Origin of the sequence: Nostoc sp. (assembly GCF_036917465.1) — a bacterium.
Lineage (GTDB): Bacteria > Cyanobacteriota > Cyanobacteriia > Cyanobacteriales > Nostocaceae > Nostoc.
Map to the genome: position 1 here is coordinate 1 of NZ_JBALDL010000067.1, position 115,343 is coordinate 115,343.

Below are 115,343 nucleotides of genomic sequence, written 5' to 3' on the forward strand. Positions count from 1 at the left end.
CTAAAGATTATTCATCATTTCGCTAAGTCTCTGATTAACTCAGCAGTGCTGGGTCGTTTTGCATAGCCTAGTCTAAACTCCAGTTGAATAGCTTGACGGCAAAACTCAGGAGGATCGTCTTTAGCTTTTACCTCTTGCTTCATTTCCTTGGTGACACGAAAATTCAATTGTTCGGTTAATTCCTTGCTTGGTTGGTTTCCAAAATTTTCAGGTTTACCCTTAGCTTTAGCCATTTATATAGAAACGTAAATATAGCTTTAAGTCGATGTTAACAACGGAATAGAGTTTTGTATTGGTGGCGATCGTGTCTTGTAAATTAGTTCACCACCGATTCCCACTTTTACAAGAGGTAACTCTATTTTATGTTTACACGCACAGAATTAGAAGTTAAAAGCTTGAGAGCATTACGCGATTACACCATTAGAGATACTGGGAATGCTTTAAATGATGAATTAACCACCGGACAAAACCCATACAAAAAATAATAGAGTACAAACCGTGAAAGGTTCATACTCCATTGCAGGGGAAAGAGCAGTACATAAGCCGGGTTCTGTTCTCTTGCGAGGGCAGTTATCTATCTGGGATGCTTGTTACCAAACGCCTCTAGCGGCTCTCATTGAGCGGAACTGGGAAAAGACCAACCGTAGTTCCTATCGCCTTGCTCCCAACCGGGGTTTACCGAGCCAGCACCTCTCGATACTGCTGGTGCGCTCTTACCGCACCTTTGCACCCTTACCAAGTTGGGTATTGGGGATTAGGGATTGGGGATTAGGAAAATTTTTCCCAGTCCCCAGTCCCTAATCCCCAGTCCCTAGTCTTGGCGGTATCTTTCTGTGGCACTATCCTCACGATCGCTCGCACTGGACGTTATCCAGCAAGTTTGGTCTTTCGGGAGCCCGGACTTTCCTCAAACCAGTGACTATGACTGATCTGCAACCGCCTGCGTCTACTCTCTCCTTAGATCCAGTGTAATCTTGGATGGCATAGTCTGTCTGGTTGCTATTGCTTTTTTTTATTCCACGGTAAGGCGTAAGTCCAAGGTAGTTTCCTGACCGTGAAAGGACAATTGATAATACTAATGGAGGGAAAATCACGACCTGGGGCTAAACCTAAACGCACTTCAGATATCCTTAGCACCAGTTGTAGGGAAAAGTCTAACTCCTTTTTTCTGTTAATAAAGTCGTTGTACAATTTTTTTTGCCCTTTTTGCAGTCCGTTGATATCAATTAGTGGTTTTTTCGCTAAATAGGTTCCAGCTACTTGATCCCGCTCGAATACATCTTCTGCTGTCACCGTTTCCGAAAGTGTTTTCTTGGGAGCAATCAGGCTAGGACTTTGGGGTACTGCTAAGTCGCGGGTTAAGTCTGGTGATTTCCGAATCACGCGGCGCGATTGTTTGCTATGTTCAACTACTAAAGAACTGTTGTCCCAGTCAACGTATACAGCAACATTATCAGATTTATTTTCAACGCTAATTCCTAAATCTTTCAAATCGTCAATTGGGTATGAGGATTTGAGTTTAAAGGAAATCCCAATTTTATCGTCGAGATTTTGTTCTTTGAGTTGCTCGTCAACGATTCCTTTTTTAAACTCGAACTTAACTTGATCGTCAATTGATTCAACCATGCGGTTAAAAACATAAGAAACACCGATAATATAAACAGTCAAAACTATTAAATTCTGGTCACTACTCCTCATAAATTAGAATATTAACTCCGATATTAATGAATGTATATTTGATTCGTCATCCATCTGCAATTATTAATTACGCTTAATTGTTACAGAATTTTGCAGCCAACCCCGTTGCCAAAAGAAGAATAGCAAACTAGCTGCGATCGCAGCCATCACTGCCAAGCAAATTGGATAGCCCCAATAAAAATTCAATTCCGGCATATTATATGGTGATTTTTCAGTATTGAAATTCATACCATATATTCCCGCCACAAAAGTCAGTGGAATAAAAATTGTTGAAACTATCGTTAGTACCTTCATGATTTCATTCATTTTATTACTCACTGCCGAAAGGTACACATCCATTAATCCAGATGCTAGTTCTCGATAAGTTTCTACCATGTCCATCACTTGCACTGTATGGTCATAACAATCTCGCAAGTAGATTCGCACTTCTTCACCAATCAATTCACTGCCATCTCGAATCAAAGAATTAATTGCATCTCGCTGGGGCCAGATAGCCCGACGTAGTTGCAGTAATTCTCGCCTAATTTGATAAATATTTTGTAGTGTTTGCGGGGTAGGTCTGACTATTACCTCCTCTTCCAACTCTTCGATTCGCTCTCCATAAAGCTCTAAAACTGGGAAAAAACCATCAATAATTGCATCTAACACGGCATAAGCTAAATAATCGGCTCCTTGTTTGCGAATGATCCCTTTGCTTTTTTCAATTCGCGATCGCACTCCTTCAAAACAATCATGTTCTGGTTCTTCTTGGACTGTCAGCAAATAATTTTTCCCTAATATCAAACTCACTTGTTCGCTGTAAAAACCACATGTTCTTTCTTTTGCTACTACCATGCGGGCAATGAATAGCAATTGGTCTTCATAATCCTCTGTTTTAGGACGCTCCGGCACATTGACTATATCTTCTAAAACTAGAGGATGTAACTCAAAAACTTTACCCAATCGTTGTAATATATCTTGACTACCTAAACCTTGTACATCTACCCAAGAAATGGATTCGCTATCAATATATGGAACACACTCCTCTGGAGTTGCTATTTGTTCGCGGATGAAATTGGTTTGGTTATAGTCAATCAAGAAAATTATCGGTAGTGGAGCATCTGCATCAATAAAAATGGTTCCAGGTATAGTCCCTGGTTGGTGATGAAACTCATCTTCGTATGGCTTATTTAGTATTTTGGAAAGACGACGCAGTTTTCGTGCCATGCAATATTACCTATTAGTCATTAGTCATTAGTCATTAGTCATTAGTCATTAGGAAAAATAATTGAATAGTGACTAATAACCATTTCCACGTAATTTTACAAACTTTAATACAAAATAAGTGGATAATTTGGTTATCGTCCAGATTTAATCTGAAGAATCTCAATTACGAATTACGAATTACGAATTGGTATAACATATCGGCTCTGAATCAGCAATGCTATAAAAAAACAGTTTGCCTTGGCAAGACAAACTGCTGAAAACATATTTATCTGGGTGAGCAGAAGTTAGAACATGCCCATGCCGCCCATACCGCCCATGCCACCCATGCCGCCCATGCCACCCATGCCGCCCATATCAGGGGCAGCAGCAGCAGATTTTTTCTCTGGTTTTTCAACAACGATCGCTTCGGTGGTTAAGACCAAACCAGCAATGGAACCAGCATTTTGCAAAGCTGAACGCACGACTTTGGCAGGGTCGATAATACCAGCCGCGATCAAGTCTTCAAATTCGCCAGTAGCAGCGTTGTAGCCAATGTTGAATTCGCTCTCTCGGACTTTAGAGACGATCACAGAACCTTCAGCACCTGCATTATCTGCTATCTGACGCAAGGGGGCTTCTAGCGCTCGTCCAACAATATCAGCCCCAATTCTTTCTTCGTCATTTTCTAAGGTCTTTTTAATCGCTTCTACCGCCTTGGCTAAGTGAATTAAAGTCGTTCCACCACCAGGAACAATACCTTCTTCCACCGCAGCTTTAGTGGCGTTCAGTGCGTCTTCAATCCGCAGTTTGCGGTCTTTTAGTTCGGTTTCGGTTGCCGCACCGACTTTAATCACTGCCACGCCACCAGCAAGCTTGGCGATGCGTTCTTGCAGTTTTTCTTGATCGTATTCAGAATCGGTTTCTTCCAACTGCCTGCGAATTTGACCAATCCGCTTTTGTACCTCTGGCTTGGTGACACTACCAGCTACAATGGTGGTGCTTTCTTTGTCAATGGTGATTTTGCGGGCAGTTCCCAATGCTTCTAGAGCAGCAGTATCCAAACTTAAGCCGATTTCTTCAGAAATTAATTGCCCATCTGTGAGAATAGCAATATCTTCTAACAGAGCTTTGCGGCGATCGCCAAACCCAGGCGCTTTAATGGCAGCCACTGCCAATACACCCCGCGCTTTGTTCACTACCAAAGTTGCCAAAGCATCACCTTCGACATCTTCAGCAATAATTAACAAGGGCTGACCAGAACGGGCGACTTTTTCCAAGATTGGCACTAAATCTTGAATGCTGCTGATTTTTTTATCTGTCACCAAGATCCGCGCGTTTTCAAATTCTACGATTTGCCGCTCGTTGTTGGTGACGAAGTAGGGTGAAATATAACCCCTGTCAATCTGCATCCCCTCAACTACTTCTAGTTCAGTGGTGAGAGATTTAGATTCTTCAACGGTAATGACACCATCTTTGGTGACTTTTTCCATTGCTTGGGCTAACATTTGGCCAACTTCTTCATCGTTACCAGCAGAGACAGTGGCAACTTGGGCGATCGCACTTCCTTCTACTGGCTTGGCTATCTTGGCAATTTCTTTTACTAGTGCCTCAATAGTTTTGTCGATCCCGCGTCTCAAGCTAACTGGGTTACTACCCGCCGCGACGTTCTTCAAACCTTCCCGAATCAAGGCTTGTGCCAAAACGGTAGCGGTGGTTGTACCATCTCCAGCGACATCTTTAGTTTTTGAGGCTACTTCCTGGATGAGTCTTGCACCAGTATTTTCTAAAGGATCTTCTAATTCAATTTCCTTGGCAACAGTGATACCATCGTTGACAATTTGAGGTGCGCCAAATTTTTTCTCTAAAAGCACATTACGACCTTTAGGCCCCAAGGTGATTTTTACGGCATCAGCAAGGGCGTTAACACCCCTTTCTAGAGCTCGCCGAGATTCCTCATTAAATGCAATAATTTTCGCCATGTTTTATTTCTCCAGCGCTTCCATTAGACAATTTAGCACTCACAGAGCAAGAGTGCTAATCTCTCAAGCGGCTCAAGTTACAAATGGAAATAAAAAAAATTGATTAATATACAGGTGATGCTCATATTAGATACTGGCAGTAATGCTTGAATTGGGAGATGAATCTAGACAACTCCCTTAAATTGCTTGGTATTGCCGATCCTAGCGGCACCGGCTGGTTGGCAGTAGTATTTACGTTTCTCTTCGCTTGGCTTGTAACGTGGCGTTTAATTCCCACAGTCCGCAAATTTGCCTTGCGAGTAGGTTGGGCTGACCAACCCAACGCCCGCCGACTGAATCGAGAACCTTTACCAAATGCAGGGGGGCTGGCTATCTACGCGGGTGTAATTGCTGCGTTGGTATTAGCTAGCCTTTTACGACCGATCGAACTCCAAAACGTATTGGCTCAGGTGCTCACTATTCTGTTGGGGGGTTCGATATTAGTCCTTGTGGGCTTTATCGACGATCAGTTCGGCTTACCGCCCTCTGTGCGATTGTGGGCGCAAATTGTCACAGCACTGTTGCTGGTTGCTAATGGTATCAGTGTCAAAGTTATGTTTGGCACTCCCATCGACTCACTTCTGTCTATGTCGCTGACAGTGTTGTGGGTAGTAGGGATTACCAACGCCATCAACTTGATGGATGGTATGGATGGTTTGGCAGGAGGAATCAGCTTTATTACCGCCATGAGTTTGTTGGGCGTTGCAGCCCAATTTAACAATCGTGCGGCGGCAATTTTGGTACTCGCAGCCTTGGGAGGTGCTGCATTAGGCTTTTTGCGCCATAACTTCCATCCATCACGAATTATTATGGGTGATGCCGGAGCGTACTTTCTTGGCTATGTGCTGGCAGCAACTAGTATTTTAGGCAAACTGCAACAAAACACAGTTTATGCGCTAATTCCTACGGTTTTATTTCTGTTGTTACCAGTGCTGGACACCACGCAAGTATTTGTGCGGCGGCTACTAGCAGGAAATAACCCTCTTAGTACTCCTGGCAAAGACCATCTGCACCACCGCTTACTTGCTTGGGGACTCTCCCAGCGCCATGCTGCGTTCACGCTTTGGTCAATTACCTTATTTTTCAACTTGTTGGCAATGAGAATACAAGGCATGAGTTTTGCTGTGATGATGACTACCGCCATTAGCATTATCCTTCTTTTGGGTTTTACTGTCTGGCAAAGGATACGCCAACAGCCTTAGTTGCTTGTGGGGCGGGCATTGCAATGCTAGCCCTACTATGGTTTTTTCTGTGTGTGGTGCATATATACTTCGACTGAATTTTAGATTTTAGATTTTAAATTTTGGATTTTGGTGAAGCAGCACTCCAAAAATAAATTATCCAAAATTATTTGTATATAAATAGGGGCGCACAACTAGCTGTGCGCCCCTATTTATGTAAAATCTCAAATTATTTATTGACTGCTTAAACTATTTACGCCATTACCATGCCGCCATCGACATTAAAAACTTGTCCGGTGATGTAGTTGGCGGCGGCATCGGCGGCGAGGAAGCGCACCATACCAGCGACTTCTTCGGGTTGACCGAAGCGACCGAGAGGGATATATTTCAGAATATCTTCGGGGTTCTTAAGATCGCTAGTCATATCGGTGGCGATAAATCCAGGGGCGACGGCGTTAACGGTGATGCCGCGAGTAGCCAGTTCTTTGGCAACGCTTTTGGTGAAGCCGATGACTCCTGCTTTGGCGGCGCTGTAGTTGGATTGCCCTGGGTTGCCCATTTGCCCAGCAACCGAGGTAATGTTAATAATTCGTCCCGATCGCTGTTTGAGCATAATTTTACTGGCGGCGCGTGTACATAAGAAAACACCCGTTAGATTAAGGTCTATCACAGCTTGCCAATCTTCTGGCTTCAAACGCAAAAGTAGTGTGTCGCGGGTAATTCCTGCATTATTAACTAAAATATCCACACGCTTAAACTTTTCCATGACGGTGTTAACTAGTATGTCTACTTGATCGCTTTTAGAAACATCTGCTTGAATAGCGATCGCTTCCCCTCCTGCTGCTGTAATTTCCGTAACAACTGCCTCGGCTGCTGCACTCGAATTGGCATAATTAACAACTGCGATCGCTCCCTGTGTGGCTAATTCAATTGCGATCGCTCTCCCAATTCCCCGTGAAGCACCTGTGACAATTGCAACTTTATCTTTTAATAGTGTCATTTAATCTCCCTCGATCTTAGAAATACCGCGCTAATTATCTTATGGCGATTTAGGGAACATTTAACAATTCAAAATTCAAAATTCAAAATTCAAAATTCAAAATTAAAGACATTTTCAGACGTTCGCGTAGCGTCTCCCCTTCTCCCAAAGGGAGAGGCTAGCGCCAAGGGAGAAGAGGAGCAACTCCGGGAGATTTCAACCCCGACTGAAACTGGGACTACCTTTATGGTTGGGGTCTTAAACCCTTTTATTTTCTCTAAATAAAATAATATGTGTATTTTATTAGAATTATTTAATATTCTTGATCTATATTAACTAATGTAATCTTTTACCAAGAAAAACCCATGTTCCTATAGCGATTTTATTTTATAAGAATTACCATTGAAAGAAATAATTAAAAATCGGTGTGTGTCACATGGCAACTAAAAAACAATTTAACAGCTTTGAAGAGATGTTGTCTGATTCTGATGTACCTGTATTAGTGGATTTTTATGCTGAATGGTGTGGCCCATGTCAGATGATGGTGCCAATTTTAGAGCAAGTAAATGCCCAACTTAAGGATCGCCTGCGGATTGTCAAAATTGACACAGACAAATACACAGAATTGGCTGGTAAGTATCAAATTTCTGCTCTCCCAACTCTAGTACTTTTTAAGCAGGGTCAGCCTGTGGAGCGAATAGAGGGTGTAAGACAAGCAGCAGATTTGGTACAACATCTAACAACAATTATTTAAGTACCACAAGATTTACGTAACTGGCACAATGCGATCGCCATTTCATAGTACATAAATATTGTTGACTAACATTTCAAAAGCTTTGTATTTGCAATAGAAATCGCATTAGCGAAGCAGTATTGTAATAAGGAGAAAATAAGTAGAGGCTATATTCACGTTAATTGCTAGTTAGTGTCCATGCTGTGCCATCGCTTGTGCCAATTACGTAAATCCTGACCACTACCTGCTGCTTAGTTAACTTTATTTGGGAAGAATATCTTTTATAAAGTAAATATTCATTTTTATCAACTTCAATCAATTCTGAAAAATTTATCCACAAAAAAGGTGACGTTAATTTATCTTTGAGGACTAGTCCTTTCAAGGTGGGTAAAATTTTTGGGCAATAATTCTTCTTTTCTCTGTGTTCTCTGCGTCTGGAGTGGTTTAATAAAATACTTTTAAACCGCAGAAGCAAAAGAGACGCAGAGGAGAAAGCAGAGGTTTTAAGAGTCACCTTGAAAGGGCTAGTCCTATAGACTGAAGACTACCTTGAAATGCTTATGAATAGTATATAGATGCGTTTGCCCTACCATAGACTCTTTACAGCCTTAAAGTTATGTGGTTAACATATATTTTGATACAGGTCTTGCCGCATTATTTACTAATAAGGTATTGATCTTCTAAAAAGAAATCGACAAAAAGTTAATAATTAGTTAACCTAATTTTATTTGTGAATTAAGGTTATTAGCTGACTTGACAAAAGAGGAACTTGTAGATTTTCTTAATGCGACTCTCCCAATATTAGCCTTAGCTCGACTTCATCCGAGTTTTTTTGTGGATTATCGTTCTCCACTCGAAATTCGCATTGCACCACATTTCTACAACACCTTAGATGAAGTTGAGGCGGTAATGCTAGAAATGCGATTTTTCAAAGAAAACTTAACATAAAAGCTTAAGCAAACATTAAATATATTTACTTGTATGTCTAGAGAAAGTAGTTTAGAAATTGAGATAGGTATATTGTATAGATATAAAAAAAATATCTTGACAAAGAAAACAATATATGAGTCTTAAACGGGAAATACCTGAAAAAGCCTATATTTGGATGAATATTGATTTTGATAAGGTTAAACATAGAATCAATGCGGTGACTTGCCAGATGGAGCTGGTGATACAAAAGCACCAACCATCAAATCAAACTGGTAACTCAGACAAAAGAAACAATTAGCAGCGCTTGCGTCAATTCTAATATCAAGCCCCAACTATAGCAATCCGATTTGATTTCTGAATCACTCGTAGAGGTAAGGGACTGGGGACTGGGGACTGGAAAGAAGGAATAAAGGTGTACTGAGTTTTGTTCAAAAATCAAATATGAGTCCTATAGATATTTTCTAGGTAGGGCTTTTGTTATTATGCCTGGAGTCAAGATGTAAACGTCTGTCAAGCGCGATCGCAGTGGGAAATTTACCCGATTGTTAAAGCTGGTTCTTCACAGAAGTTAAACAGGGTTGACTCTGTTTCTGATTCATCTTCAAATACAGCAGAGATGTACCATTCACAGGGCGAATCATTCGTAGCTACAAATCGCTCTTAGTAGAGTTCATATTTCATTAACTGACAAGGTATAGTTCCGTTGTACACTGCAATCCGTTTGGATGATTTCAGCCCAATCGATTGAGACAGTTCCTTATTCCCACTCAGCACAAATGCAGTCCAGCCTTTGAAGCGTTGTTTCAAGACATCACCCAAAAGTTTGTAAAATTCCCCCAAATCACTATCTCGTCCCAGCCGTTCGCCATAAGGTGGATTGCACAATAAAATTCCACTATCTGCGGGGGCGACAACATCAGCAAGTTCCATTTGAGAAAACCAGATATGATTATCAACGCCGCAATTTTGAGCATTGTTAATCGCTTGCTCAATTACATTTTCATCGCGATCGCTTCCCCAAATAGGTGCGGGAAGGGTATCAAGTTGACTATCCTTAGCTTCTTGGAGCAGCTTTTCTAAAAGGGGCAGGTCAAAATCGAGCCAATTTTCAAATCCAAAGCAATCACGAAATAGCCCCGGTGCGATATTAAGTGCTTTTAAGCTAGCTTCCAAAGGTAAAGTCCCAGATCCACACAGAGGATCGTAGAACATCTGGTTTGGCTGCCAACCGGAAAGTTGAATGAGGGCAGAAGCCAGAGATTCCTTGAGAGGGGCTATTCCAACCGCAGGGCGATAGCCTCGGCGGTGCAGACTATTTCCAGAACTGTCGAGTTTGACGGTACAAAAGTCGCGTTCAATATGAACATTCACCCGCACATCTGGTTCATGAAGCTCTACATTTGAACGCTCACCCAGCTTTTCCTGCTGCTGATCAACGATCGCATTTTTGACCTGGAGAGATGTGAAGTGGCTGTGGTTGAGGTGTTTGTTTTTGCCCGTGACATTCACAGCCAGCGTCATATCTGGCGTTAAATAGTTTTGCCAATCAATGGTTTGGATGCCGCGATAGAGATCCTCCGCATCTTGGCAAGGAAACTCACGGATATTTACCAAGATTCGGAACGGCAGCCTAGCCCAGAGATTGACGCGATAAAGTAGAGTGCGATCGCCCTCAAAAGCTACACCACAAAATCCTGGCTCTACAGAATCGGCACCCAGTTGCTCTAACTCCTGAGCCGCCAGGGTTTCTAATCCGCGAGCAACTGTTGCAAAATAATTCATAATTCGTAATTCGTAATTCGTAATTAAAGGCTACTGAGACGCTCAGATCCCCGACTTCTTCAAGAAGTCGGGGATCTTTTTGTTTTTTAACTAAGATTAATCTAGAAATTTCTAAAATCAATCATTGTCTGACGATAAGCATCTGGCAAACCTGTATCAAAACAGTTACCTTTAACAATATATCCTGTCATTCCCTCTTCTTGACGCAATTTTTCTAGACAGGATGTTAACTGAAATTCACCTCCTTCTCGGAAATTTTGGTTGATGTGTTCTCCTAGAAAGTCAAAAATTTTCGGCGTAAGTAAATACAAACCAAATATACCTAAAAACTCATTTTCTGTCATTCCCTCTACACGCAAATGCTGTTTTGCATACTCAATGGTCGGTTTTTCATAGAGTTGTGTAACTGACAAAATCGAGTTTATGTCTTGCCAAACTCCTGTTACACAACCAGCTTTATGAATAATTTCTTCTGGCATTGTAGTTAAACCCACAACACTTTTATTATCTTGTTTATAAATATCTAAAACTTGACCCACACAAGATTTTGCAATATCAGATGCATAAATATGATCGCCCAACATTAGCAAAAAAGGCTCATCTTGTACCCAATCCTTGGCACAAAATACCGCATGACCATAACCTAATTGTTCCTCTTGCAATAAGATAGTAACTTTGCTGCCTAAATCTTCGAGATATCGGCTATATTCTTTATTCTGTGGTGAAAGTTTATCAAAAAGCTCTTTTTTAGGTGGATTTTTCAATAAATCTGCAAATACTTCTCGATCGTCCGGTTGTACCACAATCCCAACTTCTGCAATTCCAGCATTAATTGCCTCTTCAAGAATTGCGAGAATGACAGGTTTTGCCCTACCATCTCGATCAATAATCGGGAAAAGTTCTTTTTTCAATACCTTAGTAGCTGGAAACAACCGAGTTCCAAAACCAGCTACCGGAATCACAGCCTTTCTAACTTTATCTTTTTCCATAAATCCCCTCTCCCCTCCTTCCTCTGTGCCGCGCCAGTTGCTACAACGGGGGAAACCCCCGCAACGCACTGGCAACTCTATTGCCTCTGCGGTTCGTCACCCCAACTTCTCAAACAACTCCGCCAACACCACATTAGAAAACAAAAACCCTTGGGGATCAATCAAACGCAACCTTCCCCCTGCAACTTCCGCCCAACCTTTATCAAAATACCTTTGCAAACACCTGCAAATCTCTTCCACCTTTTCTTCGCCAAACGTCTCCACCAACACCGCCAAACTCAAACCCTCCGCCAAACGCAACCCCAACATCAACGTTTCTAACAATACTTCCTTTGGAGGAGTTACATCGCAATCAATCACACCGCCAGCTTCCACCCATTGGTAATACTCCCTAGTCTTGCGCGGACGAGTGAAGCGTTTCCCGTCAAGATAACTCGCTGCACCCATCCCAAAGCCATAGTAAGGGCGGTTTTCCCAATACACTCGATTATGCTTACATTGATGACCAGGTTGAGCATAATTGGAAATCTCATAATGCTCATAACCTGCACCAGTCAAAACCTGTTGCCCCATTTGGTACATTTTGACTGTGGCTTCATCCGTAGGCATTGGAGTATCACCAGGTTTGTAGTAACGACCAAAGGCTGTACCTGGCTCGATGGTAAGATCGTAGATAGAAATATGAGTGGGTAAAAGTGCCATTGCTTTTGTTAGAGAATCTTGCCATTGATCCAAAGACTGATGCGGCAACCCAGAAATTAAGTCTAAGCTAAATTCGGGAATGTCAACTTGGTGGATTAATTCCACAGCTGCAAAAATATCTTCAGCTGAGTGCGATCGCCCCGCCCTCTGCAATAATTCCTCTTGAAAGGCTTGTACGCCCAAACTTACCCTGTTCACGCCTGCACTGCGATAACCTGCTATATGCGCTAAATCAAAGGTAGCTGGATCAATCTCCATAGAAATCTCTGCACCAGTTGCAATACCAAAATGCTTCTCCAATTCTCCCACTATCCGTTGTAGCTGTTCCGTTGATAGCAGCGAAGGAGTACCACCACCGAAGAAAATTGTCTTTAGGGGTTGGACAAAGGCTGGTGTAATGGCAATTTCTTGACATAGCACCTCAACATATTGGGAGATAGTACCAGATGTTTCGCCTCGCAAGCGATCGCCCACAACAGACACCGGGAAATCACAATAAAAGCACCGCCGCCTGCAAAAGGGAATATGCACGTAAGCAGAACTCGCAATTCCAGAAACACTAAATTTTTGACTCATTTTGAGAAAAGTTTGAAGTTAAGCCAACTGCGAATTAGAGACAATGAAAATGAGTAGTTTATTTACAAACTTTTGTCGTTTTACAAAGAAACAATGAAAAATATTAAGATAAAAGCCTTTAGTTATAATAATTGCAGATATTGTCAGCCTAAACCCTTAGTGTAAGTCAATATTGATGAGTTTATCTTACCGATGAAATAAAAAATACTTAACTTTATCGGTGAACACAGTTGCAGGAGAACAAAATAACCATGCTTGACGCAATTATCATTTTCTCATTTATCCTCGCAGCTTCGGGAATCGGATTCTACAGCATTGAACTGCTACCTAATGGCACGTTAGATCAGGTAACAAATCTTGAAGCTTTGCGCTTAGTTGTTGCCGTCTTTGCCGCTATTATTGGTGGTGCGATCGGGCTGAGTTTCCAGACAACATATCGTCGCCTAGAATCGCAAGTCAAAGAAATGCCTCTGGAAGTGATTTTAACTCGTGCCATTGGCTTAGTAATTGGGTTATTGCTAGCTAACCTCATGCTAGCCCCATTATTCTTACTACCTATCCCGGCGGATTTTGGATTTATCAAGCCACTGGTGGCAGTTGTCGGTAGTATTATCCTCTCCGTCACTGGTATGAACTTGGCAGATACCCACGGGCGGGGCTTATTACGGTTCATTAATCCCAACACTGTGGAATCGATGGTTGTGGAAGGAACGCTAAAACCAGCTAATACCAAAGTTTTAGACACCAGTTGCATTATCGATGGTCGCATTGAAGCGCTACTAGAAACAGGGTTTTTAGAGGGACAAATTCTCGTACCGCAGTTTGTCTTGCAAGAACTCCAACAAGTAGCCGATGCTAGTAAAGACCAAAAGCGGGTGCGGGGAAGGCGAGGACTAGAAATTCTCAACCGCATTAAGGAAGATTATCCCGATCGCATTTTGATTAATGCAGTTGACTACGAAGATATTCCCACAGTGGATGCCAAGTTAGTGCGTTTTGCCCAAGAAATTAGCGGTACATTGCTAACCAACGACTACAACTTATCTAAAGTCGCTAGCGTTCAGAAAGTACCTGTTTTGAATGTAAATGATTTAGTGAACGCCGTCCGTCCTAGTTATTTACCTGGCGACAACCTTGATTTAAAAATTCTTAAGGAAGGCAAAGAACCTAGTCAAGGTATTGGCTACTTAGATGATGGCACAATGGTAGTTGTTGAAGAAGGCAGCAGTTATGTAGGTGGTGAAATACGAGTAGTAGTCACCAGTGCTTTGCAAACCACCGCAGGAAGAATGATTTTTGCCAAGCCCCAAGCATCAGCATTGGCGTGAGGGAAACGTCCGGTGCAATGAAATATAAATTGTGCAATCGGTGCAGTCAACCTGCACCGATTATTTATTTGGAATCATCAGACTCAGTTACCTTCAAATACTGTAACTGGTCAATAGATAACCCTGTCAATGTTGCTATCTGTTCTAATGGCATACCAGTCTTAAAAAGGTTGATTGCCACTTCAAGTAAAGCTTCAGCTTTGCCTTCTTCTAAAATATCTTGATAAATTACTGACTCGCGCATAATATCTGACCTCAAGACTCGTCTAATAACCTCTTTGTCCAATACTAAACCAGCTAAAATCGCTGTGGAAGCAGCAATATTACTTTGATTTCTTGATTCTGTCATATTATTAATCTGGCGTGCAACTTGGTTAAGCACGACTTCTCGATCAATTGTACTACTCAAAACCGCAAAGGGTAACAGTCAAGGTGTTCTCATAAATACTTCGGTTGGTTGTTCCCAAAGTCTGACAACTCCAAATTCATGGCGTGTCCCGGCAATTGTAAATGTATTTTGTTGTACCAAATCTGAATTTGTCTGCTTGAGATAAATTACAACTTGATGCATTGTTTTGTCTGGAAAACGGCGATACACTCGCAATCGATAGTCAATCATCCGAAAAGGAATTTCCGCATCGGGTTGGGTTTGAAATTCCAGATGTAAGATGTTTTGCTCCGACTGTAGCAGAATTAGAGCATCAGCACGAATTGATTCGAGAGATAATTCTTTTGAGCTTAGTTCGGTTAAAGTGATGGGTTCGCCTAATAACCAAGTAGCGAAGTCACTGGAGAAATTTTCAGCTAAAAATTTGCAGATATTGTCAAAATTCATAAGTATTTTTCCATAACATAGTTTTTCAACCAAACTCCCTGCCGTTCCACTTGCTGTTCCCTAACTACGCTAAACCCCTTGGTTTCAAAAAATGTCTTTGCAGTAATACTTACTTCTGCATAAAGTCGTTTAATTCCTTGCAATTTTGCAGTATTTTCTATATAACTTAAGAGTTTTGAGCCAATACCTTGTCTTTGGTATTTGCTATGGCAATAAAAACAATCAATGTGACCATCTGCTTCTAATTCTCCAAACCCAACTATTTCACCATTCTTTTCAGCGATGTAGGGAAGCTTGGCTTGTAATCTTTTGTGCCAAACTTCATAATCAATATTTTTTGGTACCCAAGCATCGACTTGTTCTTGAGTATAATCACAAATATTTATTTCATGAATTGTATCGTAAAATAATTTCATGATTTCTTTGGTATCAGATAGTTTATATCCTCTGATAATCATATTGAACCTTAATTTTCATAAATTTCTAATGGTAAATTATCTGGATCTTTAAAAAAAGTAAATTTCTTACCTGTGATTTCGTCAATTCTGATATTTTCTGTTTCAACACCTTGCGAGTTTAAGTAAAAAACAGTTTCCTCAATATCATCGACTTTAAAAGCAAGATGTCTTAAACCACAAGCTTCTGGAGTACTAAATCGTTGTGGAGGAGTAGGAAAAGAGAATAACTCTATTTGAGCATCTTCTCCCACTAGTAAATCTAATTTATAAGAATTTCTCTCGGCGCGAAAAGTCTCTTCAATAATCGAAAAACCTAAAGTTTCGACATAAAACCTTTTGGAGCGCTCGTAGTCAGAAAAAATAATAGCTATATGATGAATACCAGTGGTTTTCATTTGTACTTCTCAAGCTACTGATAATTTACCTCCAACAGTTTTACCAAAGTTTTGCTAGTTTTTGCAAGACAAGGGGTTTAGCAAAATGCTAATCTTAAAAATACAAACCTTGATGCCACCAGCCTTAAAGACGCTGACTTACCATTACAAGAAGCACAGCAGAGTTTTGAACGACAAATTGCGATCTCTCAAGCCTTCAATGACCAATTTTAACTTGCGATTAGGCACTGATAATTGACCAAAATTCAGCAAATTTATTGCGATTACGTGCCATCTTATTCTCCCAATTTGAATTTAGATAATTTCAGAGATGCAACGCCATATAATCCAATAGATAAATGCTTCTATTTTTATTCCTGCAAAGCTCCTAATTTACGGATTCCCGGCCAAATCATGGCCGTAGCAATCACCACTACAATTGTGCCAATTCCGCCACCCACAACAGAAATCACTGGGCCAAATAAAGCTGCCGTCAAGCCTGATTCAAAGCCCCCTAATTCATTTGAGGCACTAATAAACACGCTATTAATAGCAGCAACCCGACCGCGTAAATGATCCGGTGTTCTGATTTGAACTAATGTATGGCGAATCACAACGCTAATACTATCTAGTGCGCCACCAAGGGTCAACATTAACATAGATAGCCAAAAGGAACGAGAAAGTCCAAAGATAATTGTGACAACGCCAAAGCCAACCACTGACCACAATAAGGCCGGGCCTGCTTTGCGTAAGGGTGGTAAATACGCCAGGGTAATGGCCATAGTCAAAGCCCCGATGGAATGGGCTGCTTGGAGATATCCCAATTCCACTGGCCCCACGTGTAAAATATCTTTGGCAAAAATGGGGAGAAGCGCGATGCCTACGGCGGGCTACGCCTACGCACCACCCAACAATACAGCAAACATATCTAATGTAATCGCTGCTAAAATCAACTGATTTGGCCAAACAAATTTAGCACCAGCAGCAAGCGCATTGAGTGAGATTGACTCAGTTGTACGGATAGCTTTTTGCTCTTTAATTGCCAGCGTTAAAAGAAAACACAGCAACGCGGCGATCGCAGCTAATATATAAACCCCTGTAGCATTTCCTAGTAGCGCAATGCCAAATCCCCCGAAGGCTGGGCCGATGACTGCGGCTAACTGAAAACTACTACTATTCCACGTGGCTGCATTGGTAAAAGCACTAACAGGTATCAATTGCCACATCAAGGCATCACTGGCTGGTTTGAGGAATGCCCTAGCGACACCTGTTAATACTAAGCAGGCGTAAATTAGAAAAACTGCACCTTTAGTATAAGAAAGTACTCCTAAAGCTAGCGAACAGAGAGCTAGCAAGCTCACTGACATTAAGATCGTGATTTTGCGCTCGCGGCGATCGGCCACATGTCCTGTAATCAAGGTGAGAAGAATCATCGGCAAGACTTGCGCTAGCCCAACACCGCCTAAAGCGATCGCTGAGTTAGTCCGCTCATAGAGTTCCCAGCCGATAGCTACAGTTTGCATTTGCGATCCTACGAACAGCGCCAACCGTCCAATGGTAAATAGCCGATAGTCTCGAAACTTAAAGGCTGCAAAGGGATCGTGCTGTGCAACCTCAGAGTTAGGGGGATTTGAGTTCCGTTTGGTCGAAGACATTTTTTAGTAGAGTTAAGCCTTCTTCAATGTTAGAAATTTGTTCTTCTGAAAGACCTTTTAACAGGTCGGTAATATGAGCGCGAGTTTGATCTTGGGATTGCTTGAGATGGTGTTTTCCATCTTCAGTTAAATTGAGCAGCACCCGCCGCCGCTCTTGAGGATGAGCGCAGCGTTTCACAAAATCGCGTTGTACCAAGCGTTCTACGGTTGCTGATGCCGTGGCAGAGGTGACACCTAAATGCTCTGCTAGGTCAGATAATGAAGCGCCAGGATTGCGATTGATAAATGCTAGCGATCGCAACTGAGGTATAGATAAAAAAGCGGCACTATGGGCACGCATATCCGCTCGGATAAACCGCATCACTAATGGAACTGTATCCATTACTCTAGCGGCACATTCTTCGGAAGTTGCACCTTGATTAGGTTTATCCAAGGTCATGGGCTTGTTGTTCTCCTGATTACATGGCCACCCGTGGATAAACTTTTCCACCAAGGATGGCCAAAATGATTAATGTGAATAAGAGAATTGTACAATCCAGACCAAAGCCATAGATGCTAGTACCATTCAGCAGCATGGTGCTGCGTAAGCCGTCAACCAGATAAGTCAACGGATTTAAATGGGAAATGAACTTTAACCAACTGGGCATCAATGAAATCGGATAGATGGCATTGCTGGCAAAAAATAACGGCATGGTTAACAATTGTCCAATACCCGTCATCCTTTCTCGGCTTTTCACCAAACAGCCAATAATTAATGAAAAAATACAAAATGTTCCCGCTCCCAGTATGACTAGCAGCAGTACTTGGAGAATAGCTAGGGGATGAAGATTTAGCTTGACACCTAATAAAAATGCCAATCCGTAAATGAATACTACCTGAGATAAGCATCGCACCCCACACGCCAGGGCTTTGCCCAGCACCATCGCCACGCGAGGCGTAGGACTAGCTAAAAATTTATGGACAATGCCTAAATCTCGCTCCCAGATTAGCGTCATTCCACCACTAAAAATTGCCACAAACAAAATACTCTGAGCCAAAATACCAGCAGAAATAAAGTCCAAATAGGGTAAGTTCCCTGTAGGAATCGCGCGAGTTCGGGAGAAAACTTGCCCAAAAATTAGCAGCCATAAAGCTGGTTGCACAGCCCGAACTACTAAATCAGTGGGATCGTGGCGGAGTTTACGGATTTCTAATTCAGCGATCGCCAGAGTTTTTGTAACTAGCTCTTTGATTGCAGAGATCAAATTGACTCGGACAGTGGATGGTGCTTTAACCCAACCGTTGAGCAGTACGTCTGGTTCTTGCTGTGTCACGATAGTTCACTCCTGATGTTAACTGGTCGCCTGTATAGTGAATAAAGACATCATCCAAAGTTGCGTTTGGTTGATCTAAAGAAGCTTTTAAGTCGTTTGGTGTGCCTGTAATTACGACTTCACCTTGCTGCATAATCGCCACTCGGTTACATAAGCTATCTGCTTCTTCTAAAAAGTGGGTTGTTAAAAATATCGTTGTGCCGTAATCAGTACAGAGTTGTAGTACAAGTTGCCATACTTGAGTTCGAGCGATGGGATCTAGTCCGACAGTCGGCTCATCAAGAAACAGAATTTGGGGTTGATGCAGAACTGATATTCCAATTTCCAGCTTGCGGATCATCCCACCAGAGTAGTTTCGTACCAGGCGCTTCGCCGCATCTTGCAAACCCATATATTCTAAAATCTCATAAATGCGGCGATCGCGTCCTTTGGCTGGTATTCCATACAGCTTGGCGAAAATTAAGAGATTTTCGTACCCCGTGAGACTACCATCCGCAGACAGCGCCTGTGGTACATAACCGATAGCCCGTCTCACAGGATTAGGTTGACGAGCCACATCATAGCCAGCTAAGGTTGCTTTCCCTGCACTGATAGGTAGCAAGGTTGTCAACATTTTAATAACTGTACTTTTCCCTGCTCCATTGGGGCCAAGTAGGCCAAAGACTTCACCCTCTTCCACAGATATGCTCAGGTTATTAACAGCCGTTAACTTCCCAAAACGGCGCGTGAGTCCCTGAGTTTCCAAAATCAAGGGTTTTGGCTGGCTAGGAGGTTCTGACCGATTTATTTTTCCTGTCAGTATTGTCACAATTTTGATGTAAGTTTATTAATTAGTTAAACTAACTATTAGTGTCTCAATATACTTCTCTGAAGTCAATAGACTTGTTACAAAAATCTGAATCAGAGTCAAGTTAGGGACTTCCAAATAAAAAAATACTCAACTATTTATTGCGGGGTGGGCATCTTGCCCACCCCACAAGATTGGATAATTTATTTGTTGGAAGTCCCTTAACATGAGTTCGACGAACCTCTCCCTACCTTGAACTAAATTTCAAGTCTGTCCCTCTCCGACGGGCGAGAGGGACGGTTTTGCGTAGTCAAACCAGGGAGAGGTTTCAATATTTCCGCCAATTAGGTGATTACTAAATAACCCGTCGAACTCAGGTCAAGTTATATAAAAAATATTAAAATATTTAGATTAGTTTGTAGTGAGGGCTACTTTCCAAAAACACTTCGTGAACAGCCCTCATTACAATTAGTCATTTAATTCCATCAATTCTTTTGTTTTTAAATCAGCCGCTATAGGTAAAGAACATCCTTGAATTTGAGGAGAGATAGAGCAAATCGCATCTGTGGTTGTTTCAAAACAATTTGATAACCCAATTGTTTTTAACAATCCTGTTCGTTCTAATAGTTGTTGGACTTCGGGTTGTAAACCTGTGAGAATTAAGCGGCAATTGTGCCGTTCCAAATCGTGGTAAATATCCTCTAAAGCTACTAACCCAGTTGTGTCCATATTTGGTACAAAGCGTAACCGGAGAATTAAATACTTCACTTCCGGTTCATCGCGGAGAAAAGTAGCAAAGCGTTCAGCAGCACCAAAAAATACGGGGCCATCTACGCGATAAACGGCAATTTCTTTACCTAATTCTAGAGGAGTACCAGGGGGGAATACTTCGGTTTCAGGTACTTTTACTAGACTTAAATCGCTCATTCGTTTGATGAACAATGCTCCAGCTGCAATCAATCCCACTTCTACAGCGAGAACTAAATCAAATAAGATTGTCACTAGCCAGGTGAGAATCATCACTGCAAAGTCGGAATAGGTAGCACGCATCAATAAACCAATGGCTTCCCACTCAATCATCCGCACACTAACCACCATCAGAATGCCAGCAAGTGCTGCTAAAGGAATCTGTGCTGCTAAAGGTGCTAAGGTTAAAACGATAATGGCTAAAGCAACGCCATGAATTACCCCAGATAGCCGAGTTTTCCCGCCAGAACGGACATTGACAGCAGTCCGAGCGATCGCACCTGTTGCCGGGATACCACCAAAAAATGGGACAATAATATTTGCTAATCCTTGACCAATTAATTCGCGATCGCTATTGTGTTTTTCGCTCACTGTCATCCCATCAGCCACAACTGCCGACAGTAACGATTCAATACTTCCCAGTGCAGCCATTGCCAAAGCCGGATTAATCAGTTCTCGAATTACACTAAAATCATTCCAGTGGGGAATACCTTGGGGCATCGGTAAAGATTGCGGAATGCTGCCAATTGTCGGTACATCCAGATGAAAATAAGTTGCTATCCCCGTTGCCAATACCAACCCCACCAAAGAACCCGGTATTGTCGTATTAATCTTGGGCCATAAAATATTGGCTGCCATCACCACCATTGCCAACCCAACAGCATCCCAATTTAGAGCTTCTACATGAGTTAAACTTTGCCAAAGCCCCGGTAAAAAGTGTTCGCTACGTGGTAGTTGTAAACCAAAGAAATTATTTAATTGACCACAAAATATAATCACGGCAATACCATTGGTAAAGCCTGCCGTCACGGGATAGGGGATAAACTTCACTAGCTGTCCAAGTTTGGCAACCCCCAAGGCAATTTGGATAATCCCAGCCATCACCCCAGCAATCCAAACTTTCTCAAGGCCGTACTTGGCGACAATTCCCACCAAAACTACAGCCATTGCTCCTGTTGGCCCTGTAATCTGTACTGGGGAACCACCAAAAATTGCCGCGACAATTCCCGCCACAATAGCGGTATATAGTCCCGCTTTTGGTTCTACACCACTTGCTACCGCGAAGGCTAAAGCTAAGGGCAATGCCACCACTGCTGCTGTTAGCCCTCCCGTCAAATCGCCACGCAGTCCACTAAACCAGCGATTCAGGCGCATAAGCTGTGGTTCTTCGACGATATTAGAGATTGGCATATTCAGTTTCAACTCTTATACAAAATTTCTTGATGCACACTATGATATGCGGGCAATTAAGCATATACCAGTTGCTTCAAAGAAGGTGCGGGCAAAAGCTCCTTCATTATAGACATCTCCGAAAAAAGTCAAATTATGTGGATATAGCGGTTCCAATTCAGATGTGATACAAGATTATATTGCGAGGTGTAGGGGCACGGCAGTGCCGTGCCCTTACGGGTTGCCCTTACGGGTTGCCCTTACGGGTGTACCTCAAACGAGAACCGCTATGATGATACAGAAGCGGTAATTCAGCTGCGATCGCTCATCGTATTTCCACCATCCGCAATGCTGATTGCATTTATGTCATGGAACATGGGAAATTAGTAGAATCGGCAACCCATAAATAATTAGCTAGAGAAATCCGGGATTTATGTTCCTCTCTGGCGTGTACAATCAGGTTTAAGAGAATTTTAGCGTCTTCTTTCTGTCTCAATTACGAATTACGCTAGCGTAGCGTTAGCGAGTCCTAGAGCGTCATTACAAATTATTTATGTTTTTTGGCAATAATCAACCAGAATCGGGTGATAACAAGTGGCGTAGCCAGTTGGATAAATTTGTAAAAGCAAATCAGCAGGAATTGGCGGCGCTGTTTTGGGGATTGTGGTTAGCAAATGGTGAAAGTCAGGGTACTGTTGGTATTGATTTGCAACCAACGCCGCATTTCGTTTATTGTCCGAAAGAGCAGATAGAAAATTTAAATATTAAAGTTGAAAATCGACTTCAGGAAATTTTGGGAATTGTTGAAAATCATCAGCCGGAAGTGGAAGTTGTGATGATTGGCATTGGTAAGGGTGAAATTAAGTTAATTCAGTTTGTACCGGAACCAGCGCCACCTATTTGTTTTGAGCAAGTTTGTAAGGATGTAGATGGATTATTAGAACTTTTAGAACAGCGCATGAACGAAAGTTTTAATTGATGACAAAATCAAATAAATAATGAGCCATTTTTAATTTAGAACAAGGTGCAATTTCTACCTTATTTCCTTGACTATCTAAAAATATCGCTTGATTATTATCACTCCCAAAACCACTATTAGGTTGGTCTATAGGATTGGCAACAATTGCATCTAGTTTTTTATTCTGTAGTTTTTCTAATGCTGGCTTGACAATATCACCACTTTGTGCAGCAAAACCAATTAATATCTGATGCGGCTGTTTAAGTTTTGCTAATTGGGCGACTATATCCGGTACTGGTTCTAGGGGTAAAGCTTGGGGTAGCGATCGCTTGGGCAATTTCTCTGTACTATAATCTTTTGGCTTCACATCTGCCACGGCTGCTGACATGACAATTACATCAGCATTGGGTAAACATTCCATCATGGCGTGCTGCATTTGCTCGGCACTAATTACGGGAATTGCTTGCACTCCTAATGGTACATCCCAACTAGCTGGGCCATGTACTAAAGTGACATTTGCCCCTCGGTGAAGTGCGGCTTGCGCTAAAGCCAATCCCATTTTACCTGTAGAAGGATTACCAATAAACCTCACTGGGTCAAGAAACTCTCGCGTTCCCCCAGCACTAATTAAGACTCGTTTACCAGCTAAATCTCGTTTGCCTTGAGTGTGTAACAGCGATTGGATATGAGCCAAAATTTCTGGAGGTTCTGCTAATCTACCAGCACCGATGCGATCGCACGCTAATAAACCCGATCCTGTATTCATCCCATGATATCGGCTATCTATTAATAGCTGTTGCCAATTTCGCTGCACCGATAGCTGTTCCCACATATCCGTATTCATTGCCGGTGCTAGCAGCACGGGACAAGTAGAAGCCAGCACGGTATTTGTGAGTAAATTATCAGCCATTCCGTAGGCTAACTTGGCTAATGTATTAGCCGTCAAGGGAGCAATTACCATGACATCTGCCCATTCACCCAAATCAATATGCAACGGACGAGAGTGAGTTGGTTGCCAAAAATCATCATCTGTGTAGGCAGGATGACGAGATAGGGTTGCTATTGTCAGAGGTGTAATAAATTGTTGTGCCGAACGGGTGAGTATAACTCGAACTTCCACCCCAGTTTTAAACAGCGTCGAAACCAATTCACAAACTTTGTAGGCGGCGATACCGCCACCGACACCTATTAGAACCCTGTTCAACTTTGGATTAGTCATAGTAAAAAGTTAGGAGTAAGTAGTAATTTCAGAGTAAGTAATTACAAACATTAATTTCCAACTCTTGCACAGACGCGATTAATCGCGTCTCTACTCCTAACTCTTGTACAGACGCGATTAATCGCGTCTTTTAACTCTCAATTACGCTTCATCGTAAGGTTCCAAGTCTAAGAGATAGATATAGGGTTCAACTAACTCTGGACGCTGAAATGCGATCGCTCGCAATAGATGCCAATCATTTAAACCATCAAAAGCATTATTGTAATTATCCAGATCCAGACGTGCAGCCAGTTCTTCTACTTCTGCCGCAGTAATGGCAGCAATTTCTTTTCTGGAAATGCTTAGAGTTGTCATAATGCTAGCCCCTCCCTTATGCAGCACTCGCTTTCAGCCTGGGTTAAGTTGCGCTGAACGCAGCCACCCTATATATATTACTCATTAGAAGGCATAGATTTCGTGAAAATTTTCAGCATTTATACCAGAATTTATAAAAAATTCGTAATTCTGACTAGCCAATTACATTTACAACGAAATTCCGTAGCACGTCTAACGTTTCTGGATTTATTTCATGCCCCATGTCAAATTCGTGGTATTCCACAGCCACTTTTAGAGATTTTAAAGCTTCTCGTGCCTTCAAAGCAGCTTGCAGTGGGACAACTTCATCATATCTCCCGTGACTGATTACAGTCGGCGGAATCCCTTTTTGATCTGCCGTTACTGCATCAGGATGTAAATACCCACTCATAACAGCTAAACCTGCTAGGGGTAATTTTGAGCCGACATCTAAAGTCATTGCTCCGCCTTGAGAAAATCCACTTAAGATAGTGCGTGACAAAGGTACGCCAGTGCTACTTTCTAAAGATTGCAAAAAATCTATTAGTAGTTGGCGACTTTCTGGTAATCCTTCGTACATATTTTCTACCCGCAGGTCATACCATGCCCTCCCTATCGGAGAATAAGGATAAGGATAAGGTGCATTGGGTAATATAAACTGGTAATCAGGTAAGTTGAGCAAGGGTAACAAAGATGCTACATCCTCAGCATTAGCACCCCAACCATGCAAAGTGACGATTAAGCCTGCGGGTGGTTGAGAAGTTTCAGGGGGAACGGTAATCGCTTGTAAAGACAGAGGTTTGCTCCTAAATTTTTTCTTCTTATAAATCCTATCTCTTCAATCAGACTTAGTATTGAGTGGCATTTGCTGTTTGCCCAAAGAATGCCTATATCGTTATGCTGGAAGCCAAAAGCCAGAGCGATCGCTTATTTGTTATCTGCTTCATCTTCTAGCAGAATGGTGTTCAGAAGATTCAATTCGCTGGATGCCATAAAGTAGCGATCGCTAAAAACTGTTTCTAGTTGTGTAAAAATCCGTCTACCTGCCACAGCTACCCAAGGAAATGTTCGATAGTGAGGTACTACAGGGATAATTAAGCCTTGAGGAGTTAGAGAACGTCCTAGCGCACTTCTCCAAGCTTGGGGATCTTCTAATACTTGTTGGCGGGTATCATCTTCTGATTGTTCATTCCAGAAATGGGGATAGTCGAGGGGTAAACCTACAACTATATTTTTAGTTTTCAACGCTTGACGTGTGGAAGATTCAATCACAAATCCCTCTTGTTCCCGACTCAAGAACTTATACAGTTCGTTGGCAGGACGTTTGAGTTTTGAGGGAAATTTAAACTTCTTACTTTCATAAATTTCTTTTAGCGATCCTAAAAGACGACTGCTATTTTGTTTAATATCAGCTTTCCATGCTTCAAAGCTAAATATTTCTTCAGTTTGGCGATCGCTCCAATCTTCTATCCAGAAAGGGCCTATACAAGTTAGACTATCTGGTATCTGTAGCTCGTCATTATGTAAAGATGGCAATAATCGGCTCGAAATCCTAGAAACAGTTTTGACCAAAGCTTGTAAGGTTTGATAATTTGCATAGGACTTGGCATTTCTATCTAATGATTGACCTCTCAAGTCAAAATGCTTAAAAATGTTTGCAGTTAACTGCTCGGCTTTTTTCACAATTGCTTTTGCTTCTTGAGGGTGACTATCGCTGATAAAGATTTTGGCTTCACGCAAGAAATCTAATAAATCATCAGACATCAAACGCAACAATTCTTCATCCCCAACAGAGCCAACTGGGACAAATGCAATTCGGTTTTTATTAAGTCCGGCATCACCTTTGATGCGGGTGTGAATTGTAGAGCGCAACATTACCAGCAAAGTCAATAAATCACTGGACTGACGCAACCATAGTCTTTTGGGGTCAATATCCTCTCTTTCAATGATGAAATCATTGATTAGCATAACTAACCGTCTATCTTTGTTATCTCCAGAAACTTCCATTCCGGTTTCTGGATCTGTATACATTCCTCTACCACGGTAAATTAATTGTGCTACTTCCATTAAAGCGGCTTCAATATTAAACCGGGGGATTGCAGCTATAATGCAATCTGTTTTGGGGAAAGAAACACCTCTTGCGCCTGAAGAAGTCATGAGGAAAACTCGGACTTCATCGCGTCGTGGCGGTTTGACTAATTTCAATCGCTGATCGGGTGATACACTTTGATCCAAAACCTCCACCTGTTCTCTGTTTACCAGAGCTTCTTTACCAGTGGTTAATTTTTCCTGCAACTGACGTAGAAAAGCTTTATCCTGAGCAAAGAAAATTAACTGCTCTGCTCCCTGTTGTAATCCACCCTTGATTTCTAAGTAGGCGTTTGTTAGCGATTCCTCTTCTGATTTTTCTCGAATTGCTTGTCTAATTGTCTGCTCTGTGCCGTCACTGTTTTGGCCTGGTTTAATGGGCGACAGCCTAATACTGTAGTCAATACTGAGTTTACTGGCGGGGTAGCTATTTGTCATGACGTGTAGCGTTGGGTATCTTCTAGGGCCAATTTTTGTATGAGTCCCTGTCACCCGAAATGGTGCTTCACCTCGACTTGTACTTATTAGAACTTTATCAGGAGCGCGATCGCCTGAGTTCAAAAATCTATCCAACACAACTTCATTGCTGAGTGAGGCATCAGCCAGAATCAGCACAATTTTAAACGGAGATGGATTTGTATCAAAAGGTTTAATAAATTGCTGTTCTAACCATTCTGCTACCTTACGGACAAAGGGCGCTCCTGCACCATCACCAGCCAGTTCATCTACCATGACAACTATAGTAGGAATCCGCGCTGCAAATGCTGAACGTTCCTTTTTTCCGGGCTTAGTATCAGCTTTTTTTGCAAACAAATTATTGAAGGCATTAACTGTGGTTGATTGATCGTTGAGCGTCCGATAACCTTGGATAGCAGCAGTCATTACCAGTTGATTAACCTTGGGATTGGCTTCGAGTAATTTTCGGGCTGACTTTGCTATGGTACTTAATACACCAGGACTGTAAAGCGATTCTACGCTGTAATCCCTTTCGTTGAGACGGCGTTTAAACCGAGTCGAGCCGACGATATTGCAATCAATATCATGTTCTTGTTCTGGATTGAGAAAGAAGATATTGCTATCAGGAAGTGTGAGTTTTTCAACACCATCGACAACAACGGCACTGTCGATACAGCGAGATGGAAAATTGTTTTCCTCAACCTGTTTTTTATACCATTCGGGAGCTGCAACAATCAAATTTTTATTGCTGGTGATGGTTAATATCCCTGTGGGTTGCTCGTTTTCTCTAGCAAGTTTGTCGGTAACATCTCGATTAATTACAACTCGCGGACTGAGATACAAAAATAAGAAACCTTGAGACTGCTGTTTGAGAAATTTCATCACAGCAGTGGTTTTACCAATACCTGGATTTCCTTCCAAAGCTAGGACGTTAATTTTACCGACTTGAGCAGAAGTTATACCAGCAAATACTGCTGCCTGGTGTACTTGTCGCAGAGGAATTGTTGCCTTATCGGGATTGATTTCATTGACACAATCGGCAATTTGTGTAACAGAGTCGCCTCCAAAGAACTCAAGTAATGCATCGTTGTCTTCAATAGATGCGATCGCAAGAGCCTTGCTAATTTCACTCATTGGGTTGTAAAATTCTGTCACATTCTCCTGAAACAGAAAGTGGGAGTATTGACCTAGAGTTGGTTTTTCAACTAGAAACTTTGCTTGTTCTTTAAAAGCAGAAGGTAGCCCTTTCAAGAGCCTCTTGAACACCAAACGAATTTCTGCATCTAGATCGAGTGGCACATCATCATCTGAATGTTTAGCCTTGCAATATGCTTGCCCCAACGATTTCATTAACTTGGCTCTAGTATCTGGTTCAGGTTCCACACCCCAAAATTGAGCAGCAAGACTTTCAATACCATTGGATGTGACAGCGATCGCTCTGGCGTTACAACTTCCTTCTAATCGCTTACGTGCGCGTAACACTTTAATCAGCTGATCGGTATAAGATGATGCCTGACAGAGCTTGAATAATGGTTTATCTTGACGGCTAAATGCTGAAAGAAAATTTTCCAACCTTTTAGAGAGTGAAAATTCTTCACCTTCAACCTCTGCACAAACTCTAGAGAAGACCCCTCGTGATTCAATGTAACGGGCATAGCGACTCATTTCTTCTCTATGAGGTGCTTCTTTTTGAAAATCTGCAAATTTGATGGGTGCGTTATACGAAAATTCCAGACAGATAATTAAGTTTTCAATTTTTTTGTGTTTTGGATCTTTTGATTGGAAGAGGTCAGTTTTGCCATCTTTGAGTGGACTAAATTCGTTGGACAGCCATAAAATAAAATCGGCTCTGGCTGGTTGTCCACGCTTGACTAAGTTCTCATCTGGTTTTCCTGATAGTTTGAAAGCTTCTTGAAATGCTTTTGCTGTCTCTTCTTTTTCTTCATCCCGTTGCATTTGCTGTCCTGGGAGTGTCAACGGACACCAAATTGCTTCTAGTTTAGGTTGTCTAATTTGACTGTGGTTGAGACACTCACGCATTGCTGTCCAACCTAAACCATAGCCGAGTACCAGCAGATGACGCAGCATTGTTTCCACCCATTCTTTGGTATTGGGATCTGTTATTTTGAATGCTTTCACCAGTTGGTGGGACACATCTGCATTTTTGTGAGATTGCCAAGGCTGGAGAACAGGATGATCGTTCAACAGTAAGTTTTTGTGAATCAACTGTTGTAAAACACCGCGTTTAACAGCAATTTCAAATACCTGCCCCCAAATAGAGGCTTGTTGTAGAAGGGATGATTCCATTACTTCCTGTGCAGAACTTGAGAAACGTGGGTAAGTACAGCGCGATAATTAAGTAATACCTGTCCTTTGCGGCGGGTGTGGAGAACTTTGACTTCACCAGCCTCTTCAACTGTATTAGGCGATATCCAACTAAATGGATCTAGTACTGGGATCAGTTGACCTTTTTGCACACCTCGTTCAGCTTCAATAAAATGCAAGCCGCGCAGTACAGTTAGTAAGCAAGGATGAATGCGAGAGTCTGAATCAGGATTAATCAAATGCTGACGAGCGCGTTCAGTCCAGTTAATATCGCTAACTTTTCCATCCGATACTAAGAAATAAATGCAGAAACCAGATTGTAGGCGCTCTTCTGCTTGGATAGCATAAAGTGTGGCGAAAGTATAAACCGGAATTAAATTACGAAAGTAGTCTGCCCTAACAGAGCGCTGAAAATCTGAATGATCTCCAGCTTGCAAAATTTCAAATGCCGCTTCACTGTAACCGCGATCGCGCAAGCGTGTAGCCGGAAATACATCCCGCATCATTGGGTAAATGTTGATATCAGGAAACGTTTGAAAGACTTCTTCTAAAAATTCTGTAGGTATTAAAGAAGAATTGTAATCTGCGGCTCGATTAATGCGGCGATCGCCATAGGCATGAGCTAATAAAATAATGTGCTGACATCCTTGGGCTTTAAGATAACGAATTTCTTCTTGAACTAGGCGTTGCGTTTTCAGATGTTCTGGAGAATCAAGCACATCAGACTGCATCCGTTCTCTCTTGAGTTCATAACCTATAAAAGGTTCACTAACGGCTGTAGCAATATAACTTTGAGTGAGAAAAAGATAAGCCTTTTCACTAACATTAGGAAAATTTCCCTCGTTACAAGGACGGCTGGCGTAGGAAATTAAACCAATCTTGGGGGCTGAATGAGAATCTGGGCTACTAATGCAAAGTGGAAACGCACTTAAAAACGCCTTAAAAGTACCAGATTTAATAAAATCTTGCGTTTTTTTGGGTTGTTTCACCAAATTATCTAGAATAAGTCCCTGCATTCGTATCGGGGTATCTTCACCTAGTATGGCTTCTAAGGTTTGAGCGGCTGCGTAAACGTAAGCATCGCCGCTCTTGTCTTTATCATCATCTAATTGTTTTCCTGTTTCTTGCAGTCGCAGCATTAAAGTTGTAAAGTCAACCGATTTTTCCTTCTGTCCACGTTTTTGTAATCGTGTAATAATCCGCCACAAACAGCAGTAAACTAGCACAGCAAAGGCGGTAACTGCGGCTGCATGATACTGCTTATTTTCCTCAGATTCACTTGTATTTGCTCGTCGCTTCAGAGTTTCAACATCGTATTCCACTATGATTGCGGCTGATAATGCCCACCCAGCAAATTGAGAAGCATTTGTAGATAGCTCATAAGTCCATTGACGCTCTTCTCCCTTGTGCCAAGAACGAGGAACCCAACAAATTTGGAGGAGTTTCTGCGGTAATAAACGCTTTGCCCGTAATTTACTAAGTGTATCTTTAGTTTTTAAGTCATACTCCGAAAGCTCGGCAGTAACTTTAACCGAAAATAGAGATTTTGCTGGTTGCTCACAAATTTCAATATGTTTGAACCATTCAACCTTTTCGCTAGTATTTTCTTGTGCCTCTACAAGTAACTTTCTCACACCTAATGTTGCCCCTTCTAGGCGATCCCAATTAATGATGCTGTTTTTAACACAGATGAATTGTTGTGAGGAGCGATCCCGAACTTGAGATATGACTTTTTGATTCCTGTCGCGCAGTACTTTCATCAGAGCCTTGGCAATAGACTTCATTGAATCAGAGCGTTCCTGTAATTCTTTTAAAGTCTGGCCAATAGCTTCTGTACCCTGCGATTTAAAATTTGCTAGGAGTTGATTCACCATATCTGTTAGTGATTCTTTAGTTAGCGGTTCCTCGTCCTTTTTGGGAACGACGACTGCCAAAAAGATCAGTTGAGCTAAACGACGACAAATTTCCCAAGGTTTTTGTAAGGAAGATTCATCATCACTCAGTAAATATTCTCTAATTTGATCGAGTCGTACTTCAAAAGCAGGTTTGCCTAATTCTGGATTTTGCCCATTGACTCGAAAACGATAACTTACTTCACGCTCGACTTGATTTTTAGTCTTTTGCTCGAAAATTTGAGTTTTCCACTCAGGCCAAACAGCTAGACAATAATAAAAGGTCGCTTTGCTAAGTTCATCTGCCAAATCGAACTCAGCTGCACTACCGAAATGAGTCGTTAAATCAACCGTATAGCCTTCTTCCTTAGCAGATTCAACTAGAATAAGTATTCGATTGACATACTCTACTAAAAGTTGGTAATCTGGGTCATTACTTGAGCGGGCATTTTCTGCGATCGCTTCCATAATCCGAAAGCTAATTGTCAATCGGACTCGTGACAATGCTTCGTCGTCTATGAAATTTAAAAAACGTTGAATTTGGCTATCATATCGATTTTTTTCTTCTTTCAAAGTTGCGATCGATGAATTAACATCATCTTCATCGTTGTCAAGTTCGTTTTCTAAATATTCTGTGGCAGCACTGCACATTTGCTCAAAATAATCAGTATTTTCAACTCGTTCGCGTGCAGAAATAACCGTCGCCACAGACTTCTTATCCTTAGTATCTCCAGCTTGAAATGCTAGGTGTACGAGATTGGCAGTATTAGCTATATTCTGAAAAGACGTACCTGCTTTTTTAGCAAGATGTTTGAGTTGCTGTTCAGCATCATCTAACAGCAATATTGATAATAAGCTGTCGGAAGGCACAGCAGTATTGAGTGCTTGGTCAATAGCAGCCATTAATCTGTCTATCGCACCAGGTAACTTTGTAGCATTCCCATCACTCAAACAGCCGCCAACGCGCGACTTATTACCTTTTGCTGGCATCGATAAGTTTTGAATAAATCCACTGCCTGGAGCAGGTTTCAAAGCTTCTTTAAATTTAGGTTGTGCAAATAGCCGATACATAACGGCTGAAGTACTTATTCTCAGGCGTTTATTTTGCTTCTCATCAAACTCAAACAACTGCATCCCTTTAGGACTTAGCTGGTTAGTATCTGCCTGATTACTGCTAGGATCAATAGCTTGAGCAAGTAACTCTATGACTGTAGCGAGGTCAATAGACGGCTTAAGTGAACGCGGGTCAACGTTAGCGCCAGTACCTTGTGAAGGCATAATTATTTCCTTTGTAATTTTCAGTCTTACGACTGCTTCACCTGCTTTAACTTCACAGTCTCAGCAAATGGACTCTATATTTTTAGTATCTTAAATGTGTATAATCTGTCAATATTTTTTTTACGTTTATTATATTTTTTTTAAGAACTATTACACAAGCAATTCAGTCTTATGTTTATGTATTTTCTTGAATAAGAAAATTAATCAATTAGGGTAATCCAGCGCGTTGAAAGATTGCGTGAGGGGTAATTTCCAATTCTGGTAGTAAATCATCAGTAATTACTTGATGAGATCGATAAGTAATCGGTAAGGAAGATGGCGCAAATACAGTTACAGTTCTAGCTTTTGTATCAACCACCCAAACACGATAAACGCCAGCTTTCAGATAATCAGTCGCTTTCTCGGCAATTTCACCAAAAGTTTGACCAGGTGAAATAATTTCGATGACTAATTCAGGTGCGACAGGACAAGCTTCGTCTAATAGCCAATCAGCAGGAAGACGGTTATGAGAAATATAGGTCAGATCGGCCACAGGCATCCAATCTTGTTGATTTCGTGTTAGTTTAATTGCCCATTCAATCACAACTCGACCTTTTGCTTGTGCCCATGCAGACAATAGTATAAATAAAGCACCAGTAGTCGAGCCATGAAAAAATTTTGGTGACATTTCATTATCTTTATATTTGGGTACAGCTTCACCGTTAATAAACTCGTATGTAATATCTCCTTCGGGAAGTGCGAGAAATTCTTCTAGGGTTAGGCGTTGATTAGAAGACTGAACCATAGGTGTTATGTGGGTAAAAGATGCTTACTTTTAGTTTAGGCGATCGCAAATATTAGAGACTAAGTTTACTTATTCCTTATTTCCAGCATTTTCGACAGTACTGATACTGGGGGATGTAAGCATATAAATTACACGAGTCAATATTATTCCTCATGGTCTTGAAGTGAACCAAGGCTTATGCAAAACTTGAGATCCTTCGCTTCTAGCCTACTTTTAAGGAATTGATCAATGGCGCGTCTAGCCCTGCTGAGTGTATCTAACAAAACTGGTTTAATTGACCTAGCCCGTAGTTTGGTTGAAGAATTCGACTTTGATTTAATTAGCAGTGGGGGAACAGCCCAAGCACTCAAAGATGCGGGACTCCCAGTTACCAAAGTTGCAGATTACACAGGTTCACCAGAAATTTTAGGTGGCCGAGTCAAAACGCTACATCCCCGGATTCACGGCGGAATTTTGGCGCGGCGAGATGTTCCCCAAGATATTACAGATTTAGAAAATAACCAAATTCGCCCGATTGATTTAGTGGTGGTGAATTTATATCCCTTTGAGGAAACGATCGCTAAACCAGGGGTAACATTATTAGAAGCGGTTGAACAGATTGATATTGGTGGCCCTGCTATGCTACGAGCATCATCAAAAAACTTCGCCCATCTCGCTGTATTATGCGATCCAGCACAGTATGACGAGTATTTGCAGGAATTGCGGCAAAATAACGGCGTAGCTTCCTTAGAGTTTCGGCAAAAGGCGGCTTTAAAAGGATTTTCGCACACTGCTAGTTACGATCGCGCGATCGCATCTTACCTCGCAGAAGCACAACACTATACCCTTAGCGGCACACAATTACAATCTCTGCGTTACGGCGAAAATCCCCATCAACCCGCCACCTGGTATCAAACTGGGACTACCCCAACGGGATGGGCAGCTGCAACGAAACTCCAAGGCAAAGAACTTAGTTACAATAACTTAGTTGATTTAGAAGCCGCACGCCGAATTATTGCTGAATTCACTGATACCCCAGCAGCAACGATTATCAAACATACAAACCCCTGTGGTACGGCACTGGGAAGCACGATTTCAGAAGCTTATCAAAAAGCTTTCAATGCTGATTCTACTTCTGCCTTTGGTGGGATTGTCGCACTCAACCGCCCGATTGATGCGGCTACAGCCAGCGAGTTAATCAAAACATTTTTAGAATGTGTGGTTGCACCAAGTTGTGATGCCGAAGCTCAAGAAATCCTTGGTAAAAAATCCAATGTGCGAGTTTTGACTCTAGCTGATTTGAGCAGTGGGAATAAGGATACCGTAAAAGCGATCGCAGGTGGTTTCCTTGTCCAAGCTAGCGATGACATCATTGCTGATACTAGTCAATGGCAAATTGTCACCGAACGTCAACCCACACCCGACGAATTAGCCGAATTGTTGTTTGCTTGGAAAGTTTGCAAACACGTTAAATCGAATGCCATTGTTATCACAAGCGATCGCACTACACTAGGAATAGGTGCTGGTCAAATGAACCGTGTCGGCTCAGTTAAAATTGCTCTAGAACAAGCTGGAGATAAAGCCAAAAGTGCAATTCTCGCCAGCGATGGATTCTTCCCGTTTGATGATTCAGTCAAAACAGCCGCAGCCGCAGGTATTACAGCCCTCGTTCAACCAGGGGAAAGTTTGCGCGATAAAGATTCAATCAAAGCTGCTAACGAATTGGGTTTAGTTATGGTCTTAACTGGTGTACGTCACTTTTTACACTGAATGACTGCTGATGTAGTGTGCAGTTGAGAAAGTGTCACACTATATACTTTCTTTATGATTTAACTAGTGATATCTTTTAGTCGTGTGTGAGGAGCAAGTTGAAAATAAAAAGCGTATGGGGTGGAAACACGGCAACACTCCCAAGCGCTTTTTAATTTTTCAGAAATGTGATTGCTTATGAAGTTTTGAAAATGTCACTCAATGTACTTGCCATTTGATAGAAGTAGTGATATGGTCTAATTGTGTGTGAGGAGCAAGTTGAGAATAAAAAATGCCTGGGGTGGAAACACGGCAACACTCCCAGGCATTTTTTAATTTGCGTACAAGAATTAGATTAATGGTGCAGTTTTGAAACTGTCACTGACTATAACCGCCTTTTGATTGAAGCAGTGATAGTATTTAGCAGTGTGAGGAGCAAGTTAAAAATAAAGAACGTCTGGGGTGGAAACACGGCAACACTCCCAGGCGTTTTTTAATTGGTATGTAAAAACGAGTACTTGCAGATACGCTGGAATTATTGAGATAATCACCTACAGTCTAAAATCCAGTAAACCTCACCCCCAATCAAAAATTCAGGTGCAAATCAATCGGCTGACTCAACAAATTCAATTCATTATCGAAATTGATCGATTGAAACAGGTGATGCGCCAAACCCTACTCATGGATGGGTCACGCCGGGAAAATAGTGCAGAACACTCTTGGCATTTAGCTATAATGGCGATCGCATTAGTAGAATATGCCCCAGAGGGTGTTGATATATTCCATGCCATCAAAATGCTGCTAATTCACGATTTGGTAGAAATTGATGCAGGTGACACCTTTTGTTACGATGTACAGGGTAATGACAGCAAAGCAGAACGAGAAGCACAAGCAGCATTGCGTTTATTTGGACTTTTACCAGCAGATAGAGGTAGCGAGTTGCGTTTACTCTGGGATGAGTTTGAAGCAGGAGAAACACCCACAGCTAAGTTTGCCGCAGCCTTAGACCGTATACAACCCTTGCTGCACAATCAACAAACTCAGGGTGGAACTTGGCGCATTCATGGCATTAGACGCGACCAAGTGATGAAACGGGTAGCACCAGTAGAAACAGGTGCGCCAGAACTGTGGCCTTTTGTTTTGCAATTGATTGATGATTGTGTTGCAGCAGGGTATTTAAAAGAGTCTCCTACCCTGAAGATTTAGGGTTGATACACCAAAATTTCTTCCCATTCAGAGGGTGAGAGGGGTTCTAACTCTATCTGCACATCAAAGCAATCGCTAGCTGCGGTAACTAAATCTGCAATAATATTTTCTATACTCAGATTTTGAGGTAGTTGTACAGTCGTAAAAGATTCTGCACCAAATACTTGAGCAAACAGTTCAGCATTCGGTTGCAAACGCATAGAACCATGTTGCAAAATTGTCCCACTACGTCGCAGTTGAGCGCTACCAATGAGTTTGGTACTATCTGGCAAAATTAAATCTGCACTGGTTGCTGTACCAAAACAGTTAGGGTTGTGGATGTAACCTCGCCCTTCTGTACCATAATCTAATTCTACACCGAGCGAGCGCCAGCCTTGAATTAAAAACTCACAAATTTTTTCGTACACCTGGAGGCGATTACCCGTAATTCCAGATGTGATTACAGCGTAAGTTAAATCACCTTGGTGTAACACCGCCCGTCCCCCAGTAGGACGGCGCACTAAATCCAGTTTCTGCCCTTGCCAAGTCAAATTTTGCCAATATTCAGGGTATTGGCGTTGATGATAACCAAGAGAAATGGCAGATGGCGACCAAGTATAAAAGCGCAGAGTTGACGGATGCTTTCCAGACTGGTGCTGTTCTAGTAACCATCGGTCAATCGCCATCTGCACATTCCCAGTCGCCTCTAACAAAGGAATTAGTCGCCACACTTTAGAATTCAATAGTTAGGAGTTGGGAGTTAGGAGTTAAAAAGTTTGTCACCTGACAACTCAGCCCTCATAACCAATAACTGAAGCGAAGCGATTAGTCAAGTTGCACCAAATTCAGATTGTAAGACTTCATCGTTGTTATCTGCGATCGTTGCCACAATGGTAATCAGCCGAGACACTTCGCCAGGAGATAATTCTGCTAAGGTGCGTGTTGAGATCACAACCACTCGGTTTTCAATAATACCAAAACGCGCTTCAAAAGTGCTAGAGCAGTTTAACTCCAACAGATACCGCATCAACTTAGGTTCATCTTTAGCAGGTAAATCTAGCACCGCAGACCAAACCGTTATGGTGTCTTCATCAGTTGTCCCGTTTAGTTGGACAAATACTTCCACACTTCCGTACTTAAACTTCCAGAGATAACTACCCTCTGGAGTATGGCTAACCATCGCACTATCATCTTGTTCTAAAGAGTCAATGACATTTTCAATTACCTCAAGATGGTTAATGCTTGTCGTCTCGGCGATTAGCTCATTAACAGATTCGTTACTAGTTATAGTTTCTTGGTAGCTTGTCATACAGGTTTTTTCCTCAACATACTTGCTGGTTTATCTACACATACTTTATAACTTGTGGACGCAGTTAGTTTGAGCTTGATTTTGCGGATTCTATATCTGGCAGTAGTATTGACGTAAAACCTTGTTTAGAAGATGATGTGGTTTCTAAACACTCTTTTAACCCAAAAAAGCCTGCATAAGCAGGCTTTTTTTAGGTTGCTCTAGACTTTAGTTTGTGGGCAGTTTCATCTTTTTACAGAAGATGAAATAACTAATTTTAATCAACGTCTCTAACTGTTCTCTTCACTGCGTTACCTGCATCTTCAGCTGTGCGCTGAACATTTTTACCAGCATCTTCAGCCCCACGCTGAACGTTTTTTGTCACATCTTCGGCAGTATTCTGGGTATTTCCTTTGAGATTTTCAATTCCTCGCTGAGTACCCTTAGCTATGCCTTCTCCTAATTCATTAGCGGAAGTGCCGATATCTTCACCCAGATTTTTCACTCTTTCACCAAGGGGTGTCCCTTGCTGAAAATTCCGGCCATACTGCTCTCGACTATCAATTCCTTTTTGATCGATATTCTTTTGAGCATTTTTTACTAGCGCCTTAGCTCTGTCATTAGCTGCCTTTTCATCTATCGCTCTGGGATCTACATCACTAAAGTTATTCATCCCACCAGCAGGAGAATTCAGAGGATAATCTTTAGTAGAATCAGATCGCTCGATATTAGGTGCTTGAGCGCCAGGTTGTGGTGGCTGTGTTGCTATTCCAGGATCGCCACAAGCTTGTGTCAGAAATATAAACATTCCTGCCAGAAAAACAGTTAAAACTTTCAAGGGACGAATGCTTTTGAGCCAATTCATTGCTTTTTTCATAGTGCGAAACTCCTTGCTTTTTTGTGACTAAGTTAAACTTCAACCAAGATAGCATTTGGAATTAATTTTGCATTACAAGCATATCAGGCAAAATAAGGTTTTTATCTACCTACTGCTGGATTTTTTTGTAATTCAGGTCTGGAAGCCCCTTCATCTGCCTTATTTTTGAAAAAGCTGGAAGCTTTTTCAAAAGTCTCTTTTACAGTCTCTAGACGATCTTTAACCCGATCTCCTACATTTGGTTCATTCTGAATCAAACCACCGGGTTCAGGCTCACGGAAGTCTTTGTCTGTGATTAATGGTAGTTCTGCTTCTTTCTCGATTCGACCTGCTGGTGTCTCGCCACCAGGATAAAGTATCTCGGATTCCCTATTTGTAGCAATCAACAAATGCGAACTTGGTTGTAAGCTAGCTTGGTCGCGTCCCTGACTGGCTTTTGGATTTGCTATTTTCGGCTCGGGAGACATTCTGTAGTTGCTATACTTGTCTCCACCATTTTTATAAGGATTGTTTGCTCCACCAGCTTGCACAGCAGGATTTTGTGGATTTGCACCTTGAGCATTTGCCCCACTACAAGCAGTGCTAACTATCAACAATAGTCCAGCTAGAAAGATAGTTAATATCTGACGCAATCTTACTTTTTTCAAGAATAGTCTCACAGCGTTCACGTAATCCTCCTTACCAAAATATTAATAAGTTAAGCTTTTGCTGAATCATTGAATTAGTCAGCAAATTATTGTGCTTGTTTTGGTTTGGCTTAGTTTCGATAACCTTTATTAAGGATATGAATAACAAAATACACTTTACCTCTAGCGCAGGCTACATTTTAATTAGTAGATAAACAATCTTTTTATCTAACTCTAGAGAGATATAAAATAAAGTAATATAATCTTAGCAAAAAGAACGACATCAGCCCATTTGTTACTTCAAAAGCTTTGAATAGGTAGCTGATGTACTGTAATATTTGAGGTATTCAGCCTTGTTGCTCTATCTTTAAATTCCTAAATTCATGAAGCGATTTTTACGCTGGATAATTTTGGGCGGAACGCTGTTTTTTTTAGCGAAAGCCTTGAAGGATAATTGGAGTGGAGTGACTGCTATCCGCATTGATGGGGTAGGATGGGCAATTATAGCGATCGCTACAGGGGTAACTTTACTAGCACATACTTGGGCAGGCTGGGTCTGGACTTGGATTCTCCAAGAGTTAAATCAACCTATATCATCTCCCCAATTTATCCAAGTTTACCTAAAAACGAACATCGCTAAATATTTACCAGGTAATATCTGGCATTACTACGGGCGAATTCTCGCCGCTAAAAATGCCAATGTCTCGGCTGGTGCAGCTACTTTAAGCGTTTTGCTAGAACCCCTACTCATGCTAGCGGCTGCTTTAATGATCATTGTCTTATGCAGTAGCCAATTTACGGTGGCTAATACTACTGTTCTTATCCAAATACTGCAATTGCTGAGTTTAGCTGTAGTTCTTTGTGCGATTCATCCCTGGTTTTTAAACCCAGTTATTCGTTTTTTATCCAGATTGAAAGCAAAAAAGTCTGCTACTAGTGAGCAAACTGTTCCCTTGAGTCTTAAAAGCTACCCTCTACGCCCTTTGTTAGGAGAATTGGGCTTTATGGGACTACGCGCCACTGGGTTTATATTAACTATGTTTGCCCTGGGTTCATTGAGTGCGAATCAAATTCCTTTGTTGTTGGGGGCTTTTAGTTGCGCTTGGCTGTTAGGGCTTGTGATTCCGGGTGCGCCTGGTGGGTTGGGTGTGTTTGAAGCGACTGCATATCAACTTTTGCAACATCACTTTCCAGCAGCTTTAGTATTTAGTGCGATCGCTCTCTATCGCCTCATTAGTATTCTAGCTGAAACTGCGGGTGCTGCCCTCGCTTGGTTAGACGAACGCCTTGCTAAATCCTGAATTAGGGGACACTTATTTGTGTCTATATACCTTCATCTGTGAAAACACACGATAACCATCCAGATTCAATTGCGGATTACTGCTTTGTTTTTCTTCATCCATCTTAATCAAGTTATACTCTACGTTTTCTGCATAAATTGCAAACGTGATATTAAAAATCTCCATAAAATTGATTATACCTTTACATTCATCTTCAGGATAGTTTTCGTAAAAACGAATCAGATGAGCAATCCGAGTTTCTAAATGACGACGAGAATTTTTAGAAATTAGAACAATTTTTAAAAGTATAATTACCAATGTTAAAGCATGACCTTGAGTAATTAATAAGATAAATAATGATGAAGGTTCTTGACTATTTTCTATTGTCAAGGAATTAATCACTCGATTACAGGTTCTCAGGAACAAGTCTTTAGTGACAGTTTCCTGATTATAATCCTTCTTCCATACTGATAAAGTATCTATAAATTGCTGCTTCCAAGTCTCGACTGATTCTTGTTTACCTCCAGAAAGAAATAGATATTTTTCGAGATTAATTTTAAATTCCTCCAGAGTCTGATTTTGAGTTTGTTTAATAAATATATGGGCAATATTCTCATGACTAAAAACACCTCTTTTTAAGACAATTGCTTTTATTAAACGCAGAGCCTGATCTCCTAAAATGCTAGGATTTTTATAGCGTGCTGCACTTGAAACCGCAGATTGAGAACGAGCAATATACATTGCCAGATCAAACTTAAATTTCTCTTTTATCTGTTTAGAAAGCTTTCTAGCAGCTTCTTGTTGCTCTCTGGGATTATTCTTATTAACAGATTGGTCGATTAATAAATAAGAACTATAGCGATTAGCCCAATGACCTTTAGATGATTCATCATATTTAGCAGCAAATAATTTCAACTCTTGGTAGTCTTTGCTGTTGACAAAATTCTCTAACCAAGTTTTACAAGTTTTTACTAATGGGGCATCATTTTCCTTTATCTTAAGATTATCGTTAATAAATAAATTAACTAATTCTTGGATATATTTATCTTTTCTGTGAGTTTTCCAATTATTAACTATGATGTAGCAACACCGCTTTAGTGTATTAGATAACTCCTGTTCATTATTATCTAAAAAAACACTATATATTCCGGGAATATAATCGGATTTTTCTGAATCTAGCCCGTCTATAAATAAACCTTTTAATTCTCGTAAAACATCATCTGGCGACAAATTCTTGACAATTTCCATGAAGAAGCTGTAAACCTCTTCTTGTGTAATTTGCACATTTATCTGCCTAGACTTAGACGTAACAGTATGGGGATTTTCCTGACTAATTAATAAACTATTAACGTTCATTCCAGTTATCGGGACAAAAAGGCTTCCTGTTCATATTATTACCAGCTTAACCTTGGTGAACAATAGCATCATCTATTCTTCTGAAATTCAGTAATCTTTTTACACAAATTTGATAAAATCCGACCATAAATAAAGTATTAAACCCAAATTGTTTAATACTTCATCAAATAGTGCAGTGAAATTACTTAGTCTCAAGAATTAATATCATGTCTGCTTAATTGCTTATTAAGCCCGAAGCACCCCACCCCGCCAAAGCTGTGCTTTGTTTCCCCTGATTCTTGGCTACGGTGTAGACACAAGTCATCGAATTACCCAAAACAAAAGAAAAACCTCACCCTGTCAATAAAGGACATCCCTCTCCTGAGTAAGGCTACGGTGTAGACACAAGTCTTTGAGAGTGGCCTCATAGGCTTTTGATCCCCCCAACCCCCCGATAAATTGGGGGGCAAAAGTCTCTTAAAGTCCCCCAATTTATCGGGGGATGTCCAACGATTTTGGGTTTGTACAAAGATGTGTGTACAACCGTAGCCTGAGTAAGGAGAGGGACAGGTTTTACATAGTAAAATCAGGGTGAGGTTTCTTAGGGACTATAAGACTTAACCGCAAATCGCCTCACCAAAGACTTATGTGTACATCGTAGCCAAAGCATCGGGGAGAGGTTCTTTTATTATGGGTAATTTGGCTGACATGACATTAAGTGCAATGTAAAACTAAATGGGCGAGTTGATTTACAATTAAATACAACTCGCCCATAACTTATATAGAAGCCTTTTGGCATTTTCGATTTTTAGTGGGGGTGGAGGGACTTGAACCCACACGACCTATTACGGTCAACGGATTTTCATCCTCCCGCAGTTTTCACTGCTACCTGATGGCAATAGCCAAATCAGGTTTTGAGAATTGGACTCTCCCTTTACCCTCGACTTTACGTTAGGGTAGCTCCCGTCGGGTCTCTGCACCTTCCGAATAGTTAGGAGTTAGAAGTTAGGAGTTAGGAGTTTTAATTTACTCACTACTCAACACTCAGCACTCATGAATTTTTTCGGCTTGGCTCAGGATTGCCATGTCTGTCATCAGATTTAGGTTTCCCTGAGTTTGAGAGCTTCCACTTGAGGGATTTCTCCTTCAAGGCTCAGTTATCTAAGTCCGTAGCGTCTACCATTCCGCCACACCCCCGCAGGTGTTTGGTAAATAACTAGTATAACTAGCTATTTTTTGGAGGCAGCAAATACCGCCTTATCTATTCCACCATCAATTGTGTCTTTTGTCCAACTAGATTGAAAATATTTTTTCTAGATTGTGCGATCGCTTCCCAAATCGGAAGTTTTTTCGTAATTAACCTAGATGAGTTTTCCATCTGGTGTGACTAAAGCATTTTTTTGCTAGTAGATTTACGATAGTAGCATAAAATTACCTTTTATCAATCAATCTGGAGAAAAAAAGGAATTTTGGCGTAGTAATCTTGAAAGCATCATGATTATACTTCCCTGAGTTTGGCTGTTCAGCCTATTATGGAAAACAGATGCTTAGACCGAAAAAGTTATGATTGTCGCCCTGCTATATCTGATTTTGGCTGGAGCTTACCTTCTGGTAATCCCCATTGCTGTATTGTTCTACCTGAAGCAGCGTTGGTATGTAGCTAGCTCCATCGAGCGTTTGTTGATGTACTTTTTGGTGTTTTTCTTCTTTCCGGGTTTGTTGGTTCTCTCGCCGTTTGTAAATTTCCGACCCCAACGGCGACAAGTTCAAGTTTAACGAAATTGGTAGGTCATAACTCTCATGCGACGGATTGACGCTATTGGAATTGGCTTAGGTGTTTTTATTGCCGGCGGCTTGGCTTATATAGGATTGCAGCTAGTCGGTTTGGATAATCAGAAAGCTGGTATATGGAGCCAAGTCTTACTAGTCAGTGGATTAATTGGCTGGTTAGCGACCTATTTTTTCCGTGCAGTGGGACAAAAAATGACCTACCACCAACAACGGGAACAATATGAGCAAGACTTTCTGCAAAAGCGGCTAGATGAGCTTACTCCTGAAGAACTAGCACGAATTCAAGCTGAAATAGAACAAGAAGAGCAATCTCAGGTGTAAAGTTATCATTAGTCATTGGTCATTGGTCATTTGTCCTTTACCAATGACCAATGCTCCTCATCAGTGTTGTTAGCGGTAGCAGGGCGTTTAGCCCGTGCTGAGTAACGGATGAGAAAGTGAGGGAGGAAGGAAAAAATAATCATGCCTAATGATGCCAGTCGCTCATGGGGAAACCACGGCAGATGCTTCAAGTCGGCGGAGCCGCCCAACGCAGTGCCTCCCCTTGGCGCTAGGCCTCTCCCTTTGGGAGAAGACCGCGCTAGCTCCCCGAATGCCCAATGCCCAATGACCAATGACCAATGACCAATGACCAATGACTAATAACTAATGACCGCGATTTCTGATTGCTTTGAAACCCTTGGGCGGAATCATGAGTGCGCTCTGATTCCGTTTATTACTGCTGGCGATCCAGATTTAGAAACAACTGCAAAAGCGTTGCAGGTTCTAGATCAAAGTGGAGCCAATATTATTGAACTGGGTATACCCTATTCCGATCCTCTGGCTGATGGGCCAGTGATTCAAGCTGCTGCTACCCGCGCCCTGCAAAGGGGGACAAAATTGGAGCAGGTGCTGGAAATGTTGCAAGAAATTACTCCCAAACTGCGATCGCCAATTATCCTATTTACCTATTACAACCCAATTCTGCATCGGGGAATAGACAAATTTCTTCAGCAAATCGCCGCGGCTGGGGTAGCGGGATTGGTAGTACCAGATTTGCCCTTGGAAGAAGCAGCAGGCTTGCTCGAACCAGCTAAGGAGATGGGAATTGATGTAATATTGTTAGTCGCTCCCACCAGTGATGCGGAACGGATAAAAGCGATCGCTCATTCTTCTCAAGGATTTATTTATTTAGTCAGCGTCACAGGGGTTACAGGGGTGCGATCGCAACTGGAAAACCGCGTGTCCGATTTACTTAAACAAATTCGTGGTGTTACTGAGAAACCCATCGGTGTAGGTTTTGGGATTTCTGAAGCCGCACACGCCCGTCAAGTAAAGGAATGGGGCGCAGATGCTGCGATCGTGGGTAGCGCTTTTGTGAAACGTTTGGCAGAAGGAACTCCAGAACAAGGACTAAATGCGATCGCCCAATTTTGCCAAAGTCTCAAAGCAGCCATCAAGACTACTAACATCAGTACAAATACTCCTCTTGATTAGACTGGTCAAGTAGATTAAAAAGTATAACAGCGCCGTTTTTCTACCCTTGTTTGATAGACAATTTGACCATTATGGTTTTGAATATTAACATCAGATATCATGATGTAAAAAAACTAGCTGATCCGGTCGCTTATAGTTTGAGTCTTATGTGAAGTCAAGTAGGCATAATTTATGAGTGTGAGAGTGAGTCAGTCACAAATGATTATAGTTACGTCGCAATTGAGGAGCATAGGCGATGAGTGAGAGTATGGCGTTTATCGGCGGGGTCGCCGTAGCTGGGCTGGCGGCTCTCGTATTGCTCAAAGGAACAAATACGCCCCTACAACCTAACTTTGCTGTTGCTCCGCAAATGCCAGGGGTAGTAGCGCCAGGAATGCAGTCACCAATGTATCCTTACGGCCCTTATGGGCAGCCAATGTATCCCAATCCTAATCAGCCACCGACTACTGCTAGTGCAGATCAGCGTCTAGAGATGGAGAAGCTGAACACGCAGATGCAGTTGGAGCGTTTAAAAAACGATAATGAACAGCTAAAGTTGCAAAATCAACAACTCCAAGGCCAAGTTCAAAATTTCAATACTCAGCAGCAGTGGCAACAAGCCCAGCAATATAACCAACAAAAAGTAGCAGCATTCCAGCCGCAAAATCCTTCTTGGTGGTCTTCACCCATGCTTTGGGCTGTGGGAGGCGCAACTTTAACTATTGGTGGTGGTGTTGTCGTCGCGGGTGTATTGGCTTTGTTCTCACCACGGCAGCGTCCAGCCCGTACTGTACAAGTCATTCACCCTTACCAAGGAAATACACCATCCTTGGTTCCAGTCCGCCGCGCTGAGTTTTTGCCTGCTTCGCGGATGGAAGCAAGACGAGTTGAAGTCCCAGAATACGACGAAATGCATTAATAGGGAAAATCAAACTATAGATAAATACTGATTAAAAATGTCGTTTCCAGGTAGAATCTGGAAACGTTTTTTATTTGGCTGCTGCTGCGAACGAGGTAAACAAAATCTCCAGTAGGGTGTTGTTACGGCTTTAGCGAAATGCACCCTATTATATAGGGGTGCGTTAGGCACGAGAGTAATATTTATCGTGACAAATTATATCGCAAATATGCGCCTAACACACCCTACAATGTTAAAAGCCACTTTTAGGAGTTTTTATAGTACTAGGACTCTCTGTGGTTGCAGGTTGGTTAGTATCGGGAAGTTTTTGTGGGGTATTTTTCTGATTACCTTGATTTTGTAGCTCAGTTAGTGCCTGTTTTGCCAGATTTTCGGCTGCTTGTTTAAATAATGGTTCTATTTTGTTTCGCCAGTATTTAGTATTAGGCAATTTTTCTGGATGATTTCTATAATCTAAAACTTTATCCCACTTCCCATCATCTATTGCTTTGTTGATTTCATTAGATAATGCCTCTGCTTTCGCCCAATCGTCCTGCCACTGAGCAATCATTTTACCCGTCTCTTGGATACCAGAAGCAGCATTTGCCGGAATCGATCTTAAAAGTGCGATCGCTCCAACTATATCTCCTGAATCATACTTCTTTTTTGCTTGTTCTATAGTATCTGCACTGTTCTCATTAGGCTGCGATTTTCCAACGTCGGAATTTGACTCCTTCGGCAATTCTAGTAATGGAGTTACAACATCGGTAGATTGTGCTTTTGGCTTGGGAGTCGGTCGAGTCGCAATCAGGGTGCTATCATCTACAATCTTAGTTGCAATGCCTTTTTCGCGTAGGCAAGAAGCCCATTCTCCATTATTAGTTATCACATCCGAGTGTGCCCAAGCCAAACGACCATTAAGTTTAACTTCTATCCAACCTCGTCTTGTTCGCTTGCCAGTGACCTCGAAACTGGTGTTATCAGCAACTGTTTGCAAGACATTATCAGAATTTATCGAACTAGGTTCAGAACGGATATTAGAATTTCCCACGACAACAGCCGAACATTTATTTGCCAAGGTGGTATCCTTACCTGTGAGATTTAAAGCTAAATTTTTCACATTTGGATATACATTTGCTACCAAGGCAGCCGCACCACCCGCCAATAATATGCCAATTAATATTGGCCATGGGTCAGATTTACTAGAGTCTTGACGGGCAGGTTTGACAGGATTTGCTGGTGCAACTGCAACCGTTTGCAGCCGAGATACTTGAGGTCGGGATTTGGTGTATTCTTGAGGTTGGGAAAGTGTAGGTACTGGATTAATCGCGTCTTTACATGCTTGCAGTGCTTCTGTGGCGTTTTGGTAGCGGTCTTTGAAGTGATAACGCACCATCTTCGTCAACACTGCCGCAAATTGAGAGTTTACAACTGATTGCTGCCAAATGATTTCGCCCGTTTCCGGGTCTTCTTGCAATTCCGTTGCTTGTAATCCTGTTAATGCTTGAATGGCAATGATGCCGAGCGAATAGATATCACTGTTGGGGCGGGGTTTACCTTGCCCTTGTTCTGTCGGCATATAGCCAGGAGTGCCAATAACTACTGTAGCAGAGGGTTGTCCGCCCACTGTTACCAGTTGTGTACGCAGTTGTTTCACTGCCCCAAAATCTACTAAAACTAACTTTTTATCTGAGGCGCGACGGATGATATTATCCGGTTTGATGTCGCGGTGAATCACGCCTTGGCGGTGGACAAATTCTAGAATCTCCAGAACTTCCTGCAATAGTTGAATTACTTGGCTTTCACTCCAGGGCTTACCAGATATAAGTTCTTCAGCTAGGGTATGTCCTTCAATATATTCTTGTACTAAATAAAATTCTTGGTTTTCGTCAAAGTAAGCTAGCAGCCTGGGTATTTGGTCATGGTTGCCCAGTTTTTCTAAGGTTTCGGCTTCGCTGTTGAACAGGCGTTTAGCAGTATCAAAAACTCTGGGGTCAGTTCCGGGTTTGAGGTGCTTGACAACGCAAATGGGATTGCCGGGCCGCCTTGTATCTTGGGCAATGTAGGTTTGACTAAATCCTCCCATTGCGAGGACTCGAATTACTTGGTAACGATGGTCTAGTAGCTTGCCTATCATATTCACTCCCCAGAGTTATTACCTAATTTTCCAGCTGGTAATAAATATCTCCAAATTTTCTTCAATGAAATCCGCTATCTTGAGAAAAGATTTAGATTAAAAACGCAGCTTTTTAATAAACGCAGACTGTTTATTTTTCTTTTAGTGTCCCTGTTTATTACCAATGCCACCTAAAATAACAAACTCCGTTGCATGGCAGCAGGCTGAAATCCTCATGCAACCTGCTTTCATTCGCGTTATCGATAATATCCGCAAGTCCCTTGATGAATCTTCTTGGACGGGAACTTACCACGATGTCTTGATTTGGCCCGCTAGTACCACTGATGAAATCAAAGCATTGGTGACTGAGTTGTTGGAAGGAATGGAAACTGCAACACCCCAAGAAGCAGATGAAATCAGAGAAACTCTGGCTCGTCTGCCGATGCCCCATCCAGGATATCATCTACGTTTGCAGCGTCAACAGCAAGAAGCGAGTATCGATTTATGGGAATTGTGTTATGAGGTGTGTTTTATTGAATACAGTCCACAGAAGGAAGGCGCTGATATTGATACTAGTTTAATCGATGAACTGGGTGAAGTGGATTGGCTGCGTTTGGATGCTAAGGCAAAGGAGTTAGTTGAGCAGGCGTTTGCTAAATTGCCAGAAAGCTGCGGTACTCCTGAGTGATGAGGTTGATATGGCGATCGCCTCCAGTTAGTGTTCACACGATCGCGCTATCAGCTTTATTCTGTCAGAGCATCGAGTTTAGCCAGTACTCTTAATCCTTCTTCTGGGTTGCCAGTTGCAGCCATTGCTTTAAATCTTGTATGAGCATCAAATTCTGCTAGAGCTATAGTTGAAAGTTCTTCAATTAACTTATTAACACTGATGCCTTTGGCTTGAGCAAGTTGTTTCAATCTATTATGCTTCTCGTCTGGTAAACGAATAGTTAGAGTTGCCACTTTTGTTTAACTCCTAATAATGTTTTCAGGTTTTAATATTGATAAGTTAGGAAATAGTAATTCAGCATTTTGGAAATCTCTGACATTGTGAGTGGCAATAATCTGAGCATTTCCTGCAACTGCTAATTCAATTAAGTGATTGTCAGCTTCGTCTTTTAAATTTGGTCGCCATAAATAGTAGATATAAACCCATTGGCTGACACTCATTAATGATGCTAGTAAAGCTGAAATTTCTTCAGTAGTTAAAGAGCATTTGGTGATAATTTCTGAGCGTTGAATGACTGACTCATACTCAGAAAATAAAGCATTTCCCATCAAAGGCAGATATTCTCCTTTCAAGCAGCGTCGAATGAGTTCTCGACTAGAACCTTTAGAGCTAATCAGCGCACTAATAAAAACGCTGGTATCAACTACAATTTTAATCACCATGTATACATGGTAGCATATACGCTGTCATGAAAGTTCTAGCCAAAAGATTTAAAAGCGATCGCCAGAGATAAATATCTTCTTTGTCAAATAAGCGATCGCACTTTTGATGATGGGGTTGATGTGGGCGATCGCTCTTGTTTGTTTACGAAAGGCTTACTTTCTTTTGATTTGATTCTACGCTACAAGAAAACCGGAGGTGCATTGAAGCCACAAACCCTTATTTGCTAAGATTTCCAGTGCGACAACATTGAAACAGGGCAAATTCTCATCACCATGCCAACATCTACAATTGACGATAAAGACGCAGCAGCTATCCAAGCCGCCAAATTTGGGGTTGCAATATGCGATCGCACCGCCTGGGGACGCATCAAAGTGGCTGGCGACGATCGCCTCAACTTTTTACACAACCAAAGTACTAACAATTTTCAAATACTCAAGCCAGGACAAGGTTGTGATACGGTTTTCGTCACTTCCACAGCTAGAACAATTGATTTAGCAACCGCCTACCTTAGAGAAGATGCAGTAATCCTGCTGGTTTCACCCAACCGCCGCCAATATCTCATGGAATGGCTAGATAAATATATTTTCCCTGCCGACAAGGTGCAATTATCTGATATCACAAAATACACCAACACCTTCAGCCTCATTGGCCCTGGAAGCGACGCTGTTTTAGAAAAGTTGGGTATTGGCGAACTCATCGGTCAACCTTATGCTAGTCACAAAGTATACACTATTGCTCCCTCCGAGGGGGTGCGGATTGCTGTGGGTAGTGGATTAGCTGCACCTGGATACACCTTCACTTTCCCATATACTGACAAAGCAACAGTGTGGAATAAATTGTTAGAAGCTGGGGCGGTAGAGATGAGCGATCGCGCTTGGGATACCTTACGAATCTTACAAGGCCGTCCCGCGCCAGATTCCGAACTCACAGATGATTACAATCCTCTGGAAGTTGGTTTATGGCAAACAATTTCTTTTACTAAAGGTTGCTATATTGGGCAAGAAACCATTGCTCGATTAAATACATATAAAGGTGTAAAACAACACCTTTTGGGTATCCGCCTCAGTGCGCCTGTAGAAGTTGGAAGTGCGATCGCAGTTGGAGATGAAAAGGTCGGCAAACTTACCAGTTACACAGAAACGGCTGATGGTTATTTTGGACTAGGTTACATTCGCACTAAAGCTGGTGGCGTAGGCTTAAAAGTTAAAGTGGGAGAAACTGAAGGTGAAGTCATAGAAATACCCTTTGTTTCTCATGAGTATCCCTGAGTAATTCAAGTCAAAATATCTTCTTCTTTATTCCTAGTGCCATAACAAAATTCATCTACCCAACAAGCTAAACTACGGGCATTAGTGCTTGGTATCACTTTGCTTTTAACATCTTGTGATTGAATATTCGGTTTTTTGCTGTTGCTTTTAACCTCAGTAGTAATTGCTAGCGATCGCACTGGTTTACCATCAGTGTTAATCTCAGTGGTAATTGCCAGCAATGCGCCTACAGGCATTCGGACAGATGGCGCGTTGCTTTTAACCTCCATAGCTAACACCACAGATGGCATAGTTTTGATCTTGCTGTTGATTTCACTGCTCATTGTCAGTGCAGAGTGCGATCCTATTGGTTGATATTCCCTTATAAAACTGGATGCGGGCGTTTTTACCGGAGTATCTGGGGCAATTTTAGTAGCAAATGCAACTACCAACTCAGGTTTGCGGGTGCGAACTACCTCAGTTGTAGCTGTAAATGATGGCGCAAGTTGATCGGCGCGTGACAAGTTAGAGTCTAGAGTCTTGGCAAGAGAATGGAGGGCAATTTTACTGGCAGTTACAGCCGATGATAGATGTTTATCCTCAAAATGCTTCTCATCTGGCGATTCGCTTTCAACTTGGCTGATAACAATAGAATCCTCTGATTTTATTAAATGTAACTCTTGATCGGGATTGAAATTAAGACCTAAAGCAGCAACTATTTTATCTGGATCGTTATTCAGATCCAGCATAAAAGCAAGTATTTCATCAAACTGGGGTTCTAAAACAGACAGTGTTGCCAAAATAAAACCGGACAAAGGACGGCGCAGACCATCATAAGTCCCCCAAATCCGCATTTTGACGAGCCAGGTAATATTTTGCTTGTAATAAATAAGCCACTTTTGTTTTAAGGATTGACGCAACTGTTGAATATTCATTGGATGCCTCACTTCAGTCAAAAAAATTGCAGACCTTGATATTTTTAATTAGCTTTATTTCTGGGGATGAAACCGATAATAGAGCATCTGTTTAACTCTTTCACCACCCAGCAAATGATTTTCTATCAGTAGAGATACTTCATCCGGTTGAACGCCGCTATACCAGACCATATCGGGTAACACTAGCACCATCGGCCCATTGCCACATTGTCCCAAACAGCTGCTAGCCGTTACTGTTACATCAGGGATTGGTAAAGCTACAAAAGCTGCTAAAACCTTGACTGCACCTTGCTTTTTGCAGGTGCGATTTTGACAAACTCGTACACATTTAGAAAAAGAAGGTTGGTCTATTATGGGGAAGTTTGATGGTTGAGTTATGTTTGACATTTTTTAACGTTCGCGGAGCGTGCCGGAGGCATTACCGCAGAGACACAGAGGACACAGAGGGGAGAGGAGCAGGAGGAGCGGGGGAAGCAGAGGGACAAGGGGACAAGGGGACAAAAGTTTAGAACTTACAACAAGTCTTTCCCCTTGTCCCCAATTCTCCTTGTCCCCAATTCTCCTTGTCCCCAATTCTCCTTGTCCCCAATTCTCCTTGTCCCCAAGTCCTCTTTCCCATTCCCAATTCCCATTCCCAATTCCCAATAACTAATCTACTGAAAATCCTTTTGAAGCTAGCCATTCAGGGTTGAATATCCGTGACTGATACCGGGAACCACTATCACATAAGATGGTGACAATGGTATGTCCTGGCCCTAACTGCTTCGCTAGGGCGACAGCTGCGCCAACATTAATACCCGTTGAACCGCCCATTAACAGCCCATCTTTCCTCAGTAATTGGTAAACTACCCGCAAAGCTTCTTGGTCATCGATTTGAATGGCATCATCAGCAGGTGCGCCTTCCATATTGGCTGTGACACGACCATTACCGATGCCTTCGGTGATCGAATTTCCTTCTATATTGATTTCACCGGTTTTGACATAGCTATAAAGTCCACTACCCAAAGGATCGGCAACAACGCATTTAATCGCTGGATTTTGTTCTTTTAAGTACAATGCTACACCAGCATAAGTACCACCAGTACCAGTTGCAGTTGTCCATGCATCTATTTTACCATCTGTCTGTTTCCAAATTTCCGACCCTGTGGTTTCGTAGTGGGCGTGGCGGTTGGCTAAGTTATCAAACTGATTCGCCCAAATAGCATTTTCTAACTCAGCAGCGACTCTGCCAGATAGTTTGACGTAGTTGTTTGGGTTTTTGTAGGGTACAGCAGGAACGCGACGGACTTCTGCGCCTAATGCTATCAGTGCGTCTATTTTTTCTTGTGACTGAGTATCGGGAATAATAATTAGGCATTTGTAGCCTTTGGCATTGCAAATATGCGCCAGTCCAATGCCAGTATTACCAGCAGTTCCTTCTACAACAGTACCACCGGGTTTGAGTAAACCTTTCTTTTCGGCATCTTCGATGATGTAAAGTGCGGCGCGGTCTTTGACGGAACCGCCAGGATTGAGAAATTCAGCTTTAGCAAGGATTTCACATCCTGTTTCTTCACTGAAGCTGTTTAAGCGAATTAGGGGTGTGTTACCAACAGCGCCAACGAAGCCATTTTTAATATCCATTTTGACTATACCTGTGTGAGTATCTATAAAAATTTTGGCTTATAGCGATCGCATAATTTACAACTGATTTGCCTAAAATCCTAATCACCCTACTTAAGATTTACTACTCCTTATTATTTTCCAGACTGGTCAACAGCTCTTTTAGCTCAGACAAAGAGTAGATGTAAAAGGTTGCGTTATCCGCACGCGGCACTCCCGCCCGGAGGGTTTCTACTGTTCTCATGCCTAGACGATTTCCTGCTAGGATTTCTGAATCTGAATTGTCTCCGAGGACGAGAACTTGCATCGGTTTCAATTGATAAGTATCCAACATACACTCAAAAATTCCCTGCTTGCCACCCAATCCAGCGAATGCCGCCAACAATCAGCAAACGCTTCGTTCAGCGACTCCTCAGAGACAGCGCCGTGATTTGCTTTTCTGATTGCATCGAACGCAGGTGCAAGAAGTTGCTCGTTAACCTCGTTGGCCGCAGCTAATTGTTCAAGTCGAATATTAAAGCTTGTATCACTGTTTTTTTGCTATGTAGAGAGAGGGAGCAAAGAACAGAAAAGAAGTGATAGATGTGTACTTAGTTTTTTCAAAAATCAAGTAAGAGTTTTATATGTTAGAACACAAGTCCATTTGTCCATAACACAAGTCTATTCGTCCATAACACAAGTCTATTCGTCCATAACACAAGTCTATTCGTCCATAACACAAGTCCATTCGTCCATAACACAAGTCCATTCGTCCACAACATAAGTCTATTCGTCGACAACATAAGTCTATTCGTCCACAACATAAGTCTATTCGTCCACAACACAAGTCTATTCTCAGCCATTTGTTATCTAGCCTCGTGTAATTACTGAGCCAGTAATCCAATCTTATTCAACAAAACACCTTTTTTTGCAAGCTTTACTGAACCGCTTCATTGTCCTATTGAGACACTCTAGAAAGATAAAGTTTAGTAAAAAGCGTACATTGATGCCACGCAAAAAAAGAAGCTCTCCCGTGCTAGAAAAAACCGAACAGAGAGTAATCGGATTTAAATCGATTAATTCCAGCCTCGACTTTGGTGGTTCCATCAGTTTAAACCACTTAACCCAGTTAACCGGACAACTCCGCAACCAGATCGACCAGTATAATATGATGCTAACGGCTCTTGACTCGGCAAAGGCAGAAATAGAAACCCTTGAAAAGACTATTCGGGAAACTTCAGAACGCTTGGTTAGTGGTGTGGTGTTGAAGTATGGCAAAGACAGCCGGGAATACGAGATGACAGGCGGAGTACGCACAAGCGATCGTATTCGTAAAGCCACTATCACCCGGTTAAAATCCACCGCAGACTCAAAAGCGGCTTCTACACAGACGGCGTAACTAGTAACAAGTAGGCATCATTCACGGTGTAATGATGCCGATTGCTTTGCATAGGCGTAGCCCGCCGCAGGCATCGCATGATTGCATCTAGCAGGCAATGAAAATTTCAATAGTAATTTTACTGGGGTTTTTAAGTATTTACGTGAGTTACGATACAGCATGATTGATAAGTGAATGCTGACATCTTTTGATGATCTTAGACGGGATGGATACCGATGACATCTGAAAGCGATCGCAAAAAAGAACTTGAACACCGAGAACGTATATTGCGACAACGAGAAGTTGAATTGCGACTCCGGGAAATGGAAACTGACATCTATGCTACCGATGCGGCTTTTCATCAAACTGTGAAGCATCAGCCAGAAAATTTTCAGAAACCTTGGATGAAAAAACTGATTCTGGGTGGAAAGCTGTTTGCTCTTGGTGTGGTAGCGCTGGTTGCAGTGAGAATAGCCTCAGTGCTGGCTGGGTTTATTATTGTTGGTGCGCTGGGGTGGATGTCTTACAAACTATTTTTTGAATCTAAAAAAACCAATCTTTAATAAAGGTGTAACTGTTATGACTGAGCAGGTAGTAACTGACAGATTTATCCAAGATTTAGAGCGGGTTGCTCAAGTGCGCTCGCAGATATCTGTATGTTTAAGTAAATTAGCTGAAACAATTAATCAAGCTGAGTTGGCTGGAGATTCTTCATCAGGAAAACTAAGTTTAGAACGAGATATTGAAGATATTACAGCAGCTAGTAAAAACCTCCAGCAAGGTGTATTTAGCCTTTTGGTATTGGGCGATATGAAACGCGGTAAAAGTACGTTTCTCAATGCCTTAATTGGGGAGAACTTATTACCAAGCGATGTTAATCCTTGTACCGCAGTGTTAACAGTTTTACGCTATGGGCCAGAAAAGAAAGTTACCATTCATTTTAATGGTGGAAAAAGCCCGCAACAGCTAGATTTTCAGAACTTTAAATATAAATATACCATCGATCCGGCTGAAGCTAAAAAACTAGAGCAGGAGAAAAAACAAGCCTTTCCCAATGTTGATTATGCAGTAGTTGAGTATCCCTTAACGCTACTAGAAAAGGGAATTGAAATTGTCGATAGTCCAGGATTGAATGATACAGAAGCGCGAAACGAATTATCTTTGGGTTATGTAAATAACTGCCATGCAATTTTGTTTGTGATGAGAGCTTCTCAACCTTGTACTTTGGGTGAGCGTCGCTACCTAGAAAATTATATCAAAGGTCGAGGATTGACGATTTTCTTCTTAGTTAATGCTTGGGATCAGGTGCGGGAATCATTGATTGATCCTGATGATGTCGAAGAATTACAAGGATCTGAGGATAGATTACGACAAGTATTTAGGGCGAATTTAGCAGAATATTGTACTGTAGAAGGTCAGAATATTTATGACGAACGGGTGTTTGAGCTTTCGTCAATTCAAGCCCTCAGACGACGCTTGAAGAACCCCCAAGCTGATTTAGAGGGGACTGGCTTCCCCAAGTTTATGGATTCCCTTAATACATTTCTTACCAGAGAACGTGCGATCGCAGAACTCCGTCAAGTCAGAACTTTAGCAAGACTTGCCTGTAATCATACCCGTGAAGCAGTTGCAAGACGTATACCATTACTTGACCAAGATGTAAATGAATTGAAAAAACGGATTGATTCAGTAGAACCAGAGTTTAACAAACTCACAGGTATTCGAGATGAATTCCAAAAAGAAATTATCAATACCAGAGATACTCAAGCAAGAACGATTTCCGAATCTTTCCGCAGCTACGTTTTAAACTTAGGTAATACCTTTGAAAACGACTTCTTACGCTATCAGCCAGAATTAAATTTGTTTGATTTTCTCAATAGTGGGAAACGAGAAGCATTTAACGCCGCACTGCAAAAAGCGTTTGAGCAATACATCACTGACAAATCTGCTGCTTGGACATTAACTGCTGAAAAAGATATCAATGCAGCTTTTAAAGAACTTTCTCGTAGTGCATCACAATATGGCGCATCTTACAATCAAATCACAGACCAAATTACAGAAAAGCTCACCGGACAAGACGTAAAAGTACATACCACTACTACTGCTGAAGAAGATAATTCCCCCGGCTGGGCAAAATGGGCAATGGGATTGTTATCGTTGTCTAAAGGAAATCTTGCTGGTTTTGCACTAGCCGGGGCTGGATTTGATTGGAAAAATATCTTGTTAAACTACTTCACTGTAATTGGAATTGGCGGGATAATTACAGCAGCAACAGGTGTTTTGCTTGGGCCAATCGGGTTTGCACTGCTAGGTTTAGGGGTAGGATTTTTACAAGCAGATCAAGCGCGTAGAGAGTTAGTTAAAACAGCGAAAAAAGAGTTAGTAAAACATCTACCACAAGTTGCCTACGAGCAATCTCAGGTTGTAGACAAGGCTGTGAAAGAGTGTTTTGATTCTTACGAAAGAGAAGTGAGTAAGCGGATTAACGATGATATTGTCTCTCGTAAATCTGAATTAGATAATTTAGTTAAGCAGAAACAAACCCGCGAAATAAATCGTGACGGTGAGTTCAATCGGTTAAAAAACTTACAGGAAGATGTAATAGCTCAGTTGCAAAAAATTGAGGCGGCATATAGCAATTTATTAGCTTATTATAGCTAAAACTTGTAAATACTTATAAGGAGGCTTTGCCTCCAATAAATATAAGTAGCTCAATGCCAATAAATTAAAGTTTGTAGTAAGGAATTTAGTCCTAATAAACTTTGCTATGAGCGATAAATTGCTCACTACAAACTAGGATTTTGTTGTATGTTGAATTATACGCATATAAACATAATAGTGTGAGGCAGTAGCCCCAACGATCTGCATTACCAGCTAGAAGCTGAGAACGAGAAACTATGCAACAACAGTATGAAGGTTATAAGAATTTAGCAGATTCTCTTAAATCTGCATCTGCATTACTGAATTTAGAACGCAAATCACAATTGCATCAAGATATAATTACCATTTGCAATCATCTAGTTAATCCTAGTTTTCGCATTGCGGTATTTGGCCCCTTTAATCATGGCAAGTCTACCTTACTGAATGCCATGTTAGCGAATCGCACCTTACCAATTGATTTAATTCCCACCACGGGCGCATCCATTACTGTCAAGTATGGCTCTGATCTGCGGACTCGCATCATATTGGTAGATGGTACAGAAATCTATCGCAGTGGCACAGAAATTTTACAGCAATTTGCAATTCTTGATGGTAATAGACAGATGCGAAAAGATGTAGCATCTGTAGAAGTTTTTTGTCCGCATCCCTTCCTAGAGACAGGCGTAGAATTTCTCGATTTACCGGGAACTAATGATAGAGATGAACAAGATAATTTAGTCAGAGAACAACTTTTAAGTGCAGATTTAGTTATTCAATTACTAGATGCACGGAAGTTAATGACTTTAAGTGAGCGGGAAAACTTACGAGATTGGCTATTAGATCGCGGTATTAAAACAGTTATATTTGTTGCCAATTTTCTTAACTTACTCGAACCCGACGAGCAAAAACAAGTCCAAAATCGCCTGCTGTTTGTTGCAGAAAGCTTTCGAGCCGAATTACCTCCAGGTTTTAGTAATTTATATCGCGTGGATGCTTTACCTGCTTTAAGAGCCAGATTAAAAGGAGATGTTGCTGCTGCTAATAGTAGCGGTTTAGCAGCTTTTGAAACAGCGTTGCAAAATATTGTAGAGATTTTGCAACCAAATTGTGGTAGTGTGCGTTTGCCAAGAGTGCAAGCGATCGCTTCTCAAATCCTACTCTCATTAAAAGCTAAAATTGACCCAATTGCTCTTGAAATAAAATCTTTTGACGATAAACAAAATAGTAAAATTGAAATTAAACAAAAAGCAGCTAATTTAATTTATAAAGGTTTCACTACTAGTATAGAAGAACTACGCGATTGGTTAGCGCTACCCAAGCTACTCACAAAATATCAAGCTGATGCGGCAGTTGCATTGGCAGAAAATAAATTTAAAGATTGGCAAATAAATATTCTTAAAAAAGACCTAAATAAATTAGAATTAGCTGCGGTAAAATGGCTTTATCAAGCTTACGAGTTTTTCCAAGAAGAACGACCGCAAGATTTATTAATTCCCTTTCCTAGCGAACCACAACTAATATTACCCCCAAAGCCAAACAATAGTGATGATTTGAGTGAACCTGGTTCTATTGCTGTTGGTGGTGGTATTGGTTGGTTATTAGGCGGCCCGGTAGGTGCTGCTGTCGTCGGGAGTATTTCTTATTTGTTAAATAAGAATATCCAAAAACAAGACGAACAATTAGCCAAGGAATCTTATCATCAGGAAGTTGCTAAACTTTGTATAACTGCAAGTGAAGATTATTTATCTAGTTTTAGCAATCAAGGTCTATCAATTTTAGCTGAATATGAACGGCGATCTGAAAAAGTAATTTGCTTTGTTGAATTCAATCAAGAGCCACTAGAAATTAATAAAAAACGCGAAAGTTTACACCAATTACAAAATGGTTTCAATCTCTTGCTACAAGAATTAGAAAACGTCAAAATACTCTCAAATCATCAACCTTATAAAGAAATACCTAAATACACGAATACTAATAGAAAATATTCGCCACAGCCAGAGAGAGTTAAAATTTCCCCTGAAAAAGATCCAGTTGTTAAGCAACAACAGGAAAATACTGCTAAGAATACTCAGACAAGGGTAGAATCTGTTTCTCCACCGCCAAAAGCTTCTCCGTCTCCGCGCAAAGAAGAGGTGGAGGCGAAATTTCGTGATTGGGAACTCAATGAGGAAATAGCGCGGATGAAAGCAGAAATGCGTAGCCCTAAGGCTTGTCGTCAGACATCGCCTGGTTCCCAAACTGGCAAACAGCAAAATTCAACTCAAAGTAACAAAGCACCCAGTCAACCCAAAAGCCAGACAGAAAAAGATAAGATTACTCGCGCCTACGGCATTTTAGGATTGCAAGCTTATGCTTCTCAGGCTGAAGTAAAACAGGCTTATCGAACTTTAGTTAAAAAATGGCATCCAGATTTGTTTGTAAATCAACCGCAGCTGCTAAAACAAGCACAAGACAAAATGCGCTTAGTTAATGATGCTTACACAATTTTGAGTGATAAATAAATAAATAGCCAGATCCCCGACTTCTCAAAGAAGTCGGGGATCTTTTAGGACTCATCCTAATTTAATTATAATTAGGGAATTGTTAGGTGAGATTTATGCAACCGCTATCTTTGAAGAATGGCTTTTTGGCATTAACCTTTAGTGCGATCGCCTCATCTGGTGGGTTAATGACAGGCTGTGCTAGTACTGCTTCCCAGAACCAAAGCCAAGCGCCAAAGGCAACCACCACCACTAATGCTAACGACAAGCAGATGATGAACCACGGTGATGGCATGATGAATCACGCTATGGGAATGGATTTAGGCCCAGCCGATGCTAATTTTGATTTACGATTTATTGACGCTATGATACCGCACCATCAAGGTGCTGTGGAAATGGCGAATGTTGCGCAGGTGAAATCAAAACGTCCTGAAATCAAAAAGCTAGCAGACAATATCATCAAATCACAAAACCAAGAAATCACTCAGATGAAGCAGTGGCGACAAGCTTGGTATCCCAAGGCAGGAGATAAACCAATGGCTTACAACAGCCAAATGGGTCATACGATGGAAATGTCATTAGACCAAATGAAAACTATGATGATGAGTCAAGATTTAGGTGCAGCTGATGCTGAGTTTGATTTGCGCTTTATCAATGCGATGATTCCTCACCACGAAGGGGCTGTAACAATGGGGCAAGATGCCTTAAGTAAGTTTAAGCGCCCTGAAATCAAGAAATTAGCCCAAGAAATTGTTAAAGCCCAACAGATAGAGATTAAAGAAATGCAACAGTGGCGAAAAGCTTGGTACAACAAGTAATTCGTAATTCGTAATTCGTAATTCGTAATATGGTTCGGCAAGTAAGCAATTGCATTTGCGGTTGTGAATTTGGGGTAGGTGCTTGGTTATTTTAGGAGCGATGTCTACGAAGGGCTACAAAGAACTAATTGTTACTAATTAAACGGTAATTTACTTATGAGTCAACTTGAAGACATTCAAGCTGAGTATGAAAAATTTCCCGCAGAATTTGAGAGTGTAATCATTAGCACCGTGAGCGGACATGGAATACCCAATGCTAGTTATGCTCCCTTTGTAATGGATGATTCCAAGAATATCTACATTTACGTCAGTGGTCTTTCAACTCATACCAAAAATATCTATGCTAATCCTCATATTAGTGTCTTGTTTATCGAGGATGAAGCCAAGAGTAATCTAATTTTTGCCCGTCGTCGTTTAAGTTTTGATTGTACGGCAACTTTGATCGAGCGTGAAACCGACAAGTGGAATCAAATTGTTGAGCAATTTCAAGGGCGGTTTGGTCAAATTATCGAGGTTTTGCGCGGCTTGTCTGATTTTCGCATTTTTCAGCTAACTCCTAGTGAAGGTCGTTTTGTAGTTGGTTTTGGGGGAGCGTATCACATCAGTGATGATAATCTCCATCAACTTGTTCAGATCGCAGGAGATACTGACAAAAAGTAAGGATGAATTAAGATCACTGCGAGATCAGCTGTTGAATCAAGGCAGTTAGTGATTAACTGGCATCGGAAAATCAAACAGAAAGGTAGTTTTACCTATATTGCAGCTTAAATGCTGATTAGCTTACCAGGGCAACGATCTGTAGTAGGTAATTAATATCAGGTAGAGTTTTTCGGGTGAAAAGCCATTGAAAAACCTGCTAATCTTTTGAAAAGACTAGCAGGCATGGCTTATCATCAATCGGAGCGGCGGGATTCGAACCCACGACCTCCACTACCCCAAAGTGGCACGCTACCAAGCTGCGCTACGCCCCGGTCAGAATTACTATCATACAGCAAAACTCTAATATAATCAAGAGCCAAGTTTAAAAAACCTTAAGCATTCCAGCAGCTTGCAGTAAATCTGGAATAGCAGAAGCATCCCATTTACCCTCTACGCATCGCCCTGTATTCAAGATGAAGCGGAGACTGTAATCATGAGGATAACCTTCTACCTCCATCCATAATAAATCGCTTTCGGCTTCACAAGCAATTTTTTCCTCTTCCATTAATTCAGTTGCGAGTTGCTTCATGGTGTCTGCTAACTGTGCTAGCAGACGACAAAAATCATTCAACTCGGCTTCTGTTAACTCAATTGCCCAATTATCTGTACCGACTAAACCTTGAAATTCAGTTGCATCAGGATTCCAGCCAATACGCCAACCAGATCCGGTTTTTATAACACGTTCCATAATTAGAGACGCGAAAAATCTTTGTCTGTAGACGAGTTAGGAGTTTACAACTCATAATTTCTAACTTTCCCACTATCTCAGTAGTTCAGCACCTCCTCGTTGGGGTGACTGTGGGGTTGTTGATGTACTAGGAATGGGTGTAGTGTTAGGGTTGGGTGATTGGGTATTTTGGGAAGCAGGATTAAATATATTGACTAAGACTTGCACTAAGGCATCTCTCTGACTGCGAGTGAGACGTGCGATCGCAGCCTTATCGCCATCAATAGGATTTTTCCGTAGTGAATCATTCCCCGGATAGGTAGTATCATACATAATTTCATTCGCGCCCAGGTAATCAGCTAAAGTCAGCTTCCAATCCAAACGATAAATTGAGGCACGCCCTTTGGTATAAACGTGATATCTAATTAGGCGATTTGCTAGGGTGTTGTTTTCGGCAACTTTCCCATTTTCTTTACTGATATACTTGTTTTCCCGTGGTAAATCTGGCAATTGCTGATAAACTAGCTGCCAAACATCGCCAGGAGTGATTCTCTGAGCATAAACAGGTTGGATACTAAATAAATTTCGATGTAGTAATTTATCCACCCCTGAACCCAAAACAGTTACACTCATTACCATTAAGGCAAGTAGTAGTACTCTTAGCGGATAGCTATGGTTTACCCCGTGCTGAGTTACGAGTTTTGAGAGGATTGATCTAGGTATAATTTTTTTCTTGCTCATAGAACGATATTTTGAAATGAGAGTGCTATAAAACTGCATTTTTACTTAGCCTGGGCTAAACCATAGCTATACGCTAACAGCACTCTCAACTCAGTAGCGTTTTTATAGTTCGCCAATAATCTCTGGCTGAGTCAATTCATCGGACATTTCAATAATTGCCCTTAGCACTGGCTTCATCATTGCATCTTCGTTATTTTCAAAGTCTTCATAACGCCGACGTTTAGCACGATTTGCCACCTGAACCGTAATGCGATAACGATTTGAGGCTGCACTAATCAGCTCCTCAGCACGATGCATAATCTGAGACTGAGTTGTCTCGAACTTAGAACGCTTTAGCATAATTCAGTGGTTCTTGGGGTCATTCCCCAGTGTAGCAGTACTGATCAATCTGCTGCTTTGTATTTAATCGCCAGCAACCCGTCTGTTGATAGAGGCTAAGAGCCTTCTAGTCAATTTATAAGTTACTTAATAATACTACCTGATACATCCTTATGGCTGACCTTGTGGAAACTGCTATCAATGCGGGAAACTTCAATACTCTGGTGAAGGCTGCTAAATCTGCAAATTTCCTAGAAATTCTTAAGAGTCCTGGTTCTTTTACAGTATTTGCACCCACTGACGAAGCCTTTGCCAATCTGCCAGAAGGAACTTTAGATTCCCTACTAAAAGATATTCCTAAGCTTCAGAAAGTTGTGGCGTATCATATCGCTAGTGGTGATGTTAGGTCTGATGATTTGCTACAGATTAATGAGGCAGAAACCCTTGAGGGGTCAATCGTAGCCATTGAATCTGCCGACGGCAAAATTAAGGTGAATAACGCGAATATCCTCAAAATAGACATTTTGGCAGACAATGGCGTGATCCATGTTATTGATGCGGTGTTGATGCCTGCAATGGTAGCAGGGAGTTAAGGATAGGGTAGGGGAGTAGGTTAGGACTTACGCAAACAATAGCCGAAAAGAAAGATTTTCTTCCTTCTTAAGGTAATTCATGAATTGCCCCTACAAGATGTAGTTTTGCGTAAGTCCTAGTTGCATAGGTGAAAAGTTGTAGTCAGTGTTTCCCCTTTTTACCTCCCATCCTCTCTGCCTCTTTCCTACTCCTGTAGCATCATCATGGCTCTAAACCAATGGTGATTTTTTGGGAGACACTAGCCCGAAAAAATACTAGTAATTAATTTTTCTACATAAAACTTAATATTTAGCGATTTTAGCTAAATATCCTCTCAGGCGTTGCTCTGGGAGGGTTTGTGTTATTGTTTTAAAAATCTAATCGATAGACGATGCTTGATTATTATTAACAAAACCTATGAATAGCCTCTACCTTTTGGTAGATTTAACATTGAGAAGAAATTTTTTTATACAATACGTAGATTATACGGATAATGCCCCAGGTAGTTTTAGTTAACCCACAAATTCCTCCTAATACAGGTAATATTGCCCGTACTTGTGCAGCAACAGGTACGGAGTTGCATTTAGTAGGGCCTTTGGGGTTTGAAATTAGCGATCGCTACCTCAAAAGAGCCGGCTTGGATTACTGGCCTTATGTCAAACTGCACTATCACGAATCCCTAGAAGCCTTTAAAATCGTACATCAAGAGCGTGGAGGCAGATGGTTAGGTTATACCGTTGGTGGAAATTTTAGTTATGTCAGCTTTCAATTTCAAGCCGATGATTGGCTACTGTTTGGTAGTGAAACTACGGGCTTACCACCAACAATTTTGTCAGATTGCGATGCTACTTTGTATATTCCCATGAGCCAACCAGGGGTTCGCAGCTTGAATCTGTCAGTGAGTGTGGCAATTGGCTTATTTGAAACCCGTCGTCAGTTAGGCTATCTACAATAGTTGTTTACCTTCATGAGGTAAGTAAATATACTTGTAGTATCCAAAAATATCTATCTAAACTGGAGAATTGTGGCAGCAATTTTTTTTTGTCCCGACAAAATATGTAAAAGAATATACCTAAAAATAGGTTTATTCGGAAATTGTAGTGGAAGATACTTACAAAGGGAGCAAGGTTATTATAAGAAATTTATATATAAAACTTGAGATAATGCCAAATTTGAATGATAGATTTTGATGAATTTGAAGTATCTTAAATGAGGAACAAAAACGCTAGAGTCCCTTCATGTATTGTATTTGAGCTACTTTAGCTCAAATAACGCTAGAAAGCAGCTAAAAAGTAGCTAATAGTTAATACGGTTGTTTTTTAGGGAATAATCAACGTAAAGTCTCGTGTTGAGAAGACTGATGGGGTAGAAATATCTTGAAGATATCTACAGTAGGGGCAATCACTTTTCCATAAGTCGCAGCAATTGAATTCTCAGTGGCGACTATGGACTTGGCAAATAATTTGTCTAGTCCCCGTGGTTGACGCAAGACAAACGCGGATAATCGGAAAGAGTAAAACGTCCTAAGTGGTGTTAGGAGTGGTTCAGACAAGTAGACACAGCAAACTTTAAGTTTTGCTAATCCATGTAAACTTGTCTAAATCAGAGAAGCGGGTTAATCTTGCGTAAGCATCTCTGGTGAATGTGATCTCGATCTATCATTTGTTGCGATCTAAATCATTGACTAGTATCCAACAAAAAAAATTGAGGTCAGTTAAGCGCTAGTGATCATAGGAGGTCGTCTTTGAAACGAGCATTAAAAAAGAGAGTAAAAGCTGTGTTGAACAATAACCCCAGCAGCGATGATGCCCCGGTAGAACTGCTAAATGTGATGAATCCAAAAGTTAACCGCCGGGTGCGGACAAAAGCTGCCATGATTGGCTTGGCAATCTCTATGGGAGCAACCAGCCTTTTGGTGACTCGGCAAAGCGATCAAGCCCAAGCAGCAGTGCCAGTAGGCAGCCAAAAGGCAACCTCTACGATTCCTGCTGTTCCTGACACTGAGGTGAAATTCGCCTCCACAAAGCTGGAGTCCAAAGCAGTCTCATCAGCGAGCGTGCCGGAAAATCCTGTGATTGTGGAACCAACGGCAGTCTCACAAGTGCCTGGGCTTGAAGCTAAATGGCAAGTCGCGGCAAATGGAATGTCTTTGCAACTTCCGGCATCAAAAACATTTTCCCCAGCAACAGCGAGTTATAAAAATTCCACCAATCCGAAGCCACAAGTGGCACAGGGATTGAAGAACACATTAGCTGAGACTAGTTTCCCAACAGTCAAGAATTTGTCTGACTATAGTGCTGATGGTGCTGGCAGTACAAATGTATTATTAAATACCCAGCCACAAACAGTGGCAACATCTGGTGCAGTCAACAGTGAAATAAATGCACAGCTTAAGGCGCAACAAGAGTTTGCACTGAATCGCTTACAAGAAAAATCTAATCGTTTAAGAAAAAGTCTGGCACAGTTGCAGTCTGGGGAGACTGAAAACTTATCACAAGCTGATATTGGTTTAGCGCAGCCGACGACTGGAGTTGAGAAAACTGCATTAGCCCAGCCGCTTACTTCTGATGATGCAAGCAAAGCAAACTTGATATCGAAGTTAAAACAGAAGAATCAAACGAGTGCAATTGTACCAGTACCAGCGAGACCAACAGTTATTGCGTCTTCGGCTCGAACCACCTACGAAGTTAAGCCTGGAGATACACTAGCAGCGATCGCCAGCAGATACAATACTTCAGTATCAGAACTAGTTAAAGCAAATAGACTCAACAATCCCAATGAACTGAAAATTAGTCAACAACTAATTATTCCTGCTGCTCAAGTTGAGGTAACTGTAGCGAGTCAACCCACTATAGTGAGTAAACCTATTTTTGTAGAGTCCACCAAAACTCCAAAAGTAGCTACCTCGCCTATGAACATTGGTAGTGCGAACTCATATCTACCTACTCCCCAATCATCATCTATTGCCGACAACAGTAACGTTGCCGTCCCTACATCGATAATTGCGAACAATGAGATTCAGGTAAATAGTGCAAGCAACTTAGAAGTAGCCCCTACCACTGTTAAGTCTTATGGTGTCGGTGGTGAAGATCCAGTGCCAACAGCTTTTGCCCAAATGCAACAGCCTAAAACACCAACAGATAGAGTAGCACGGGTAAATAATAATGACCGTTTGCGCGGCTTGCAAGCTGAAATTCAGAGATTACAGCAGAAATATCGCGCTCAACAGTCTGGTAGCTTAGTTGTGCCAGCAGCTAGGGAAACTAATAATGCTGCAATGCTCACTCCTATTTCTACCCCCAATAATTTCATTGTACCTAACTCTGCTGCTCGACCAAATAGTGTAGCGATACCAATTCCAGTTCCTACACCTATTAGTAGAGCTAACTATAGCGCTCAACCAGTTAAGCCCCAATTTAATGCTGCTGTACGCCCTACCGAACCAGTAAACCCAGAGTTCTTGCCCAATCTCGGTTCTGCTAGCAAGTGGACTCCCTCTGGCACTCAATCTGCCACAAGAGTTGCAATGCCTCCTGGAAAAGTAAATGCCTCTGACTCATTAGGAATGATGCGGGGAAGGACAGTTTCTCCACAGGTAATACCACCTTTGGCAGCAGTGGATCAATATTTGCCAAGACCTATTGACGAACTGACACCACCTCCATCTACTTCAACCTTAGCTTACATTTGGCCAGCAAAAGGCACCCTAACTTCTGGCTTTGGTATGCGCTGGGGAAGACCGCACAAGGGAATTGATGTTGCTAACTCTACTGGTACGCCAGTAGTTGCTTCAGCTGATGGGACGATAGAAAAAGCTGGCTGGAACAACGGCGGCTACGGCAACCTCGTTGAAATCCGCCATCCTGATGGCAGCACGACTCGCTATGCTCATAACAGCAAAATTCTCGTGCAACCTGGTCAGCAGGTGCATCAAGGACAAACAATTGCTTGTATGGGCAGCACTGGTCACAGCACTGGCCCACACAGCCACTTTGAAATCCATCCAGCAGGTAAGGGTGCTGTTAATCCAATAGCTTTCTTACCACCAAATCGCGTGTAATTCTTTGACTGTGTGTAACTAAATCGTTACCTTGTTTTGTTGAGGGAGGTAAACTCCCTCATTTGCTTTTTATTAATTCAATAGGGATAAAAGCTGTAAGAAATTTGCAAAAATCCTAGTATTGAGCAAATTTGTATGCTATACTAACTTATGATATAAAAATATATGGCTCAGTAGCTCAGTTGGTTAGAGCGCGGGACTCATAAGCCTGAGGTCGTTGGTTCAACTCCGACCTGAGCCACTTTAAAACTAAGACTGCATAAGGGTTTCAGCTTCTAGTCATCAATAGTACTAGGGAGCTTAATAAACTTTGTTAATCTTCAATTACCGCAATATTTTTTAAAGTATATCTATTATGCTTGCTATTTCAATTAGTCCAGTTCTTAACTCTTGAGCTTCCTTTTCAGTGGTTATAGGGCTATTGTCATTTACATTTTTAACTTCTAAAATAGCTTTTTTAGTTTTGATTCTTAACTTCAGACTGTGAAAGGTAGTATCATTACCCACGAATTTATAACTTACGCAGCTAAAAAAGGAGACTCCCAAAACACGATAAATTTCTTGGAATATCTTCAATCACAGCGTCCAGGAGCTAATCTTTTAATAATTTTGGATGGAGCTTCTTATCATCGTTCCAATGCAATTCAAGACTATTTAGACTCTTTGAATCGTCAGCTTGAACAGGAACAATGGTTGATAACTTGTAAACGGTTTGCCCCAAATGCTCCACAACAAAATCCCGTAGAAGATATTTGGTTACAAGCAAAAAAATTGATTAGAGAGTTTTATTTTTTCTGTCATTCTTTTTCTGTAGTTAAAGCATTATTTGAGCTAGCCGTCAATGGTCAAATTTTTGACTTTCCTAAGCTGAATGAGTACGGTAATTTCTCACAAATGATTTAGGATTGCTATATAAGCTAGTTGTTTGATATACACTAGTTTTGATTCCAGAACTTTTGTAGCGAGATTTTAACCTTTTCTGCTTGCAGAGCATAACGCTGTGCTTGTTTAGTAAGACGCACTGGATCGCCAAACTTAAGCTGGCTTAAGCGTTCTGCCCACCGACTTAGCCAACATAAAGCTGAATACCATAGCGCATTGATTTCCACTGGCTTACCGTAACGAGGAGTAACAGGATGTACCCCAATGACCACATCCATCCAGGTGAGGGCTACACCACGAGCATCCCAACTAATTAGCTCATCAATAGCATCAACCTGGATACTGTAGCGTGTACCACCAACAAAGGCTTTGTGGATTTGTTGAACTATGGGGAATTGCTCTGCCAAAAACTCCCAGTCTTCGGTAGCTTCTAAATAAAGTCCTAAAGTTTCAATCCACCATAGCGCGGCATCGATGCTGTTATAAAGTGGTTCGCCATCGACATCAGGAAATGCATTAGGCATTAAACCGTGGCGACAGTTATGCCCAAAAGTCCGTAATACTGCTTTTGCCAGGTCAAAGCGCTGTGGAACTAGTGCCAACCCAGGTAAGGCAATTAATATGTCGCGTCCTCGCTCATTAAACCAGTGATAACCAGCAATGATTGTGGGGCCTGTAATTGAGGCTCGATGGACGATAAACCGATCGCTTGCTTTGAGTAGTTCTTGCCAGATTGGGCATGGGGCATGGGGCATAGGGCATGGGGCATAGGGCATGGGGCATGGGGCATGAGGGAAAATTTCTTCTCTCCTGCTCCCTGCTCCCTGCTCCCCTCACTCCATCCAAAAATCTGGGAGAGTCGGTCTTGCTCTGCTTCCACGGCTTCTGCAAAGGTGTCGGAGGTGAGAACATCTGCCATCGAGTCTGGAAAACCTACTTGTGCTTCTAGAGTGACTGTATCTCCTGGTTGCAGTGTGACTATCAAGTAACCAGGACTATAGAGGTCTTCCTTGTCACCTAATCCCCGTTTTGTCTCCTCAGACAATCCATAATTCCAATACCAAACTGCATCTGATTGATATTTTCCTTGTGTCCAGCGCAAGTGCCAAGGTATACCGATATTACCCAATTTTTTTGCTTGTAGACAGACTTGCTGTTGCCCAAGCAATTCTGAGAACTGTAATCCTGAACTAGCAGTTTGCTGGTGGTGAAAATCACGTTCTGCGATCAGTAGCCGCAACCGTAAAATTGCTGTCTCACTTCCGTCATAGCGATATTGGATTAAAATTCGATTGGACAATTGGGCATTGGGCATTGGGCATTGAGAAGTATTCTTTCCTATTTCCATTTCCTCGTTCTTAGTCCCCAGTCCCCAATCCCCAGTCCCCAGTCCCCAGTCCCCAGTCCCCAGTCCCCAGTCCCCAAACCCCAGTCCCCAGTCCCCACTAAGCCATAAGGCATCACCAATTGTCTGGTTAATTGCCAGTTATCTCGACCCCAAATCCATTTCGGAACTGGGTTAATATCAAAACAGCGCAACAGTTCGTAGCCTGTCAGTTCAATCTGACCGTTACCCCAAACATTTGTCCCTAGTGCTACAACACCCCCAGATATTTCTAAGCTAGCGTCTAGGTGTGAAAACAGCAGAGTCCGTCCAGAAGGTGGGTTTGTAGCAGTAAATAGCCAACCGTGATAAGTGCGTGTGCGGACATCAGAAATCGTACCACTGGCAAAACTTCCTAAGCCATTGGTAAGCAACCATTCTCTTGTATCTAAATCAGGCATTGGTTACTCAAAATCGTTATGAGTATGATATAGTCGTAACAGATCGTAATTAAACTGTAAAAGCGTGGATGGGCGAGTTTGACTTGACCCGAATTCCAACGCTATTAAACCGATAAAGGAGAATTAGGTTAATGTCCCTTACTTACGGAACTGAAGGAAGCATCCGCGTTGGCCAACAAGCTCCCGATTTCTCAGCAACGGCTGTGGTAGATCAGGAATTTAAGACAATCAAACTTTCCGATTATCGCGGTAAGTATGTCGTCCTATTTTTCTACCCACTAGACTTTACCTTTGTTTGTCCTACTGAAATCACAGCATTTAGCGATCGCTACGAAGAATTCAAGAAAATCAACACTGAAGTCCTTGGGGCTTCCGTTGACAGTGAATTCTCCCACCTCGCTTGGATTCAAACAGATCGTAAGTCTGGTGGTGTTGGCGACTTGAATTATCCTCTAGTCTCAGACATCAAGAAAGAGATTAGCGCTGCTTACAACGTTCTTGATCCAGCAGCTGGCATTGCCTTGCGTGGTCTGTTCATTATCGATAAAGATGGTATCATACAGCACGCTACCATCAACAACCTAGCTTTTGGTCGCAGCGTTGATGAAACCCTGCGGACATTACAAGCAATTCAGTATGTTCAGTCTCACCCTGATGAAGTTTGCCCAGCTGGTTGGAAACCTGGTGACAAGACAATGAATCCTGATCCAGTGAAGTCTAAAGTTTACTTCTCTGCTGTCTAAATTTTTTTAGCAAACTCTAATCCAAGTTGTTGGAGTTGAGAGCAAAATCAATGAAAACCACAGATAAATAGAGAGATACATGAAACCGTGTCAACCTCTGTATCTATCTGTGGTTTTTTCATAAAATAGTATTTAAATCATCAGGGTTAATAAATATGTTGACTTCAACTGATTTTAGTGGCTTATTAAATGAACGCTTCTTCCGCAATTTTTTACCAGTTCCAGCTATAAATAAACTCAGGTTAGGAGTAGGAACGCCTGATTTTCAACTGCCAGATATTACCAACGGTACTTTAGTAAAATTGTCTGATTATAAAGGCAAGCAACCAGTGTTACTCGCCTTTACTCGGATCTTTACTGAAAAACAATATTGTCCATTTTGTTTTCCTCATATCAAAGCTTTGAATCACAACTATGAGCAATTTAAAAATCGTGGTATAGAAGTTTTAATGATTACTAGTACCGATGAAAGGCAGAGCCAAATTGTTGTGAAGGATTTAGGCTTAAAAATGCCGTTGTTGAGCGATCCTAGTTGTCGAGTATTTCGTACTTATCAAGTAGGACAAGCTCTGGGAGCGCCTTTACCAGCCCAATTTGTATTAGATAAAGAAGGGAAACTTAGTTACTGGCATTTATTTTCTTTTTTTGATCATAATGCTAGTATCGAAACTTTGTTAGAACAATTTCATTGAGTATAAAGTGTAAAATTGGCAATGTCTGCCCTAATTATCAAGCTGTGAGGTTTTCTCTTGCTGACACTTTACCACATGCCGATTTCTCCCAACTCACGCCGCATCTGGATTACTCTACTAGAAAAAGGACTTGAGTTTGAATTGGTAGAAATCAAACTGAATGGGGAACAATTTAAACCAGATTTTTTGGCAATTAACCCCTTCCACCACATTCCAGCTTTGGTGGATGACGGTTTTAATGTAGTAGAATCTTTAGCAATTCTGGACTATCTAGAGGCAAAATATCCCACACCTGCAATGTTGCCTAAAGATGCCAAGGATTTAGCGATCGCCCGCATGGTACAACTGGTAACTGTGAATGAGCTTTTGCCAGCAACCACGAGGTTTTTACCTCAGTTACTCGGCTTGCCTGGAGGAGATCCAGAAAAAATCAAGAAGGCACAGCAAAAAATTCCCACAGTGCTGAAGTTTTTTGAAAATTTACTTGACGATCGCCCTTACTTTGCTAGTCACAATCTCACTCTTGCCGAAGTTGTGGCTGGAACCGTAGTAACTGTGCTGCCAAGTATAGGGATTTCTTTAAGTGATTATCCAAAACTCAATGCTTGGCACGATCGCTTAATTGCACGTCCATCGTGGCAAGCTACCGATACTACGCCAGAGGCAATGGAAACGTTGAAATCTGTCATAATAGCGAGAAATACGCGGTAAATTTCTACTTAGATGTAGAGACGGTAAATTTACCGTCTCTACAATCCGAAATTTTCACAGCTTAACTTGCTGCAAATGTCTGCGGGGGTTATAAGTACGTATAGCCCGGATTTTTTCATAATATTCTCGCTCTTGTTGGCTGAGGTCTTTTGGTGGTGCGATCGCCACCTTGACCGTTTGCTACATAAAGATTTTGTTAGAACATTTTTATTCTTGTTGAGATGAATCGTTAATAGGTGGACGGTAAATTTACCGTCTCTACAATCTAAAATTTTCACAGCTTAACTTGCTGCAAATGACTGCGGGGGTTATAAGTGCGTATAGCCCGGATTTTTTCATAATATTCTCGCTCTTGTTGGCTGAGGTCTTTTGGTGGTGCGATCGCCACCTTCACCAACTGATCGCCGCGTCTACCCTTGGCGAGGGGCCAACCTTTGCCACGTAAACGCAGCGATTGACCGGAACGCACTCCAGCTGGTAGCTTGACATTAACTAAACCATCAGGAGTAGGTACATCAATAGAGGCTCCCAGAGTAGCTTCATCTGGTGTGATTGCTACTTCGCATACCAAGTTATCGCCCTCCATTTGGAAAAACGAGTGGGGCTGAAATTCGACTTTTAAGTATAAATCCCCTCGTTGTTGAGTCATCGGGTTGATTTGACCTTTACCCCGTACACGCAGACGAGTACCAGGTTTAGCCCCAGATGGGATACGAACATCAATTGTTTCGTTACCTAAACTGAAGCGCTTTTGCACGCCGTTAAATGCTTCAGCAAACGTTAAGGTGATTACAGCTTCGCTATCCTGGGAAGTACCCGCACCTGGATCTTGAAACCCATAATCGTTAAAGCCGCCAAAACCACTTGTAGCACCTGTAGGAGGGCGATAAGAGTAACTTTGCCGCCCACCTCCACCGCGAGGGTTAGCACCGCCAAAGCGTCCTAGCAACTCATTAATGAACTCATCAAAATTGCCGTATTGACTAAAGTCAAAGCCACCCATATCGACACCAACACCGCCGCCAGATGGGAAACCTTCACCAGCTTGCTTCCAATATTGACCGAATTGGTCGTATTTTTTGCGTTTGTCTACATCTGACACAACTTCGTAGGCTTCGCTAACTTCTTTAAAGCGTGCCTCTGCCTGTTTGTTATTTGGGTTGACATCAGGATGATATTTGCGGGCTAGTTTCCGAAAGGCTTGTTTAATCTCGTCCTGAGTGGCAGTCTTACTAATTCCCAAAATTGCGTAATAGTCTTTGAAGTCGGTTGCAGCCATCTACTAGCCTCCTATAGAAATTCCTGTTATGTTTTTTTTTAAGATCGCAGATAGATATTTAATTGCTAGCTATAGTGCCAAGCAAAAGAATCTGATTTTAAATTAACAAAGAATATAGAAAATCAAGTGTGGTTCTCGCTCAAAGTGCGATCGCAATTTCCGTACTCCAATTTTTCTGATAAGCGGATCAGCCCGTCTAGCCCCTCTTCCAGGCTTGGGGGGGCATCCCGGAGTTGACGGTGCATCCGCAAAATAATTTCTTCTGGAACTTGGCGCGATCGCTTTTTATTCCGTGCTAAACACAACCAGACTGGTGTATCCACCAAAATTGCCGTAATTTGGGTAAAGCCCAATTCACGGGCTAAAGCAATGACTTCTCGGCGATGGCGGCGCTGGGCATTAGTGGCATCGAAAATGGCTGTATTTGCTGTAGAAATAGCTTGCTGAAATTGCCGTTCTACTTGCCGCCAAATCAGCAGCCACGGCCCCTGAAGGGCTTGGGAACCGAATAATTGCCCCCGGATGGCATCTGTAGAAATCAGCGACATCTGGGGGCATTCTGCCAGTAATTGTTCTGCAAAAGTTGACTTACCGCTACCTGGAAGACCAATCAGCAAAAATAGTTTAGTCATTTGTCATTTGTCCTTTGTCATTTGTCCTTTCTGAATAACTAATGACTAATGACCAATGACCAATGACTAAATGATTGTTCCATCAGCAATTACAGCATTCTTCATCACGACAACGATACCACTACGGATATAGAAACCTTGACTTTCACGGTCAGCTTCTTGGACGTTATCTTTATTGATAATTTTGACATCGTGACCGATACTGGCGTTTTTATCAACAATGGCACCGCGAATAATTGAGTCAGTACCAATACCTACAGGGATGTCACCTTTTTCTACGTTACATTGGCGTTCTACAGAGGCTTGGTAAAAATCTGCACCCATGAGCAAAGATTCTTCGATGACGCAACCAGATTCAATTCGCGATCGCACTCCCAACACTGAATGTTGAATGCGGCAATTTTTCAAAATACAACCTTCGCTGATCATTGATTCTGTTACCTGGCAATCCAATAGTTTACTAGGAGGTAAGTAACGAGCGCGGGTATAAATTGGAGCCTTTTCATCGTAAAAACTAAAAGGTGGCTGGGGCTGCTGAGTCAGGGCTAAATTGGCATGATAAAATGCCTCGATTGTCCCAATATCTTCCCAGTAGTCATCAAAAAGGTAAGCTTGAACGTTGTAATCTTTAGAGGCATCAGGAATAATTTCTTTGCCGAAATCAGTCCTTTCTATACCTTCTCTCAACAATTTGAACAAAACCTCTCTTTTAAAGACATAAATCCCCATTGAGGCTATGTAAGGCTGTTGCTGGGCTTGTTCTTTTGATAATCCCAGTATGCTTGTATCAACACGCATTTGGATTAACGCTTCACCTTTAGGTTTTTCGCTAAAATCGATGACTCTACCAGAATCGTCAATTTTCATCAAGCCAAAATCTGAGGCGCGGCGCTCATCGATAGGGATAACTGAGAGAGTAATGTCAGCTCCTGTTTCCCTATGGCGCTGGATAAACTGGCGATAATCCATCCGGTAGAGGTGATCTCCTGAGAGGATCAGATATTCGTCTGCATTCCATTCTTCCATTAACCACAGATACTGACGCACAGCATCGGCTGTACCTTGGAACCAGTTAGGGTTTTCTGGTGTTTGTTGTGCAGCTAGGACTTCCACAAAACCTTCATTAAAGCCAGTAAAGTTATAGGTACGGGCAATGTGACGATTCAGGGAAGCTGAGTTGAACTGTGTCAGGACGTAGATTTTGAAAATTTCGGAATTTATGCAGTTACTAACAGGGATATCGATTAGGCGGTACTTACCCGCTACTGGTACTGCTGGTTTAGCGCGGAGTTTGGTTAGGGGGTAAAGTCGAGTACCCGCACCACCACCAAGAATGATTGATAATACTTTTTTCACAAAATTTCTCCCGACTGCCTTTCAACTCTCATATTCAGTTTAGGACTGTCTGCCACCACAGGTAAGGGGGATCGTCTGATTCTTTGGGATGAATTTTACAGAATGCTGGTAGTGTATGGATGCTACGGTTGACAAGTAGAAAGATAGAAGACTTGTATTAATTGAGCTAAAAGTGTAGGAAGTTTCGACTGACCACCCTCGCGTGGAAATTTTATGTCTGTGAGAGAGAGCTTGCAAGGGGAAGGGGTAAGTAATCCATAACAAACCTCGTTAGAAAAATAAATCTAAAAAAGTTATATGTGTAATCCGTAAAACATTATTTTTATAGTGTATTCACTTACAGTCATCTAAAATTGACCTATTAAGGTAACTTTCTAATATTTTAAAAAAAGGATAACAGACAAATGCCAAACTTTAGAATGGGTTGGTTGCCAGATCGTCCAGATTTTAGGGACTATTACATAAAGAATATCATTGATGACTTGCAAATTAAACCCATTACAGCCACTCTACAAATAGAGAACGGAAAACAAGATAATGATATAGAATCTCTATTGAAATCGGTCGATTTGCGGCAATGGTGTTCTCCAATTGAAGATCAAGGAAAACTGGATTCATGCACTGCACAGGCTGGCATTGCCTTAGTAGAATATTTTGAAAGGAAGGTAATGGGCGAATACATAGATGCCTCAAGCCTCTTTCTCTACAAGGTTACACGCAAATTGATGCACCTAACTGGAGACACTGGAGCATCCATACGCTTCACAATGAAAGCAATGGCACTTTTTGGTATACCTCCAGAGGAATATTGGCCTTATGAAATTGATAATTTTGACGCAGAACCATCAGCTTTTTGCTATGCCTATGCCCAAAATTACCAATCGCTTCAATATTTTAGACTGGACTTACCTCAATTTTCCAAAGAGGAAGTTTTATTTAAAATAAAATCTTTTTTAGATGCTGGCTGTCCTGCGATGTTTGGGTTTACGGCATATAGCTCTATTCATCATCAGAACACTAAAAAAACTGGTGAAATTCCTTATCCAACTCAAGGTGAAAAAGTAGTAGGTGGTCATGCAGTTGTTGCTGTTGGTTACGATGATAATAAGTTAATAGATAATCCTAACTATAAGTCAAGTATTAATTGCCTTCAATCTCACCCAAATAAAGGAGCTTTCTTAATCAGAAACTGCTGGGGAGAAAATTGGGGACAAGAAGGTTATGGTTGGCTACCCTATGAGTATCTTTTACACGGATTAGCTACTGACTGGTGGTCATTACTGAAGAATGAGTGGAATGATGAAAGTAAATTTGGTTTAGTAACTCAAGATGGTATTCTCCAAGGTGATACTGACGAACCACAGCCAGATGATCCTAAGCCTCTTATAAGAATACAAAAAGGACAAGAGCGCAATAATACTACTCATCAAACAAAACCAAATACTACTAAAAAAACCGTAAAAAAGTAGAGACTTCACAGATCAAGTACTATTCTAAGCAATAATTTCTTCTATTCTAGTCAACAGAGCATTTACCCGATTGAACGTTCAACCAGTCTGGTATATTTTTGTTTGTTTGTAAATATTCTTTTAAAAAATTACAGCTATACTTTAACAAGTTTTCTGCATCAGGAGTTACATTATTTATGAAAGTCACTTGCTGCCATTTCCAAAGTCTTACAGTTCTATCATTACTTGAAGAAGCAATTATCTTCCCATCACGACTAAACTCTAGCCGATTAACTTTAGCAGTGTGTCCTTGTAGAGTTTCTATTAAAGAATTTTCTCCCTTTATAGCTTTATCTATATTCCATAATTTTACAGTTTCATCATCACCTCCAGAAGCGAGTATTTCACCATCAGGAGTAAAGTCTAATCCATATATTATCCCCTTATGAGCATTTTTGATTTCTGCCATTAATTTTTTTTGATTATTTTTAATATTCCAAATATTTATTGTACCTAGTTGACTAGCAGAAGCTAAGAAATTTCTTCTTTGCAAACTGAATCGGACTATATATACAATTTGATTACCATGTGTACCAACTTTTTCTAAACTATTACTTTGCCAATCCCAAATTCTAACACTACCATCATAACTTACATAAGCGATTTTAGAACTGTCATTAGGATCAAAGTCCAGACTATTAATTCGAGGAGTTTCATTCACATCATACCCCTCTTTTTGCAGGATAGCTTTGACATCTAATGTTCCAATTGCTTGAAGTGAATTCTTTTCAATTTCAGTCCGCCAAACTTTTATGATTCCATCTTTACCACCAGAAGCAATGATTTTATCATCTCGACTAAAACCAATATCATAAACGGTATCGTTATGACCGAAAAAAGTTTTTATGAGTTTATATTTATTTGATTCTATATCCCAAAGCTTGACTGTGGCATCTTGACTTGTAGAAGCTAAAAGTTTACCGTTATGGCTAAATCTTACACTCCAAACACCTTTTGTATGACCTGGAATATCGTATAAGAACTTGCCATTTTTATCCCAAATTTTAATAATACCGTCAGCACCACCAGATGCAATTATTTTACCGTCAGGACTAAAACTCACACCCCAAGCTTTATCTTTATGACCTTCTAATCGATTATGCTCTTTCACAGTATAGATAATGGATTCCAGCTGCTTGAGTAGTTCAAGGTTTTTACCATCTACCTTTTTTAATTTTTGTAGTGCTTGCACACTTGCCATTAATGCTTCAATTTGCTTATCGGCATCAAGTAATGTTTGAGACACTTTAATCAATGCATTGATTTCTCCCATTTTGACTATTTCTCCATTGTACTTTTCGGATTTAACCCACAACCCTGCTAATGCAATTGATACTGCTGCTAAAGCTGCAAATGCTTGAGTTCTTTGTCTTTCAGCTTTAACTTTTGCTTTTTCTTGTTTAACTTTTTCCCCTTCCGCATTGGCTCTGGCTTCCGCCGCTTCTCGCAATTGACGTTCTTGTTCTAGTTGAGTTTCAATTTGTCTATCTCGCTTCTCCAAGCTCTTATGCAAAAACTCTGTTTCTTGTGGCGTAAGTCTTGGCTGAGTCTTATTCACCCACTCAGAAATTACAGCCAACTTTGCACCCGCCAACAGTGCTTCATCCGATTTATTAAATCTTTGTACCCATTCCTGACAATCTTCCTCTAAAGAACGACTCAGACGAATATTCTCCAGATTTTCAGCAATCCAGGTATTTAATAATTTCCACTCAGATAAAAGTGCTTCATGAGCAACTTCTACAGTATCTTGATCGGTGATAATTAAACGTTGTTGATAACCTGCTAATAATCTTACAACCCTTTGCAATTGTTGTGGTGAATCTGCAACTTCTTCTAATCTCTTCAAGCTAGCACGCCGCCGCGTTACTTCTCCAGTTTCACCTAAGTGAACCAATTCCATAAACAAGCAACGCGCAAAGGCTTGATCTTCTATAGTTGTTAAGCTTTGATACACAATTGTAGCTCGTTTGTCTAAAGCTCCTTTAACCGCGCCAATTTCTTCATAGCTTTTGCGAGTCAAAAGCGGTTCTGGTGATTTAGGTTCTTCAATGCAAACTCGCCACAATTCCTTAAGCGCATATTGCAATATAGGTAATGCGCCGGGACGGGTGACAACATCATTAGTAATTTGCGACAGTAAACCACGTTCAAAATTCACGCCATGTAACTTTGCTGGTTTTTCAATTGCTTCTTCTAACTCAGCAAAAGACATCGGTGGTACAATGAATGTCGTGGGAGGAACACTATTAATAAGAGTAATAATTTCTGAATAGTCATTACAACGTTTTAAGAAATCACCACGAATTGTCAAAATTATGCGTGCTTGTCTCTCAGTCGTTTTTACCTCCTCTGCTACTAAGCGAATAAAAGCTTTGCGTTCTTCATCGTCTTGGCAAAGGGTAAATATTTCTTCAAATTGATCGATAAACAATATATGTGGCTGATTTTGCTGCTGTTGTCCAACTAAAATATCAACTAATTTTCCATAAGGGTGTTCTCCTGGTGTGAAAGATATGATTTTCCATTTGCTGCTTCCGGGGAGACGATCGCCTTTCAGTTGCGGTAACAAACCCGCTTTTACTAAGGAAGATTTACCACTACCTGAATAGCCAATTACAGCCAGAAATCGACTCTCTGCTAAACGCGAAATTAGTGTGCGAACTGCTTCATCTCGTCCACAAAAATATTGCGCTTGTTCTGATTCAAAAGCATAAAGTCCCCGATAAGGATTTTCCTGATTGAAAGCAATTTTGACTACTGTGGTAATATCTAATTGGGGATAAGTCACTAAGGTAATCGAACGTCCCCAACCCATGCGAATAGGTTCTTGTACAGAACCTTTAAGTTCATTGCTGACAAAATCAAATAAGCGATCGCCACTAATTCGCCTACTACTACCTACATTTTCTGCCGTTAATCCCTTAACAACTGCACCTGTGAAAATACTGTATTCTTCACTCTTAATTACTCCAGCGCGTTCAAAGCCACGACAAGCCGTAATTAAGTAATAATCCTTTTGCGAGCTGAAAGCGTTAAGAGTTTTTTCTATTAATTGTCTTTCTAAGAAATAGCCGCTATGACAGCAATCGAGTAGCATCACTAAACTACTCAATTGCGAATCTCGAATTAATTCGTTAAGGCTATCTAGGGGAATGCCATATTTTTGTTCAACATTTTCATTTTCCTTAAATTCAATCTGACAATCGGAACTTGCCAAATATCCCTTTTGTTGTCCTAAATTGTCGGAAATAGTGAAACCATGTCCGCTAAAATAAATCAGCGCTTCATTATTAGCAGCTTGCTCTAGTAAAAATGTTCTCAAATCTTGGCCAAGTTGAGCGCCAGTAACTTTTGACGCTGCCATTTCATAGCCGTTTTTATCCTTATTCCAGCGCTGAGGTAGTCTTTGTACAGACTGGAAATCACCATACTGCTCTAAGAGTTGCGCGATCGCCTCAGCATCATTTATAGTCTTCGACAAACGCGGTAATGATGGGCTGAGATATTCGGCGATGCCAATAACAAGCGCGTATCGTGCCATTTAACACACCTTAATTGGTAAATGCGGGATAATCTTGACAGACACAATGATGGCTGTGTTACTAGAAACAATACCATTTGTTATTTTTCTGCAAGCAAGCTGAAATTTATTCAGATACGTTACAAAACTTAATTGAGGTAGCCCATGTCAGAAGTACAGCAACTATTTTTCCAAGCAGACGGGGAAATTGAGCAGATTGAGATTAACGTCACAGCCACCGAAATAACTCAGGAAATCGAAGAAGACGACGATGGCATAGAATACAAGGATGTGCGAACAGATGCGATCGCTCGGATGCAACAAGCTCGGCAAATGATTCGCTCTTATACTATTTATGCTCTTAGTGCTTTTAAAGACTTTGATACTGCTGAGATTGAAGAGGTAAAACTTACATTTGGCATTAAGTTGGGTGGGAAAGCTGGTATTCCTTACATTACCGAAGGTTCAGCTGAAAGTAATCTGCAAATTGAGGTGAAGTGTAAGTTTGCAGAAAAACAACCCGATCCACAGTAACTGCAAAAAATTATCCGCGTAGCTTAGGGGTAAGCTATGCCCATTAAACACCCAGCTTCCCTATATTTATTCTCCTATTAACCAAATGCAATTGCTGCGATCGCTTCAAATATTTCACCCAAGATTGCTCTGATAACTGGGAAATGGCATTGGGCGACAGTGTTGCCGTGAAAACATCTTTGCCACTGGTAACACCACTAATGCCTACACTTTCTAAAACAGCAGTTGCAGCAGAATCTAAAATTGGTTCAGTATGGATGAAAACCCCCAAACTCTGTTCTTCTGAATTTTGAACATCATTCAGCGCTGTAGCAAGAGCGGCATCTAGTTTCTGATAATTCATCAGTAATTCCTTGATAAAAAGGGTAGACAATTGTTGCCTACCCTAACTTATCAAATTTATAGATTTTTATCGCGTATCTTTGTGCAGAAATAATATCCGCCTTTCTCAGGCTAATTACAGATTTAAAGCGTTAATCACTCCATAACCCCATTTATCATCAAATGTGCCTGTGGGTTTTCCAGGAATGGCACTATTTTTATATAGCAACTCTTTCACAGCCGCCGGATCGAGTTTCGGATCTCGCTGCAATAGTAGTGCCACCAACCCAGTGACGAAGGGTGTCGCCATACTCGTACCAGCCATGACAACAAACTTGGAATTAATCATCGATGAACGGTCAAAACTGGCATCGGCGGAAAGAGTGGAAACAATCATCGCTCCTGGTGCCGTGACATCAGGCTTGTGTCCATCATTTCGCAGTGGGCCTTCACTACTAAATTCTGAAATAGTATGCAGTTCTAAGCCCATTTCTCGCACTTGGTTATCAATATCTGTATACGTGGCTTTAGTAGTATAAGCGGCAACTGTAATCGCACTGCTGGCGGCTCCTGGCGAACCAATTTTTACCGCATCCTTCACACTTTTACCTGTAAAAAAAACTGAGGAAGTATCATCTAATGTCCACACATCTAAACGTGTGTTAGTTGAAGAAGTGTTGCGGACTCGCAACTGCCAAATACCTCCCATTACTGGCGAGGGGTCAATACCCCGGATTTGCACAAAGAAATTATGATCGCCATTGGCTTTATCTGGTGCTGGTGTCGCTAATTGTACCCGTGCATCTGGTAACTGGTAATCTTGTGCGGCATTGTCATCAGCAATTATTTTTTGGAAGGGAGTGACAAAACCGTTAGGACTCCGCACAGACACTTCCAATTCACTATCTTTGGAATACCAAGCGTTTAACCAAACTATGCCTATTTGATTCAAAGGAACATTAAAGCGCATACCACGAGTGCGTCCACTGGGTATTGTCGCTTGTCCATGAATGTTATCGTTTCCTTCGTTACCCGCAGCACAGCAAACTATTCTTCCAGGGCCAGTTTCTGTGTCAATGACTTTAGATAAGGAATCACTACCATCATGGGCATCAGCGTGTCCACCCAAGCTAAGATTTACCACGGCTGCACGTCCTAACTCTCTAGCAACTCGGAAAATGTAACGCACACCATCGGCAATATGGGCATCTTGTAAATCTGACCTGACGATAATTAATTCGGCTTCTGGTGCGACACCGCTATAGTTAGTATCAGCGCCGGCGGCAATGCCCGCAACGTGAGTACCATGACCGCCTGTATCCTGAGAAATCGTCAGTTGCGCTCCCGTAAATTCAGCCCCATAGCCGCCCTCTGTGACTCCTGGCCCGGGCAGTGTTTGATCCCAAATATGTAAAATTCGTCCAGCAAAGGCGGGGTGTTTTGGATCTATGCCACTGTCTATAATGCCGATGATTACTCCTTTACCTGTCAGTCCGGTTTTGTTCTGAAACTCCGGCAGTTTGACTGCTTCCATTGCACTGTCCATCCTCAAATGAAGTTTGCGTGATGGCTTGATGCGTTGGATAACATCTTGTTCTGATAGGACATCTAAGCTCTCTATCGGTAAGAAAGCTGTCCGCACACTCCCAGAGTTTTGATTGACTTCAATATTATATTGTGATAAGTAACTCAAGTCTGCATCAGGTTCGCAGTAGATAAAAACGACACTCTTTGTCGGCTTAACTGGGCTTTTGTGGGCAATAATGCCAAGCGATCGCTTGTGTGTAACTAAAGCTTGATCTCCCTCATTGTGATAGTCCTGAAATGCTAAAAGTAGTCCGGGAGAAAGTTTTTCGTGTCTCATTTTTACCTCAAATTCAATTTATGGCGTGGAAGCAAAGTAGTTCATCAGGATAAGTCGCTCTAGCATTAGTGCAGACTATGTACTTTTTTCGCCTTAATTAATTATTTGATGCGACTATAGTTATCTATTTTTTTTCATAGATAACATCAAATAAGCTTAGGAGGCGGCAAGTTATTCCTAAGACAATTACTAATTCATAACTCATATTCCTGATCTGTACTCATGAGACATCTTTGGGCAGTCACATCTAAAGAATTACCCAAGACTGGGGTAACAAGTAATTTGTATAAAGCTATTCAACTAATCCATTGTCTGCTTAAATGATTACGGACAAAGTAAGAAAACTAAAATTAAGAATAATTAAGTGATAAATAACTACTGGTAATTAATAAATTCTCTATCATAAGTAAGAGCCATAAAGAAGCTAATATTTGCAACGATCGCTTCTGAACGTACAAAGAGTTATTCATGCAAATTCAAACACCAGACTGGGTAAAGCACGCTGTTTTCTACCAAATCTTTCCAGATCGCTTTGCCAGAAGCAAACAACCGCGCAAACGACTGTTGCGCGAAGCCCGTTGGGAAGATTGGGATGCTATGCCAACCCTCCAGGGTTATAAAGGCGGGGATTTATGGGGCATCATGGAGGGTTTAGACTACATCCAAGATTTGGGGATTAACGCGATTTATTTCACACCCATTTTTCAATCCGCCTGTAATCACCGCTATCATACCCACGATTATTACCAAGTTGATCCGATGCTGGGGGGCAACGAGGCTTTTAAGGAATTGCTAGATGCAGCCCATGAACGGAATATCAAAGTTGTTCTAGATGGCGTGTTTAACCATTCTAGTCGGGGTTTTTTCTTCTTCCACGACGTTTTAGAAAATGGCCCCCATTCGCCTTGGGTAAATTGGTTCAAAATAGAAGGCTGGCCTCTAGCACCCTACACTGGTGATTTACCTGCTAACTACGGGGGTTGGGTAGGAAATCGCGCCTTGCCAGAATTTAACCACGACAATCCAGAAGTGCGGGAATACATTATGGAAATTGCCGAATATTGGATTAAATTCGGCATTGACGGTTGGCGATTGGATGTACCATTTGAAATAAAAACTCCTGGTTTTTGGCAAGAATTCCGCGATCGCGTTAAGGCAGTCAATCCCGAAGCTTATATTGTGGGCGAAGTGTGGGGAGATTCGCGCCAATGGTTGGATGGAACGCAATTTGACGGCGTGATGAATTATCTCTTTGCTGGGCCGACAATTGCCTTTGCAGCTGGCGATCGCGTAGTCTTAGAACAAGTCCAAGGCCGCGATTATCAACCCTATCCACCCTTATTTGCCGCCGAGTACGCCACCAAAATTCAAGAAGTACTGCAACTTTACCCTTGGGAAATTCAGCTAACTCAACTGAATTTGCTAGCAAGTCACGATACAGCCCGATTGATGACCATTGCAGGTGGTGATATAGCCAGTGTAGAATTATCAACTCTACTATTACTTACCTTTCCTGGTGCGCCTAGTATCTACTATGGTGATGAAGTTGGTTTACCTGGTGGGATAGATCCCGACTCACGGCGCGGTTTTCCTTTAGAGGCAAAGTGGGAGCGAGAAATTTTCAATACTCATCGTCAATTAATTGCTCTCCGCCAAACTTACCCAGCCTTGCGTACAGGTGATTATCAAGTCCTCCATGCTCAAGGACAACTTTATATCTTTGCGCGAACTTTAGGAACAGAGGAATTGATCGTTGCCATCAACGCTGGCACAAGTTCGGCAACAGCGAATGCAGATGTGGTTAGTTTGCATAGTCAACCCAACAAGCTGTTATATGGTACTGCTGAATTTGAGTGGAATAGTGAAGGAGAAACTCAGCATTTGTCATTAACTCTTCCCGCACGCAGTGGCTGTATTTTGGCAGTAGGGAGTAACAAGTAGGCAAGAGGCAGAGGTGCAGACGTGATAGATACAGCAGGTAGCAAGTAAGTGAGATACAAAATGCAGGACTCACTCACGCATCATTCCTGCCCCCTGCCCCCTGCCCCCTGCCCCCTGCCTTCCTGCCTCTTCAATTAAGCCAGCAGGGACGAACACAATTTTTCTTCGAGTTCGATTTCGCGCTCTTGGGTGGCGAGAATAGCTTGAGTGACAACGCGCCCAGGATCAAAACCGACTGTGTGTAACTGCAACCACTGTTGAGCTTCATTGCCTTCGCGGAGGATTTTTTGCAATGGAGAAAGGAAACAGCTAAAACCCCGTTGTTTTGCGATCGCCCAAACATCTTGGTACATTTCTGAAATCCAATCTCTGGCTAGAATGGTTCTACCATCTTGCCAATGTCTCAAAGGAGCATCAAGACTAGCAACTGATGCTGCCGCTTCGTTTTCAGCAGTTAGGGTGATAAGTTCTTCACCAGAAAAGATACTTTGGCTTAACGGATCGATGTTGGGATTTTCGATTATTTGCAACAAACGCGCTTCTAATAAGGCAGCAATGGCTAGTAAGGCAATGGGATCTGTGACTAAATCACAAATTCGCAATTCTAGCCGATTTAGATCGTAAGGACGGCGATCGCCATTTGGCCGCACTGATGTCCACAAATGCCGCACGTTTTGCATAGTTCCGGCAACGAGTTGATCTTCCACCCACTGAATATGATCGGCGTGGCTGGCAAATAACGGCACGTGGCTAGGTGTTTGCGGAAATAAGCCCCACCGCGTGGAGTGATAGCCAGTAGTTTTGCCATCAAGGAAGGGAGATGAAGCGCTGAGGGCAAGAAATAGAGGTGCTTCCATCCGAATTACTCTACATGCCCGCATCAATACTTCTGGATCGCTGATGCCTATATTGATGTGAACGCTGGCGGTGACTACTTTTGTGCCGTAGGTGTTCTCAATATAATCATGATAAGGATTTGCTGGATCGGAACGCCGAAAGCGATCGCCACCACCTAAAGATAAAGTACTCCCCGGTATCAAGGTGTAATCGCCCAAATGATTCAGGTAGTTTCGCAACACCCGCCTGGGACGCAGCAATGCACACAATAAATTCTCGTAATTGTGCAATGGTTGGGTTATGTATTCGACGTTGCGGCTATCTGGCTCCCGCATAAACCCATCCAAAGCTCCAACAATTTTGTCGGAGAGACCGACGATTTCACCTTGAGGCGTGCCAGTATACATCTCAATCTCAAAGCCTTTTAATAAGACCACCTTGTTCTCCTTCGGCTCTCTCTACCTATCAATTGTATCCAATTAGACGCATCTTTAGGATCTATCTTTCAGCCAATCAAAGGTTATGAATCATTTTATTTGCCAATTCACCCGAAATCAGGATGACAGATTTCTCAACTGTTCTGCGAAAAATTATAGCGCTTCTGGAATGTAAGCAATACACTTTGACCTCTCTCCTTTTAGGAGAGAGGCTTTGAATCTTACTCCCCTTCCCTTGTAGGGAAACTATATTCTATGCAATTGAGAACCGCTATATAAAATCTTTGAGGGTGCGTTCGACTCAAGAAAATACGCAAAATGAAGCTTATTAACAGCAAGATTAGGTAAGAAAAGCTGATTTTCTTTTGGGCTAGGTATCACTTTAAAAACCATTGATAAGAAGCAATTAATCATGTGACCGAACAGTTGAGATTAGCACAAACTTGCGAAATTCATCTGAAAAAACTATTTAACTGTTTAATATCAGCTTTCTTAAAAGTCTCAGTCTTTGTTTATGAAACATGCTTGAGATTACTTCGGTTGGCAAATGTAGCACTAAATACATTTTTAATGCTACATTTGGTTTTTAATACATATACAACCAAAACAAACGTGTATCTTTAGTTTGATAAAGTATCTATCTTAAAATATAGATATTTCATGAAAACTTTCTAAAGAGCCACCAATATCAATAAATAGCCACACGACTTTTAGGCTATCGATATTGTTTGTCTGGCTAAGTGGATTTATACCGTAATTCCTAGATATTTAAAGGGCTTGCAGACAAAAAACTAGTCCCCATTTTTTCCTAAACACGAGAACTGCTTCAGGTGGAAAGCCAAAGGATGAAATACTGGATCGGGAAATTAGCAATATTTATAATATTACTGTATAGTTTGTTTCTACCAATTGATTATGCAGGAGCAAATGAACTTTCAAATATTGATATCGATGTTAATGTGCCGCAAGTAAATGTATTTCCATCGGTTGGAAACTTAGTAAGTACTGACAACGATCTTGCTAATAGTCAAAAGAAAAATTCTTGCCGATTGAATGAGATTGTTAAAGAGGTAGATAAATTAGAGGGACTGTTCAGAGTTTATTGCACTAATGATTCGGGAAAAATTTACTTAGAAATTAAACCAGAGCAGCTAAATAAAGACTACCTAGCTATAGTGACATTGGAATCGGGTATTGGGGAAAGTGGCATTTATAGTGGATTACCTATTTCTGATTTTATCTTTTACTTGCAACGAGTAAACAATAGATTAAACTTTGTTGTACGTAATGTAAAATTCCGTGCAGAAAGTAAACCAGAACAGCGATCGCTTGCTCGTTCATTTAGCGACTCTGTTCTTTATTCTCTCGAAATGGCCAATATCAATCCAGAGAATGGAAATATTCTGATTGCCCTAAACGAACTGCTAATGCAGGATTTTCCGGGATTAGCTACCATATTGAAATATTCTTTGCAGGCTGATTACCACTTGGATACACGCAACTCATATTTTAGTGATGTTAACAGCTTTCCAGAAAATATAGAAATTGATTCTATTTACGGTTTTTCAGCATTAGAAGGAGCAAATTTAGTCACCGTACCCGATAGTAGGGCGCTTACTCTGAAGGTACACTACAGTTTTTCTCAGCTTAGAGAAAACAATGGCTATATTCCCAGACTTGCCGATGATAGAGTTGGATATTTTATCACTGCTTTTCAAGATTTATCTAATAATAATCCTCACGAATTATTTACCCGTTACATCAATCGTTGGCATCTAGAACCATCCGATCCTAATGCCCCTTTATCTCCACCCAAAAAGCCAATTGTATATTGGATTGAAAATGCTGTACCACTAGAGTACCGCGATGCAATTCGTGAAGGCATTTTGATGTGGAACAAAGCATTTGAAAAAGCCGGATTTCAAAATGCTATTGAAGTGCAGCAAATGCCAGATGATGCTGATTGGCAACCCGCAGATGTACATTACAATACTATTCGCTGGTTCAATTCTTTTGATGCAGGTTTTGCCAAAGGGCCGATGCGCGTCAACCCATTCACCGGCGAAATATTGGATGCAGATATTATTGTAGATGCCAAAATGGTGCGTTTAATTCAGAAAGAATATCACGCATTAATGGAAGCAAATTCATCTTTAGGGGGCAAAAAACCATGTCAAACCCTTCGGGGAAGCCAAAAGCCAGAAGCTAATGATTATCTGTCCCTAGACTCTGAGTTCTGCTATGGTATGGAGTCTTCAAATCAAGCTGCGATGGGAGCGCTGGCGTTGTCAATTTTGCCAAATACTACACCTAGTAGTGACATGATGAAGGAGTATGTGCATCAATATTTGCGTTCTCTCATCGCTCACGAAGTTGGACACACTCTCGGTTTGCGCCATAACTTTCATGGCAGTACTATGTTAGCGCCTGAAGAATTAAATAATATTGAAATTACTCACACCAAAGGTTTAGTTGGTTCGGTGATGGACTATCTGCCTGTGAATATAGCACCACAGGGAGTACAGCAAGGTGATTATTTTCCAGGAATTATTGGGCCTTATGACGAATGGGCAATTGAGTATGGTTATAAAACAAGTCCATCAGCAGTAATTGAAGGAATCATTCCAGAATCCGAAAAAAGTTTTTTAGAGCAGATTGCACTAGCGTCACCTCAACCAGAATTATCTTATGCAAGTGATGAGGATATCTGGGATATTAATCCTTTAGCAAATGTCTGGGATATGAGTAGTGATGTACTACTTTATTCGCAGTGGCAAATGGATAATGCCCGTGTTATGTGGCAACGCCTTGATAAAGGTTATCTATCGATTGGAGAAAGCTATAGTAACCTGCGCGTCTCATTCAATACAGTGCTTAAATACTATTTTCGGAACGCCACTTTGCTTTCTAAATACATTGGTGGACAATCGTTTCTGCGTCTGCATCCTAGTGATAATGCTTCTTGGACATTTGTACCAGTTTCACTTTTAAAACAACGTCTTGCATTGACAAATATACAAAAATATGTATTTGCTGAGGATGCGTTTAGTTTTTCACCACAATTGCTGAATCAATTAGCGCCATCACGCTGGGAACACTGGGGTAGTTCTATACCTAACAACCGTCTTGATTATCCAATTCACGAAAATATTTTGAACCTCCAAAGTGCGGTGCTGCGATCGCTATTACACACCGAACGCCTGAATCGTTTACAAGACATAGAATTAAAAACTCTGCCTGGGGAAGCACTTTCTATCCCAGAACTGTTTGACACCCTGCAAACAGGCATCTGGACAGAAGTTTTAACCCCAGGAGAACCAAAGCCAATTTCTAGCATCCGCCGTTCACTGCAACGGGAATATTTGAATATTATGCTAGAGATGATGTTGGGTAATACTGATACACCTGAAGATGGGCGAACATTGGCTTGGTATGAATTGCGTCAACTGCAAAAAGCCATTGATGTTAGAGTCAAACAACTTAGTGATAGTGTTGATATTTACACCTTAGCTCACTTAGAAGCTTCTGGCGATCGCATTAATAAAGCATTAAACGCGCAGTTACTCTCTAAGTAGACATTGGGAATTGGGAATTCGTAATTCGTAATTCGTAATTTGGTTAATTATTTTCCCCAATCCCCAATCCCCAGTCCCCAATCCCCAGTCTTCAGTCCCCAATCCCCAGTCCCCAATCCCCAGTCCCCAGTCCCCAGTCCCCAGTTACCCAAGATATCGTTGCAATAAACCAATTACAACTTCTGGCATTTCTAAATGAGGTAATATTCCTGCATCTGCGATCGCATAAAAATCTCGGATTGCATTTGGATTTAAATTTGCCAAGCGTCGTCCTAGTTTGATGTTGGTAAATTGTGCCTTCTCTCCCCAAAACATTACGGTGGGAATTGTCAGTTGCTGAATATATAAACTCAGATCGAAGTAAAGATCCCCGCGTAAAAATGCTAAAGCGGCAAACTTGCCATTAGGCTGTTGTGCAGAGGTTAAGTAAGCATCCACCATTTCTTGAGATACTCGTTGTGACTTGGCAAACAGAAAACTTTGTAAAAAATTTCTCACTGCAATTTCATTTTCAGCACCAAGGATATAAATAAAATTGTCCAACAGAGGCGCATTGATTACCGAAAGCGGAAGTCTGCGTCCAGCACCTTGCCCAAAATCGTCAAATCCAGAGGGAGAGACTAAAAACAGCGCTTTGAATAAATTGGGTTGAACAATAGCTAGGCGGATAGCAAAAGCGGCTGTTAGGGATGAGGCTACTACCGTCACTGGCTGGCGACAAGTTTCGATGATAAACTCTGCGATAGTGCTAAGATAATCTCTAATTTTATAATCCCGGACGGGATGAGCCGATTCTCCCCAGCCGATTAAATCGGGGGCTAAAATCTGGTAATTAGAGGCAAAAGCTGGATAAACTTTAGACCATTCATAAGCAGATGCCCCACCACCAAAGTTATGGAGAAAGAGTAGTGGGGGTAAATCTTTAGCATCAGCGTTCGCCCAAGGTGCATTGGTTTGGGTATAGTAAACCATTGCCCCTAATGATGTATGGATAAGTTTATGTCCAAAGCCAGAAGGTTGAAACTGAAGCATAAAATTAAAAAGTTAGTTTAATAGCACTTTACCCGAAAGCAAAATTATTCAGCAGCGTTCAGAGGGTGTAAAGAACACGAAAAACAGCCCCCAAAATTAAGCAATAAAAATCGGTAGCTTTCAACAAGCTAATAATAAAATTGCGTTCAATCATAGACACCCGATAAAATTTGGTATGTTACTCATGCTCAGATACTTACGCAGCCGGAAAATTTCCTTAGTAGCTATACTTGCGCTTGTTATATGCTTTACTCTGGTAAGCGTGCGTTCATTTGGGCAAACAATTATGACATCAGCACCCCAACTACTCACCGATCCATTTTTGCAATTGCCAACTGAAACCTCAGTGCGAGTAGTTTGGTTTACTGAGTTTGCTGGTGTTAATCACACAGTGACCTATGGTGAAAATCTCAAACTAACTGCTAAGGCAAATACTACCAAACTCAGTCGCACTCGTGAAGACCAGCAATCAAGAGTTGCCAACCAAACCAAAGACGGCGAAGTTTATCAAAAACCCGTCCAGCGTCAGATTTGGCGACATGAAGCTGAGGTAACTGGGTTAACTCCTGATGTGCGGGTAAACTATCGTGTTACCAGTGTGCGAGAAGATAGCGAAAATGTTAGCAGTGATGTTTTTAGTCTTGCGGCTACTCCTAAACCAGATACACCACTAAAAATTTTACTTACCTCAGATCATCAATTAAAGCCAATGACAGCAGCAAATCTGCAAAAGGTGGTAGAAACCGTTGGACGAGTCGATGGAGTCTGGTTTGCTGGTGATTTGGTGAATGTTAGCGATCGCGCTTCAGAATGGTTTGATGATAATGGTGGTGGTGCGTTGTTTCCCGGTTTACAAGGTCGTGCTAAATATAACATGACGCACGACGGTGTTAAGACAACCTACACTGGTGGACAAATAATTCAACATGCACCCATGTTTACTTGCATTGGCAATCATGAGGTGATGGGGCGATTTGCGAGAGTGGGAAGTTTAGATGGGGAATTTGATGATACAATCCCTCGTGCCGTTGCTCAAAAAATATATCGGGATAAATCTTTAATCGATAATTCTTTTAATACTAATACCTACGAAGAGATTTTTTCTTTACCAAAAAGTAAAGAGGGTGGAAAAAGGTATTATGCAGTCAGTTTTGGTAATGTGCGTTTGGTGGTACTTTACGCTACAAATATGTGGCGGACTCCCAACTTAGATAAAAAGTATAGGGGTAGATATCAGGAAGCCGAAAAGGATTTAAATAATTCTGAAAATTGGGGTTATGGACAGGTGATTTATGAGCCAATTGCTAAAGGCAGCAAGCAGTATAATTGGCTAGAAGCAGAACTCAATAGCCCTGAGTTTAAACAAGCAAAATACAAAGTTGTGATGTTCCATCATCCGCCCCATACTCTGGGTGATAATATAGTCCCTGCTTATACAGAACCAGTTCAAATAATTGAACGGGATGGAGATAATATCAAAGCTGTGCGTTACGAATACCCCAAAGATGCAGATTATATTATCCGCGATGTTGTGCCTTTGTTAGAAGCGGCTAATGTGCAATTGCTATTTTATGGGCATTCTCATTTGTGGAACCGCTTTGTTAGTTCCAGTGGAATGCACTTTCTAGAAACATCTAATGTGGGTAATACTTACGGTGCTGCTTGGGGCGACAGAAAGCGAGAAGTTCCAATTGGATATCAAGAGGATTACGTTAAGCTTGGCGATCCCAATGGTTTAAAACCGATAGTGCCAACAATTGCTCCTTTGTTAGGCGACAATGGGAAGCCAATGCCTTATATTTCGAGTAATGATATTACAGTTTTTAGTATTTTTGATACGGGGACAGGTAAGATAACTAGTTATCGCTTTGATACTCGTAAGCCTGATTCAGAAGTAGTGAAGTTTGACGAATTTAAGTTGAAATAGAGCAATTCTATCTGAAGCCTGAGATCCCCGACTTTTTCAATAAGTCGGGGATCTTGTTGTTCGCAAATTATTGAGGATTGCTATAGACTAGCGATCGCTTCGGCAACTAGTTTAGAAACAAAGGGCAAAATATCCCGACTCTTAGCTTGGGCTTTACCTTCAGTAAATACCACTAGAAGGTAGGGGCGTTTATCTGGTAACTCAATATACGCGGCATCATGGTGAACTTGACTTGTCCAACCTGCTTTTGACCAAATTTGAGCATTTTTAGGCAGTCCACCGCCTAAAAAACCTGTTACTTGATCTTCGTCTCTGTCAGTGGACAAATCGTTGAGAGGGCGTTTCAGTAAAGCCATCATTGCTTGCGATCGCGCACTTGAAACCGCCACTCCACCTACAATACTATGGAGTAACCGAGCGATCGCATTTGTGGTCAACATATTACGATTTTCCAGTAACTCTCCTACAAACGCTCGTTCCCGTCCATAAGCGCCATCACTCCAAGTTTTTTGACAGGCGTTAATCGTCTCCATTTCTTCCCAACCCAAAGATTGGTAATAGCGGTTAATGATATTACGCTGATATTTCCAGGTTTCAAACGGCCCGATTGGTAATTCTGGCCCCGATGTAGTACCACTTAAAATATCCACAACCAAGCTGGTAGCATCGTTACTAGAATCGACAATCATATCCCGCAAGGCGCGTTCTAACTCCTTGGAGGTTTGACTCATGCCTTTTTCTAGCCATTCATTTACCGCCACTAGGTAAAATAGCTTGACTACACTGGCGGGATAAATTCTTTCAACACCACGATAAGTAAAACCACGGACTGGATGTTCCCAAAAAGCTTTGGGAGTCAGCGCCCCACCAGTATTTACTAGCACTGGTGGATCGTAAACAACCCAAGTCAAGGCAATTTGATTGCGGGCTAAGGTTGGAAACCCTGCCCAAGTTGCATCTAAAATGCCATTACCAATATTTTCGAGTTGTTCCTCTTTATTAAAAAAAATCATTCTCTAAATAATGTCCTTTAATCTAAAATCCAAAATCCAAAATCCAAAATCAGGGGAGTATCAGTGTATCGCTGACCTTAATTTATATGATTCTCCTGAATGTACACGTTTATCAACTCAATCTGCATCTGGAAGACATTTGTGGGTAACATCAAATCATCAAAATTTAGCGGTCGAGGTGTATTTGTGCGAAGATGACTATCCGGGATGGGTATCTCTTTCAGATTTTGATTCATTACAATCTGCTACTGTACCTTATCAGGCGGCAACATTTTCTGAATCTCAGATTCAAAAACTGCTAGCAGAGGTTATCGCCTTTACCCAAAAAGCAATGCAACAATCCAATTATTACCTTTGGGGTGGTACGGTTGGCCCAAATTATGACTGTTCTGGGTTGATGCAGGCGGCATTTGCTTCGGTGGGTATTTGGCTACCTAGAGATGCCTATCAACAGGAAGGGTTCACCCAACCAATTACTATTGCAGAATTAGCAGTCGGGGATCTGGTATTTTTTGGAACTCCCCAAAAAGCAACCCATGTCGGGCTTTATTTGGCGGATGGTTATTACATCCATAGTTCTGGAAAAGATCGAGGACGGGATGGGATTGGGATTGATATTCTTTCGGAACAGGGACATGCTGTTAGTCAGTCGTACTATCAGCAGCTGCGAGGGGCTGGTAGAGTTATCAAGAGTTACGAACCACAGAGACGCTGAGGGCGCAGAGGTATATGAGGAGTGGGTTTGTTAATGGAGGGTTGAGTGAGGAGAATGGGGCAATTTCAGCAATTGTCCCAGATGTTTCGGTGGTGCTGCCAATACATGACGAGGTGGAAAGTTTGCCGCTTTTATTAGAAGCGATCGCATCTACTTTATCTTCTAGTCAGGTAAATTATGAAATCATTTGCGTGGATGATGGTTCTACAGATGGTTCTGGGGATTTTCTTAAAAAGGAGGCGCAAATCCGCACTGATTTAAAGGCGGTGATTTTGCGTCGCAACTACGGACAAACTGCGGCCATGGCTGCTGGGTTTCATTATGCAGTGGGCAAAGCGATCGTTACTTTAGATGCCGATCTCCAGAACGATCCGGCTGATATCCCCATGTTATTAGCAAAGCTGGATGAGGGTTACGATTTGGTGAGTGGTTGGCGGCAAAATCGCCAAGATGGTGCTGTAAATCGCTTACTTCCTTCCAAAATTGCCAACTGGCTAATTCGCCGCACTACTAGCGTGAATATTCATGATTATGGTTGTTCGCTGAAAGCCTATCGTTCAGAACTCTTGGCAGATATGAACCTCTACGGCGAACTCCATCGATTTTTACCCGCTTTGGCGTACATCGAAGGAGCTAGAATTACTGAAGTACCCGTGCGTCATCATGCCCGTCGCTTTGGTCGTAGTAAATATGGAATTTGGCGGACATTCCGGGTGTTGATGGATTTGTTAACCATTCTGTTTATGAAAAGATTCCTCACCCGTCCAATGCACGTTTTTGGGCTGTTGGGATTAATTTCAATGCTTTCGGGGACTGCGATCGGAATTTACTTAACTTTCGTCAAATTAGCGTTAGGTGAGATGATTGGCAATCGCCCGTTGCTAAGTTTAGCAGTTCTGCTGCTAGTAACAGGAGTGCAGTTATTTTGCTTCGGTCTTTTGGCAGAATTACTCATGCGTACATACCATGAATCCCAAGGGCGGCCGATATATCGCGTGCGAGAAGTAGTAGCAAAAAATGTTAAGTAACGTAACAATAGTCATTGGGCATTGGGCATTAGTAAAGAGTTAAATCTTGTCTATGTTGAATTTGGAGTTTTTCATGAGAGTAAGACTTACACAAAACTACACACACGCAGTAGGGGCAATTCATGAATTGCCCCTACCCGAAAATCAAAGTTTCTAAACAAATGACCAATGACCAATGACAAATGACAAAAAACCAATTAAATTGCATCTACCTTGAAAGCATTTAATACTTTTGATACCGAACTGCGGCAAAACCTGCTGGTTTTATTTACGGCAGGTTTATTATTCTGGTCGAGTTTGTCTTCGCTCTTACCAACCTTACCGCTTTACATTGATGATGTGGGCGCAAGTAAGCAAGAAATTGGGATTGTAATGGGTAGTTTCGCCATTGGCTTATTGCTATCTCGCCCAACCCTGGGACGGTTAGCCGATAAACGCGATCGCAAAATTGTCTTGTTGATTGGTACGATAGTAGCCGCGATCGCACCCTTTGGTTACTTGGCAACCCAATCAATCGGACTATTAATCTTGGTGCGGATTTTTCACGGTATTAGTGTTGCCGCTTTTACCACTGGCTATAGTGCCTTAATCGCAGATTTAGCCCCCGCCGAAACTCGTGGCGAAATCATTGGTTACATGACTCTCGCAACTCCCCTTGGTTTAGCAATTGGCCCCGCCTTGGGAGGATATTTAGAAGCTACAAGTGGTTACGGGATATTATTTCTCTTCTCTGCTGAATTGGGTTTTGTTGCTTTTTTGGGGATTGTACAAGTCATGAATCCGCCAGTGCAAACACAGGAACAAACTCAGGGGGATAATCGCAATTTTTGGCAAATTTTGAGCAGTCCACAGGTGGGAGTTCCAACTATAGTTATGTTACTGGCTGGTTTGTCTGTCGGTGCTGTACATACTTTTGTGTCATTGTTCCTTAAATCCAGCCAGGTAGACTTCAACGGCGGACTGTTTTTTACAGCTTCGGCAATTTCTAGCTTTAGTATCAGGGTGTTTGCTGGTAAGGCAAGCGATCGCTTTGGTCGTGGTTTGTTTATTACTTGTGGTATTTTTTTCTACGTTCTAGCCTTAATACTACTATGGCAAGCTCACAGCCCGATGGTTTTCTTACTGGCTGCGATCGCTGAAGGTGCTGGTGGTGGTACACTCATTTCCATGATGATTACTCTGATGGCAGACCGCTCACTGCCGCAAGAACGGGGGCAAGTTTTTGCTCTATGCGTAGCTGGGCTTGACCTGGGAATTGCGATCGCTGCTCCTATTTTGGGTATCATCGCAGAACTTGTAGGCTACCGCGATATGTTTGGCTACGGTGCTGCAATCACTTCTCTAGCACTGATAATCTTCCTCACCCAGTCGAGTAAAGATTTATCCAACTCCCTACGCTTTGCACTAGGTCTAGCCCCAGATGCTTATGCCTTGAAAAACTTAAAAGTTAGGAGTGAGGAACTTTAACTCCTCACTCCTAACTTTCAACTCTTAACTTTAAAATACGGGCGAGGAGGGATTCGAACCCCCGACACCGTGGTCCGTAGCCACGTGCTCTAGTCCACTGAGCTACACACCCTCACTGACAATTTATATTAACACGTTCTAACTAAATGACGCAAGATAATTTTTCATCTAATTTTGCTAGCTTAAGCCATCTAGATCAACACGGGCAGGCACAGATGGTAGATGTGACGGGTAAAGCACCCACTATTCGCCAAGCAGTAGCTGCGGCAAATGTCCGAATGTTACAAACAACCTTTGCTGCTATTCAAGCCGGAAATGTCCCAAAAGGTGATGTGCTGGCAACTGCAAGATTAGCAGGGATTATGGCAGCCAAGCAAACAGCTGCTTTAATTCCTCTGTGTCATCCGTTGCCTTTGCAAAAAATCGCGGTTGAAATTATACCCGATCCGCAACTGCCTGGTTATCAAATTCAAGCTACAGTCAAAACCAAAGCTGAAACTGGTGTAGAGATGGAAGCCTTAACTGCCGTTTCTGTGGCTGCACTGACTTTATACGATATGGCAAAAGCCTTAGAAAAGTCGATTCAAATTGAATCGATTCGTTTAATAAGCAAGAGTGGCGGCAAATCAGGAGATTATTCTCTGTCACAGCAATAACCTTTTGGGAATGGGGAATTGGGAATTGGTTATTAATTCCAGGACTTACGCAAAAAATAGCCCAACCGCTTATTTTTAGGTAGGGGCAATTCATGAATTGCCCCTACCGCGTGTAGTTTTGCGTAAGTGCTAAAGTATTCTTGCTCATCTCCACTCCCCATTCACGGCAGATTATCAGGATCAATGCCGAGATTACGCAAATAAGCTGCCAGCTGTTCAGTGCGTTGACGTTCTTGTTTTAGCAATAACTCAGCTTGTTCTGCCCGTTGATTGAGTTCCAGGGAATTCAAAAATATTTGTCCATCTGGACGGTAAATTACTAACTCCCCTTGCCCCGTTTGAAATTTAACTCCTAAGCGGGGGCTAACCCAACCATCCATTTGCCATAGCTTATTCAAATGGTTATTTTGCCGCAACCAGCCATCTAGTTGAAAACTTTCAGGATCGTATAAATAATATTCTTCAACACCGTAAGTATCGTAAAATTCCAGCTTTCGCTCCATTTCCTTGGTATCATTACTGTAAGAAAGAATTTCAAAGACTACTTGCGGTGGAATATTATCTTCTTGCCAGTGACGGTAGGAACGACGTTTTCCCTTTGATCTACCGAAAACAACCATTACATCAGGTGCAGTGGGTGTAATCAGCCGAGAACTGACGGGATACCAAAGTAAATCTCCGGCAATCAAAACATTGTCATTATTAGCAAACAGAATCTCTAAATTCTCCTTAATCAGGACAATCCAACGATATTGTTCTGTATTGTCTGCCATTGGTTTGCCGTCAGTATCTGGATAGAGGAGATCGGGGTCTATTTGCTCAAAGATCGTCATCTGATTTAACCCAGTGGCTCTTGACTTACAATTCAATTATGACTGGCAATTCAATTATGACTGGTTGTAAGGGTCTAATAGCAAGCATTGCCACAAAAACCTTAGAATAAATAGGGTGTATTTAAATCTGTAATAAATATTTATGCCTCCTCGTTGGCCTCGCAAACCCGATCGCAAAGACCCTGATTATCGCAAGATCGATGACCGGATGAATTTTGCCACCCATGTAGCGATCGCTGCTACGATTAATTCTGGCTTGTGGTTTTTCCACATTTTGAAAGCCACTACCTGGGAGTGGCTCCCTTTGGTGACTTTAAGTTGGACAGGAATAGTGTTAGCGCATCTGATTTATATTAGTGCGATCGCTAACTACACCGAAACCCCAACCAAATCCACCTGAAGACGGACTGCTAATGCTAGGGCGATTGTAACCTGTGGTAGTAGAATCAGCCTTTTAATTGAGTGATAATGTAAAAAAGCCTGAGATTTCGCGCTCTTTCTTAATTTAGGGTTATTTTTATGGCTAAGACTAATACCACAGAACTACTAGAAGCCCTAGCAGCTGAAATTGGCGAAAGTGTCTATATGGACATTGCCAAATGGCATCTTTATTTATCTAATGCCAAACTGCATACCCTTGTTGCTGAACGACTGTATCCTTTAATTACTTCTAACAGTGTAAATGAAGACCAAGTTTTAAAAGTCTTGCAATCAATTACAGTAAAAATTGGCGGCGGTAGAAGTGAACTTCCTTTAATCGATTTACTGCCACTGCAATGCCAGATTACTTTAGTTGATATTTTGGAGAAATTTCAACGCGATTCATAATTCCTAAAACCAATATTATCTTAGTTAAGCAATTTTATTAATCAGCAGTTCCTGATTAAATTTTGTCTGCTGAATTAGGTATAACTTTGCTGTGTCAATTTTATAAAAATTAACTCTACAGATACACACAGATGAATATCGTGTAATTTCTCTCTGGGTATATGATAAAAATTTCCTTTAAGAATTAAGGAATCTTCGCGTTCAAAATCAGTTTAGATTTAAGCAAGTTTATCTTGAGACTCGCTTTGAACTTTCATGCAAACTCATTGAGGCAATTTCTATGCTTTTACAAGTCAAAGATAGTGGTGAATTGGTAAAGATTGTTGAAATTCAGGAATTAATTGACCCGAATAATGATGTTGTTCATGCAAAAGACCAAGAAGGTCAAGAAGAACAGCAATCTGAAACTTTTAAAAAAGAAAATCTCATTTTTCCTTCAGGTGAAGTTCTACCACGCTGTTGGTTAGATGCTGACTATAGGCACGACAACGCTTAACTAGAATATCCCCGACTTCTTTGAGGAGTCGGGGATCTGGTTTTTTACAGATTATGATGCAATTTTTTCTCCTATCGTCACCGTTTCATTCTGCTGAAATTTCGGGAAAAATGTCTTAGTAATCCAGTTAGTCAAGATGTGAGACAGTAATCCCATAGGGCCAGCAAACAAACACAATGCAAGAGAGTGAATTGTCCAAATACCTGTTTTTTGCCCTTCCCAATAAATCCAGCGACCGACGAATAAATCCATGACTAGAAAATGAATCCAACCTGTTGCAGCAGCCGTTTCATCTGCGAAAAATCGGGCGATATCAGCTAATTGAGGATTCGATAAAGCTTGGGCATTTTCTGGCGTAATACTGTTGATAAATAAATACAAATATGCGCCAGCTAACAGCACAAAAGGCAAATATGATGACATTATCTGCCGTGTTACTTTCCAGTTTGGCAATAAAATCATCAACGCCCAAAAGGGCAATACAAAAAGGTTGGCGAAGTTAAAAAGTTGAGAGATCATCATATTGTTAGGTGAAGAATTTTCAGTTATTATTTGTTTTGAATTAACTAATTATTCATAACTCTCAGCATTATAGATACCCGACTTCTTTGATAAGTCGGGTATCTGGGTATACTTATAAAGCTACAAGTTGCGATTCGATTTCTGAAGACTTCAAATCACGACCGATGAAAACTAAGCGGGTTTGCCGTGCCTCTTCGGGTTTCCAGGGGCGATCGTAAAATTTATCAAATCGAGTTCCCACGCCTTGCATCACTAGGCGCATGGATTTATTTGGCACTGCCACAAAGCCTTTAATTCGGTAAATTTCTTGTTCTTGTGCTAATTTCTCTAACTGCTGTTGCAGCTTTTCTGGATCAAAAGTACGATCCAAAACTAGATTAGTTGAAGTAATTTCTTCGTCGTGATTGTGGTCTTCTTCAGTATCGTGATGACTAGGACGAGAATCTAAATTATCTTCAACTGCGGCTTGGAATCCTAATAATATAGATGCATCTAGTTGAGAACAGTCGCTTTCAACAATCTTCACCACTCTGGGCAACTCTTGCTTAATTAATTCCTCAACTCTGGCTTTTGTCTCGGCATCTACTAAGTCAATTTTATTCAACACCACTAAGTCTGCACAAGCAAGTTGGTCTTCAAACAGTTCTTGCAAGGGTGTTTCGTGTTCTAGATTATCATCTGCTTGGCGCTGGGCTGCGATCGCATCTGGATCGCTAGCAAATGTCCCCGCCGCTACCGCCGCACAATCTACCACGGTAATTACAGCATCCACAGTGGCCGCGTTGCGAATTTCTTGCCAGCGAAAAGCCTTTATTAGTGGTTTTGGCAAGGCTAAACCAGAGGTTTCAATCAAAATGCAGTCGATGCTATCTCGCCGCTTGATTAACTCTTGCATGGTTGGGTAAAACTCTTCCTGCACCGTGCAGCATAAGCAGCCGTTGGTTAATTCAAAGATATTGGTGTCACCCTCACCATCTTCGGGGCAAATTTGACAAGATTTTAACAATTCGCCATCAATACCGAGTTCGCCAAATTCATTGACTATAACGGCAATGCGGCGACCTTGGTTATTTTGTAGCAGGTGGCGAATTAGGCTGGTTTTTCCACTACCTAAGAAGCCTGTAATCACTGTGACAGGAATTTTCGTTGCCATATTTTTGCCTGATTTACTCAGTATGAGAAGTTTTAAGGATTACAAACTTAAATACTGAGATTAAGCTTGGTTTGAAGATTGACTTAGTTATTTTAAGCTGAAAGTCTATAGTTAGTCTGAAAATATCTTCAAAACAACTTTTGGCTTAGTGAAAGAATCGCTATAGCTATTAGTCTCTCAAGTTTATTAAATTGATGGGTAAAAAAGTTCGTAGTAAAGACCTCAGTCCTTATTTTCTAAGCACTTTAGTGCTTACTACAAACTTTTCATTACTAGCTTGACAGACTACTAAGAATAAAAGTTGGGTTTTGGCAGTTCATCATTTAATGCCCACTTTCCTATATCTTGGATTTTGTAATCTACTGGATCGTGCAAGGTGAACGTACGGAGATTACGCCAATAACGATCAAAGCCATATTTTGCACTAGTGGCGCGTGCGCCCATAACTTCAAAGATGCGGTTGGTAATATCTAAACCGACTTTAGTGGCGAAAACTTTAGCCGTAGCAACCAAAAGCGCACATTCTCCCCGTTGTTCGGCGGTAAGTGACCATTCCCGCTCCCAAGCTGCTTGTAGTAATTCTCCCGCCTGCTCAGTGAGATACACGGCTGCTTGGAGATCGACCCAGATTTTGCCATAGTGCTGAAGGATGTATGGATCTTGGGTTGCACTCTCTACACCTGATGTCAGCCAAGGTTTGATATTAGTGGAAGTATATGTTTTAGCAGCTTCAAATGCTCCCTGTGCAATTCCCAGGTAAATATTAGCAAGATTTAATTGAGTTAAACAGGCGCGAATAGTGCTGAAGGGTTTACCGGATTTGTCTCTACTACCAAGAATTTCTTCAGGATATACCAATACATTCTCAAAAGTCACACTACCACTGTCTGTTTGGCGTTGCCCCATATTATCCCAATCATGGTGAACTGTAACACCTTGCCGTTGGGTGGGAATTGCCAAAATATTCAATTCACCAGTTTCTTGATGAGTGGCAGTAATCGGCAATATATCCGAGTCTTGAGAGCCAGAGCAAAAGCTTTTAATCCCATTCAGACGGAAATAATCATTTTCCGGTATGAGAGTAGTTCTTTTATCTAAAGGGTTGAGAGCATTGCACCAAAACCAGTTGTTGCGAATAGTTTCTGAGTAATATCGCTGTTTTTGCTCTATCGAACCAAAGATGTGAGGAACTACTACACCTAAATGATGGTAAGAAAAGACGTGAGCAATAGAACTATCAACCTTGGCAAACTCGCGGGTAATTTGCAGAACGGTAATCCAGCTTTGCCCTAAACCACCGTACTCTGTAGGTATAATTAGTTTAAGCAAGTTGCTTTGACGCAAGCGATCGCGTTCATGTTTTGGTGTTCCCCCTTTTGCATCCCGCTCTACAGCAGTTTGGGCAAATTCCTTTGCTAAAGACTTAGCTATATCAAGATAATTTTGAGATTCTTTCGTTTCGATTAATTGCATATCTTGCAACTTCTCCCGCTAACCTTCTGTGAGGAGCAACTATAAATTTGTCTGTAAAAATTTTAATCTACAGTGTTTTGATAGAACCACCGTACTAATAGAAATATAATTGCATATTTTAGCTAACAATACAAGTTTAAATTAAATTAATTTTGATAAAGCTATAGATTTTTAATGACAATATCAAAAAATACTTGGTTGAGAGCAAAAAATAAAAAATAAATTTAGTGTACTTGTTTTTCAACAAGATATATGCAATATTAATAAGTTGAATCCGCTAATCTACTTTAACTAGATAAGTAAACAGTAGATAATAACTACCTTGCAAAAAAATCAGGTTTCTGTCTAAAGTTAAAATATTTTTACAGATAGATATTCCCTTAGAAGATAGACCAGCTTATAGAGGGATTATATTTTTGTAAAAACAAGTCTTTTCTCTACTGAAAATATGCAGACTCAAATACCAGATATTCACTGATATATCTGGAGCTATAACGAGATTCGTGCAAATTTTTGAGTGTTAGATTAAGTCAACATTTTTCAGGGACAGCCATAATCTTCTAGCTTGTCAAACCACTGAAATGTCTGATGACTTCAACTAAATTTTTCAAACCAAAAATGTGAGGAGTGATAGAAATGTTCAATCGTTCATTTCATAATTTATGCATGGAATCGATGATTTTGGGGGCTACTTTGCTAGCTGGCACATCAGTTTGCGCTGAAGATAGGAATTTAGTGACGACTGGGACTCAAGCAAATATACCAACTGCGATCGCACAAACGCCTAAAGTTCCTCAAATCGATAGTGATGCAACTGTTCCACAGACAAACAAGATGTCTCAGGTAACATCTGTATCTCAGTTTTCAGATGTACAGCCAACTGATTGGGCATTTGGCGCACTCCAGTCTTTAGTTGAGCGTTATGGATGTATTGCGGGATATCCAAATAGTACTTATCGGGGAAACCGCGCGATCGCTCGCTATGAATTTGCGGCAGGCTTAAATGCTTGTTTATCTCGGATAAACGAGCTAATTGTAACAGCTACATCTGACTTAGTTAGCAAAGAAGACTTAACTACTTTACAAAGGCTACAAGAAGAATTTGCTGCTGAACTAGCAACTCTACGGGGTCGTGTTGATAGTTTAGAATCTCGAACTGCGGAACTAGAAGCCAATCAGTTTTCAACAACTACAAAGCTTTCTGCGGAAGCCATCTTTGTAATTACAAATGCCTTCCAAGGTTCAGTTAATGGTGATAACACAGTTTTTCAAGATAGAGTTCGCCTCGTTTTCAAAACTAGTTTTACAGGTAGAGACAGTCTAAATACTCGTTTAACTGCTGGAAACACTACTACTTTGCAGCTTCCTGGTGGTTCAGCCGAAGGTTTGCAAACCTTTAATCTTGTTCCTAGTAACAACAACCAAGTAGCCGTAGATTGGCTCTCTTACTATTTCCCAGTTGGTAGCAAAATCGATGCTTATATAGGAGCAATAAACGGAGTATATTTTGATTTTGTTCCTACCCTGAGTCCCTATCTCGATAGTGCTACAGGTGGCGGTCGCGCTTTGACAGAATTTGCTTCCTCTAGTCCTATCTACCGGATTGGTGGTGGTGCTGGTGGGGGATTCAATTATCGACTCAGCGACCAATTGGTATTGAGCTTGGGTTACTTAGCAGGAGATCATGCTAGTTCTCAGCCAGACAGTGGTTTTTTTAATGGTCAATATAGCGCATTTGGACAAATAGCATGGAACCCAAACAAGAACTCTGGCATTGGTTTGACTTATGTAAATGCCTACCAAAATCGGGGAGCAATATTTGACCTGGGTAGTGGTTTTACACTACAGCAATAAAAAGCAGCCCCTTCAATGGCTGATTTTTCCAAATGCTCCGCCTCTGAATTGGATTTGCAACACTCATAGTATCAACTTAAATAATGTTTGATTTTCAGAGACTACGCATTCTGATAAATATTACTTCTGAATGCTTCAACGAATTTTAGATTTTAGATTGAAAAGATTTTCTAATCCAAAATCTAAAATCTAAAATCCAAAATTGAGTCACCCCAGTAAAAAATGCATCTATTACAGCCAAGGATGACGTGGAGGATAGACACCATTGAGGAAGTAGTTACCAACAGCGTAGTATTTCCAGCGCACGGGATCGTGGAGTGTATGAGCGCGGGCATTTCGCCAGTGGCGATTGTAGTTGAATTCTTCCAACGTGGACTTAGTACCTGCTAGTTCAAACAATTTATTCGTTGCTAGTAATGCTGCTTCAGTTGCTAGTGCTTTGGCTTCAGCAACTGCGATCGATGCTTCAACTACCTTGAGTTCTTCTAAACCTGACTCGTTGGCGATGTCAAGAAATTCGCCTGCACGCCGCAGCAATGCTTCAGAAGCGTGAACTTGGATTTGCACATTGCCTAAGTTATAGAGTGTCAGGGGATCTTCGTAGCCTTTTTCTAAATTGCTGTCAACCCAAGGGCGAGTATGCTTGCGGACAAAGTGGATGGTGTCACGGACTGCGGCTTTAGCAATCCCTACGTCTACGGCGGCTTGGATGATTTGCGCGATCGCACCCATTGGTGTAGCCCGCTAAAAGGCTAAATAGTGCGGTATGACGTGTTCTGCCTTAACTTTCACATTTTCAATAATGGTAGTGCCGCTAGCAGTGGTACGCTGTCCGAAGCATGTCCAGTCATCGAGTAGGGTTAATCCTTCAGCATCTCTTTCGACAAATGCCACCACTGTTTTACCATCTGTATTGCTAGCAATGACGGGAACCCAATGTGCCAGTAATGGTAAAGCTGGCAGTTCAGGCAGACGAGTTAGGTTATGACTTTTATTACATTCCTGAACATTACTTAAATGCAGTTCATGGGCCTAACTATAATGTCGCTGATGCCTGGATTACAGCAGCTTTAGCAAGTTTAAACACTAAAAATATCAAGATTGTTGCAGCTGTACAACCTGGTTTTAAATTACCTGCGGTTATTGCCAAGCTGAGTGCAAACATTCAAAATCAACTTAGTAATGGCAGATTTGCTCTGAGTGGTATTGCAGGTTGGTGGAAATTAGAAGTAGAAAGCTATGGAGATATCTGGCTACCCCATAGCGATCGCTACGCACGATTAGAAGAGTACATTGATGTAATTAAGGGACTGTGGACAGTTGAAGACTTTAATTATGTTGGCAAATACTACAATATTACGGGTGGTATTCTCACAGATAAACCTACACCTACACCACCTATTTTCATTGCTGGCGAATCAGATCGGGCGATTGACTTAGCGGCTCGTCAGGGAGATTATCTATTTATCAATGCAGATGAACCTGAAAAAACGGCTGCATTGGTTCAGAAAGTGAAAAGATTGGCTAGCGATCGCTACCAGCGTCAGATTAAAGTGGCAATGAGTGCCTTTGCGATCGTTCGTGAACATACAGCCCAAGCCGAAGCCAGACTAGAAGCAATTTATCGTTCTGCTGATGAACAGCAGATTAAGTACTTTCAAGAGCAAATCGATCCTAACGTCGTTGCCCACAACAAACTAGATATCAGTCAAACCATTGAAGCCAATCTTGGTTTATCTGCTCAACTGGTTGGCGATCGCTATACTGTTATTCAACGCCTGAAAGAATACGAAGCCGTTGGCGTTGACTTAATAGTACTCGTGCGAATCGTTGGCTAGAAACCAATCCTCTAAGGATTAGGGGGATTAGCCGCAGGGTATGAACCTTGACAACTGAATGACCATGTAGGTGAGAGGTAGTTATCCTCAAATCCTACCCCGTAGGTGCAACGGTGAAAGCATCACCCCCAGGTTTGAGACTAGCCATCAACGCCTGAAGCGGGGTGAAAAGGTGTTATTACTGACAGCCTAAGTTGGTAAGCATCGAGCAAAAGTACCCATGAGTAAAGCCTCGGCTTGAAGATGTGATTGAATCGTCGTTACTAAGAACCAGCGAAATAAGGCTTAATGCGCTGGAGCCAAAAGGCAAAGGATAAGGAGTTGGCAAGTGGGTATTTGACCAACAAGCACTTCCAATAAACCCGGCGAATAGCATCACTCTAAAGGTACATAGTATGGTCATTCGGAACGAGATAACCTCTCGTATGCTCTCAGGTGGTCGAATACTTGAGTAGGTGCTAACCGTATGCAGCGAGTAGGGGAGATTTAGTCAGAAGCGAACGTCTGGGGTAATGCCCAGAATATGCAGACAGACTTACGGTGATTTGGATGATAAAGTTTCAAGTAGTGAGTATAAATGTCTAATACACAGTCTCAAAAACTGATGGTGGAATGGCACTCTATTAACTGGCGCAAGCTAGAACGTAGTGTGTATAAGCTAAGCTCCAAAAGAGAATTTATCAAGCCTCTTCCCGTGGTGATGTGAAAGCATATCGCAGACTCCAAAAGACACTGATGAAGTCGTGGTCAGCAAGAGCTTTAGCGGTTCGTAGAGTAACCCAGGATAACCAGGGGAAAAAGACGGCGGGTGTAGATGGCGTTAAATCGCTAACTCCAAAGCAACGTCTAGAACTTACTGGAAATTTAAACCTGGGTACAAAGGTCAGCCCAACTAGGCGAGTATGGATTCCCAAGCCTGGAACGGAAGAGAAGCGACCTTTGGGTATACCTACAATGAAAGACCGAGCCTTGCAAGCGCTAGTCAAACTGGCATTAGAGCCAGAATGGGAAGCGCGATTTGAACCTAACTCATACGGGTTCAGAGCCGGACGCTCATGCCAAGATGCGGTTGAGGCAATATTCAGTGCAATTAGGCTTAAGCCCAAATATGTACTAGATGCAGATATTGCAAAGTGTTTCGACCGCATCGACCAGGAAGCGCTGCTAAGAAAATTAAATACATTCCCTACCATCCGCCGACAAATTCGGTCATGGTTAAAAGCGGGGGTGATGGACGGTAAGCAGTTGTTTCCAACATCTGTTAGCGAAGCGGGCGCGCGTACTCGCGCGATGGGAACGCCACAGGGGGGTGTCATCTCCCCACTTCTGGCAAATATTGCCCTCCACGGGATGGAAGAACGGATTAAACAGTATGCTGATAGCCTGCCTACTCGAAGTGGTCATGGTAAACGGGATAACCGTAGAAACCTAAGTTTAATTCGTTATGCCGACGATTTTGTGATTCTCCACGAAAACATAACCGTTGTCCAAAGATGCAGAGAAATAATCTCTGAATGGTTACAAGACATGGGTTTGGAATTAAAGCCCAGTAAAACGAGACTCGCTCACACCCTCATACAGTATGAGCAAGAAAAACCAGGGTTTGAATTCCTTGGTTTTACGATACAACAATTTCCACAAGGAAAGTATCACTCAAATCAGGGATTTAAGACAATCATCACCCCAAGCAAGCAGAAGCAAAAGGTACATTACGACAAAATCGCTAGGGTTATTGAAGCTCATAAGGCAGCACCGCAAACGGCGCTAATCAACCGTTTAAACCCAATTATTAGGGGATGGGCTAACTATTATGCGACTGTGGTAAGTAAGGTTGCTTACTCAGATATCGATGACCTCACGTACCAAAAGTTAAGCGCTTGGGCAAAACGCCGCCACCCCAAAAAGAGCGGGGAATGGGTGTCAAATAAATACTGGCAATCCATAGGCGGCGATAACTGGGTATTCGCAACCAGGAAGGAAGGATTATCCTCACTTCGGTTACTTAAACATTCCGCCACTTCAATAGTGCGTCATGTCAAAGTTAAAAGCGAATCGTCACCATACGACGGAAATCTGGTTTACTGGAGTTCTAGAATGGGAAAAAACCCGGAAATGCCATCTAGAGTAGCAATACTTCTGAAAAAGCAAAAAGGGAAGTGTACCCACTGTGAATTGTTTTTCCGCGAAAACGATGTGATGGAAGTTGACCATATCATCCCAAAATCGAAAGGTGGAAAGGATGAGTATAAAAATCTTCAACTTTTACATCGGCATTGCGACGACACTAAGACAGCCAATAATGGCAGTCCCGGCACAAAATCTGGCTGTAATAGTGCCGAGCCTAAGCCCACCAGAAAACTTGAAAGAGTTAAGGATAAATGGGTAATGAGGTATGCATGACAAGCACCAAATCATTGAGGAGCCGGATGAGGTGAAAGTGTGCGATTCGTTGGCTAGAAACCAGAGCCTGTAAAGGGTCGGAGGATTAGCCGCAAGGTTTATACCTTGACAACTTAATGACTTTGGAGGTGAGCCACTGGTAAAAATCAGCGCGAGCAAGTCCTCCCCTCTAGATGCAAGAGTGAAAGCATCTTCCCCTGGTTTGAGACTAGCCATCAACGCCAGAAGCGGGAAGAAAATCTCAGAAACAATCAGCCTAAGATTGTGGCGAGAAAGCAAGAACTTATGGTTAACCCAATACGGGTGAAGCTACGACAGAACCATCGTCACTCATAACAAGCGGAATCAGGCTTATGCGCTTGACCAAAAAGGTAAAGGATAGGGTAGAGGCAAATACTTTGTTGACCTCTTAGCATTACCCCAGAAACCCGGTGGAGAGTAGCAACCTAAAAGTTCAAACAAATGGTCATTAGGAACGAAGTAACCCTCAAATAGTTCTCAGTATGGTCGATAACTGAGCAGGTGCTAACCGCATACTATCGAGGGCAGGATTGAGTCAAAAGCAAACGTCCCTTTGTAATGAAAGGAATAGGCTGACAGACTCACTGTGTTTTGAAATGAAGAATTTTTAGTTAGAGTACAAATGTCTAATACACACGACAACGTGATGGCGGAATGGAATACAACGAACTGGCGCAAGCTAGAAAAGATTGTATTTAAGCTCCAAAAGAGAATCTTCAAAGCTTCTGAACGTGGTGACATTAAAGCAGTCCGTAGACTCCAAAAAACGCTGATGCGTTCTAGGTCAGCGAAAATGCTAGCCGTGCGTCAGGTAACTCAGGATAATCAAGGGAAGAAAACCGCCGGAGTTGATGGAGTTAAGTCATTAACACCATTACAAAGGTTAAAACTTGTCAAAAACCTGAGCATTAAACAACAGGTGCGTCCAACCCGCCGAGTTTGGATACCCAAACCAGGAACAGAGGAAAAGCGTCCTCTCGGAATACCCACAATGCACGACAGGGCATTACAATGCCTTAGTAAACTAGCACTAGAACCCGAATGGGAAGCTCGATTTGAGCCAAATTCTTTCGGTTTCAGACCTGGACGCTCATCCCATGATGCAATAGAGGCAATTCATACGGTAATCGCGCAAAAAGCTAAATATGTGCTGGATGCTGACATCGCCAAATGTTTTGACCGCATCAACCATAATGCACTCCTGAAAAAACTGAATACATTCCCAACTCTACGCCGCCTCATCAAGATGTGGCTCAAAGCGGGGGTGATGGACGGAGGTAAGATGTTCCCAACCGATGAAGGAACACCACAGGGAGGAGTAATATCACCCTTACTAGCAAATATCGCCCTTCACGGTTTAGAAAATAGACTCAAGCAATTCGCGGCAAGTCTCCCAGGCAGAAAAAAGGATAACATCAACTCCCTGACGATGGTGAGATACGCCGACGATTTTGTGGTATTACACCCAGATATTAGCGTCATCACTCGTATAAAACAGATAGTGGCAGAATGGTTAAATGGGATTGGCTTAGAAATGAGTGAAAAGAAAACCCGAATAACCCACACCCTGACTAAAGTGGAAAACCAGTCACCAGGATTTAACTTTCTTGGCTTCAATATCAGACAATATCCTGTGGGAAAAACCCATACAGGAAAAGTCCAAGGGAAATTATTAGGGTTCAAAACACTCATCAAACCCAGCGAAAAGAAAATTCAACTCCATGTACAGTCAATCGGGGAAATCATAGCCAGCCACAAAACAGCGAAACAAGAGGCACTAATTGCCCACCTTAATCCTGTAATTGTGGGATGGAGCAATTACTACTCAACAGTAGTTAGCAAGGAAACGTTTAACACTTGCGATAGCCACCTGTACAGTCAATTGAAGTCATGGGCAGAACGTCGTCACCCAAACAAAAATTCCACATGGATTGCTGATAAATATTGGCAGACCGTGGGAGAAAGAAACTGGGCATTTGGTGCAAGTAATGGCGAAGAAATTCTCCTCCTAGCCGAACATAAGAAAACACCAATTGTTAGACACATAAAAGTGAAAGGCAATTATAGCCCCTTCAATGGAGATTGGGCGTATTGGAGCGCCCGTAGAGGAACTCACCCTGAAACACCGACAAGAGTCGCCAGACTCATGAAGAAACAAAAGGGGATGTGTCCGCACTGCAATTTATATATTCGTTCTGAGGATTTGATTGAGGTTGACCACATTATCCCCCGCTCACAAGGCGGAAAAGACATCTACAGCAACCTTCAATTACTCCACAGGCACTGTCACGACGAAAAAACAGCAATGGATATCAAATCCTTTATTGGAAGTACCCATATCAAGGGTCAAAATACAGAGGAGCCGGATGACGCGAAAGTGTCACGTCCGGTTCTGAAGACGAGTGATTTCTGCGAAGGAATCGCTTAGTTTAACCTCACGTCCGGTTTTGAAGACCAACGGGATTGGCGACAATCTCGTTGAGTTTAATAAAACGTTTGGCTACCGACCAGAGGACTTGTTCATTCATCCCCTTAGTAAGCTACCGTGTGAATTACCCCCCTTAATCCCCCCTTATAAAGGGGGGAAACCGGAAAATCCAGTTCCCTCGCCTTTATAAGGGGAGGGTTAGGGTGGGGTAAAACCGATATTTATCAACGACTTCAGACTTATGTATACACAGTAGCCTTAGTAAGGGGAGGGGATTTAGGGGTGGAGTAAAACGACTGTGGGATAAGCGTTTGAGCCTAAATTGATACCGATGTACAACTGTACGCCCCTACTTAGCAGCAATGGAAATAAAAAAATTACAAATAATTTTTGAATTGGTATTTTTTGATCAACTCTTTAACTTGAGCGGCTACCAAAGGATGTGGATCTTTTTCTAACTGGGGTAAGATTTGCAAAAGAACGCGATGTGAAACCATATTCAAGTATGCGATCGCAGCTTCTCTAACAAAGCCTGTTGGATGACGCAAACTAACTAAAATCTCGTAACTTGTCAGTCTGATGCGAGTTACTTGAGCAAAATGGAAACAGCAAGCTAGACACCAATCAGAAAGGAAGTTACCCAGCATCAGCAATCTGTGGAGGCGATCGCTAACTAACATATTCTCATAAGCTACGATCTTAGCTTCTACAAGATATTGCAATTTTTCTGACTGCGGTCGGTTATCTAAAATATTTAGTAACAAAGACTTTGAAGGCAAAGTTATGGTATGCTCTAGGATTTCTAACCCCCGTGCTAAGTTTACCACTGAGAGCGATCGCAAATTAAATGCTGCTGCTTGCATCTTTTCTGGCGAGTAAAGCAGTCTCAGTAATAGTAACAGCCGCTCCTTGACATCCAATTCCAATTCGATAAGGGCGCGTTGCAGTAACTCAGAGACAATCACAACCCTCTGACGTGATTGATAATTTTCTTTTTCATCTAATGTTTTCAAGTCAATATATGCAGCGTAAATCTCGCCTAAAAACTTTAATTCCTGTTCTATTAAATTTTCTACTCGACTTTCATAAAACCGATCTACTAAACCTTTAATTCCGGGTTGTTTATGTATTTTTAGTAAGCTACGAAGAATATGATCTCTAGTTATACCCCAGGATGTCTCTAAGTTTTCCCATAAAGTCTCTAATGCTTCCTGAGTAGCAATTTGAGCAATAGTACGCCAAGCATACATTCGCACTATTTCTGGTTTGTAAATATTGGTAGCTAACCGTAATAGCATCTCTATAGCTTCATTTTCTAGTCGCACTAGGGCTAACATTGCTGTAGTGCGGGTTGATTTGTAATAAAGTGCTGCAATCAGTGCCGAATAGTACTCTTCTAAATGGGTTGCTGAAATCATTTCCAATACAGCACAGCGCACCCGTAACGATTCATCTTGTAATAAATTCGGGATGTGAATCCGTAACGCCTGCAAATAAACTGCTTCTCTCAGCGCTCTGACTCCATTCACCCGTTCCCGTTCTTTCTTATGAGTCAACATCCGGCGCATAGTTTGGGTAGCTGCTACCTTTTGCATGGGCGTTCCCTGGCGTAAGACTAAGGCGGCGGCGGTAGCGCGGATGAGTGAGTTTTGGCGGGGGTTTAGATATTCTTCTAAAATACTTAAATTGGGATTTGGTTCAGCTAGCCAAACGTAGCGTAGCGCTAGGGCGAAAACTTCGGGGTTAGTTTCTTGGGGTTGTTCTAACAAAGGACGGATGGCGGATAGATAAGCGGGATTTGCACCTGCTATCAGCATCACTTCCAAACTTTGGCGTTGCAAATCTGGGGTTAACTTGAGTAATAAAGGTGCTAAAACTTCTGTAGCGCCTTGGGAATCAATTTGAGCTAAAAGTTCAATGCAAGAGCGTTTATCTGCCTCGCTGCCTTTTTCTTCTAAGGCTTTGACTACACCTTGCTTGAAAAATCGTAAGCCGACATTGGTGGCACTCAAGTGTCCTCGTGCCACACTCAAGACTAACAGTTCAACGTAGCGCGATCGCAATTCCCAAATTACTTTTAAACAAGTGGCAGCTATCAGCATTGTTTCTGCTACTAACACCCACTTTTGCAGGGGTACGGGTACAAACCGCCCAGAAAACAATATAGTTGCAAAAATTAGCACTCCTGTCAAACCTGTTGCGATCGCTTCGGCAGTCCCGCCTGATAAAGTCTGCATCCGGCTGCGAATTGATTCTGGAATCGGTTGGTACAGAATGGGGCCGCTACTCATCACAAAGGTGTAGCGCAGAAGTTCATCGCAGAATTTGACAATTATCAGACCCCAGAAAAAGCTTTGCGATTGGATGGCTGGAATTAAATGGAAAAATATCAGCACTCCTGGTAATGAAAAGCCTACGGTAATTGGTAAAAGCGTTGCTGTGAAAAATACCCCCATCCGTTCAATCAGTCGGCTGGAAATAAACCACTGCAATAACAACTCACACAGTCCCAACATCCCACCAAAAAGACCTAAGAAACTGGCGAGTTCTCGGTCGCTCATATTGGATTTGAGTTCGCGCAGATATTGAAAATCTATTAACAACCCAATGACTTGCAATAGACCGACAAAAGCAAACAATTGCCAAACATAGCGCTTCAGAGGACTTTTAATGAAACGCTCTCGTGAAGCTTGTTCTTCAGGAACTAATCTTTGTGGGGTTTCAGGAAAAGCCGCTCGATAATGATGAGTTAAATACAATAAAATCCCCGATCCTAATAAGATCACTAGACAGGCGATAAAGATGATCTTATTCAGCGAGGTGTACTGCACTAGCCAAGGCAAACTAAAGCCACTAATTACATCTGCTACCAACAGACCACTACTCACTAATGGGTAAGTGCGTTTAATCTCCCGAATGTTAAATATTTGGTTAGCGACAATGGAGGTGTTAAGGTCATTGACTACATAAAGGGCATCTACCCATAGCCGCAGCAGAAAGGCCGAAATAACAACCAGGTAGGAAATATTAGATCCCCAACGTAATACAACTAATAGTAGTAATGGCATCAACATGCAAGGTGCGATCGCCACAATCACCTGACGTAAGGGAAAAATCCTTTGCAGCCAAGAGTATAAAAAAACTAGTCCGGCGCTCATAATAGCACTGGCAATATACATCCACGGCAGCAAATGAGTCCCATATTCATCCAAAAATAGCGCCACCGTACTGTCTTCCGCCCACCGCAATCCTACACATACAGTTGTGTAAAAAATGAACATTATCTGAGTTCGCTCACTCTCCTCTGGTCGGAGATTTACCCACTGTAGTAGTCGTGGTAAAGCAACTTTATTTATAGCCAACCAGTGATTTTTCAGTTCCATGCAATTTTATTTTCTGGTAGTATCACCCCGTAATGGGGAAGAGGGAGAAAATTTTACCTTGTCCCCTGGAAATAGCAAAAGTTCTGAGCAACTGAGTATTATCTTTCCCACTCAGTCTTCAAGACTATCTATTTGAGATAAATTTAAACGACCTAAAAACTTTGAAGGCTTCTACCTCCTCCCCTCTGCAATTCCCCAAAGGAAAAACGAAAAAACCCCTGACTTCTAGCCAGGGGATTTTCAAACTTAGTCTATTAAACAGTTAAAGGATTATTTATTTTTTGGGCGAGATGAGCATCATCATGTTTCGCCCTTCTTTTTTAGGCGCTTGTTGAAGCTCACCAAAAGGCTCCAAATCTGTTGCCATTCGCTTGAGCAAATCTTCTGCTAGGTTGCTGTGTTGAATTTCTCGACCCCGGAATATCACAGTTGCTTTGACTTTATCGCCATCTTTCAAAAAGCGCTCTGCTTGCTTAACACGCACGTTGTAGTCGTGTTCTTCTATTTTATAGCGCATCTTAACTTCTTTGACATCAGCTGTATGTTGCTTTTTCC

99 protein-coding genes, 3 tRNA genes, 1 other RNA gene and 4 pseudogenes (1 of these 107 running past the window's edge) are annotated in these 115,343 nt (G+C 41.7%); 47 read left to right on the forward strand and 60 right to left on the reverse strand.

The window, feature by feature from the left end; genetic code table 11:
- Positions 1 to 14: 14 nt before the first annotated feature.
- Entirely contained in the window at positions 15 to 233 is a 219-nt protein-coding gene (locus V7K38_RS15115; protein ID WP_334858930.1) for a hypothetical protein, read from the reverse strand.
- Between the two features lie 129 nt (positions 234 to 362).
- On the opposite strand from V7K38_RS15115, the gene V7K38_RS15120 reads away from it, so the two are divergent.
- Positions 363 to 485 (forward strand): hypothetical protein, encoded by a 123-nt coding sequence (locus V7K38_RS15120; RefSeq protein ID WP_334858932.1) that lies wholly within the window; start codon positions 363 to 365, stop codon positions 483 to 485.
- 39 nt (positions 486 to 524) lie between these two features.
- Here the strand turns inward: V7K38_RS15120 and rnpB are convergent.
- The 4 genes from rnpB to groL all read right to left on the reverse strand — a co-directional run bounded on the left by rnpB (position 525) and on the right by groL (position 4,862).
- Positions 525 to 953: RNase P RNA component class A (rnpB, locus tag V7K38_RS15125), an RNA gene on the reverse strand.
- 46 nt (positions 954 to 999) lie between these two features.
- Entirely contained in the window at positions 1,000 to 1,698 is a 699-nt protein-coding gene (locus V7K38_RS15130; RefSeq protein WP_334858934.1) for a hypothetical protein, read from the reverse strand.
- Positions 1,699 to 1,761: 63 nt separating this feature from the next.
- Complete coding sequence (gene corA / locus V7K38_RS15135; RefSeq protein ID WP_334858935.1) at positions 1,762 to 2,904, reverse strand: magnesium/cobalt transporter CorA; 1,143 nt, start codon at positions 2,902 to 2,904, stop codon at positions 1,762 to 1,764.
- Between the two features lie 284 nt (positions 2,905 to 3,188).
- Complete coding sequence (gene groL, locus V7K38_RS15140; protein ID WP_334858936.1) at positions 3,189 to 4,862, reverse strand: chaperonin GroEL; 1,674 nt, start codon at positions 4,860 to 4,862, stop codon at positions 3,189 to 3,191.
- A gap of 158 nt (positions 4,863 to 5,020) precedes the next feature.
- On the opposite strand from groL, the gene V7K38_RS15145 reads away from it, so the two are divergent.
- Positions 5,021 to 6,103, forward strand: a complete 1,083-nt coding sequence (locus V7K38_RS15145) for an MraY family glycosyltransferase (protein WP_334858937.1) — start codon at positions 5,021 to 5,023, stop codon at positions 6,101 to 6,103.
- 232 nt (positions 6,104 to 6,335) lie between these two features.
- Here the strand turns inward: V7K38_RS15145 and fabG are convergent, their stop codons facing one another.
- Entirely contained in the window at positions 6,336 to 7,082 is a 747-nt protein-coding gene (gene fabG / locus V7K38_RS15150) for a 3-oxoacyl-[acyl-carrier-protein] reductase (RefSeq protein WP_334858938.1), read from the reverse strand.
- 415 nt (positions 7,083 to 7,497) lie between these two features.
- Here fabG and trxA point away from each other — a divergent pair, with 415 nt between their 5' ends.
- A complete protein-coding gene (trxA, locus tag V7K38_RS15155) occupies positions 7,498 to 7,815 on the forward strand; it encodes a thioredoxin (RefSeq protein WP_334858939.1) in 318 nt (105 codons plus the stop codon).
- Between the two features lie 157 nt (positions 7,816 to 7,972).
- Here the strand turns inward: trxA and V7K38_RS15160 are convergent, their stop codons facing one another.
- Entirely contained in the window at positions 7,973 to 8,176 is a 204-nt protein-coding gene (locus V7K38_RS15160; protein ID WP_334858940.1) for a hypothetical protein, read from the reverse strand.
- 371 nt (positions 8,177 to 8,547) lie between these two features.
- Here V7K38_RS15160 and V7K38_RS15165 point away from each other — a divergent pair, with 371 nt between their 5' ends.
- Positions 8,548 to 8,742 carry a hypothetical protein gene (locus V7K38_RS15165; RefSeq protein ID WP_334858942.1) on the forward strand — a complete coding sequence of 65 codons (195 nt, stop codon included), beginning with the start codon at positions 8,548 to 8,550 and terminating at the stop codon, positions 8,740 to 8,742.
- Between the two features lie 642 nt (positions 8,743 to 9,384).
- On the opposite strand, the gene V7K38_RS15170 is transcribed toward V7K38_RS15165, so the two are convergent.
- From V7K38_RS15170 to hemW, 3 genes are all read right to left on the reverse strand, one after another.
- Positions 9,385 to 10,506: a THUMP domain-containing class I SAM-dependent RNA methyltransferase gene (locus V7K38_RS15170; protein WP_334858943.1), complete on the reverse strand. Its 1,122-nt coding sequence runs from the start codon at positions 10,504 to 10,506 to the stop codon at positions 9,385 to 9,387.
- A gap of 101 nt (positions 10,507 to 10,607) precedes the next feature.
- The gene (locus tag V7K38_RS15175; protein WP_334858945.1) at positions 10,608 to 11,495 is read right to left on the reverse strand and encodes a UTP--glucose-1-phosphate uridylyltransferase; all 888 of its coding nucleotides are present in this window, start codon (positions 11,493 to 11,495) and stop codon (positions 10,608 to 10,610) included.
- Positions 11,496 to 11,591: 96 nt separating this feature from the next.
- Positions 11,592 to 12,773, reverse strand: coding sequence for a radical SAM family heme chaperone HemW (hemW, locus tag V7K38_RS15180; protein WP_334858946.1), 1,182 nt, complete (start codon positions 12,771 to 12,773; stop codon positions 11,592 to 11,594).
- Between the two features lie 251 nt (positions 12,774 to 13,024).
- Between hemW and V7K38_RS15185 the strand changes: the two genes are divergently transcribed.
- Positions 13,025 to 14,101, forward strand: coding sequence for a PIN/TRAM domain-containing protein (locus V7K38_RS15185; RefSeq protein ID WP_334858948.1), 1,077 nt, complete (start codon positions 13,025 to 13,027; stop codon positions 14,099 to 14,101).
- 64 nt (positions 14,102 to 14,165) lie between these two features.
- Here the strand turns inward: V7K38_RS15185 and V7K38_RS15190 are convergent.
- From V7K38_RS15190 to V7K38_RS15225, 8 genes and pseudogenes are all read right to left on the reverse strand, one after another.
- A pseudogene (locus V7K38_RS15190) lies at positions 14,166 to 14,936 on the reverse strand (Rpn family recombination-promoting nuclease/putative transposase).
- Positions 14,933 to 15,394 carry a GNAT family N-acetyltransferase gene (locus V7K38_RS15195; RefSeq protein ID WP_334858950.1) on the reverse strand — a complete coding sequence of 154 codons (462 nt, stop codon included), beginning with the start codon at positions 15,392 to 15,394 and terminating at the stop codon, positions 14,933 to 14,935. Before V7K38_RS15195 ends, V7K38_RS15190 begins: the two are co-directional and overlap by 4 nt.
- A gap of 8 nt (positions 15,395 to 15,402) precedes the next feature.
- The gene (gene gloA2, locus V7K38_RS15200) at positions 15,403 to 15,789 is read right to left on the reverse strand and encodes an SMU1112c/YaeR family gloxylase I-like metalloprotein (RefSeq protein ID WP_334858952.1); all 387 of its coding nucleotides are present in this window, start codon (positions 15,787 to 15,789) and stop codon (positions 15,403 to 15,405) included.
- A 350-nt stretch (positions 15,790 to 16,139) separates the two neighbouring features.
- Positions 16,140 to 17,423, reverse strand: a pseudogene (locus V7K38_RS15205) (MFS transporter).
- A complete protein-coding gene (locus V7K38_RS15210) occupies positions 17,389 to 17,862 on the reverse strand; it encodes a MarR family winged helix-turn-helix transcriptional regulator (protein WP_334858954.1) in 474 nt (157 codons plus the stop codon). The pseudogene V7K38_RS15205 and the gene V7K38_RS15210 overlap by 35 nt, the downstream one beginning before the upstream one ends.
- 19 nt (positions 17,863 to 17,881) lie before the next feature.
- Positions 17,882 to 18,736, reverse strand: a complete 855-nt coding sequence (locus V7K38_RS15215) for an ABC transporter permease (RefSeq protein ID WP_334858956.1) — start codon at positions 18,734 to 18,736, stop codon at positions 17,882 to 17,884.
- A complete protein-coding gene (locus tag V7K38_RS15220) occupies positions 18,693 to 19,544 on the reverse strand; it encodes an ABC transporter ATP-binding protein (protein WP_334858958.1) in 852 nt (283 codons plus the stop codon). The genes V7K38_RS15215 and V7K38_RS15220 overlap by 44 nt, the downstream gene beginning before the upstream one ends.
- A gap of 447 nt (positions 19,545 to 19,991) precedes the next feature.
- Positions 19,992 to 21,680: a SulP family inorganic anion transporter gene (locus V7K38_RS15225; protein WP_334858960.1), complete on the reverse strand. Its 1,689-nt coding sequence runs from the start codon at positions 21,678 to 21,680 to the stop codon at positions 19,992 to 19,994.
- A gap of 207 nt (positions 21,681 to 21,887) precedes the next feature.
- On the opposite strand from V7K38_RS15225, the gene V7K38_RS15230 reads away from it, so the two are divergent.
- A complete protein-coding gene (locus V7K38_RS15230; RefSeq protein WP_334858962.1) occupies positions 21,888 to 22,046 on the forward strand; it encodes a hypothetical protein in 159 nt (52 codons plus the stop codon).
- Between the two features lie 166 nt (positions 22,047 to 22,212).
- Entirely contained in the window at positions 22,213 to 22,638 is a 426-nt protein-coding gene (ccmS, locus tag V7K38_RS15235) for a beta-carboxysome assembly chaperone CcmS (RefSeq protein WP_334858964.1), read from the forward strand.
- Here the strand turns inward: ccmS and coaBC are convergent.
- The 6 genes from coaBC to V7K38_RS15265 form a co-directional block, all read right to left on the reverse strand.
- Entirely contained in the window at positions 22,631 to 23,836 is a 1,206-nt protein-coding gene (coaBC, locus tag V7K38_RS15240; RefSeq protein WP_334858966.1) for a bifunctional phosphopantothenoylcysteine decarboxylase/phosphopantothenate--cysteine ligase CoaBC, read from the reverse strand. The genes ccmS and coaBC overlap by 8 nt on opposite strands.
- A gap of 141 nt (positions 23,837 to 23,977) precedes the next feature.
- Positions 23,978 to 24,190: a protein IsiD gene (gene isiD, locus V7K38_RS15245; protein WP_334858968.1), complete on the reverse strand. Its 213-nt coding sequence runs from the start codon at positions 24,188 to 24,190 to the stop codon at positions 23,978 to 23,980.
- A gap of 154 nt (positions 24,191 to 24,344) precedes the next feature.
- Positions 24,345 to 24,950: an alpha/beta hydrolase gene (locus V7K38_RS15250; protein ID WP_442940776.1), complete on the reverse strand. Its 606-nt coding sequence runs from the start codon at positions 24,948 to 24,950 to the stop codon at positions 24,345 to 24,347.
- Positions 24,951 to 25,096: 146 nt separating this feature from the next.
- A complete protein-coding gene (locus V7K38_RS15255; RefSeq protein ID WP_334858970.1) occupies positions 25,097 to 29,020 on the reverse strand; it encodes a helicase-related protein in 3,924 nt (1,307 codons plus the stop codon).
- Positions 29,020 to 32,208 (reverse strand): hypothetical protein, encoded by a 3,189-nt coding sequence (locus tag V7K38_RS15260; protein WP_334858972.1) that lies wholly within the window; start codon positions 32,206 to 32,208, stop codon positions 29,020 to 29,022. Before V7K38_RS15260 ends, V7K38_RS15255 begins: the two co-directional genes overlap by 1 nt.
- 208 nt (positions 32,209 to 32,416) lie before the next feature.
- On the reverse strand, positions 32,417 to 32,992 hold the full coding sequence (locus tag V7K38_RS15265) for a Uma2 family endonuclease (protein ID WP_334858974.1): 576 nt from the start codon (positions 32,990 to 32,992) through the stop codon (positions 32,417 to 32,419).
- Positions 32,993 to 33,220: 228 nt separating this feature from the next.
- Here V7K38_RS15265 and purH point away from each other — a divergent pair, with 228 nt between their 5' ends.
- Complete coding sequence (purH, locus tag V7K38_RS15270) at positions 33,221 to 34,741, forward strand: bifunctional phosphoribosylaminoimidazolecarboxamide formyltransferase/IMP cyclohydrolase (protein ID WP_334858976.1); 1,521 nt, start codon at positions 33,221 to 33,223, stop codon at positions 34,739 to 34,741.
- 576 nt (positions 34,742 to 35,317) lie between these two features.
- Complete coding sequence (locus V7K38_RS15275) at positions 35,318 to 35,926, forward strand: HD domain-containing protein (protein ID WP_334858977.1); 609 nt, start codon at positions 35,318 to 35,320, stop codon at positions 35,924 to 35,926.
- Here the strand turns inward: V7K38_RS15275 and V7K38_RS15280 are convergent.
- From V7K38_RS15280 to V7K38_RS15295, 4 genes are all read right to left on the reverse strand, one after another.
- The gene (locus tag V7K38_RS15280) at positions 35,923 to 36,591 is read right to left on the reverse strand and encodes a lipoate--protein ligase family protein (RefSeq protein ID WP_334859155.1); all 669 of its coding nucleotides are present in this window, start codon (positions 36,589 to 36,591) and stop codon (positions 35,923 to 35,925) included. The two genes, V7K38_RS15275 and V7K38_RS15280, sit on opposite strands and share 4 nt — an antisense overlap.
- A gap of 143 nt (positions 36,592 to 36,734) precedes the next feature.
- Complete coding sequence (locus V7K38_RS15285; protein ID WP_334858979.1) at positions 36,735 to 37,214, reverse strand: YbjN domain-containing protein; 480 nt, start codon at positions 37,212 to 37,214, stop codon at positions 36,735 to 36,737.
- Positions 37,215 to 37,470: 256 nt separating this feature from the next.
- Positions 37,471 to 38,070, reverse strand: coding sequence for a hypothetical protein (locus tag V7K38_RS15290; RefSeq protein WP_334858981.1), 600 nt, complete (start codon positions 38,068 to 38,070; stop codon positions 37,471 to 37,473).
- Positions 38,071 to 38,171: 101 nt separating this feature from the next.
- The gene (locus V7K38_RS15295) at positions 38,172 to 38,738 is read right to left on the reverse strand and encodes a DUF6658 family protein (RefSeq protein ID WP_334858983.1); all 567 of its coding nucleotides are present in this window, start codon (positions 38,736 to 38,738) and stop codon (positions 38,172 to 38,174) included.
- A 341-nt stretch (positions 38,739 to 39,079) separates the two neighbouring features.
- On the opposite strand from V7K38_RS15295, the gene V7K38_RS15300 reads away from it, so the two are divergent.
- Positions 39,080 to 39,997: a YbhN family protein gene (locus V7K38_RS15300; protein ID WP_334858984.1), complete on the forward strand. Its 918-nt coding sequence runs from the start codon at positions 39,080 to 39,082 to the stop codon at positions 39,995 to 39,997.
- 12 nt (positions 39,998 to 40,009) lie between these two features.
- On the opposite strand, the gene V7K38_RS15305 is transcribed toward V7K38_RS15300, so the two are convergent.
- Entirely contained in the window at positions 40,010 to 41,332 is a 1,323-nt protein-coding gene (locus tag V7K38_RS15305) for a hypothetical protein (protein ID WP_334858985.1), read from the reverse strand.
- 1,542 nt (positions 41,333 to 42,874) lie between these two features.
- Here V7K38_RS15305 and ndhL point away from each other — a divergent pair.
- Positions 42,875 to 43,087: an NAD(P)H-quinone oxidoreductase subunit L gene (ndhL, locus tag V7K38_RS15310; RefSeq protein ID WP_185581107.1), complete on the forward strand. Its 213-nt coding sequence runs from the start codon at positions 42,875 to 42,877 to the stop codon at positions 43,085 to 43,087.
- 24 nt (positions 43,088 to 43,111) lie between these two features.
- Complete coding sequence (locus tag V7K38_RS15315; protein ID WP_334858987.1) at positions 43,112 to 43,423, forward strand: DUF3007 family protein; 312 nt, start codon at positions 43,112 to 43,114, stop codon at positions 43,421 to 43,423.
- A 26-nt stretch (positions 43,424 to 43,449) separates the two neighbouring features.
- Here V7K38_RS15315 and V7K38_RS15320 read toward each other — a convergent pair whose 3' ends face one another.
- Positions 43,450 to 43,632, reverse strand: a complete 183-nt coding sequence (locus tag V7K38_RS15320) for a hypothetical protein (RefSeq protein WP_334858989.1) — start codon at positions 43,630 to 43,632, stop codon at positions 43,450 to 43,452.
- A gap of 118 nt (positions 43,633 to 43,750) precedes the next feature.
- Between V7K38_RS15320 and trpA the strand changes: the two genes are divergently transcribed.
- Together trpA and V7K38_RS15330 are read left to right on the forward strand one after the other, a co-directional pair.
- The gene (gene trpA / locus V7K38_RS15325) at positions 43,751 to 44,578 is read left to right on the forward strand and encodes a tryptophan synthase subunit alpha (RefSeq protein WP_334858991.1); all 828 of its coding nucleotides are present in this window, start codon (positions 43,751 to 43,753) and stop codon (positions 44,576 to 44,578) included.
- A 235-nt stretch (positions 44,579 to 44,813) separates the two neighbouring features.
- Positions 44,814 to 45,476, forward strand: coding sequence for a heterocyst differentiation related protein (locus V7K38_RS15330; protein WP_334858992.1), 663 nt, complete (start codon positions 44,814 to 44,816; stop codon positions 45,474 to 45,476).
- Positions 45,477 to 45,708: 232 nt separating this feature from the next.
- On the opposite strand, the gene V7K38_RS15335 is transcribed toward V7K38_RS15330, so the two are convergent.
- Positions 45,709 to 47,592, reverse strand: coding sequence for a serine/threonine-protein kinase (locus V7K38_RS15335; protein ID WP_334858994.1), 1,884 nt, complete (start codon positions 47,590 to 47,592; stop codon positions 45,709 to 45,711).
- A gap of 163 nt (positions 47,593 to 47,755) precedes the next feature.
- Between V7K38_RS15335 and V7K38_RS15340 the strand changes: the two genes are divergently transcribed.
- Positions 47,756 to 48,259 carry a hypothetical protein gene (locus V7K38_RS15340; protein WP_334858995.1) on the forward strand — a complete coding sequence of 168 codons (504 nt, stop codon included), beginning with the start codon at positions 47,756 to 47,758 and terminating at the stop codon, positions 48,257 to 48,259.
- Between the two features lie 56 nt (positions 48,260 to 48,315).
- On the opposite strand, the gene V7K38_RS15345 is transcribed toward V7K38_RS15340, so the two are convergent.
- Complete coding sequence (locus V7K38_RS15345) at positions 48,316 to 48,534, reverse strand: toxin-antitoxin system HicB family antitoxin (RefSeq protein ID WP_334858997.1); 219 nt, start codon at positions 48,532 to 48,534, stop codon at positions 48,316 to 48,318.
- A gap of 6 nt (positions 48,535 to 48,540) precedes the next feature.
- Positions 48,541 to 48,963 carry a putative toxin-antitoxin system toxin component, PIN family gene (locus V7K38_RS15350; RefSeq protein ID WP_334858999.1) on the reverse strand — a complete coding sequence of 141 codons (423 nt, stop codon included), beginning with the start codon at positions 48,961 to 48,963 and terminating at the stop codon, positions 48,541 to 48,543.
- A gap of 273 nt (positions 48,964 to 49,236) precedes the next feature.
- Here V7K38_RS15350 and ygfZ point away from each other — a divergent pair, with 273 nt between their 5' ends.
- A complete protein-coding gene (ygfZ, locus tag V7K38_RS15355) occupies positions 49,237 to 50,232 on the forward strand; it encodes a CAF17-like 4Fe-4S cluster assembly/insertion protein YgfZ (RefSeq protein WP_334859001.1) in 996 nt (331 codons plus the stop codon).
- 5 nt (positions 50,233 to 50,237) lie between these two features.
- Here ygfZ and V7K38_RS15360 read toward each other — a convergent pair whose 3' ends face one another.
- The 4 genes from V7K38_RS15360 to V7K38_RS15375 all read right to left on the reverse strand — a co-directional run bounded on the left by V7K38_RS15360 (position 50,238) and on the right by V7K38_RS15375 (position 53,133).
- Positions 50,238 to 51,146: a DUF5331 domain-containing protein gene (locus V7K38_RS15360; RefSeq protein ID WP_334859003.1), complete on the reverse strand. Its 909-nt coding sequence runs from the start codon at positions 51,144 to 51,146 to the stop codon at positions 50,238 to 50,240.
- Between the two features lie 54 nt (positions 51,147 to 51,200).
- Positions 51,201 to 51,533 carry a (2Fe-2S) ferredoxin domain-containing protein gene (locus V7K38_RS15365; protein ID WP_334859005.1) on the reverse strand — a complete coding sequence of 111 codons (333 nt, stop codon included), beginning with the start codon at positions 51,531 to 51,533 and terminating at the stop codon, positions 51,201 to 51,203.
- Positions 51,534 to 51,794: 261 nt separating this feature from the next.
- Positions 51,795 to 52,769, reverse strand: coding sequence for a cysteine synthase A (locus V7K38_RS15370; RefSeq protein WP_334859006.1), 975 nt, complete (start codon positions 52,767 to 52,769; stop codon positions 51,795 to 51,797).
- 103 nt (positions 52,770 to 52,872) lie between these two features.
- Positions 52,873 to 53,133: an HAD hydrolase-like protein gene (locus V7K38_RS15375; protein WP_334859008.1), complete on the reverse strand. Its 261-nt coding sequence runs from the start codon at positions 53,131 to 53,133 to the stop codon at positions 52,873 to 52,875.
- Positions 53,134 to 53,733: 600 nt separating this feature from the next.
- Here V7K38_RS15375 and V7K38_RS15380 point away from each other — a divergent pair.
- From V7K38_RS15380 to V7K38_RS15405, 6 genes are all read left to right on the forward strand, one after another.
- A complete protein-coding gene (locus V7K38_RS15380; RefSeq protein WP_334859010.1) occupies positions 53,734 to 54,126 on the forward strand; it encodes a hypothetical protein in 393 nt (130 codons plus the stop codon).
- Between the two features lie 215 nt (positions 54,127 to 54,341).
- Positions 54,342 to 54,668, forward strand: a complete 327-nt coding sequence (locus V7K38_RS15385; protein WP_334859011.1) for a DUF3040 domain-containing protein — start codon at positions 54,342 to 54,344, stop codon at positions 54,666 to 54,668.
- Between the two features lie 16 nt (positions 54,669 to 54,684).
- Positions 54,685 to 56,766 (forward strand): dynamin family protein, encoded by a 2,082-nt coding sequence (locus tag V7K38_RS15390; RefSeq protein ID WP_334859013.1) that lies wholly within the window; start codon positions 54,685 to 54,687, stop codon positions 56,764 to 56,766.
- Positions 56,767 to 57,002: 236 nt separating this feature from the next.
- Complete coding sequence (locus tag V7K38_RS15395) at positions 57,003 to 59,246, forward strand: dynamin family protein (RefSeq protein ID WP_334859015.1); 2,244 nt, start codon at positions 57,003 to 57,005, stop codon at positions 59,244 to 59,246.
- A 95-nt stretch (positions 59,247 to 59,341) separates the two neighbouring features.
- Positions 59,342 to 60,043, forward strand: coding sequence for a DUF305 domain-containing protein (locus tag V7K38_RS15400; RefSeq protein ID WP_334859016.1), 702 nt, complete (start codon positions 59,342 to 59,344; stop codon positions 60,041 to 60,043).
- Between the two features lie 156 nt (positions 60,044 to 60,199).
- Entirely contained in the window at positions 60,200 to 60,703 is a 504-nt protein-coding gene (locus V7K38_RS15405) for a HugZ family pyridoxamine 5'-phosphate oxidase (protein ID WP_334859018.1), read from the forward strand.
- 237 nt (positions 60,704 to 60,940) lie between these two features.
- Here V7K38_RS15405 and V7K38_RS15410 read toward each other — a convergent pair.
- The 4 genes from V7K38_RS15410 to V7K38_RS15425 all read right to left on the reverse strand — a co-directional run bounded on the left by V7K38_RS15410 (position 60,941) and on the right by V7K38_RS15425 (position 62,489).
- Positions 60,941 to 61,014 (reverse strand) — tRNA-Pro (locus V7K38_RS15410).
- A 50-nt stretch (positions 61,015 to 61,064) separates the two neighbouring features.
- The gene (locus V7K38_RS15415) at positions 61,065 to 61,430 is read right to left on the reverse strand and encodes a DUF1818 family protein (protein ID WP_334859020.1); all 366 of its coding nucleotides are present in this window, start codon (positions 61,428 to 61,430) and stop codon (positions 61,065 to 61,067) included.
- A 72-nt stretch (positions 61,431 to 61,502) separates the two neighbouring features.
- The gene (locus V7K38_RS15420; protein ID WP_334859022.1) at positions 61,503 to 62,042 is read right to left on the reverse strand and encodes a hypothetical protein; all 540 of its coding nucleotides are present in this window, start codon (positions 62,040 to 62,042) and stop codon (positions 61,503 to 61,505) included.
- A gap of 210 nt (positions 62,043 to 62,252) precedes the next feature.
- A complete protein-coding gene (locus V7K38_RS15425) occupies positions 62,253 to 62,489 on the reverse strand; it encodes a DNA-directed RNA polymerase subunit omega (RefSeq protein WP_012412301.1) in 237 nt (78 codons plus the stop codon).
- 152 nt (positions 62,490 to 62,641) lie between these two features.
- Here V7K38_RS15425 and V7K38_RS15430 point away from each other — a divergent pair, with 152 nt between their 5' ends.
- From V7K38_RS15430 to V7K38_RS15450, 5 genes and pseudogenes are all read left to right on the forward strand, one after another.
- Positions 62,642 to 63,061, forward strand: coding sequence for a fasciclin domain-containing protein (locus V7K38_RS15430; RefSeq protein WP_334859025.1), 420 nt, complete (start codon positions 62,642 to 62,644; stop codon positions 63,059 to 63,061).
- A 473-nt stretch (positions 63,062 to 63,534) separates the two neighbouring features.
- Positions 63,535 to 63,996 (forward strand): tRNA (cytidine(34)-2'-O)-methyltransferase, encoded by a 462-nt coding sequence (locus V7K38_RS15435; protein ID WP_334859027.1) that lies wholly within the window; start codon positions 63,535 to 63,537, stop codon positions 63,994 to 63,996.
- A 789-nt stretch (positions 63,997 to 64,785) separates the two neighbouring features.
- Entirely contained in the window at positions 64,786 to 67,101 is a 2,316-nt protein-coding gene (locus V7K38_RS15440) for a peptidoglycan DD-metalloendopeptidase family protein (protein WP_334859029.1), read from the forward strand.
- A 167-nt stretch (positions 67,102 to 67,268) separates the two neighbouring features.
- Positions 67,269 to 67,342: transfer RNA gene (locus tag V7K38_RS15445), tRNA-Met, on the forward strand.
- A gap of 254 nt (positions 67,343 to 67,596) precedes the next feature.
- Positions 67,597 to 68,004, forward strand: a pseudogene (locus tag V7K38_RS15450) (transposase); the annotation flags it as partial.
- A gap of 41 nt (positions 68,005 to 68,045) precedes the next feature.
- Here the strand turns inward: V7K38_RS15450 and V7K38_RS15455 are convergent.
- Positions 68,046 to 69,768: pseudogene (locus tag V7K38_RS15455) on the reverse strand (amylo-alpha-1,6-glucosidase); the annotation flags it as partial.
- A 131-nt stretch (positions 69,769 to 69,899) separates the two neighbouring features.
- On the opposite strand from V7K38_RS15455, the gene V7K38_RS15460 reads away from it, so the two are divergent.
- The 3 genes from V7K38_RS15460 (at position 69,900) to V7K38_RS15470 (ending at position 71,914) form a co-directional block, all read left to right on the forward strand.
- Positions 69,900 to 70,511, forward strand: coding sequence for a peroxiredoxin (locus V7K38_RS15460; RefSeq protein WP_334859031.1), 612 nt, complete (start codon positions 69,900 to 69,902; stop codon positions 70,509 to 70,511).
- 155 nt (positions 70,512 to 70,666) lie between these two features.
- Positions 70,667 to 71,203 carry a peroxiredoxin family protein gene (locus V7K38_RS15465; RefSeq protein ID WP_334859033.1) on the forward strand — a complete coding sequence of 179 codons (537 nt, stop codon included), beginning with the start codon at positions 70,667 to 70,669 and terminating at the stop codon, positions 71,201 to 71,203.
- A 57-nt stretch (positions 71,204 to 71,260) separates the two neighbouring features.
- The gene (locus V7K38_RS15470; protein ID WP_334859034.1) at positions 71,261 to 71,914 is read left to right on the forward strand and encodes a glutathione S-transferase family protein; all 654 of its coding nucleotides are present in this window, start codon (positions 71,261 to 71,263) and stop codon (positions 71,912 to 71,914) included.
- A 274-nt stretch (positions 71,915 to 72,188) separates the two neighbouring features.
- Here the strand turns inward: V7K38_RS15470 and V7K38_RS15480 are convergent, their stop codons facing one another.
- The 3 genes from V7K38_RS15480 to V7K38_RS15490 all read right to left on the reverse strand — a co-directional run bounded on the left by V7K38_RS15480 (position 72,189) and on the right by V7K38_RS15490 (position 75,181).
- Positions 72,189 to 73,193: a DnaJ C-terminal domain-containing protein gene (locus V7K38_RS15480; RefSeq protein WP_334859036.1), complete on the reverse strand. Its 1,005-nt coding sequence runs from the start codon at positions 73,191 to 73,193 to the stop codon at positions 72,189 to 72,191.
- Between the two features lie 122 nt (positions 73,194 to 73,315).
- Positions 73,316 to 73,825 (reverse strand): AAA family ATPase, encoded by a 510-nt coding sequence (locus V7K38_RS15485; protein ID WP_334859038.1) that lies wholly within the window; start codon positions 73,823 to 73,825, stop codon positions 73,316 to 73,318.
- A 66-nt stretch (positions 73,826 to 73,891) separates the two neighbouring features.
- The gene (locus V7K38_RS15490; protein ID WP_334859040.1) at positions 73,892 to 75,181 is read right to left on the reverse strand and encodes a glucose-1-phosphate adenylyltransferase; all 1,290 of its coding nucleotides are present in this window, start codon (positions 75,179 to 75,181) and stop codon (positions 73,892 to 73,894) included.
- Between the two features lie 428 nt (positions 75,182 to 75,609).
- On the opposite strand from V7K38_RS15490, the gene V7K38_RS15495 reads away from it, so the two are divergent.
- Entirely contained in the window at positions 75,610 to 76,650 is a 1,041-nt protein-coding gene (locus V7K38_RS15495; protein ID WP_334859042.1) for a C1 family peptidase, read from the forward strand.
- Between the two features lie 46 nt (positions 76,651 to 76,696).
- Here the strand turns inward: V7K38_RS15495 and V7K38_RS15500 are convergent, their stop codons facing one another.
- On the reverse strand, positions 76,697 to 80,233 hold the full coding sequence (locus V7K38_RS15500; RefSeq protein ID WP_334859043.1) for an nSTAND1 domain-containing NTPase: 3,537 nt from the start codon (positions 80,231 to 80,233) through the stop codon (positions 76,697 to 76,699).
- 144 nt (positions 80,234 to 80,377) lie between these two features.
- Here V7K38_RS15500 and V7K38_RS15505 point away from each other — a divergent pair, with 144 nt between their 5' ends.
- Positions 80,378 to 80,746: a CU044_2847 family protein gene (locus V7K38_RS15505; RefSeq protein WP_334859046.1), complete on the forward strand. Its 369-nt coding sequence runs from the start codon at positions 80,378 to 80,380 to the stop codon at positions 80,744 to 80,746.
- Positions 80,747 to 80,789: 43 nt separating this feature from the next.
- On the opposite strand, the gene V7K38_RS15510 is transcribed toward V7K38_RS15505, so the two are convergent.
- On the reverse strand, positions 80,790 to 81,089 hold the full coding sequence (locus tag V7K38_RS15510) for a hypothetical protein (protein ID WP_334859048.1): 300 nt from the start codon (positions 81,087 to 81,089) through the stop codon (positions 80,790 to 80,792).
- Between the two features lie 114 nt (positions 81,090 to 81,203).
- Complete coding sequence (locus tag V7K38_RS15515) at positions 81,204 to 82,931, reverse strand: S8 family peptidase (protein ID WP_334859050.1); 1,728 nt, start codon at positions 82,929 to 82,931, stop codon at positions 81,204 to 81,206.
- Between the two features lie 468 nt (positions 82,932 to 83,399).
- Here V7K38_RS15515 and V7K38_RS15520 point away from each other — a divergent pair, with 468 nt between their 5' ends.
- Positions 83,400 to 84,872: a glycoside hydrolase family 13 protein gene (locus V7K38_RS15520; protein WP_334859052.1), complete on the forward strand. Its 1,473-nt coding sequence runs from the start codon at positions 83,400 to 83,402 to the stop codon at positions 84,870 to 84,872.
- A 134-nt stretch (positions 84,873 to 85,006) separates the two neighbouring features.
- On the opposite strand, the gene gshA is transcribed toward V7K38_RS15520, so the two are convergent.
- A complete protein-coding gene (gshA, locus tag V7K38_RS15525; RefSeq protein ID WP_334859053.1) occupies positions 85,007 to 86,146 on the reverse strand; it encodes a glutamate--cysteine ligase in 1,140 nt (379 codons plus the stop codon).
- 845 nt (positions 86,147 to 86,991) lie between these two features.
- Here gshA and V7K38_RS15530 point away from each other — a divergent pair.
- The gene (locus tag V7K38_RS15530; RefSeq protein ID WP_334859055.1) at positions 86,992 to 89,721 is read left to right on the forward strand and encodes a zinc-dependent metalloprotease; all 2,730 of its coding nucleotides are present in this window, start codon (positions 86,992 to 86,994) and stop codon (positions 89,719 to 89,721) included.
- Positions 89,722 to 89,865: 144 nt separating this feature from the next.
- Here the strand turns inward: V7K38_RS15530 and V7K38_RS15535 are convergent, their stop codons facing one another.
- On the reverse strand, positions 89,866 to 90,753 hold the full coding sequence (locus V7K38_RS15535) for an alpha/beta fold hydrolase (protein ID WP_334859058.1): 888 nt from the start codon (positions 90,751 to 90,753) through the stop codon (positions 89,866 to 89,868).
- Positions 90,754 to 91,039: 286 nt separating this feature from the next.
- Here V7K38_RS15535 and V7K38_RS15540 point away from each other — a divergent pair, with 286 nt between their 5' ends.
- The gene (locus V7K38_RS15540; RefSeq protein ID WP_334859060.1) at positions 91,040 to 92,680 is read left to right on the forward strand and encodes a metallophosphoesterase family protein; all 1,641 of its coding nucleotides are present in this window, start codon (positions 91,040 to 91,042) and stop codon (positions 92,678 to 92,680) included.
- 80 nt (positions 92,681 to 92,760) lie between these two features.
- Here V7K38_RS15540 and V7K38_RS15545 read toward each other — a convergent pair whose 3' ends face one another.
- On the reverse strand, positions 92,761 to 93,693 hold the full coding sequence (locus tag V7K38_RS15545) for a serine hydrolase (RefSeq protein WP_334859062.1): 933 nt from the start codon (positions 93,691 to 93,693) through the stop codon (positions 92,761 to 92,763).
- Positions 93,694 to 93,703: 10 nt separating this feature from the next.
- Here V7K38_RS15545 and V7K38_RS15550 point away from each other — a divergent pair, with 10 nt between their 5' ends.
- From V7K38_RS15550 to V7K38_RS15560, 3 genes are all read left to right on the forward strand, one after another.
- Entirely contained in the window at positions 93,704 to 94,408 is a 705-nt protein-coding gene (locus V7K38_RS15550; protein WP_334859064.1) for a C40 family peptidase, read from the forward strand.
- 14 nt (positions 94,409 to 94,422) lie between these two features.
- Positions 94,423 to 95,436 carry a glycosyltransferase family 2 protein gene (locus V7K38_RS15555; protein ID WP_334859066.1) on the forward strand — a complete coding sequence of 338 codons (1,014 nt, stop codon included), beginning with the start codon at positions 94,423 to 94,425 and terminating at the stop codon, positions 95,434 to 95,436.
- 213 nt (positions 95,437 to 95,649) lie between these two features.
- On the forward strand, positions 95,650 to 96,903 hold the full coding sequence (locus tag V7K38_RS15560) for an MFS transporter (protein WP_334859068.1): 1,254 nt from the start codon (positions 95,650 to 95,652) through the stop codon (positions 96,901 to 96,903).
- A gap of 38 nt (positions 96,904 to 96,941) precedes the next feature.
- On the opposite strand, the gene V7K38_RS15565 is transcribed toward V7K38_RS15560, so the two are convergent.
- Positions 96,942 to 97,015: transfer RNA gene (locus tag V7K38_RS15565), tRNA-Arg, on the reverse strand.
- Positions 97,016 to 97,049: 34 nt separating this feature from the next.
- Here V7K38_RS15565 and moaC point away from each other — a divergent pair.
- Entirely contained in the window at positions 97,050 to 97,559 is a 510-nt protein-coding gene (moaC, locus tag V7K38_RS15570) for a cyclic pyranopterin monophosphate synthase MoaC (RefSeq protein WP_334859070.1), read from the forward strand.
- Between the two features lie 161 nt (positions 97,560 to 97,720).
- Here moaC and V7K38_RS15575 read toward each other — a convergent pair whose 3' ends face one another.
- On the reverse strand, positions 97,721 to 98,392 hold the full coding sequence (locus tag V7K38_RS15575; RefSeq protein ID WP_334859072.1) for a Uma2 family endonuclease: 672 nt from the start codon (positions 98,390 to 98,392) through the stop codon (positions 97,721 to 97,723).
- A gap of 142 nt (positions 98,393 to 98,534) precedes the next feature.
- On the opposite strand from V7K38_RS15575, the gene V7K38_RS15580 reads away from it, so the two are divergent.
- The 3 genes from V7K38_RS15580 (at position 98,535) to V7K38_RS15590 (ending at position 99,716) form a co-directional block, all read left to right on the forward strand.
- Positions 98,535 to 98,792 carry a hypothetical protein gene (locus tag V7K38_RS15580; protein ID WP_334859074.1) on the forward strand — a complete coding sequence of 86 codons (258 nt, stop codon included), beginning with the start codon at positions 98,535 to 98,537 and terminating at the stop codon, positions 98,790 to 98,792.
- Between the two features lie 119 nt (positions 98,793 to 98,911).
- Positions 98,912 to 99,220 (forward strand): DUF3181 family protein, encoded by a 309-nt coding sequence (locus V7K38_RS15585; RefSeq protein WP_334859075.1) that lies wholly within the window; start codon positions 98,912 to 98,914, stop codon positions 99,218 to 99,220.
- 280 nt (positions 99,221 to 99,500) lie between these two features.
- Complete coding sequence (locus V7K38_RS15590) at positions 99,501 to 99,716, forward strand: acetyltransferase (RefSeq protein ID WP_334859077.1); 216 nt, start codon at positions 99,501 to 99,503, stop codon at positions 99,714 to 99,716.
- Between the two features lie 51 nt (positions 99,717 to 99,767).
- Here the strand turns inward: V7K38_RS15590 and V7K38_RS15595 are convergent, their stop codons facing one another.
- The 3 genes from V7K38_RS15595 to V7K38_RS15605 all read right to left on the reverse strand — a co-directional run bounded on the left by V7K38_RS15595 (position 99,768) and on the right by V7K38_RS15605 (position 102,864).
- The gene (locus tag V7K38_RS15595) at positions 99,768 to 100,238 is read right to left on the reverse strand and encodes an ABA4-like family protein (RefSeq protein WP_334859079.1); all 471 of its coding nucleotides are present in this window, start codon (positions 100,236 to 100,238) and stop codon (positions 99,768 to 99,770) included.
- Positions 100,239 to 100,350: 112 nt separating this feature from the next.
- A complete protein-coding gene (gene cobW, locus V7K38_RS15600; RefSeq protein WP_334859081.1) occupies positions 100,351 to 101,391 on the reverse strand; it encodes a cobalamin biosynthesis protein CobW in 1,041 nt (346 codons plus the stop codon).
- A 288-nt stretch (positions 101,392 to 101,679) separates the two neighbouring features.
- Positions 101,680 to 102,864 (reverse strand): acyl-CoA dehydrogenase family protein, encoded by a 1,185-nt coding sequence (locus V7K38_RS15605; protein ID WP_334859083.1) that lies wholly within the window; start codon positions 102,862 to 102,864, stop codon positions 101,680 to 101,682.
- A 636-nt stretch (positions 102,865 to 103,500) separates the two neighbouring features.
- Between V7K38_RS15605 and V7K38_RS15610 the strand changes: the two genes are divergently transcribed.
- Positions 103,501 to 104,718 carry an iron uptake porin gene (locus V7K38_RS15610; RefSeq protein ID WP_442940775.1) on the forward strand — a complete coding sequence of 406 codons (1,218 nt, stop codon included), beginning with the start codon at positions 103,501 to 103,503 and terminating at the stop codon, positions 104,716 to 104,718.
- A 231-nt stretch (positions 104,719 to 104,949) separates the two neighbouring features.
- On the opposite strand, the gene V7K38_RS15615 is transcribed toward V7K38_RS15610, so the two are convergent.
- A complete protein-coding gene (locus V7K38_RS15615) occupies positions 104,950 to 105,450 on the reverse strand; it encodes an acyl-CoA dehydrogenase family protein (protein ID WP_334859085.1) in 501 nt (166 codons plus the stop codon).
- Between the two features lie 12 nt (positions 105,451 to 105,462).
- Positions 105,463 to 105,612 (reverse strand): hypothetical protein, encoded by a 150-nt coding sequence (locus tag V7K38_RS15620; protein WP_334859087.1) that lies wholly within the window; start codon positions 105,610 to 105,612, stop codon positions 105,463 to 105,465.
- A gap of 53 nt (positions 105,613 to 105,665) precedes the next feature.
- Between V7K38_RS15620 and V7K38_RS15625 the strand changes: the two genes are divergently transcribed.
- The 4 genes from V7K38_RS15625 (at position 105,666) to ltrA (V7K38_RS15640) (ending at position 111,405) form a co-directional block, all read left to right on the forward strand.
- Complete coding sequence (locus V7K38_RS15625) at positions 105,666 to 106,556, forward strand: LLM class flavin-dependent oxidoreductase (RefSeq protein WP_334859156.1); 891 nt, start codon at positions 105,666 to 105,668, stop codon at positions 106,554 to 106,556.
- A gap of 577 nt (positions 106,557 to 107,133) precedes the next feature.
- Positions 107,134 to 107,262, forward strand: a complete 129-nt coding sequence (locus V7K38_RS15630) for a hypothetical protein (protein WP_334859088.1) — start codon at positions 107,134 to 107,136, stop codon at positions 107,260 to 107,262.
- Positions 107,259 to 108,956 (forward strand): group II intron reverse transcriptase/maturase, encoded by a 1,698-nt coding sequence (gene ltrA / locus V7K38_RS15635; protein WP_334859090.1) that lies wholly within the window; start codon positions 107,259 to 107,261, stop codon positions 108,954 to 108,956. Before V7K38_RS15630 ends, ltrA (V7K38_RS15635) begins: the two co-directional genes overlap by 4 nt.
- A gap of 643 nt (positions 108,957 to 109,599) precedes the next feature.
- Positions 109,600 to 111,405 (forward strand): group II intron reverse transcriptase/maturase, encoded by a 1,806-nt coding sequence (gene ltrA, locus V7K38_RS15640; RefSeq protein ID WP_334859092.1) that lies wholly within the window; start codon positions 109,600 to 109,602, stop codon positions 111,403 to 111,405.
- A 377-nt stretch (positions 111,406 to 111,782) separates the two neighbouring features.
- On the opposite strand, the gene V7K38_RS15645 is transcribed toward ltrA (V7K38_RS15640), so the two are convergent.
- Together V7K38_RS15645 and infC are read right to left on the reverse strand one after the other, a co-directional pair.
- On the reverse strand, positions 111,783 to 114,788 hold the full coding sequence (locus V7K38_RS15645) for an MFS transporter (RefSeq protein ID WP_334859094.1): 3,006 nt from the start codon (positions 114,786 to 114,788) through the stop codon (positions 111,783 to 111,785).
- A 274-nt stretch (positions 114,789 to 115,062) separates the two neighbouring features.
- On the reverse strand, positions 115,063 to 115,343 hold the 3' portion of the coding sequence (gene infC / locus V7K38_RS15650) for a translation initiation factor IF-3 (protein WP_334859097.1). The gene runs 253 nt beyond the window's last position; 281 of the gene's 534 nt are visible here — the last part of the coding sequence; its start codon lies beyond the right edge, outside the window; it ends in the stop codon at positions 115,063 to 115,065.

Bases quoted from the DNA above. Each gene is read 5' to 3' on its own strand.
- V7K38_RS15115 (WP_334858930.1), bottom strand. From the start codon at position 233: ATGGCTAAAGCTAAGGGTAAACCTGAAAATTTTGGAAACCAACCAAGC.
- V7K38_RS15120 (WP_334858932.1), top strand. From the start codon at position 363: ATGTTTACACGCACAGAATTAGAAGTTAAAAGCTTGAGAGCATTACGC.
- V7K38_RS15130 (WP_334858934.1), bottom strand. From the start codon at position 1,698: ATGAGGAGTAGTGACCAGAATTTAATAGTTTTGACTGTTTATATTATC.
- corA (WP_334858935.1), bottom strand. From the start codon at position 2,904: ATGGCACGAAAACTGCGTCGTCTTTCCAAAATACTAAATAAGCCATAC.
- groL (WP_334858936.1), bottom strand. From the start codon at position 4,862: ATGGCGAAAATTATTGCATTTAATGAGGAATCTCGGCGAGCTCTAGAA.
- V7K38_RS15145 (WP_334858937.1), top strand. From the start codon at position 5,021: ATGAATCTAGACAACTCCCTTAAATTGCTTGGTATTGCCGATCCTAGC.
- fabG (WP_334858938.1), bottom strand. From the start codon at position 7,082: ATGACACTATTAAAAGATAAAGTTGCAATTGTCACAGGTGCTTCACGG.
- trxA (WP_334858939.1), top strand. From the start codon at position 7,498: ATGGCAACTAAAAAACAATTTAACAGCTTTGAAGAGATGTTGTCTGAT.
- V7K38_RS15170 (WP_334858943.1), bottom strand. From the start codon at position 10,506: ATGAATTATTTTGCAACAGTTGCTCGCGGATTAGAAACCCTGGCGGCT.
- V7K38_RS15175 (WP_334858945.1), bottom strand. From the start codon at position 11,495: ATGGAAAAAGATAAAGTTAGAAAGGCTGTGATTCCGGTAGCTGGTTTT.
- hemW (WP_334858946.1), bottom strand. From the start codon at position 12,773: ATGAGTCAAAAATTTAGTGTTTCTGGAATTGCGAGTTCTGCTTACGTG.
- V7K38_RS15185 (WP_334858948.1), top strand. From the start codon at position 13,025: ATGCTTGACGCAATTATCATTTTCTCATTTATCCTCGCAGCTTCGGGA.
- V7K38_RS15195 (WP_334858950.1), bottom strand. From the start codon at position 15,394: ATGATTATCAGAGGATATAAACTATCTGATACCAAAGAAATCATGAAA.
- gloA2 (WP_334858952.1), bottom strand. From the start codon at position 15,789: ATGAAAACCACTGGTATTCATCATATAGCTATTATTTTTTCTGACTAC.
- V7K38_RS15210 (WP_334858954.1), bottom strand. From the start codon at position 17,862: ATGACCTTGGATAAACCTAATCAAGGTGCAACTTCCGAAGAATGTGCC.
- V7K38_RS15225 (WP_334858960.1), bottom strand. From the start codon at position 21,680: ATGCCAATCTCTAATATCGTCGAAGAACCACAGCTTATGCGCCTGAAT.
- ccmS (WP_334858964.1), top strand. From the start codon at position 22,213: ATGTTTTTTGGCAATAATCAACCAGAATCGGGTGATAACAAGTGGCGT.
- coaBC (WP_334858966.1), bottom strand. From the start codon at position 23,836: ATGACTAATCCAAAGTTGAACAGGGTTCTAATAGGTGTCGGTGGCGGT.
- isiD (WP_334858968.1), bottom strand. From the start codon at position 24,190: ATGACAACTCTAAGCATTTCCAGAAAAGAAATTGCTGCCATTACTGCG.
- V7K38_RS15255 (WP_334858970.1), bottom strand. From the start codon at position 29,020: ATGGAATCATCCCTTCTACAACAAGCCTCTATTTGGGGGCAGGTATTT.
- V7K38_RS15260 (WP_334858972.1), bottom strand. From the start codon at position 32,208: ATGCCTTCACAAGGTACTGGCGCTAACGTTGACCCGCGTTCACTTAAG.
- V7K38_RS15265 (WP_334858974.1), bottom strand. From the start codon at position 32,992: ATGGTTCAGTCTTCTAATCAACGCCTAACCCTAGAAGAATTTCTCGCA.
- purH (WP_334858976.1), top strand. From the start codon at position 33,221: ATGGCGCGTCTAGCCCTGCTGAGTGTATCTAACAAAACTGGTTTAATT.
- V7K38_RS15280 (WP_334859155.1), bottom strand. From the start codon at position 36,591: ATGGCGATTGACCGATGGTTACTAGAACAGCACCAGTCTGGAAAGCAT.
- V7K38_RS15285 (WP_334858979.1), bottom strand. From the start codon at position 37,214: ATGACAAGCTACCAAGAAACTATAACTAGTAACGAATCTGTTAATGAG.
- V7K38_RS15290 (WP_334858981.1), bottom strand. From the start codon at position 38,070: ATGAAAAAAGCAATGAATTGGCTCAAAAGCATTCGTCCCTTGAAAGTT.
- V7K38_RS15300 (WP_334858984.1), top strand. From the start codon at position 39,080: ATGAAGCGATTTTTACGCTGGATAATTTTGGGCGGAACGCTGTTTTTT.
- V7K38_RS15305 (WP_334858985.1), bottom strand. From the start codon at position 41,332: ATGAACGTTAATAGTTTATTAATTAGTCAGGAAAATCCCCATACTGTT.
- ndhL (WP_185581107.1), top strand. From the start codon at position 42,875: ATGATTGTCGCCCTGCTATATCTGATTTTGGCTGGAGCTTACCTTCTG.
- V7K38_RS15315 (WP_334858987.1), top strand. From the start codon at position 43,112: ATGCGACGGATTGACGCTATTGGAATTGGCTTAGGTGTTTTTATTGCC.
- trpA (WP_334858991.1), top strand. From the start codon at position 43,751: ATGACCGCGATTTCTGATTGCTTTGAAACCCTTGGGCGGAATCATGAG.
- V7K38_RS15330 (WP_334858992.1), top strand. From the start codon at position 44,814: ATGAGTGAGAGTATGGCGTTTATCGGCGGGGTCGCCGTAGCTGGGCTG.
- V7K38_RS15335 (WP_334858994.1), bottom strand. From the start codon at position 47,592: ATGATAGGCAAGCTACTAGACCATCGTTACCAAGTAATTCGAGTCCTC.
- V7K38_RS15340 (WP_334858995.1), top strand. From the start codon at position 47,756: ATGCCACCTAAAATAACAAACTCCGTTGCATGGCAGCAGGCTGAAATC.
- V7K38_RS15350 (WP_334858999.1), bottom strand. From the start codon at position 48,963: ATGGTGATTAAAATTGTAGTTGATACCAGCGTTTTTATTAGTGCGCTG.
- ygfZ (WP_334859001.1), top strand. From the start codon at position 49,237: ATGCCAACATCTACAATTGACGATAAAGACGCAGCAGCTATCCAAGCC.
- V7K38_RS15360 (WP_334859003.1), bottom strand. From the start codon at position 51,146: ATGAATATTCAACAGTTGCGTCAATCCTTAAAACAAAAGTGGCTTATT.
- V7K38_RS15365 (WP_334859005.1), bottom strand. From the start codon at position 51,533: ATGTCAAACATAACTCAACCATCAAACTTCCCCATAATAGACCAACCT.
- V7K38_RS15370 (WP_334859006.1), bottom strand. From the start codon at position 52,769: ATGGATATTAAAAATGGCTTCGTTGGCGCTGTTGGTAACACACCCCTA.
- V7K38_RS15380 (WP_334859010.1), top strand. From the start codon at position 53,734: ATGCCACGCAAAAAAAGAAGCTCTCCCGTGCTAGAAAAAACCGAACAG.
- V7K38_RS15385 (WP_334859011.1), top strand. From the start codon at position 54,342: ATGACATCTGAAAGCGATCGCAAAAAAGAACTTGAACACCGAGAACGT.
- V7K38_RS15390 (WP_334859013.1), top strand. From the start codon at position 54,685: ATGACTGAGCAGGTAGTAACTGACAGATTTATCCAAGATTTAGAGCGG.
- V7K38_RS15395 (WP_334859015.1), top strand. From the start codon at position 57,003: ATGCAACAACAGTATGAAGGTTATAAGAATTTAGCAGATTCTCTTAAA.
- V7K38_RS15400 (WP_334859016.1), top strand. From the start codon at position 59,342: ATGCAACCGCTATCTTTGAAGAATGGCTTTTTGGCATTAACCTTTAGT.
- V7K38_RS15405 (WP_334859018.1), top strand. From the start codon at position 60,200: ATGAGTCAACTTGAAGACATTCAAGCTGAGTATGAAAAATTTCCCGCA.
- V7K38_RS15415 (WP_334859020.1), bottom strand. From the start codon at position 61,430: ATGGAACGTGTTATAAAAACCGGATCTGGTTGGCGTATTGGCTGGAAT.
- V7K38_RS15420 (WP_334859022.1), bottom strand. From the start codon at position 62,042: ATGAGTGTAACTGTTTTGGGTTCAGGGGTGGATAAATTACTACATCGA.
- V7K38_RS15425 (WP_012412301.1), bottom strand. From the start codon at position 62,489: ATGCTAAAGCGTTCTAAGTTCGAGACAACTCAGTCTCAGATTATGCAT.
- V7K38_RS15430 (WP_334859025.1), top strand. From the start codon at position 62,642: ATGGCTGACCTTGTGGAAACTGCTATCAATGCGGGAAACTTCAATACT.
- V7K38_RS15435 (WP_334859027.1), top strand. From the start codon at position 63,535: ATGCCCCAGGTAGTTTTAGTTAACCCACAAATTCCTCCTAATACAGGT.
- V7K38_RS15460 (WP_334859031.1), top strand. From the start codon at position 69,900: ATGTCCCTTACTTACGGAACTGAAGGAAGCATCCGCGTTGGCCAACAA.
- V7K38_RS15465 (WP_334859033.1), top strand. From the start codon at position 70,667: ATGTTGACTTCAACTGATTTTAGTGGCTTATTAAATGAACGCTTCTTC.
- V7K38_RS15480 (WP_334859036.1), bottom strand. From the start codon at position 73,193: ATGGCTGCAACCGACTTCAAAGACTATTACGCAATTTTGGGAATTAGT.
- V7K38_RS15485 (WP_334859038.1), bottom strand. From the start codon at position 73,825: ATGACTAAACTATTTTTGCTGATTGGTCTTCCAGGTAGCGGTAAGTCA.
- V7K38_RS15500 (WP_334859043.1), bottom strand. From the start codon at position 80,233: ATGGCACGATACGCGCTTGTTATTGGCATCGCCGAATATCTCAGCCCA.
- V7K38_RS15505 (WP_334859046.1), top strand. From the start codon at position 80,378: ATGTCAGAAGTACAGCAACTATTTTTCCAAGCAGACGGGGAAATTGAG.
- V7K38_RS15510 (WP_334859048.1), bottom strand. From the start codon at position 81,089: ATGAATTATCAGAAACTAGATGCCGCTCTTGCTACAGCGCTGAATGAT.
- V7K38_RS15515 (WP_334859050.1), bottom strand. From the start codon at position 82,931: ATGAGACACGAAAAACTTTCTCCCGGACTACTTTTAGCATTTCAGGAC.
- V7K38_RS15520 (WP_334859052.1), top strand. From the start codon at position 83,400: ATGCAAATTCAAACACCAGACTGGGTAAAGCACGCTGTTTTCTACCAA.
- V7K38_RS15530 (WP_334859055.1), top strand. From the start codon at position 86,992: ATGAAATACTGGATCGGGAAATTAGCAATATTTATAATATTACTGTAT.
- V7K38_RS15535 (WP_334859058.1), bottom strand. From the start codon at position 90,753: ATGCTTCAGTTTCAACCTTCTGGCTTTGGACATAAACTTATCCATACA.
- V7K38_RS15540 (WP_334859060.1), top strand. From the start codon at position 91,040: ATGACATCAGCACCCCAACTACTCACCGATCCATTTTTGCAATTGCCA.
- V7K38_RS15545 (WP_334859062.1), bottom strand. From the start codon at position 93,693: ATGATTTTTTTTAATAAAGAGGAACAACTCGAAAATATTGGTAATGGC.
- V7K38_RS15550 (WP_334859064.1), top strand. From the start codon at position 93,704: ATGTCCTTTAATCTAAAATCCAAAATCCAAAATCCAAAATCAGGGGAG.
- V7K38_RS15555 (WP_334859066.1), top strand. From the start codon at position 94,423: ATGAGGAGTGGGTTTGTTAATGGAGGGTTGAGTGAGGAGAATGGGGCA.
- moaC (WP_334859070.1), top strand. From the start codon at position 97,050: ATGACGCAAGATAATTTTTCATCTAATTTTGCTAGCTTAAGCCATCTA.
- V7K38_RS15575 (WP_334859072.1), bottom strand. From the start codon at position 98,392: ATGACGATCTTTGAGCAAATAGACCCCGATCTCCTCTATCCAGATACT.
- V7K38_RS15580 (WP_334859074.1), top strand. From the start codon at position 98,535: ATGCCTCCTCGTTGGCCTCGCAAACCCGATCGCAAAGACCCTGATTAT.
- V7K38_RS15585 (WP_334859075.1), top strand. From the start codon at position 98,912: ATGGCTAAGACTAATACCACAGAACTACTAGAAGCCCTAGCAGCTGAA.
- V7K38_RS15590 (WP_334859077.1), top strand. From the start codon at position 99,501: ATGCTTTTACAAGTCAAAGATAGTGGTGAATTGGTAAAGATTGTTGAA.
- V7K38_RS15595 (WP_334859079.1), bottom strand. From the start codon at position 100,238: ATGATGATCTCTCAACTTTTTAACTTCGCCAACCTTTTTGTATTGCCC.
- cobW (WP_334859081.1), bottom strand. From the start codon at position 101,391: ATGGCAACGAAAATTCCTGTCACAGTGATTACAGGCTTCTTAGGTAGT.
- V7K38_RS15605 (WP_334859083.1), bottom strand. From the start codon at position 102,864: ATGCAATTAATCGAAACGAAAGAATCTCAAAATTATCTTGATATAGCT.
- V7K38_RS15610 (WP_442940775.1), top strand. From the start codon at position 103,501: ATGTTCAATCGTTCATTTCATAATTTATGCATGGAATCGATGATTTTG.
- V7K38_RS15615 (WP_334859085.1), bottom strand. From the start codon at position 105,450: ATGGGTGCGATCGCGCAAATCATCCAAGCCGCCGTAGACGTAGGGATT.
- V7K38_RS15625 (WP_334859156.1), top strand. From the start codon at position 105,666: ATGGTAAAGCTGGCAGTTCAGGCAGACGAGTTAGGTTATGACTTTTAT.
- V7K38_RS15630 (WP_334859088.1), top strand. From the start codon at position 107,134: ATGTCTAATACACAGTCTCAAAAACTGATGGTGGAATGGCACTCTATT.
- ltrA (WP_334859092.1), top strand. From the start codon at position 109,600: ATGTCTAATACACACGACAACGTGATGGCGGAATGGAATACAACGAAC.
- V7K38_RS15645 (WP_334859094.1), bottom strand. From the start codon at position 114,788: ATGGAACTGAAAAATCACTGGTTGGCTATAAATAAAGTTGCTTTACCA.